Source organism: Actinomadura sp. DC4, from assembly GCF_030406325.1.
GTDB lineage: Bacteria > Actinomycetota > Actinomycetes > Streptosporangiales > Streptosporangiaceae > Actinoallomurus.
On sequence record NZ_JAUEQY010000001.1, the window covers coordinates 457,841 to 570,701 of the forward strand.

The window sequence follows — 112,861 nt, forward strand, 5'->3', positions numbered from 1 at the left end:
AGCACGTCGAGCGGCACGCCGTCGGAGCGGAACTTCGGAAGTACCGTGTTCTCATAATCCGCGGCGGTGTAGTCGTAATACTCCGAATACCACACGCCGTACGCCCAGCGGGGGAGCAGCCCGGACGGGCCGGTCAGGGTGGCCAGGTCGCGCAGGCCCTGCTTGTAGTCCTGGCCGTACCCGAACAGGTAGCCGTCCTGGTACGACCGGCCGCCCGGCCGCTGCTGCACCGTACGCGCGGCGGGGTCGTAGGTCGCCGACGTCGTGTCGTCCAGCAGGTACCAGCCGTCGCGGTAGAGCAGGCCCGGCGTCGTCGGGGCGGTTCCGCTCACGCCGTCCAGGCCGCGCCGGTACCCGCCCAGCGGGCTGTGCGGCAGGAGCACCGGTGACGTGGACGACGTGGCGGCGACCGTGTCGAGGTTGACGTGGCAACTGTCGGCGGCCGGGCAGCCGAGGGCGACCGAGTTCGAGCCCTTGACCAGGGTCACGGGCACGGTGACCGTCGACCAGGAGTCCCAGTCGGCCGTCGTCGGCAGGCTCACCGAGCCGCCGTTGACCGTCATCGTACGGACCGTGCCGCCGCCGTTGGAGTACCTCAGCTGCAGCGCGTACGAGCCGTCGGCGGGGACGTTCCGCAGGGCGACGGTGTCGGTCGCGCCGGCCTTCTCCAGGCCCGCGACGAAACCGCCGCCCGCGTAGCCGTTGTGGTCGGCGGCGACCGTGGCGCCGCCGGTGAGCGCCCCGTCCTCCGCCTCGCAGACCACCCCGTAGTCGCACGGAACGGCGACGGAGCCGGGCGCGGGGTAGGCCGCGCCGGGCGTGGTCACCGCGAGGCTGTCGACGTTGACGTTGCCCGAGTTGTTCGCGCCGCGGGAGACGACCAGGGTGTGGCGGCCGGCGGTCAGCGACAGGCTCAGCGCGGCGAAGTTCCAGGTGTTCCAGTCGGCCGTCGTCGGCATCGTCAGGGTCGACGCGGTGCCGCCGTCGACGGCGGCGCTCAGCGTACGGGTCGTGTTCTGCCCGTCGCCGCCCACGCTGTTGGCGTAGCGGAGCCGCAGATCGTAGGTTCCGGCGGCCGGCACGTCGAGCTGGTAGGTGAGCGAGGCGCCCACGCTCTGGAAACCGGCCGCGAAACCGGTCCCGGTGAAGCCGGTGTGGTCCGACGCGACGGTCACGCCGCCGGCGAGCGTGGTCTTCTCCGCCTCGCACAGCGCGCCGACGGCGCAGATCGCCGCGCCGGGGAAGGCGGGATGTGCCGTGACGCCTGCCTTGAGCGTCACTGAGACGTTCTGTGTGGTGAACGGGCCGGAGCCGACCTTGTAACGCAGCGTCAGCCGGTCGGTGGTGATCGTCAGCCACCCGTCCACGACCTGGGACGTGTAGGAGGGGGGCGTGAAGGTGTCGCGCCCGATGGCGTTGAACGTCGCCGCGTCGGTGAACTTGCCGTCGCCGGCGTACTCCATCCGGACCAGCGAGGGAGAGAGCACCTCGAAGCGGGCGTTGCCCGACACGACCGAGTGCCGGTGGACATCCGCCCTCGCCGGTGGTGAGACGACCGCGACCAGGCCGGCGATGACGGCCAGTACGGCCCCGATCGTTTTCGCTCGCACCAAAGCTGCCTTCACCGCACGCCTCCGGTGTTGCAAAATGTTGAATTAACTGCGCAGGCTGCACCAAAACGTTCGTTCAAGCGCAAAATGACACTTAGTCGGACGATGAGCAAGGGAACCGGCCATGCCATAACGGCCGAAGCCGGACAGGGCCGCGGGGGGTACGGCCGGAAACCCGGTTGTGCGCCGTCGGCCGTACCGGGGATCCTTCCAAGGTGCTCATCAGGGACGCCACCGTCGGCGACTGGGCCGCGATCAGGCCCTTCTTCCACGCGATCGTCGCCGCCGGCGAGACCTTCCCGTATCCGCTCGACCTGGACGACGATCAGGCCCGTGAGCTGTGGCTCGTGCCCGCGCCGGGCCGTACGACCGTCGCCGTGAACGAGTCGGGCGCCGTGCTCGGCTCGGCGAACATGTACGCGAACCGCCCCGGAAACGGCGCCCACGTCGCGAGCGCCAGCTACATGGTGGATCCGGCCCACGCCGGACGCGGCGTGGGCCGCGCTCTGTGCCAGGACTCACTCGCGTGGGCACGTACTGCGGGGTTTCGGGCCATGGTGTTCAACGCGGTCGTGGCGGCGAACGTACGCGCGGTGAGGCTGTACGAGTCGCTCGGCTTCAGCGTGCTGGGCACGGTCCCCGACGGTTTCCACCACCCCGCGGAGGGCTACGTCGGCCTGCACATGATGCACCGCGCCCTCTGACCCGTCACAGGCCGTGCTGGTCGAGGATCCGCATCAGGTTCCGTTTGCGGCGCTGGGCGGTGCGCAGTTCCGCGACGTAGGTCGTGCCCGCCGGTACACCTCCAGCGCGTGGCCGGGCGCTCCTCGCATGCGAGGTCGGCGAGGGCGAGCCACTGCCGGTCGGTGGCCCGCCCCCCGGCGGCCTGCCACGCGGCGTCGGCGTCCACGTCGCCCTCCAGACGGGCGATGTCCTCCCGGAGCAGCCTGGCGGTCCAGCCGCCGCGCCGAGACGCCCCGGCGACCAGTCCGGTGGACCTGGCACGTCCCTCGCCCCCGAGCAGGTCCCAGTAGTCCCCGAGATCGATCTCCGGCACGTACGACCAGTCGCCGAGCATGTGGGCGGCCAGCCACTCGGCGGTCTCCACCGGGTCGGCGGCGGCACACGCCTCGCGATGTGCCTCCTCGAGCTCCCCGGCGACCTCGCCGACGGCACCCGAGGAGTCGTCGATCTCCTCGTAGATCCGGCGGAGACGCTCGATCGCCTCCCGGGACATCGTCACCGTACCGGCCGCCTTCCCGGCGGCGGTCAGCGACCGCAGCGCGTCCACGGCCTCGCCGGCCTGCGCGGCGTACGCGGGCGCGTCGGCGTACTCGACCTGCCCGTACCGGCTGAACGGCGCCGGGTCGAGCAGTCGCATGATCTGCGGCCGGAGTGCGGCGATGTCCGCGCCGGCGTCCGTCACCCGTACCTCCAGCCGCAGGCGCAGGTCGTCGTCCTCATCGATGCGTTCCCGCAGGAGAGCGAGAGATCGTCACGCGGCAGGGTCTCCAGCCAGGCGTCCAGGCGCTGTCCGCGATCCTCGGCGGCGGCCCGCGCCTCCGGCAGGTCGATGCCACGGTTCAGCCCCACCGGGCCGACCGCGACGCAGTGCTTGCAGAAGTTACCGTCCAGGCCGAAGGGGCAGCCGCAGTGCCCGCCCACGCCCCCGTCCACGGTCAAGGTGACCTTGTAGACGTCGCCGCCCTGCACGAGGGCGGCGACGCCGTCGACGGTGACCTCCAGATCGGCGACTGCGCCGGGATACTCACCCGCTCGCGCGAACGAGCGCTCCCCGGCCCGAGCCTTCAGGTCGTCCGCGGTGAATGTCGAGACCACCGGACCATTCAATCGAAGACGCCCCGTTTCGGAGGCCGGAACAGGGAGGGATCAGCCGCAGCCCTCGAACTGGGGGACCGTCGTCGTCAGGTTCAGGTCCGTCGAGCCGAACCACTTCTTCAACAGCTTGCCCGCCGTCCCGTCCAGGTACATCTCCGTGATGGTCTTGTTGACGTCCTCGCATCCCGTCACGTCCGACTGGCCGATGCCCACGCCGTACCGCTCGTCGGAGATCGGGGCGTTCACGAACCGCACCGCCTTCCCCTTCTGCGCGGCGAAGCCCGCCAGGATCAGGTCGTCGGTCGAGATGGCGTCCAGGGAGTTGTCCGTCAGCTTGGCCAGGCAGTCGCCGTACGTCGGGACCTTCACCAGCTGCGCCGCGACGTTCCGCTCGACCGTCACGCGCTGCCAGGACACCGAGCCGTTGACCGCGCACAGCCGCCGGCCCGCCAGGTCGCGGACGTTGCGGATGCCCGTCTCGTTCGTGCGGACGAGCGTGTCCTGGTGGGCCACGTAGTACGGCCCGGCGAAGGCGACCTTCGTCTTGCGTTCCGGGGTGATCGAGTAGCTGGAGACGACCAGGTCGACCTTGCCCGTCTGGATGGCGCTCTCGCGGCCGGAGGGCGTGACGACCTTGAACTCGATCTTCTTCGGCTTGTTCTCCAGGTGCGCCGCGATGTAGCGCGCGACGTCGATGTCGAAGCCCGCGAACGTGCCGTCGGGCTTGCGCAGGCCCAGGCCCGGCTGGTCCTTCGCGACGCCGATCGTGAGGGTGTCCTTGCCGGTGATGGACGAGCCCGAACCTCCGGTGCCACACCCCGCAACGGCGACCGCCAGCGCAAGCGCGGCGCCGATTCGACCTACTCGCATGACTCGCTCCCTCACCGGAACTCCGACAGCCGCGGTCGTACGCCGACCAGGATCAGCAGCACGAGCACGACCGCCGCCACGGGCAGGCCCACGTTCCAGCCGCTCAGCCCGTCGTCGCCCTTGCCGATGGCGTCCGCGAAGGCCTTCTGGTGGATGGCCGTCAGCGACACGAGCGACTGGTCGTACGCGCTGAAGTCCTTCGACGCGGTGTCCATGCGCAACGCGATCGCGGCGTGGCGGCCGCCCGGGCTCGTCGCCAGCGAACGCATGCGGCTGTCGTCGTGCTGGACGCCCTCATAGCCCTGGAGCGTCTTGTCCAGCGCCGCGCCCTGCCCCGGCAGGGTGACGTGCTGCGCCTCGGCGCCGAGGAAGCCCATGAAGCCGGAGCGGGCGGCCACGCGCTGGTCGAGCTGCTTGTAGTACGTGCTGAGGTTCCCCGCCGGGACGTAGAGGATCTCCTGGGACTTGTCCAGGTAGACCTGCTCGTAGGTGTCGGCGAGGCCGGGGTCGAGCAGGTAGCGGGTCTCGTCGGCGTTGGCGTTGTTGCTGATCGCGCGGGCGCGCGACAGCGACAGCACCGAGTCGAACCCGTCCTCCTTGGCCTTCTTGAGCTGCGCGGCCTGGCTCGTCAGCACCCCGACGGTGACCGCGACGAGGACCAGCGTCGCCAGGGTCGCGAGGGCGAGCACCGGGTTGACCAGCCGCCGGAAGTGCACGGCGAGATAGCCCTGCAGCCCGATGAGCACGACGAGAAGAAGGGCGCCGGCGAGCAGCACCCACACGCGCCCGTTCAGGATCGCCGAGTGCTTGGACTCATACGTCCGCCGCACCGTCGTGCCGTTGTCGAGGGTCAGGTTGTACGCCTTGGGCAGCACGTCGAGCTTCATCAGGTCGGTGGCCTGGCGGTAGAGCGCGCCGACCTCCGCGCTGGGCGGCCCGGCCGCGTGGGGCTGGCGCTGGTCGAGCTGCAGCGCCTGGCCGGCGAGCTGCTCGTACCGGCCCAGCGCGTCGAGCACCGACCGCGCGGTCTGCTGCTCCGCCGGGTCGTCGCGTGCCAGGTTGGAGCCCTGGAGCAGCGCGCGGTGCGCCTCGGAGCGCCGCTGGTCGTACACCTGCAGGGCCTTCGCCCGGCCGGCGCCGAGGTTCTCGCGGCCCATGAGGATGACGGCGGCGAGCTGGGCGTCCATGTCGCTGAGCGCGAAGTACAGGTCGCCGGTGGCGACGACCTGCGGGCCGGCGTCGTGGCCGATGACCCGCAGCCCGTCGCGCGCGTCCCCGACGGCGAACCACGAGACGGTGAACATCGCCGCCACGGCCAGGACCGCCAGGAACGCGATCGCCCTGATCCGTCCCGGAAGCGACCGGATCCTGACGAGCCGCGTCACACCGCCCTGCCGGGCCGGCGGTCGTGACGGCGGAGCCGCTGTGATGGTCACGGCCTCAACCTCTCCGAAGGGTGATGGTGGTCCAGACGCCGATGTGGATGCGATCGCCGTCGCCGACCGGTACCTCCACGTTGACCGGGATCGGGTCCTCGGCGCCGTTGACCGTGGTGCCGTTGGTGGAGCCCGGGTCGACCAGTGTCCAGGTGCCGTCGGGCTTGGCGAGCAGCACCGCGTGGGTGTGCGAGGCGCCGGGGTCCTCGGGCGGCTCGCTCAGGTCGATCTCCGGCACGGTGCCCTGCGAGACGCTGCGCCGCCCGATGCGGACCTGCGGCCTGTCCAGCGCGATCTGACGCTCCGGGCAGTACGGCGGGAACGTGAAGGCGCCGTCCTCCCCGCTCTGCCGCAGCACGCTCTCGTAGTAGTCGCGGTCGGCGACGACGAGGGCCGTCCAGGAGGCGGGCGCGTCGGAGGCGGGCGCGGCCGGCGTACGGGACCGCCCGGCGCCCCACCGGCTGGTCACCGCGTCCTCTTCCTCGGCGGGCGGCTCGACCGGGGGAGGTGGCGGAGGTGGCGGCGCCGGCGCGCGCCCGGCCCCGACCGCGAAGTCATACCCGCAGCTCTCACAGAACCGGCCGGTACGCGGCGCCGAGCACTCCGGGCACGCACCACCCGCGGGCGCGCCGGCGCCGGGCGAGGGCACCGGCGGAGCACCGCCCGCGATGCGGGTCCCGCAGACGTCGCAGTAGTCGTCGGCGCCGGAGGAGTGCCCGGCCGGACAGGTCGGCATGCTCAGGCCCCGCCCTTACGGGTGCGTACGGTCTTGCTCGACTGGGTGTCCAGCGACATCTCGTCGACCTTCTCGACGTTTCTCTTCAGCCGTACGGTCCCGGTCGCGTGGTCCTCGATGTCGACGACCTTGTCCAGCAGGCCGGCGATCCGGTCGTTGCCCGACTCGTGGGCCAGCTTGACCGCGCGGCCGAGCCGGGCGGTCGCGGTGTCGAGGTCGCCGTCCTTGCGGGCCTGCAGCCCCTCCTGGATGGCGTCGGCGAGCTCGGCCTGCCCGGTGAAGTGCGCGACCTTGGGGTTGATGCGGGTCGACTGGACCTCGTCGTCGGTCCACTCGGCCAGGACGTTGCCCGTCGCCAGCACCTGCTCGGCCGACCCGCCCGAGCCCGGCAGCACCAGCTTGACCCAGGCCGCGCGCAGCTCCTGGCCGATCGTGCCCGGGGGCACCTCGACGCAGATGTGGTAGTCGCGGCTCTCCGCGCCCCACGCGCCGATCGGGTAGTCGCCGGCGCGCGGTCCGGCGTCGACGCGCTTGCCGGTCAGGTCCTCCACCGAGGGCGTGACCTGCTTGACGAAGCGCAGCCGGGCGTTCTGCGGCGTCCAGACGCGCAGCGCGACGTCGGCGACCGCCTTGCCCATCGCCGCCTCGGTCATCGCGCGGAAGTCGGCGACCAGGTCGCTGGGGTCGGCGACGAGGTCGACGCTGCCGAGCATCGTCGAGGCCACCTTGCGCAGCTCGGCGACCTCCCAGTCGGTGCCGACGCCGCGGCAGTCGCAGACGAAGTGGCCCGTGCAGGACCGCAGGTTGGCGTCGAGCTGCTCGGGGCTCTCGTGCTGGTTCTTGCCGTCGGTGAGGAGGATCGCGTGCCGGATGCCGCCCTGGTACGGGGCGAAGAGGCGGTCGGCCAGGTTGAGCCAGGCGCCGATCGCGGTGCCGCCGGCCGGGCGTACGGCGTCCAGCGCCGCCTTGGCCTGCTGCCGGGTGTGCACGTTCGCCGGGACGAGCTGCTCGTTCGGCGGGTACACCATGCGGGCCCGCGCGGAGCCGGAGACCACCGCGAAGTTCACGCCGTCGCGCAGGGCGTCGACCGCGGTCTGCGCGGCCCGGATCGCCGAGGACATCTTCGTCCGCGGGTAGTCCATGGACCCGGAGGTGTCGATGATGATGACCTCGGCCGCGGACGTGGTGTTCACCGGGCCCGCCGCCGGCGTTCCGCTCGCCTCGACTGTCATGATCGCGTGCACCTCCTGCCCGCCCTCGGGGAGGTACTTGTTCTGGTCGATCGTGAACGTGAAGTCGGGGGTGCCGCTCATGGGGCCTCCTTCGTCGGAGGAGTGACCAGAGCGCTCCGCTCTCTCATTCGGCCTGCTCCTGGTTCGGGTGTGCGGAAGGCGTGAAGGGGATGACGACGACGGTGATGTTGTCCCGCCCGCCGGCCTCGAGCGCGAGCTGGGTGAGCGCGCGGGCCGCCGCCAGCGGCGCCGACGCGGCGTCCGGGGCGGCCGCGGCCAGCTCGGCGGGCTCGGGCAGGTAGTTCCACAGGCCGTCGCTGCACACGAGGACCACGCCCGCCTCGTCCGGGGTGATCGTCCGTACGTGGGTGTCGAGCTCGCCCGCGTCCGCGCCGAGCCAGGCGGTGATGACGTGCGCGTTCGGGTGCCGCTCGGCCTCCTCCTCGGTCATCGCGCCGGAGGAGACCATCTCTCCGGCCCAGGAGTCGTCGTCGGTCAGCCGCTCTCCGCCTCCGCCCGCGGGCAGCCAGTACGCGCGGCTGTCGCCGATCCAGCCCACGGTCACCGATCCGCCGTGCGCCAGGGCCGAGACGTAGGTGCAGGACGGCGGCTCGCCGGCCGGCTGTGTGGTCTCACCGCTCGGCGGCGCGACCAGCCCGGCCACGGCCTCGGCGGCCCGCTCGGCGGCGGTACGGGTGGCGGTCTCGGCGTCGGTGCCGGAACCGTGCAGCTCCGCCAGGGCGGCGGCGCCCGTGTCGGCGGCGATCCGGGACGCCTCCTCGGGCCGCGAGGAGGACGAGACGCCGTCGCACACGACGGCGGCCACGCCGCCGGCGGTGCCGGTCAGCGCCATCGCGTCCTCGTTGCGGCTGTGCCGCAGCCCGCGGTCGCTGACCCCGGCAGAGCCCGCGGCCTCGGCCTCGACGTGGTCGGTGCCGTCGGGCTGCCGTAGCCCGCACTGGTCGCAGTAGCCGTCCCCGCTGATCGCGCTCGCTCCGCAGCCGGGGCAGCGGCGTACGGGGGCGTCGAGCCGATGGCCGCACGCCTCGCAGTAGTCCTCGCCCGGGTATACGGGCGTGTCACAGGCGGGGCAGGTCTGTTCCTCGGTCACGGCGGCCATCAGATCAGCGTCCTCGGCCGCGCGGCGTTGGCCCGTACGACCAGGGCGTGCCGCTCGGCGGGGGTGTCGGCGAGCCGGGCCAGCGCCCGGTAGGTCTCCTCCAGGCGGCCGCGCAGCGCGCGTTCGGTCAGCGGCGCGTCGAACAGCCTCCCGTGCATCCTCGGGCCGCCGGACGCGCGCGCCCAGGTGAGGGCGGTCTCCAGCACCTCGGCCACCAGCCGTCCGCGCCGTTCGCCGTCGAGCCGTAGCGTCGTGAGCCGGGTGCCGGCGTCGACCAGGTCCGGCTCGGTCAGCTCGGCCGGCGTACGGCTGCGGATCGCCGTCGCCACCGCCGCGACCTGCGCGGCGACGTGGTGACTGGAGACGCTCGGCACCGAGTCGAGCACCTGGACGGCGGCGGGCCGGTCGCCGGTCACCAGCCGCGCGCGGGCCAGCCCGAAGGCCGCGCTGATGTAGCCGTTGTCGGTCCGCCACACCCGTTCGTACAGGTCGGCGGCTCCCGCGTGGTCGCCGCGGTGGCCGCGGCAGTAGGCGAGGGCGAGCTTGGGCGGCGCCTCACCGGGCAGCAGGGAGTAGAGCTCGTCGAACAGGCCTTCCGCCTGCCCGACGTTCCCCGAGGCCAGGACGGCGACCGCGCGGTACCACAGGATCCGCCAGTCGCCCGGGCGCTCGGTCTCCAGCTCGTCGAGCAATCGGTGCGCCTCATCGGACTCGCCGAGCTCGATCCGGACGCGCGCCAGCGTCAGGCGGACCTCCGGGGAGCTGACCTGGGCGCTCTGCAGCGCGCCGACGAGCTGCTCCGGCTCGGCGGTGGTCAGCCCGGCGAGGAAGCCCGCGGCGGGGTCGGCGCCGTCCACGAGCGGCGTCGGCAGCGCGTTCGCGATCTCGTCGGGGTCCGGCAGGCCGAGCACCAGGCCCGTACCGTCGGCGATCTCGGTGCCGACCGCCCGCAGCTCCATGCCGAACAGCGACGACGGGCCGGGGCGCGGCCGGCCGTCCTCGGCCGACAGCACCTCGCGCAGCACGCCGGTGAGCTGGTCGGCCATGTCCGCGGCGTCGGCGAAGCGCGCCTCGGGGTCGAGGTGGGTGGCGCGCCGCAGCAGCCGGTCATAGGACTCGAACCGCTGCAGCAGCGGCACCTCGCCACGGTCCGGCAGGTGGTCGGCGTAGGTGGTGGTGAACCCCTTGAACGGGAAGCTCAGCACGGCGAGCGTGCGCCCCACGGTGTAGATGTCGGAGCTGATCGAGGGCCCCAGGTCCGCGATCTCGGGGGCCTGGTAGCCGACGGTCCCGTAGATGGCGCTGTCCATGTCCTCGATGCGGCGCACCCCGCCGAGGTCGACGAGCTTGAGCTGCTCGTCGGACTGGATGGCGTTGTCCGGCTTGAGGTCGCAGTAGAGCAGCCCGACCCCGTGGAGGTAGCCGAGCGCGCGCAGGAGCTCCAGCCCGTACGCGATGGCCTGGCCGATCGGCAGCGCGTCCTCGCCCGCCTGGCGGCGTTCGAGCAGCACGTCCTTGAGCGGCTTGCCGCCCACGTACTCCATGACGATGTAGCCGGAGCCGCCGTGCTGGACGAAGTTGTAGATCTTGACGACGTTGGGGTGCTCGACCTCGGCGAGGAACGAGCGCTCGGCCGCGGCCGCCGCCAGCGCGTCGGCGTCGCCGGTGTCGAGCAGGCCCTTGAGGACCACCCAGCGGTCGTTGACGTTGCGGTCGCGCGCGAGGTAGATCCAGCCGAGGCCGCCGTGGGCCAGGCAGCCGAGCACCTCGTACTGGCCGCCGACCAGGTCGCCCGCCCCGAGCTTGGGCGCGAAGGAGAACCCGGTGCCGCAGTTGGGGCAGAAGCCCTCGGTACGGCCCGGCCGCCCGCCGCGCGCCCGCCCGACCGGCTCACCGCACTTGCTGCAGAACCGGCGGTTCTCGGCGACCTCGGGGTTCTGCTTGACGGCCGTGGCCGGGTCGCGGACCGGGACGCGGGGCACCTCGACCAGGCCGACGCCGAGCATGCCGCGCCCGGACGTGCGCGAGCGCGTCGAGCCGGTGCGGATGCTCCGGCCGGACCTCGTGCTGCCGGTCGGCGTGCTGCCGGTCATCCGGCCGCTGGGCGCGGGCGCGCTGGGCACGCTCGGCTTCGCCGCGGGCGCCATCCCGCAGGTGGAGCAGTAGCCGTCCTCGATGATCCCGCCGCAGTCCGGCTGCGTGCAGCGCGCGTCCGAGGCCGGCGCGGAGACCGGCGCGGAGACCGGCGCGGGGGCGGCGGCCGGCGCGGCGGGGGAGGACGGGGCCATGCCGCATGTGTCGCAGTAGCCGTCCTCGATCGTCCCGCCGCAGCCCGGCTGGGCGCAGCGGCCCGCTGGGGCGCTCGCCGGCGAGGGTGCCGCGGATGCAGGTGCCATACCGCATTGGACGCAGTAGCCGTCCTCGATCGTTCCCGCGCATCCCGGCTGAGTGCACCGAATCATCAGCTCGTCCCCTCTTTCGGCTCTTTCGGCGATGCCGAGTGCGATGCGATCGCCCGCTGGTAGTCCGCCAGCGCCACCGTGGCCCGCCGCAGGTCGCACGGAGACGTCCAGAGCAGGTCGTGCGCCTGCTGGTGCAGGTCGGTCAGGGCGGTGTCCTCGGCCAGGCCGAGCCGTCCCGCCTTGGCCTTGTACGCGTCGAGCCGTCCCCGCAGCTCCTCACGCCGGTCCAGGAGCCCGGTGATCAGCCCGGTGGTCGCGCGCGCCTGGTCGAGCGCGGTGGCCGCGGCGCGGTCGAGCTCGCCGGCGCGGGTGGCCAGCTCGATCCAGCGGCCCTCGCCGCGCAGCCCGTCCAGTGCCGCGAGGCGGTCGCGCAGCGCGGCGGAGTAGGCGGGCAGCTCGGGCAGCGCCGGTGAGGCGATCTTGGCGAGCACACGGTCCTGGGCCTCCACGGCCTCGCGCTCGGCCGTCTCGACCAGTTCGATCGTCGCCGCGATGTCGCCGGCGCGCTGGTCGTGCTCGTCTCGTACCCGTACGGCGTCCTCGAGGCGGCCGCGCAGCGCCGCCAGCTCACGGCCGATCTCCTCGATCCGGCTCGTGTCGGCCCGCCCGCCGGACGCCAGCGACATCGGGTCCGAGCGCGCGGTCGCGCGTGCCTCGGCGAGCCGCTCGGAGATCCGGTCGAACTCCGGTTCGTGCAGGCCGAGTGAGGCGTGCAGCGCCTCCACGGCGCGCGCGGCCTCCTCCACCTCGCCCAGGGAGGTGAGCAGCGCCGACCAGACCTCGTTGACCGAGGCGACAAGGCCGGCGGTCCCCTCGTACAGCGGGTTCATGCGCTGGACGACCCCGTCGAGGGACAGCCACTCGCCGGTGGGGCCGAGCAGGGTCCGCTCCTCGAGGGGGATCTCGCCGCTCGACAGCTCGACGGAGGTGCCGGACAGCAGCCGCGTGAGCTCGGCGAGCTCGACCTGGCTGGGCTTGTTGTGCCGGGCCCGCAGCTCCTCGGCCTCGGCGAGGACCCTCCCGTACGCGTCGAAGAGCTTCCAGAGCGTGGCCATCCGCCCGCTGATGTCGGCCCAGGCGCGCTCGGTGGCGCCGGTCAGCGGGGTGCCCTTCAGCAGCTGGAAGCCCTGGTGCGCCTCCAGCTCGAGCAGGACACGGGTGATGCGTTCGCTTTCGCCCTTCAGCCGTTCGAGCCTACGGTCGATCTCGTCCCGGTTCATCGACCGGCCGACTCCTGCGTCCCCCAGCAAACTGGCCTCGTTCGTACTTGGTACCCCGTGCGCGCTCCGGCGAGATACGAGGGTTCAAGCCATTGGCCCGGTTCCCCCCGCTTGTAGGTGGATCAGTTTCCACCAAAACAGATGGTCATCACAAGCGATCGGGCAATACCGGGGCATGCCGTCGCGGGGAGCGTGAGGGCCTGGCGCGACCGGATGTCGCGCGATCCGGCGCCGAGCATGACGAGGTACCTCCCGCCGGCGACCCGCCACGCGTGCGCGGAGGTGTCCCAGGAGGCGAAGGACCGCGGCGTCAGGTGGAAGGTCACGTGCCGGGTGCGGCCCGGCGCCAGCCGGACCTTGGTGAACCCCTTGAGCTGGGCCGGCGGCTCGTCCGGCGCCCCGACGTAGAGCTGGGGGACCGCGGTGCCGGTGCGGCGGCCGGTGTTGGTGACGTCCGCGCCGACCGTGACGTCCCCGCCGTGGCGGCGCACGGTGAGATGCCGGTACGCGAACGTCGTGTAGGACAGGCCGTACCCGAACGGGTACAGCGGCTCGATGTTCTTCTCGTCGTAGTGCCGGTAGCCGACGCGGAGGCCCTCGGAGTAGGTCGCGACGCCGCCCACGCCCGGGTACTGCTCCGGTGTGCTCGCCGGAGTGTCGGCGAGGCTCCTGGGGAAGGTGATCGGCAGCCGCCCGGACGGGTCGGCGTCGCCGAGCAGCACGTCCGCCGCGGCGTTGCCGTCCTCCTCACCCGGATACCAGGCCTGCACCACACCGGCCACCTCGCCGGCCCACGGCATCAGCACCGGGCCACCGGTGTTCAGGACCACGACCGTACGCGGGTTGGCGGCGGCGACCGCCTCGACCAGCCGGTCCTGGTGGCCCGGCAGGGCCAGGCCGGTCCGGTCGATCGCCTCGGTGTCCTTGTTCGCCACGAACACCACGGCGGTGTCGGCCCTCTTCGCGGCGGCCACGGCCTCCTCGATCTGGACGTCCGGGGCGTTCGCGGGCGGCGCCCAGGACAGCTCGATCATGGCCTGGCCGGCCGGCTTGGCCCAGTCGACGCGGATCGGGTGCGGCTGCCCGGCGGTCAGGTGCACGGTGACGGACCTGGTGACGCCGGGGAAGCCGCCGCCGTTGTCGAGCACGCTCCTGCCGTCCAGGTAGAGCGTCGCGTGCGCGTGGTTGGTGAGGTTGAAGGTGTAGTCGCCGTCGACCGGCGCGGCGAACGTGCCGCTCCAGCGGACCGACCAGCCGTTCGGCGGCAGGCCCGGCGCGGGGATCCCGCCGGTCGGGTCGGTGTCGATCCACGGGTCGACGCGGGTCAGCGTCGGGTCGCCGCTCCAGGTGGTGTTGGCGTAGTAGCGGGCGGTCCAGCCGTGCGCGCCGTTCTCGGCGGTCACCGCGTACGAGGGCAGCGCGGGCTGCGGGCCGAGGTCGACCGGCGGCATGCCCTCGGCGTAGGTCACCTTGACGCCGCGCTTCCGGAACGCCCCCAGCGGGCTGACCTTGTACAGGGGCGCGACGCCGGAGCTGCCGCCGCCGGTGGCGACCGCGGTGCCCGCGCCGGGGCCGATCAGCGCCACCTCCCTGTCCTTGCGGAGCGGCAGCACCCCGCCGGCGTTCTTCAGCAGGACCGTCCCGGCCTCGGCCGCGGCGCGGGAGACGGCGCCGTCGCGCCGCGCGTCGATCGGCGTCGTCGTCTCCGTACGGTCGAAGAGCCCGAATCGGAACATCGTGGTGAGGATCCGGTGCACGTGCTCGTCGACGGTGGCGATCGGGACCTGCCCGGACCGCACGGCCGCGATGAGCGGGTCGCCGTAGTGCGCGCCGCTCGGAAGCTCGAGGTCCAGGCCGCCGGTGGCACAGCGGACCGTGTCGTGGCAGGAGCCGAAGTCGGAGACGACGAACCCCTGGTAGCCCCAGTCGTTCTTCAGCACGCCATTCAGCAGGTCCTGGTGCTCGCAGGCGTACGCGCCGTTGACCTTGTTCTTGGAGCACATGATCGAGCCGGAGCGCTTCGCGGACTCCTCGAAGGCCGGCAGGTAGATCTCGTGCAGCGTGCGCTCGTCGATGTGCTCGTCGACGGTGTCGCGGTTCACCTCCTGGTTGTTGGCCAGGTAGTGCTTGGCGTCGGCGATCACGCCCTGGGACTGGATGCCGTCGATGTTGCCCGCGGCGATCCGCCCGGCGAGATAGGGGTCCTCGCCGTACGCCTCGAACGTGCGCCCGTTGAGCGGCGTACGGGCGATGTTGATGTCCGGGCCCTCCATCAGGTTGCGCCCGGTGTCGCGGGTCTCGCGGCCCTCGACGACGCCGTACGCGCGTGCCATCGACGGGTCGAAGCTCGCCGCCAGGCCGAGCGGCGCGGGCATCGCCGTGGTCTGGGCCTGGACCGGGCCGCTGGAGCCGACGCCGGCCGGCCCGTTGTTGAGCAGCAGCGCGGGCACGCACAGGCGCGGGACCGGCGGGACCTCGCGGTCGTGGGTGCTGTCGGAGATGGCGTGCATCATGCCGGCCTTCTCCTCCAGGGTCAGCCGGGCGAGCACGAGGTCGGCGCGGTGGCCGGGCGACAGACGGGTGTCCATCCAGGCGGAGCAGCCGGTATCCGCGGCACGGGCGGGGCCGGCCGCGGTCAGGCCGGCGAGCGTCAGCACGAGCGCGGCGGCGGCGTGCGCGGTTGTCGGCAAGGGACGCCTCATACGGCGGCACCCCGCCCCGGCACGGTCCCGTGCGCGGTCGAAACGGTGTACATGATCCTCCTCGGAGATCGTGCCGGAAGCGGGGAACGGCAGATCAGCCGGTGTACTGGGCGAAGATCTTCGTGTAGGCGTAGGCCGACTGGGAGACGCCGCTGCACGAGTCGCTCGCGCCGCCCGAGGAGCACTGGCGGTCGCGGTTGACCGACCAGAAGGTGAGCCGGGCGATGTGGTGCGTCTTGGCGTAGGACAGGATCGTGTTGAAGTCGCCGGTGGTGACGGTCTCGTCCGACTCGTCGGTCTTGCCGTTCATCGACGAGATGCCGATGTGGGTGTAGGCGACCGCGTCGGTGTAGTGGTAGGCGTTCTTGACCGCGTTCTTCAGCCCGTCCGCGGCGGCGGTGCTGACGCTGCCCATCGATCCGCTGTGGCCGCCGAGGTCGAACGGCATGACCACCCAGCCGTCGTTGGCGAGCCCCGCGGCGGCGCCCTTGTTGATCAGGTCGGCGCCGTCCGAGTCCGGGCCGCTGGGCGTCGTGCCCATCGTGACGTAGGTCTTGATCCCGGAGTTGTTGGCCTTGACCGTCTTCAGGGCGTTGACGACGCGCTGCCGTACGGTGGCGTTGGACATCTCGGTGGCCTCGATGTCGATGTCGATGGCCTTGAGCTTGTAGGCGTCGATGACCTTCTGGTACGCCCCGGCCAGCGCGGACGCGCTGGAGCAGTGCTCGCCGAGCTTGTTGCCGCTCCACCCGCCGAAGGAGACGACGACGTCGCCGCCGGCCGAGCGGATGGAGTTGATGGCCGACTGGTCGGACCCGCCGGTCAGTGCCCGGCCGCCGTCCCACTTGGGGTTGCAGCCGCCGTCTGACAGCATGAACGCCAGTGTCAGCCATTTCACGCCGGTCGCCGACATCACCGTCGTCGGCGGCTGCGGGCTGCCCCAGCCGAGATACTCATACGGTGCCACGGCGACGCCGGGTGAGGCGGCGTGGCCCGGCGTCGCGACGGTCACCTGGGCGGCGAGCGCGAGCGTCGCCGCGGCGAACACGGTTCGTGCGCGTGCGTGCACGGAGTCCCCTTCCACCGGTACGGCGCGGCCCCCGACACGCGCTCGTCCGGCTGTCCGAGTGCGGTCCCCGGTTAGGAAACCTTCCTAACCATCGACAGACGGAACCACGGCTGTAAGCCGGAGTCAAGTGATGGTCAAGGCGTGGCCGGTGTGGGCCACCCGGCACTGCTGGAAGCGCGGAGCGGTCCAGGGGTGTTGACCTGAGGAGCCTTAGGGAGGGCCTGCATGCCGATCACGGACGAGGCGATCGAAAAGATCAAGGGGATGATCGTGTCCGGCGAGCTGCGGCCCGGCGACCGGCTCCCGAAGGAGGCCGACCTCGCCGCCCAGCTCGGGCTGTCCCGCAACTCCCTGCGCGAGGCCGTACGCGCGCTGTCGCTGGTCCGGATCCTCGACGTGCGCCAGGGCGACGGCACGTACGTCACGAGCCTGGAGCCCAAGGCCCTGCTCGACGGCCTCAGCTTCATCGTCGACCTGCACCACGACGCCACCGTGCTGGAGTTCTTCGAGGTCCGCCGGATCCTGGAGCCCGCGGCGACCGCGCTGGCGGCCCACCAGATCGAGCTGGAGGCCGTGGCGTCCCTGCGAGACCACCTCACCAAGGTCACCGACGAGTCGTCGGTGGAGGACCTGGTGGAGAACGACCTGGAGTTCCACCGCCGCATCGCCGAGGCGGCCGGCAACTCCGTGCTGTACTCCCTGGTCGACTCGCTGTGCGGCCCGACCATCCGGGCGCGGGTCTGGCGCGGCCTCACCCAGGAGGGCGCACTGAAGCGCACCCTCGACGAGCACCACGCGATCCTCGACGCGCTCGCGAGCCGCCAGGCCGACGTGGCCCGCGCCCTGGCCACGGTGCACATCGCGGGCGTGGAGCAGTGGCTGCGCAAGGTGCTGTGATCAGGGCCGGAAGAAATCTCCCGATCGGTTGAACCCTCTTCGCCGCTCCGTCCGTACACGTGGGTGACATCGACGACGGACGGAATGACCCATGGGCACGCCCGACCTCGCGTACGCGCCCGTTCACACGAACCGCGCGGACGTCTGGCGTACCGCCGCGCCCGGATCTAAGGTTGATCGTTCCCTCCCGACCGTCCGGAGCGTCATGGCCTTCCCCGGTTCCCGCGGCAAGACGAAGAGACGCGGCCTCGTGGGGCGGCTGCGCCCTGTCACTGACACAGTCACCGAGGCCGACGACGAACTCGCCATCGCCGAGCTGTACCGCGAGTACCACCGGCCGCTGCTGTCCATCGTCGTCCGGCAGACCGGGGGCGACCGGCAGTGGGCCGAGGACGTCGTCCAGGAGACGATGATCCGCGCGTGGCGGAGCATGGACCAGCTCGACCCCGACTCGGGCAGCCTGATGCCCTGGCTCGCCACCGTCGCGCGCCGCATCGTGATCGACGACCGGCGCCGCCGGGGCGCCCGCCCGCAGGAGGCCGGCGAGGCGGCTCTCGAGTCGGTGCCGAGCGCGGACGGTACCGAAGACGTCCTGCGCACCGTCGTGGTGACCGAGGCGCTGCGGGAGCTGAGCGCGGCGCACCGGGAGATCCTCAACGAGACGATCCTGCGCGACCGCACCGTGAACCAGGCCGCCGAGGCGCTGGGCATCCCCGTCGGCACCGTCAAGTCACGGGTGTACTACGCGGTCCGGGCGCTGCGCGTCGTACTGGAGGAGAAGGGGGTGACGGCGTGATCGACCGCATCGACGATGAGGTGACCGAGCACACGGACGTCGGGGCGTACGCCCTCGGCCTGCTCGAAGAGGAGGACCGGCTGGCCTTCGAGGCCCACCTGGCCGGCTGTGACCAGTGCACGCACGAGCTCGCCGGTTTCTCCGGCATGCGCGAGCTTCTCGTCGGGCTGGGCCCGGTCGAGAGCGACGCCGAGGACATGCCGCCTCCCCCCGCCGGCTCCGGCGACCTGGGCGACCTGCTCCGCCGCCGGAAGACCGCCGCGCGCCGGCAGCGCCGCGGCACCGCCTTCCTGGGGCTCGCGGCCGGCGTCGCGCTGCTCGCCGGCGGCGTCACCGTCGGCGCCACCGTGGCCGGCAACGGCGCGTACTCCGGCCACGACCACGGCAACGTCCCCGGCGACCTGCTCGCCTGGGGAGAGACCAAGCACGCCACGAACCCGGCGACGGGCGTCAAGGGCATCGTCGCGATGGAGAACAAGGGCTGGGGCACCCACATCGCCCTGGACCTCACCCACGTCAAGGGCCCGCTGACCTGCGAGATGATCGCCGTCTCCAAGAGCGGCGCGCCGCACGTCGTGACCGAGTGGGCCGTCCCGCCCCCGGGGTACGGCGAGCCCGGTGGCCCCGACCACCTCCAGGTGCACGGCGGCACGGCGCTGCGCCGGTCCGACCTGGCGCGCTTCGAGGTGCGCGACCAGAACGGAAGGACGCTTCTCACGATTCCGGTCTGATCCTTGTCTGGATCGCACGGCGCTGTGCCGACAGACTGTGTACGGACTATCTGCTCTGGCCGGGAGGTCTGTACCCATGTACGACTTTGACTTTCTTGTACTCGGCTCCGGTCCGGGAGGCCAGAAGGCGGCGATCGCCGCGGCGAAGCTGGGCAGGCGGGTCGCGATCGTGGAGAAGCGGCACATGGTGGGCGGTGTCTGCATCAACACCGGCACCATCCCGTCGAAGACGCTTCGCGAGGCGGTCCTCTACCTGACCGGGCTCAACCAGCGTGACCTGTACGGCGCGAGCTATCGCGTGAAGGACGAGATCACGGTCGCCGACCTCGGGATGCGCACGCAGCACGTGATCGGGCGCGAGGTCCAGGTGATCCGCAGCCAGCTCAGCCGCAACGACGTGACCATGCTGGAGGGCACCGGCCGGTTCCTGGACGAGCACACGATCGGCGTCGGCGAGGAGAAGAAGGTCACCGCCGAGAAGATCGTGATCGCGACGGGGACGTCGCCGGCCCGCCCGGCCAGCGTGGAGTTCGATGACCGTACGGTCATCGACTCCGACGCGATCCTGCACCTCGACCAGGTGCCCAAGACACTCGTCGTGGTCGGCGCGGGCGTCATCGGCATCGAGTACGCCTCGATGTTCGCCGCCCTCGGCACCAAGGTGACCGTGGTCGAGCGCCGCGAGCGGATGCTGGAGTTCTGCGACCTGGAGATCGTCGAGGCGCTGAAGTACCACCTGCGGGACCTGGCCGTGACGTTCCGCTTCGGCGAGACCGTAGCCGCGGTCGAACGGCGCCCGCACGGGGCGCTGACCGTACTCGAGAGCGGCAAGAAGATCCCGGCGAACTGCGTGATGTACTCGGCGGGGCGCCAGGGCAAGACCACCGAGCTGAACCTGGACGTGGCGGGCCTCACCGCGGACGACCGGGGCCGCATCTCGGTCGATGAGTACTACCGCACCGAGGTGCCGCACATCTACGCGGTCGGCGACGTGATCGGCTTCCCCGCGCTGGCCGCGACCTCGATGGAACAGGGCCGGCTGGCCGCCCAGCACGCGTTCGGCGAACCGGTCGCGGACATGCAGGAACTCCAGCCGATCGGCATCTACACGATCCCGGAGATCAGCTTCGTCGGAAAGTCGGAGGACGACCTGACGCGGGAGAAGATCCCGTTCGAGGTCGGCATCTCACGCTATCGGGAGCTGGCGCGGGGGCAGATCATCGGCGACTCGTACGGGATGCTGAAGCTGCTGGTCTCCCCGGAGGACCGGCGGCTGCTGGGCATCCACGTGTTCGGCACCGGCGCGACGGAACTCGTGCACATCGGCCAGACGGTGATGGGCTGCGGGGGAACGGTCGACTACCTGGTCAATGCGGTCTTCAACTACCCGACGCTGGCCGAGTCGTACAAGGTCGCCGCCCTCGACGCGATGAACAAGATCCGCGCGATCACCGAGCTCACCGCCGAGATGTGACCACGCCGTGCCGACCGCCGGGACTCGCTGCGGACCCGGCCGGCGAGGTCAGCCGGTGCTCTCGCGCGCCGTCCTGACGAACCAGGTGATCCAGGGCGACCGCGCGCCCGCCGGCCACAGGGCCAGAGTCCGGTACGGCGCCGCGTCGCGTACCGGGCGGTAGGTCACGTCGGGCCGGACGTTCCTCGCGGCCAGTGAGGCGGGCACCAGTGCGGCGGCCTGGCCCAGTGCGATCACCTCCAGCAGTTGGGCGATGTCTCGTACGAGCGGGCCGTCGGCCGGCCGATCCGGATTTCCCAGCCAGAAGTCGTGGTCGAGGACGGCCCGGCCGCTCCATCGGGGCGCCGGCTCGCCGGCCAGGTCGGCGGTGCCGAGGACGTCGCGTACGGCCAGCCCGTGTCCGGCGGCGAGCGCCGCGACGCGCGGTTCGGTCCACAGCAGCTCGGTGTCGAGGCCGTGGCCGTCGAAGCAGCCGGCGATCGCCACGTCCGCGCGCCCGTCGCGGACCATGTCGGCCTGTTCCCCGAATCCGCTCACCACGACCCGGAGCTCCGGCGCGTCCGGATCCGTACGGGACCGTTCGCGGACCCGCCGCAGCGACTCCGTGGCCACCCCCGGCTTGGCGGTGACCACGAGGCGCGCGCCGGGAAGGCCCGCACGCCGAGTCCGGCGTACCGCCGAGTCGAGGGCGCCGAGGACGACGGAGGCTTCCTCGACCAGGGTCTCGCCCGCCCGGGTCAGCGTCAGCCGGTGCACGGTGCGGTCGAACAGGGCGACACCGAGCCGGCGCTCCAGCTGACGTATGGCCCGGGACAGCGGCGGCTGAGCGATGCCGAGCCGTTCGGCCGCGCGGGTGATGTTCAGCTCCTCGGCGACGGCGCAGAAGTAGCGCAGCTCACGGATCTCCGGCTCCGGCATACCGCCAGGGTATGGGGCCCTACCCACTCGCTCTTTCCCTTCCGGAGGCCCGGGCTGCTGGAGTGGGGGGCATGAACGCGAATGACGTGGCACTGGTCACCGGCGCCAACAAGGGCATCGGCCGGCAGATCGTCCACCGCCTCGCCGAGCACGGCCTCACCGTGTACCTCGGCGCCCGTAGCCCGGAACGCGGCCGATGGGCCGTCGAGGAACTGAGGACGGAAACGGCCACGGTCCCCGGCGGGCCCGACATCCGGTTCGTGCCACTCGACGTGACCGACCGAGGATCGGCCGAGGCGGCCATCACCACCATCGAGGCCGAGGCGGGACGCCTGGACGTGCTCGTCAACAACGCCGGGATCATGACCGAGTGGGAGGTCCGGGCCGCCGACGTCACGGCCACGCGACTCCGCGAGACCTACGAGGTCAACGTCTTCGGCGTCGTCACGGTGACCTCGGCCTGCCTGCCGCTGCTCCGCCGCTCTCACAACCCGCGGATCGTCAACGTGTCGAGCGGGCTGGGCTCACTCACCCTTCTGAGCGACCCGGCGAGCCCCCTCTCCGCTCGCGCGTCCCTCGCCTACAGTTCGTCCAAGGCCGCGCTCAACGCCCTCACACTGATCTACGCCGACGCCCTGCGTGCCGACGGCATCAAGGTCAACGCCGCCGGCCCGGGCCTGGTGCCGACCGACCAGAACGCCGCCGCGCCCTTCCCTCGCGGCGACCGCACCACCGCCGATGGCGCCCTCGTCCCGGCCCTCCTCGCGACCATCCCCGCCGACGGCCCCACCGGCGTCTTCCGCGGACCGGACTCGCTGGACGACGTCATCCCGTGGTGAGCCCCTGGCACGAACTCCGCCACCGCCTGTTCCCCGCCGCGCGATCACCCGGCTCACGGCCGAGGCGCCGTGACGTGGAGGAACCGACGGAGGCGGAACGGGCGCTGTGGGAGGTCTTTCCCCGGGAGGAGACCGCCGACCTCGGCGGTGACGGAGAAGCGGCTCGCGGGGACGGGGGTACGGGCCGACGCCCTCGCCGTGGCGCGGACGCTCGACGCCACCGGGCTGGGCGTCGGCGGCGAGGTCAAGCTGCGCGGCGCCCGCGTCGCCGGCGCGCTCACCCTCGACCGACCGCGCCCGCCTGGCCGACCCCGGCGGCGTCGCGCTGAACGCCGACAGGATCGTCCTCGGCGACGGCCTGTTCTGCCACGACCTCGTCGCCGAGGGTGCCGCGACGCCGAGGCCCGTACGGCCCAGCTCGCGCGGCAGCGTACCCTGCCGCGTACCGCCCGGATCTGGGGGTTCGCGCAGGAGTGGACGGTGGGGTACGGCTATCGGCCGCTGCGGGCCGCGCTGTGGCTGGCCGCCCTGCTCATCGCGGCCGGCTGGGTACTGGCGACGACGATCGCCGCCGGCGTCACCCGGGTGCTCTCTCGCCAGTGACGCGTCCGGTCGCGCGCAGGGCCGGGACCGCGAGCAGCAGCGACGCCCCGGCCGCGCCGAACGCCCGGGCCGGGGCCGCGTGGTACAGGGGCAGCCAGGCGAGCGGGGCGACCGCCGCGCCCGCGAAGCGGAACGCCGACACGGCCGACAGCGCCCCGCCGCGGTTGGCGGGGATCGCGCGCATCGTCAGGTTCTGCAGGGCCACTGTCAGCAGGGACGCGCCCGCGCCGGCCGCCGTCCAGCACAGGACCAAGACGGCCACCGATCCCGTACGGCCGAGGGAGGCGACGAACGCCGCGGTGACCACGGCGGCGAGGATGCCGCACGCGCGCGGGCCGAAGCGGTCGGTCACGGCGCCCCAGACCGAGCCGAGCGTGAGGCCCGCCAGCCCGAAGCCGACCAGTACGAGCCCGGTCAGGTCCGGGCGCAGGCTCAGCGCGTCACCGGCGTACAGCGCGACCAGGAACGGCAGCGCCGACGCGCACAGATAGGACAGGAACGCCCCGGCCGACAGCAGCCCCATCCGCCCGCTGAACAGCGGCCGCCACGAGGGGGCCTCGGCGCCGGGGCGCGGGCGGCCCGGCGGCGGCGCGCACGCCAGCAGTACGGCGGCCCCCGCCACGACCACGAACGCCAGCCGCCACGACAGTGCCGCCGCGACGCCGCCGAGCAGCGGCGCGAACGACGACCCGGCGGCCTGGAAGCTGGAGAAGGTCCCGATGGCGCGGCTCAGCCGCTCCGGCGCGACCGCGCCGCCCAGCCCGGCCAGCAGGAGCGGCGAGGTGAAGGCGTTCGCGGCCCCCATCGCGGTCCGCCCGGCCAGGAACGTCAGGAGAGACGGGGACAGCGCGCACGCCAGGGACGCGACCGCGTACACGACATAGGCGACCCGCACCGTACGGCGCCGGCCCCAGCGCTCGCCGAGCGTGCCCGAGACGAGCTGGATCGCCGCGAACGGCACGAAGTACGCGGTCAGCGACGTGGCGACGGCACTGCTCGACGCGTGAACGGACCCGCCGATCTGCGGCAGCATCGGGGCCACCACACCGCCGCCCAGCGGGCCGAGCAGGCCGCCGGTGTACAGCGCGGCGATCTTGAACCGTTGCCACACGTTCGTCAGCCGGCCCGTTTCGCCGAGAACTCCAGGCGGACGTAGTCCACGACGGGCTCGGCCAGCCGCTCCGCCACCGCGGACACGAACGCGTCGTGCTCGGCGGGCGGAACGCGGTCCAGGTGCGCGCCGAGCACGACGGTCCGCAGATAGCTGTCGAACTGCTCGCCGGGCTCCAGCCGCGCGGGGTCGGGCACGAGCTCGGCGCGTACGTCCGTGAAACCGGCGCGTTCGAGCCGCTCGCGGGTCTCCTCGGCGCCGGCGAAGTGCCAGATGTCCGTCGGGGCGCCGAGCACGTCCTCGACGGCCGCGCGTACGTGAGCGATGTTGCCCTTTCCTCCGCAGTCGGCCGCGAAGGTGGCGCCGGGGCGCAGCGCCCGCGCGATGCCGGCGAACAGCGCGTCGTGGTCGTGGATCCAGTGGAACGTCGCGACGCTGAACGCCGCGTCGGCCGGAGCGCCGACCGGCAGCGGCTCGGTCAGGTCGGCCTGGATCGCCTCGACCCGGTCGAGCCGGCCGGCGAGCCGCTCGCGCAGCCGATCCAGCATGCGGGCCGAGCCGTCCACCGCGATGACGCGGCCTCGGGGGAGGGCGTCGAGCAGGGCCTCGGTGTCGCGGCCGGTGCCGCAGCCCGCCTCGAGGACCGTCTCGTCACCGGCGAACGAGAAGCGGCCGAGCGTCCGCCGGCCCCAGCGCAGGTGCGGCAGCGGAAGCGAGTCGTATGTGGTGGCGTCCCATTCTCGGAGCATCGTCCATCACCTTACCTTCGTGGTGATCCTAGACGGTATCCCACCTATCAAGAAAAATCGTCTTATTATTTGAGACTCAAGGCGTCGTGAAGGATGCGGAGGCCCGCTCCGATCCGTGCCGCCGGGATCGCGCCGTACCCGAGCGCCAGGCCCGGCCGCGTGTCCGGATCCCCGGACACCTCGGCGAGCGTGTGCACCTGCGCCCCGGCCGCCCGCGCACGCTCGGCCGCCCGGCCCGGGTCGGTCGCGGTGAACGCGCTCACGTGCAGGCCCGCGGCCGAGGGAACCGGTTCCAGGAGGCCGGCGAAGTCACGGCCGAGCGCGGCGAGCAGCAGCCCGTGGCGCTCTTCGTACTCCTGCCGCATCCGGCGTACGTGCCGGGCGAGATCGCCGTCGTCGATGAAGCGGGCCAGAGCCGCCTGCGCGGGCGCCGGGGAGTGCCAGTCGGTGACGAACCTGGCCGTGGTCAGCGCGGCGCGCAGCGACGCGGGCGCCACGAGATAGCCGATGCGCACGCGCGGCGCCAGGACCTTGGTGAACGACCCGGTGTAGAGCACCAGGCCGCTGTGGTCGAGGTTCTGCAGCGGCTCGACCGGCCGCCCGCCGTAGCGGAACTCGCTGTCGTAGTCGTCCTCGATCACCGCGGCGTTTCGCCGCCCGGCCCACTCGAGCAGTGCCGTACGGCGGGCCAGCGACATCGTCATGCCGAGCGGGAACTGGTGGGACGGCGTGACGTAGACCGCCCGTACGTCGGGCGGGAGGGCGTCCACTCGCAGGCCCTCGGCGTCCACCGGCACGCCTACGACGCGCAGGCCGAGCGACCGGAACAGCATCCGGGCCGGTGGATACCCGGGCCGTTCGACCGCGACGCGGTCGCCGGGTTCGAGCAGGGCGCGGCCGACCAGGTCGAGGGCCTGCTGGATGCCGTTCGTGACGATGACGTCGTCGGCTCCGGCCCGTACGCCGCGGGACACGCCGATGTGCCGGGCGATCGCCGCTCGCAGCCGTGCGTGCCCGGCCGGGTCCGCCGGACCCGGCTCGCGGTCCGTCAGCCGCCGCCAGGTCTCGTACGGGAACAGCCGCGGATCGGGCAGCCCGACCCGGAAGTCGTACGCGGGCCGTGCGTCCAGCCAGTCCGGCCAGGGTGCCAGGGAGTCCCAGACGGCGCGCGGCCGCAGTGGCGACGAGGCGGGCGCGCGCCGCGACGCGGGGCCCGTCGCGTGGACGAACGTGCCCGCGCCGACCCGGCTCGTCACGAAGCCCTCCGAGGCGAGCCGGTCGTAGGCGACCGCGACCGTGTTGCGCGCGACGCCGAGCCGCCGGGCCAGCTCGCGGGTGGGCGGGAGGGCGTCGCCGACGCGCAGCCGGCCGTCCAGGATGGCGGCCCGGAGCTGCCGGTAGATCTGCCCGGTCAGATCGCGCCGGTCGCCGAGGCTGACGTGAAAGTCCATGATTGGACCAATCATATCGCCCGGTTTTGGACCTGGTGCTGGGCCTTTCCTCTTTCCTAGGCTTCTGTCCATGGACATCCAAGAACTGCACCGGCGCGCCATCGAGCACGCGGTGGAGACCGTCGCGCGGGTGCCGGCGGACCGGCTGGCGGCGCCGACCCCCTGCCTGGACTGGACCGTGCGCGGGCTGCTGCGGCACATGATCAGTCTCAACGAGGGCTTCACCGCCGCCGCGTACGGCGGCGGCGCGGACCTGAACGTGTGGCGGAACGGGCGGATCGGCGCGGACCACCGCGCCTCCTTCGCCGAGTCCGCCAAGAAGGCCGCCGAGGCGTTCGGCGAGGACGGCGTGCTCGACCGCGCGTTCGATCTGCCCGAGGTACGACGAGGCGAGGCGTTCCCCGGGACCGTGGCGATCGGCTTCCACCTCGTGGACAACATCGTGCACTCCTGGGACATCGCCGCGGCGGTCGGCCTTCCCTGGGAGCCCGCCGACGACCTCGTCGCCGCCGCCCTCACCATCGCGCTACGGGTACCGGACCTGCCGGAGACGCGCGGTCCCGGGCTCGCGTTCGAGCCGGGCCTGGACGTGCCGGAGGAGACGCCGGACCGGGAGCGGCTGCTCGCGGTGCTCGGCCGCTCACCCGCCTGGACTCCGCCGGTACAGGCCTCGCGCAGGCATTGACGCGCGTACGACCAGATGGGCACCGTGGGGACGGTGTTGATCAGACGCGAGACGCCCGCGGACGCCGGCGCCGTCCATGCCGTGACCGCCGCGGCGTTCGCGCGGTCCGGGTCCCCGGACGTGCCGGAGACCCGCCTGCTCACCGAGCTGCGCGCCTCGGAGGACTGGATTCCGGCGCTCTCCTTCGTGGCGCTCGTCGAGAACGTCGTCGTCGGCCATGTGGTCTGCAGCCGAGGCCGCGTGGAGTCCGATCCGGTGCTCGCCCTCGGGCCGCTGAGCGTACGGCCCGGCCGGCAGCGGCGCGGGGTCGGGCTCGCCCTCGTGCACACCGTGCTGGGCGCGGCCGACGCGCTCGGCGAACCCCTGGTCGTCCTGCTCGGCGCGCCCGGCTACTACGCGCGGTTCGGGTTCCGGCCGGCCGAGGAGTTCGGGATCGTGCCGCGGACGGCGGAGTGGCGAGCGCACTTCCAGGTCCGCACGCTGTCGGCGTACGTCCCGGAGATCCGCGGCACGTTCGCCTACCCCGAGCCCTTCGACCGCGTCTGACCCCTCAACCCGGCGCCGCGACCGCGCGCAGCACGTCCAGCCGCCCGGCCCGGCGCGCCGGGCGCAGCGACGCGAGGATCCCGGCGAGCGCGCCGATGACGACGATCACGACGAGCTGGACCACCGGCACGGCGAACGCTCCGCCGGTCGCCGCGCGGGCCAGGGCCCAGCCCGGCAGCAGGCCGACGCCCAGGCCGCCCGCCGTCCCGAACAGCGCGACGATGAGCGACTCCTGCCGGATGACCGCGCGGAGCTGGCCGCGGGTCGCGCCGACCGCCCGCAGCAGCCCGAACTCGCGAGTCCGCTCGTGCACCGACAGCGACAGCGCGTTGGCGATGCCGAGCAGCGCGATGACGATGGCCAGCGCGAGCATGACGTACACCAGCGTCAGCAGCGAACTCACCCCCGACGCCTGCGAGTCGACGTACTCCTCGCGGCTCTGCACCGGCGGAGCGGCGTACGGCCGGGCCGCCGCGGTCACCGCGCGCTCGCCCTCGGCCGTGCTGACGCCGGGCCGGAGCTCGATCAGCAGGGTGGTGTCCTGCGGACGCGGGTCGTGCGCGGTCCACTCCGTACGCGGCAGCAGGTAGTCGCCGGCCGGCCCGCCGGAGGCGAAGACGCCGCCGACCGTGAGCGTACGGCGGGTGCCGTCGGCGAACACCACCGCCAGGCGGCTGCCGGGGCGCCAGCCGTGCGAGCGTGCCGCGTCCCGGCCGACCGCGAGCGTTCCGGGCCCGATGCGCGCGGCCGTGCCGAGGTCGAGCACCCGGCCGAGCGCCGCCGGGTCGGCGTAGCGGACGCGGACGGCCCGCCCGTCGATCCGCACGCCGCCCGCGCCCAGGCCCACCGCGGCGGCGACCTGCGGAAGGCGCGCCACGTCCCCGGCCAGCTCCGGACCGAACCCGCCGCCGAGGCGGGCGCCGGTGCTGATCGCCAGGTCGCCGCCGAAGGACCGGGAGACGTCGTCGCGGATCGAGGCGCGTGAGGAGGCGGCGAGCACGGTGAACAACGTGACCACGCCGATGCCGATCATGAGCGCGGTGGCCGCGCCCGCCACGCGCCGGGGCTCGCGGACCGTGTTCCGGCGGGCCAGCCGCCCGGTCACCCGGCGCAGCGGCGCGCCGAGCAGCGCTCCGGCGGGCCGGGCCGCGACCGGCCCGAGCACCACCACGCCGACGAGACAGCAGAGCGCGCCGGCGCCCGCCACCGCGATCGAACCGCCCGCGGCCACGAGCAGCACGACCCCGGCGGCCGTCAGCGCGCCGCCGGCCAGGCCGCGCGTACGGGACACGGCGGCGGGTTCGGCGGCGGTCGCGCGCAGCGCGGCGACCGGCGGCGTACGCGCGGCGCGTACCGCCGGGAGCAGGCAGGACAGCACCGTCACGAAGACGCCCACGGGGACGGAGACGGCCACGGTCGTCGCGGTGAGGACCGGCCCGCCCGTGGGCAGCGCGGCGCCCATCGCGGCGAACACGCCCTCCAGCAGGGCGGTGAAGCCCAGCCCGCCCGCCAACCCGGCCACCGACGCGACGAGGCCGATCCCGGCCGCCTCGGCGACCACCGAGCCGAGCACCTGCCGCCGCGAGGCGCCGATGGCGCGCAGGAGGGCGGACTCGCGGCTTCGCTGCGCCACGGTGATGGTGAAGGTGTTGTGGATGCCGAACGTGGCGACGAGCAGCGCGATCCCGGCGAACACCAGCAGGAACGTGCGGAACATCGTCAGGAACCCGTTGCTGACGGCGTCCATGCCCTCCTCGCTGAGCGACGCGCCGGTGACCGCCTCGGTGCCGGGCGGGAGCACGGGCCGCAGCCGCGCGACCAGAGCGGCCTGGGAGACGCCGCTCGCGGCGCGTACCGACACGCCGGCGATCCGGTCCGGCGACCCGGCGACGTAGCGGCGTGCGCCCTCCAGCGTGAACCCGGTGAACGAGCCGCCGCCGAAGCCGTCCTGGTCGCCGAACTTGGCGATCCCGACGATCCGTACGGGGATCCGCCGCGGCGTGAGCACGGCGGTCGTGTCGCCGACGTTCAGCCGTCCCTGCCGGGCCACGGCGCGGTTCACGACGACCTCGTCATCGGCGCGGGGCGCCCGGCCCTCGACCACGTGGTACGGGTTGAGCCGCGCGTCCGTGAGCCAGTTGCCGGCCGTCCTGGGCCCGAGCACGGGGACCGGCGTGCCGTCCCGGCCGAGGAGCTGCCCGCTTCCGGAGACGACCGGCTCGGCCACGGCCACGCCGGGCACGCGGCGCACCCGGACGGCGACCTCGGCCGCGATCGTCCCGCGCTCGCCCGTCGGCGCGTCGCTGACGTTGGTCGACCCGCGGACCGACGCGTCGGTGCCCGCGTACGCCTGGCCGAAGAACCGCCCGATGCTCCGGTCGAGCGTGTCGCCGAGCACGAGTGCCCCGGCGAGGAAGGAGACGCCGAGGAAGACCGCGACGAGCGATCCCGCGAGGCGGCGCCTGCGCGCCCACAGCCCCTTGAGCGCGATCCGCGTCATCGCGTGCTCCCCGGGGTCTCGAAGGCGCTCATGCGGTCCAGTACGGCGCGCGCGGTCGGGTCCTCGATCCGGTCGCGGACCCGGCCGTCGGCGAGGAAGACCGCCATGTCCGCGTACGCCGCCGCGACCGGGTCGTGGGTGACCATGACGACCGTCTGGTCCAGCTCGTCGACGGCCGTACGGAGGAAGCCGAGGATCTCCGCGCCGGTACGGGAGTCCAGGTTGCCGGTCGGCTCGTCGGCGAAGACGATCGCCGGGCGGGAGGCCAGCGCCCGCGCCACCGCGACCCGCTGCTGCTGCCCGCCGGACAGCTCGGCCGGCCGGTGCCGGAGCCGGTCGCCGAGCCCGACCGCCGCGACGACGCCGTCGACCCAGCCGGCGTCGGGCCGCGTGCCCGCGAGGGTCATCGGCAGGGCGATGTTCTCCGCGGCGTTCAGCGTGGGGACGAGGTTGAAGGACTGGAAGACGAACCCGACCCGTTCGCGGCGGAGCACGGTCAGCTGCCGGTCCGACAGGGTGCCCAGGTCGACGTCGCCGATCAGGACCTGCCCGGAGGTGACCGTGTCCAGCCCGGCGACACAGTGCATGAGCGTCGACTTGCCCGCGCCGGACGGCCCCATGATCGCGGTGAACCGGCCCGCCGGGAACGCGACGCTCACGTCGTCGAGCGCCCGCACTTCGGCGGCGCCCGTCCCGTACACCTTGGTGGCACCCACCGCACGCGCCGCGGCGCGTCGCTCGCCCGTCATCGATCTCTCTTTCCTCGGAGGGGATGTGGTCCGAGGATCGCGGCGAGGTACGGGCGCCGTCGTCGGGCTGGGAGCGGCATCGAGGCTGCGTCGCGCAGGGTAGACGCGGGGGCTCACGCCTACCCCCGCGGGCGTACGAAGGCGGAACGCCCCGGCGCCGGGGCGTTCCGCCGTGCTACTTGGCCGCCGGGCAGGGCGGGAACAGGCCCCGGGTGCCGGTCGGATACGCCGACGGGTCGCTGAAGCGGCAGCCGAAGTCCGGCTCGGCGACCAGCGACGGGTTCGTCACCGCGTCTCCGGCCGGCCGCCTGCCGCCCCGTACCCAGCCGGCCAGGTCGTCCCACGCCCGCCCCGCCTCGGCGGGGGAGAACTCACAGTGGGACGCGCTCCGGATGGCCCGCTGCACGACCAGCCCGGACAGGTGGTGGCCGGCGACCTCGGACCCGTACGCCTGCTCCATCGAGAACGGGACGAACATGTCGCCCAGCCCGTGCAACGTCAGCGTCTTGGCGGTCGGGAAGCCGAAGATCCGCGGGATCTGCGACAGCCGGGGCGAGTACCGGTCCGCCGGGTCGGCGACCGGGATCCGGCGCACCGTGCGGTTCACCGCGACGGGAGTGTCCGGCCGGTAGACGGTGTGGACGTTCGTCGCGAGCTGCCCGGGGTCCTCGGACAGGCTGGTGCCGGTCGGCGGGGCGCCCAGGCCGAACAGGAAGTCCTTCCACACCGAGAACGCCGCCTCCGCGCCCGGCCGCGCCCCCCCGGACCGGTTCACCGTGATCGCGCGCAGCTGCTTGCCCAGGGCGTTCGTCGTGTCCGGGCCGCCCGGCCGCAGGCCGTCCAGGCCGAGCGCCGTCTCGATGCGCGGCACCGCGTTCGTCAGGTAGTCGGCCGGCGGGGGATAGGCGTCGACGCCGGCCAGGTCCTGAGCGACCGTGTTGTAGTCGAGGAAGAAGTCGAACAACCGGTCGTCGCCGAGCACCCCGCACATCGGCAGCGCGCCGGCGTACTGGAAGGGGTACTGCTCCAGCGACCGGCCGATGACGTGCCCGCCCATCGAGACGCCCGCGATGTAGGTGCGCCGTGGCCGCTGCCGCAGTCGCGCGAACAGGCCGGCCAGGTCGTGGGTGCCGACGACGCCCGCGCGCACGTCGTACCCGTTGTCGGCGTAGGAGGAGGCGGCCCACGCGTAGCCCTCGCCGACGAGCTTCTGCCGCAGGCCGAAGTCGGGCGTGTCGACGGTCAGCACCGTGTCCTGGCCGCGGTAGCCGTGCGCCCACATCACGAGCTCGCCGTTCCAGTGCGGCGGGATCTCGATGTCGTACGCGGCGTGGTGGTACACCCCCTGGCGTACGGTCGTCGGCCCGCCCGCGGTCGTCAGCGGGGGCAGCGGCGGATTGCTGATCGTGTACGGCGGCAGCGGCCGGTCATCGGGTACGGAGGCGGCGGCCGAGGGGGCGGCGCCGAGCGACAGGACCATGGCGGCGGACGCCGCCACGGACAGGAAACGGCGAAGGCGCATCGGAAGGACTCCTCGCGAACGACCGCCGGAGGCACGGCGGGGGGCTGGCCGCACCCTAGAGCCGCGCGGGCGGCCCGGCAAGATCTTCCCGGACACACGTCCGGGAACGGCCAGGCCCGTACGCCGGAGGCCACCGGTTCCCGCGTCCTCGCAGCGTGAAACGCTCGTCGTGGACGTAAGGCGACACCCTGAGGAGAAGCGATGTCAGATCGGCTGGATGGTACGGCGGCACTCGTGACCGGCGCGTCGAGCGGCATCGGCGCGGCGACGGCGGTGGAGCTCGCGGAGAAGGGCGCGGCCGTCGCGCTCGTCGCGCGGCGGGCCGAGCGGCTGGAGGAGCTCGCGGACAGGATCCGGGACGGTGGGGGCACGGCTCTCGTCCTCGTGGCCGACGTCACCGCCGAGAAGCAGGCGCGCGCGGTGGTCGAGCGGGCGGTCACCGAGCTGGGCCGCCTCGACACGTTGATCAACAACGCCGGGGTGATGCTGCTCGGCCCGGCGGTGGACGCGCCGATGGAGGAGTGGCAGCGGATGGTCGAGGTCAACCTGCTCGGCCTGCTGTACACCGCGCACGCCGCGCTGCCGCACCTGCTGAGCGCGGCCGGGGACGGCCCGCGCCGCGTCGCGGACCTGGTGAACATCAGCTCGGTCGCCGGCCGGGTGGCCCGGTCGGGCAGCGCCGTCTACAACGCCACCAAGCACGGCGTGGGGGCGTTCAGCGAGGGGCTGCGCCAGGAGGTCACCGGACGGCACGTACGCGTGTCGCTGGTCGAGCCCGGCGCCGTCGCCACCGAGCTGTCGGGGCACAACCGGCCGGAGGTGCTGGACGGGATCAAGAAGCGGTTCGCGGACGTCGAGCGACTGCAGGCCGAGGACATCGCGGACGCGATCGGCTACATCGTCACCCGGCCCCGCCACGTCGCCGTCAACGAGGTGCTCATCCGCCCCACCGAGCAGGAGGGCTGACCTGCCGGGGACGCGCTCGCCCCGCGACACACGAAAAGTTGCCGGTATCGGGCGGTCCGGTTCGGAGATCTTCGGCTAGACCCCTGGTGACCGTGGTGTGTGTACTGGCGGTGACCGAGGATGAGGAGGACGCGGTGCGGTTCGACGCGCTGTCGCGCGCTGAGGCCGAGGCGGAGCTGCGCACGTGCTGTGCGTCGCGGCGCTGGGCGGCCACCGTCGCGGCCGGCCGGCCCTACGGCTCCGCGGAGGCGCTGTTCGCCGCGGCCGGCAAGGCCGTGCGCGACCTGGACTGGCCGGACGTGGAGGAGGCCCTGGCCGCGCACCCGCGCATCGGCGACCGCCCGCGCGGCGCCGGCCGCGAGTCGGCGTGGTCGCGCGGGGAGCAGTCCGGCGTCGGCGACGCGGACCGGGCGGCCTTCGCCGAGGGCAACGTGGCCTACGAGAACAGGTTCGGGCACGTGTTCCTGATCTGCGCGAGCGGGCGCGGCGCGGCTGAGATGCTGGCCGAGCTGCGCGAACGCCTGGGCAACGACCCCGCGGCCGAACGCCACGTCGTCCACGGCGAGCTGGTCAAGATCACCGAGTTGAGACTGAGGAAGCTCTTCGCATGAGTCTGTCGACACACGTGCTGGACGCGGCGCGGGGGCGGCCCGCACGCGGGGTGCCCGTACGGCTGGAGCGCCGCGAGGGCGACGGCTGGACACGCGTCGCCGAGGGCCGGACCGACGACGACGGCCGGATCGGCGACCTGCCGCCGCCGGAGAAGGGCACCTACCGGCTGGTCTTCGACACCGCCGGCCACTCCGACTTCTACCCCGAGGTGACGGTGGCCTTCAACGTCACCGATCCCGGCGAGCACTACCACGTGCCGCTGCTGCTCAGTCCGTACGCCTATTCCACCTACCGGGGGAGCTGACATGTCACGGAGCCGGCTCGGCCCCAACCGCTACGGCAAGGCCGAGACCCACGTCGTACGGGTCACCAGGGACGGGGACACCCACCACATCCGCGATCTCACCGTCAGCGTCGCGCTGTCGGGGGACATGGAGGCGGTGCACCTGACCGGGGACAACTCCAACGTGCTCACGACGGACGCACAGAAGAACACCGTCTTCGCGTTCGCCCGCAAGCACGGCATCGAATCGCCCGAGGCGTTCGCGCTGCTGCTGGCCCGGCACTTCGTCGGCTCGCAGGCCGCAGTCCACCACGCGCGGGTCCGGGTCGAGGAGGACGCCTGGGAGCGCGTCGGCGACGGCGGCCACTCGTTCGCCCGGCGCGGCGGTGAGACCCGTACGGCCCTGGTCCACCACGGCGACGACGGCACGCACGTCGTCTCCGGGCTGAAGGACCTGGTCGTGCTCAACTCCGGTGACTCGGAGTTCTGGGGGTACGTCAAGGATGAGTACACGACGCTCCCGGAGACCCACGACCGGATCCTCGCCACCGAGGTCGCGGCCCAGTGGCGGCACGCGGACGTCGACGCCGACTGGGAGGAGTCCTATCCACAGGCGCGGCGGCACCTGCTGGAGGCGTTCGCCGGCACCTACAGCCTGTCGCTGCAGCAGACCCTGTACGCCATGGGCGACCGGGTCCTGGACGGGCTGCCCGGCGTCTGCGAGGTCCGCCTGTCCCTGCCGAACAAGCACCACTTCGTCGTCGACCTCGAACCCTTCGGCCTGGACAACGACAACGAGGTGTTCTTCGCCGCCGACCGGCCGTACGGGCTGATCGAGGGCGCCGTCGTACGCGACGGCGCGCCCGACCCGGGCCCGGCCTGGAGCTGACATGGAATTCCTGCAACCCGCCACCTGGGAAGACGCGCTCGCCGCGAAGGCCGAGCGGCCCGAGGCCGTGCCCATCCAGGGCGGCACGGACATCATGGTCGAGCTCAACTTCGACACGCGCCGTCCGGAGGTCCTCCTCGACCTCGGCCGGATCGGTGAGCTGACCGGCTGGGACACCGCCGAAGAGCGGCTGCGGGTCGGCTCGGGCGTGACGTACGCCCGGCTCATCGAGGGCCTCGCCGGCCGGCTGCCCGGACTCGCCCAGGCCGCGCGTACGGTCGGCTCGCCGCAGATCCGCAACCGGGGCACGGTCGGGGGGAACCTCGGCGCCGCCTCGCCCGCCGGCGACAGCCACCCGCCGCTGCTCGCCGGGGACGCGGTGATCGAGGTGGAGTCGCTGCGCGGCATCCGCATGATCCCGGCGGCCGACTACTACACCGGGGTCAAGCGCAGCGCGCTGGAGCCGGACGAGCTGATCCGCGCGTTCTGGATGGCGCCGGCCACCGGCGCGCAGCACTTCTCCAAGATCGGCACGCGCAACGCGATGGTGATCGCGGTCTGCTCGTTCGCCGTCGCGCTGCACCCGGAGGAGCGCAGGGTCGGCACGGGCATCGGCTCGGCCGCGCCCACACCGCTGCGCGCGGCCGCCGCCGAGGAGTTCCTGGCCCGCGAGCTGGACTGGGACGGCCCGCTGGACGAGGCGGTGGCGCGGGAGTTCGGCACTCTCGTCGCGTCGGCGGCGGCGCCCATCGACGACGTCCGGGGCACCGCCGGCTACCGCCGCCACGCCCTGTCGGTGATGGCGCGCCGGACGCTGACGTGGGCGTGGCACGACCACCGCGCCGGAGACTCGGGAAAGGGGGCGGCCTGATGCGGGTGAGCTTCACGGTGAACGGATCGCGCGAGACCGCGGACGACGTCTGGGAGGGCGAGAGCCTGCTGTACGTCCTGCGCGAGCGGATGGGCCTGCCCGGCTCGAAGAACGCCTGTGAGCAGGGCGAATGCGGCTCGTGCACGGTCTACCTCGACGGCACGCCGGTCTGCGCGTGCCTCGTGGCGGCCGGCCAGGCCGAGGGCCGCACGGTCCGTACGGTCGAGGGCCTGGCCGACGGCGACCGCCTGGCCCCGATCCAGGAGGCGTTCGTCGAGGCGGGCGCGGTGCAGTGCGGGTTCTGCACGCCGGGCCTGCTGGTCCAGGCGCACGACCTGATCGAGCGCGAGCCGAACCCCTCGGACGGGGAGATCCGCGAGGCCCTCGCGGGCAACCTGTGCCGCTGCACGGGATACGAGAAGATCCTGGACGCCGTACGCCTCGCGGCGGCGCGGAAGGCGGCGGGATGACGATCGTCATCGAGCACGCCCACATCGCCCCGGTGGGCGCCCCGGAGATCGAGGACGGGCATGTCGTCGTCGAGGGCGACCGGATCGCCGCGGTCGGCGCCGGGCCCGCCCCGGCGATCGACGGGGCGCGGCGGATCGACGCCACCGGGCGCCTCGTGACGCCCGGCCTGGTCAACACCCACCACCACCTCTACCAGTGGGCGACGCAGGGTCTCCACCAGGACGCGACGCTGTTCGAGTGGCTCACCGGCCTGTACGACACGTGGGCCGGGATCGACGCGGAGGTCGTCCACGACGCGGCCCTCGCGGGGCTCGGCTGGCTGGCGCTCAGCGGGTGCACGACCAGCACCGACCACCACTACGTCTTCCCGAAGGGCCGCGGCGACCTGTTCGAGGCCGAGGTACGCGCGGCGCGCGAGGTGCACGTGCGGTTCCACCCGTGCCGGGGGTCGATGGACCGGGGCCGCTCCGACGGCGGGCTGCCACCCGACGAGGTCGTCGAGGACCGCGAGGAGATCCTGGCCGCCACCGAGGAGACCATCGACGCCTACCACGACGCGTCCTTCTCCTCGATGCTGCGCGTGGCCGTCGCGCCGTGCTCGCCGTTCTCGGTGAGCGAGGAGCTGATGACCGGCGCGGCCGCGCTCGCCCGCCGCAAGAGCGTGCGCCTGCACACCCACCTCGCCGAGACCATCGACGAGGAGGAGCACTGCCGTGAGCAGTTCGGCTGCACGCCCGGCGAGTACATGGACAAGCTCGGCTGGCTCGGCTCCGACGTGTGGTTCGCGCACTGCGTCCACCTGCACGACGCCGACGTCCGGCGGTTCGCCGCCACCGGCACGGGCACCGCGCACTGCCCGAGCTCGAACGGGCGGCTCGGCGCCGGCATCGCCCGGGTGAGCGACCTGCTCGCGGCGGGCGCGCCCGTCGGCCTCGGCGTCGACGGCGCCGCCTCCAGCGAGCTGACCTCCCTGGCCGGGGAGATGCACCAGGCCCTGCTCTTCCAGCGCGCGGTGCGCGGGCCCGCCGCCCTGAACGCCCGGCAGGCCCTGGAGCTGGGCACCATCGGCGGCGCGACCTGCCTCGGCCGCCAGGACGAGATCGGCACGCTCGAACCCGGCAAGCTCGCCGACCTCGCGATATGGCGCGTCGACGGCTACCGCGCGGCCGTCGAGGACCCGGTCTGCGCGCTCGTGTTCGGGCCGGTCCCGCCGCTGGACCTGTTGCTCGTCGGCGGCCGTACGGTGGTCGAGGGCGGCGAGCTGCGCACGACATCGGAGGACCCGGCGCGGGCAGGGGAGCGGGCCCGGCGCCGGCTGCTCGGCGGCCGGTCGTGACCTCCGGGCACGTGATCATCGCCCCGGACAAGTTCAAGGGCTCGCTCGGCGCGCCGTCGGTGGCGCGGCACATCGCGGCGGGCCTGCGGAGGGCGCGGCCGGAGGTCCCGCTGGTCGAGCTCCCCGTCGCCGACGGCGGCGACGGCACCGTGGACGCCGCGGTGGCCGCCGGGTTCTCGCGGGTAGGCGCGCGGGTCACCGGGCCGACCGGCGAGCCCGTCGACGCCTCCTACGCCGTGCGCGACGACGTCGCCGTGGTGGAGCTGGCCTCGGCGTCCGGCCTGCGGGTGCTGCCCGGCGGAAGGCTCGCGCCGCTGACCGCCACCAGCCGGGGCACCGGAGAGCTCATCGGCGACGCGGTACGCCGGGGCGCCCGGCGGATCGTCCTCGGCCTCGGCGGCAGCGCCTGTACGGACGGCGGCACGGGCATGGCGGCGGCGCTGGGCGCGCGCCTGCTCGACGCCGACGGCCGGGAGCTCCCGCCCGGCGGCGCGGCGTTGCGCGACCTGTCCCGGATCGAGGTCGCGGGCGGCTGGCCGCCCGAGGTCACGGTCGTCGTGGCGAGCGACGTGGACAGCCCGCTGCTCGGACCCCACGGCGCGGCGTACGGCTACGGCCCGCAGAAGGGCGCCGGGGAGGCCGACGTCCGCACGCTGGAGGCGGGCGTGGCCCGTCTGGAGGCGGTCGTCCGCCGCGACCTCGGGATCGAGGCGGCCGAGCGGCCGGGCGCGGGGGCGGCGGGCGGCGCGGGCTTCGCCGCGATGGTCTTCCTGTCCGCCACGGTCGAGCCGGGCATCACCTATCTCCTGGACCTGCTCGGCTTCACCGGCCACCTCGCGGGCGCGCGCCTGGTCGTCACCGGGGAGGGCGCGCTGGACTGGCAGACGCTGCGGGGCAAGGCCCCGGCGGGGGTGGCACGGGCGGCGGCCGCGGTGGGGGTACCCGTGGTCGCGGTGGCCGGGCGCAACTCCCTGTCGCCTGAGGAACTGCGGGAGGCCGGCATCCGCGGCGCGTACGCGCTGACCGACATCGAGCCGGACCCGGCGCGCTGCATGGAGGAGGCGGGCACGCTCCTGGAACGCCTGGCCGAACGGACGAGCGCGGAGTGGCTCGACGAGGCGGTCCGGTGACCGGTTCGCACGACCTGGTCTCGCGGGCCCGGCCCGGCGCGACGCAGGGGCACGTCCGCACGGCGGGGTGGTCCGGTGACCGGTTCGTACGGGTTGAGCGTCCGGTCGCGGCACGTGGTGCCGCGAGGCGCCAAGCCGGCGTGGTGTGTGGAGGAGGCGGGCCTGCCGGTCAAGCCCTTGGTGGGATGGGATGGGGTGGGGTGGGGGTCGGTGACCGGCCGAGGGACGTGGTGCCACGGCGCGCCGGGCCTTGCGGCGTCTGCACGCCGGGCCACGCCGGGCCGGCGCGGTATGGAGCGGGTTCTGCTGGTCGAGCGCTTGGTGGGGTGGTTCGGTGACTGACTCGTATGACCTGGTCGTCCGGTCGCGGCGGGCGGTGCTGCCGGACGGTGAGCGCCCGGCGGCGGTGGCGGTGCGTGCCGGCCGGATCGCGGCGGTGGCCGCGTACGACGCGCCGCTCGCCGCCGCCGAGACCACCGACCTGGGCGACGTCGCCCTGCTGCCCGGCCTGGTCGACAGCCACGTGCACGTCAACGAGCCGGGCCGTACGGAGTGGGAGGGGTTCGCCACCGCGACCCGCGCCGCGGCGGCCGGGGGAGTCACCGCGATCGTCGACATGCCGCTCAACTCCCTCCCCCCGACCATCAGCGCCGGCGCCCTCGCGGTGAAGCGGGCCGCGGCCGAGGGCGCGTGCGCCGTCGACGTCGGGTTCTGGGGCGGGGCGATCCCCGGCAACGCCGCCGAGCTGCGCGGGCTGCACGAGGCGGGCGTGTACGGCTTCAAGTGCTTCGTCTCGCCCTCGGGTGTCGAGGAGTTCCCCGAGCTGGACGAGGCGGGGATACGGGACGCGATGACGGCGATCGCGGCGTTCGGCGGGCTGCTGATCGTGCACGCCGAGGACCCGGCGGGGCTGCTGGAGCCGGCCGGGCCCGGGTACGCGGAGTTCCTGGCGTCCCGCCCGCCCGCCTCCGAGAGCGTGGCGATCGCCCGCGTGGCCCGGCTCGCCGCGGAGACCGGCTGCCGTACGCACATCGTGCACCTGTCCGACGCCGGCTCCCTCCCGGTACTCGCGGAGTGGCGCGCCCGCGGCGCCCGGATCAGCGCGGAGACCTGCCCGCACTACCTGACCTTGGCGGCGGAGGAGGTCCCGGAGGGCGGTACGGAGTTCAAGTGCTGCCCGCCGATCCGGGGCGGCGACAACCAGGAGGGCCTCTGGCGAGGGCTCGCCGCCGGAGAGATCGCCTGCGTCGTCTCCGACCACTCGCCGTGCGTGCCGGAGCTCAAGAAGGGCGGCTTCGACACGGCCTGGGGTGGTATCTCCTCGCTGCAGCTGGGCCTGCCGGTGGTCTGGAGCGCGGCGCGCGCCCGGGGGTACGGCCTGGCCGACGTCGCGGCCTGGATGGCCGCGGGCCCGGCGGAGCTGACCGGGCTGACCGCCAAGGGACGCATCGCGGTGGGCGGCGACGCCGACCTGGTCGCCTTCGCCGCCGACCGCGGGTTCGTGGTCGACCCCGGCGCGCTGCGCCAGCGGCATCCCGTCACGCCGTACGCCGGGCGGGAGCTGACCGGAGTGGTGGAGGACGTCTGGCTGCGCGGCGAACCGGCCGGCCACGGCCGGCTCCTGAGGAGGGACCCATGAACGAGCGAACCGACGACCCGGCCTCTCCGGCGCCCATGAGCTTCACGGCACTGCCCGACCTGGCACTGCGCACCCTGGGCAGCACCGTGATGGCGGCGAGCGACGAGTCGTTCGCCGCCAAGGAGAACCTCCTCAACCCCGGCCCGGCCGGCTTCCGCGCGCACATCTTCGGGGCCAAGGGCCAGGAGTACGACGGCTGGGAGACCCGGCGCCGCCGTACGCCGGGCCACGACTGGGCGATCGTCCGCCTCGGCCTGCCGGGCGTGATCCGCGGCGTGGTCGTCGACACCGCCTGGTTCAAGGGAAACTTCCCGCCGCAGGTCACGGTGGAGGCGTGCGCCGCCGAGGGGCATCCGGCGGCCGGGGAGCTGACCGGCTGGACGGAGATCGTGCCGGGGAGCCCGCTCACCGGCGACGCGGTCCACGAGTTCGCCGTCACGGCGGACCGGCGCTTCACGCACGTACGGCTCGCCATCCACCCGGACGGCGGGGTCGCGCGGCTGCGGGTGCACGGCGAGGTGGTCCCCGACCCCCGGCTGCTGACGGGCCTGACCGTCGACCTGGCCGCGCTCGCCAACGGCGCCGAGGTGACCGGCTGCTCGGACATGTTCTACTCCTCGCCGACCAACGCGATCATGCCCGGCCTGGCCCGGCACCAGGCCGAGGGCTGGGAGACCGCTCGCCGGCGCGACGAGGGCAACGACTGGATCACCCTGCGGCTCGCCGCGCCGGGCGTCGTGCGGCTGGCCGAGCTGGACACCTCGAACCTGAGGTTCAACGCGCCGGGCGAGGCGCGCATCCGCGGCGCCGACGCGCGTACGGGCCCGCTGGAGGACGAGGAGGCCTGGTTCGACCTGCTGCCGCGGACCCGGCTGCAGCCCGACACGAACCACCGCTTCCGCCTGGACCCGGCCCGCCCGGCGACGCACGCCCGCGTGGACATCTATCCGGACGGCGGCCTGGCCCGCGTACGCCTGCACGGCTCCCTGACCCCCGACGGCGAACGCGACCTGTTCACCCGCTGGGAGGCGTGCTCCTAGGCCTCGACGAGGCGGCCGGTCGCGGCGGCGAAGGCCAGGTGGTCGGCGTAGTCGCGGGACTCGACGATCAGGCCGTCGCGGACGCGCAGGACGAAGACGTTGCGTACGGTGAACGACCGGCCGGTCCCGGCGGCCCGCCCCTCGTAGGCGAACTCGCCGATGACCATCTCCGGGTCGGCGGTCTCGTGGACGACGACGTCACGCGCGGTCATCGCGAGGTCCATGCCGGAGGCGGCCTCGAAGTGGCTCCGGAGCGCCTCGCGGCCGATCAGCGGCCCGGCGGATGCGGCCATCGGGTGGTTCACCACGGCGTCCTCGGCGTACAGGCCGGGAAGTTCGTCCCACCGCCCGTGGGTCACGCCGTCGACGAGGCGCTCGAACACCGCCCGCGGGGTCACGCGCGGTCCCCGGACACGGCCGCCATCAGGGCCGGGACGCCGCCGGTGGCGCGGGCGATCGCGAGGTGGTCGTGGTAGTCGCGGCTGGCCGTGATGAGGCCGTCGCGGACCCGGAGCACCTGGATGTTGGCGGCCGTGACGGATCCGCCCCGGCCGGTGACGTCGTAGGCGAACTCGGCGACGATCACCTCGGGGTCGGCGGTCTCGTGCACGACCACGTCGCGGGCGACCATGCTCAACCCCATCCCGGCGGCGCCGGCGAAGTGCGCGCGGATCGTCTCGCGGCCTTCGATGCGGCCGGGCGCGGTGGAGACGAAGGGCTGGTCGACCACGGCGTCCTCGGCGTACAGGTCGGCGAGGTCGTGCCAGCGGCCTTCGGAGATGCCCCGGCTGAGGCGCTCGAACACCGCGCGGGGACTGGCCGGTACGGACATGGGAAACTCCTCGGACGGCAGGAATTAGAATCCGGAGTGCTCGCTCCGGTTTCACAACGATATGGAGTGGTGACTCCGTTTGTCAACGACGACGCCGCCCGGCGGCCGGCCGCCGCGCGCCGACGCGCTGCGCAACCGGGCCCGGGTCCTGGAGGCGGCCGAGACGGTCTTCGACGCCCACGGCACCACCGCCTCGACCGAGGAGGTCGCGCGGGCCGCCGGGGTGGGCATCGGCACGGTCTTCCGGCACTTCCCGACCAAGGAGGCGCTGCTGGAGGCGGTGTACGTCACCCGGCTGGGCAAGCTCGCCGCCGAGGCCGACGCGCTGGCCTCGGCGGAGACGCCCGGCGAGGCGTTCTTCGCGTTCTTCGCCCGGGTCGTCGGCCACGCCGCGACCAAGAACGCCTTCTCCGCCGCGCTCATGGAGGCCGGCGTGGACGTACGCGAGACGACGGCCGAGACCGGCAGGGAGCTGCGGCGTGCCCTCGCCGCGCTGCTGGACCGGGCGCAGGAGGCCGGGGCGGTACGGCGGGACGTCGGCCTGGCCGAGATCATGACGCTGCTGGTCGGCGCCTCCCAGGCGGCCGAGCGGGTGGGCGGCGACCCCGGCGTACGCGACCGGGCTCTGTCCGTCGTCTTCGACGGTCTGCGCGTGACCCGCTGAGGCGGCGGCTCAGACCCGCTGGGGCACGGTCGTACGGTAGCGGGCGCGGTAGGTGCTCGGGGCGATGCCGAGGGCGCGCTTGAACGCCCGGCGCATCGTCTCCTCCGAGCCGAAGCCCGAGCGGCGTGCCACCACGTCGAGCGTGTCCGTGCCGGACTCCAGCAGGCCCGTCGCGGCCTCCACTCGCGTCCGCTCCACGAAACCGGCGGCGGTCGTGCCGAGCTCGGTGCGGAACAGCCGGGTCAGGTGCCGGACGCTGACCCCGGCCCGCGCCGCCAGCGCGTCCCGGCTGTGCACGCCGCCCGGGTCGGCGGTCACCGCGTCCAGCACCGCCCGTACGACGGGGCTGCGGGGCGCCCCCGAGCTCAGCCGGACGCTGAACTGCGACTGGCCTCCGGCCCGCGCCATGAAGACCACCAGGTGCCGCGCGACGGACCGCGCCACCTCCACGCCGTAGTCTTCCTCCACCAGCGACAGGGCCAGGTCGATGCCGGCGGTGACGCCCGCGGACGTGACGACGGCGCCGTCCCGTACGAAGATCGAGTCGAAGTCCACCTCGACCCGGGGGAATGCCTGTGCGAGCTCGGCCGCCAGCCGCCAGTGGGTCGCGGCGCGGCGGCCGTCGAGCAGGCCCGCGGCGGCGAGGGTGAAGGCGCCGGAACAGACCGAGGCGATCCGGTGGGACGCCGTGGACAGCCGGGCGACCTCCGAGACGAAACAGGAGTCGCGGACCACCGAACGCCAGTCGCTCCGGCCCGGCACGATCAGCGTGTCGATCGGCCCGGTCACCTCCTCCAGCACGAGATCGGCGGCGAACCGTACGCCCGCCGTGGTGCGCACGGGCCGCCCGCCCGGCGAGGCCGTCCGGAGGAGGTAGCGCGCGCCGTAGTCGTCGGCGGCGGCGAAGACGTCCAACGGCCCGGTGACATCGAGGCCCTGGATCCCGTCGATGACCACCATCACCACCAGATGATCGTCCTGACCTGCGGTTTTTCCCATACGAGCAGACTGCGACAACCTCGCGCGTACGGCAAGTGCGCGGCTCAGACGGTCCAGCGGGAGGCCAGGATCGTCTCGACGAAGTCGGCCCGCTCGAACCCGGGCAGGCAGTGGCTGAGGACGTCGGCGTTCACCGTGCCGAACGTCGTGTGCGCGCGGCGCGCCATGCCGTCGGTGAAGGCCCGGAGGATCTCCCGCTTGAAGTCCGGCCGGGGATGCGCCGCGGTGACCTCGGCGCGTTCGCCGTCGGAGATCTCGTCGTAGCCGAAGCCGAGCACGTCCAGCTCGACACCGGCGGTGACCAGGGCGATCTCGGGCGCCATGCGCCACGGGATCTCCGGGGTGGTGTGCAGGGCGATGGCCTCCCACACCAGGTGGGCGCGCTCGGAGGGCACGCCGTGTTCGAGCAGGACCCGGCGGGCCTCGTCGGCGCCGTCGATCTCGAACCGCTGGCCGGAGCCGCTGAACCGGTCGGTCCGCCCGAGGTCGTGGAAGAGCGCCCCGGCGTACAGCAGCTCGGGGTCGTAGTCCAGGCCCCGTTTGCGCCCGCGGAGCGCGCCCCAGAAGAAGACCCGGCGCGAATGGTGGTAGAGCAGCGGCGTGGCCGATTCGCGGACCAGTTCGGTCACGTCGCGCATCAGGGACGAGGCGGGCACCTCGATCCCGGCGATGACAGTGGCTGACACGGTCGTTTCCCCCCAGCGGAAGCGGCCGTGCCCCCGCCGGGCGCCGGTGTCATCCGCACTCACCGAGGGACAACGGCCCGTGTCCGTCCGGTGATCGCCGGTGATGGGGACGCGAGGACCACCGATCGGGCCACGCGGCGCGGTCAGGACCGCCCGGTCAGCGCCATCGTGGACAGGTGGCGGTTGATGCCGTTGACGTCGGTGTTCTGCACGTTGCTGAGCACGACGACGGCGATGTCGTCGTCGGGCAGGTACGCGTTGCTCGCGTGGTATCCCTGCAGCAGGCCGGGGTGGTAGAGGTAACGGTGTCCGCGCAGCTTGTCGACGAGCCAGCCGTAGGCGTAGCCGGTCGAGGGCGAGTCGAGGCAGCCGCCGGACGGGCAGTGCGCCAGGGGCGTGAACGCCTCCTTGACCGTGGCGGCCGGCGCGACCTTGTCCGCCCCGAACGAGCGGTCCCAGCGGCCGAGGTCGTCGACGGTGGAGTAGACGCCGCCGGCGGCGTTGGCCTGCGACCCGTTGATCGGCGCGGCCGGTGTGCCGAGCTTGAGATAGCCCTTGGCGAAGCCGGTCGGCGGGTAGCCGGAGCTGAAACCGGTGTGCGCGAGGCCGAGCGGGCCGGTGATGTCGTCGTGCAGGACGGTGCCGTACGGCTTTTTCGCGACCTTCTCGACGATCGCGCCGGCCAGGATGTAGCCGGAGTTGCTGTACTTCCAGTTGGTGCCGGGCCGGAAGTCCAGCGGCTTGTTCGCGAACCGGCTGATGATCTCCTGTGTCGTGGTCGGCTTCGGGAGTTTCGGGAAGAAGTCCGGCATCTCTGAGATGTCGGGGATGCCGGAGGTGTGGGAGAGAATCTGGCGGATCGTGATCGACCGCCACGCCTTCGGGCAGGCCTTGACGTACTTCGGCACGAGGTACGGGCAGATCCGGTCGCCGATCTTCAGCCGGCCGCGGTCGCGCTGCTTGAGCACGAGCATCGCGGTGAACTGCTTGCTGACCGAGGCGAGCCGGAAGATCGTGTCCGGGCGTACGGCGATGTGCTTGGCCTCGTCGGCCTGGCCCGCGGCGAACCTCGCCAGCACCTCGCCGTGCTTGAGCACGAGCGCGGCACCGGTGAAGCGCTTCTTGGCCGCCAGGCCCTTGAGGTAGGTCTGCATCGCCGCGGCGGTCCGGTCGCCCTGCGGCGCCGGCGAGGTGGCCAGCGGGTCGCCGGCGGGGGCGCGGGTCGAGGACCGGGCCGCCGGCGGGTCGGCCGTACCGCCACCGCTGGATGAGTCACTGCACGCGGCGGTCGCGGCCAGCACCACGAACACCACGACGGCGGATCTCACAGCCTGCACACCCCTCATCGTTCCCCCGACACCTGCTCCCCGTACCGTCCGGACACGCCAAGAATCTCCACCGCTACGCGAGAGTACTAGGGCTCTTGACGCCGGACGGCCATGGTCGGTCAAGCCGGAGCCCCTCGGAAGTGGGATCATGGCCGCGTCTCGGGAGGATGAGCCACGACGGCGGAGGGTATGGACCGTCAGCGTTGATGTTTCGGGGGGACTCATGCGTGCTGTCACGGTGACCGGCTTCGGAGCCGTGCCCGAGGTGACCGATCGGCCGGTGCCCGAGCCCGGTCCGGGCGAGGTGCTCGTACGGCTGACCGCCGCCGGGCTGAACCCGTTCGACTGGAAGGTCATCGACGGTGCCATCGAAGACGTCGGGTTCCCGCTGATCATCGGCACCGACGGCGCCGGCACCGTCGAGCGGGTCGGGGCGGACGTCACCGGGTTCCAGTCCGGCGACCCGGTCTTCGGCCAGTTCAGCAAGGCGCGGCTGGGCCGGGGGTCCTACGCCGAGCTGGCCGTCGCCTCGCACGGCGCGATCGCCGCCGCCCCGCGTACGGTCGCGCTCAGCGAGGCCGCCGCCGTCCCCACCGCGGGCATGACCGCGCTCAACCTCGTCGACCACGTCGGCGACGCCGGCCGGCTGCTGATCGTCGGCGCGACCGGGGGAGTGGGCACCTTCGTCACCCAGATCGCCTCGGCGCGCGGGATCACCGTGGTCGCCACCGCCTCGGAGGAGAAGGCCGACCTGATGCGGGCGCTCGGCGCCACCGAGGTGGTCGACCACACCGTCGCGCCGATCGCCGACCAGGTGGACCCGCAGGTGGACGCCGTCATCGACCTGGTCAGCGGCACCGAGCGGCTGCGGAGCCTGCTGCCGGTGATCCGTCCGGGCGGCATCGTCCTCAGCCCGGTGTTCGCGGTGCCGGAGGAGGGCCTGCCGGGCGTCGAGGCGGCCAACTTCAGCAACGTGGCAAGTGCCGACCTGCTCGAACGCCTCGCCGGCCAGATCGACGCCGGGCACGTCCGCGTGGTCATCGGCGACACCGTGACGCTGTCCCAGGCCCCCGAGGCATTGGCCCGCAGCCGCGCCGGGAAAGCGCGCGGGAAGACCGTCATCGTGATCTGATTTCAGCGATGATTCCGGCATGGACGACGTCACGGAAGTACGCCCCGGGGTCCACCTTGTCCACGGGAGCGACACCAACTGGGTGATCCTCACCGAGGGCGACGCGGTCACGCTCGTCGACACCGGCTACCCGGGAGATCGTGAGCAGGTGATCGCCTCGCTGGAGGCGGTCGGGCGGCGGCCCGAGGACCTGACCGCGATCCTCATCACCCACGCCCACGCGGACCATCTGGGTTCGGCGGAGTACCTCGGCCGGACCTACGGGGTGCCCGTGCTGATGCGCCCGGAGGAGGTGCCCCACGCGCGGCGGGAGTTCCTCCACCAGGTCACGCCGGGTCAGATCCTGCGCAACGCCTGGCGGCCGGGCGTCCTGCCGTGGGCGGTGCGCGTGCTGCGCTCGGGCGGCACGGCGGACGTGAAGGTCCCGCAGGCGGAGGCGTTCCCCTCACCGCTGGACGTGCCCGGACGCCCGGTGCCGGTGCACACCCCGGGCCACACGCGCGGTCACTGCGCCTACCACCTGCCCGAGTCGGGCGTGCTCATCACCGGCGACGCCCTCATCACGGGCCATCCGACGTCTCGCGTCCAGGGCCCGCAGATGCTGGCCCGGATGTTCCACCACGACTGGGACGGAGCCCTCAACGCCCTGGACGTCCTGGCCGACCGAGACGCGGAGATCCTGCTCCCGGGCCACGGCCCGGCCCACGAGGGCTCCCCGGCGGCCGCGGCGGACCAGGCGCGACGCGTATCGGCTTAGGCGTGGCGAAGGGCCCTGCGTGGCCGACGCGGCGAGCGGAGGCCCGCTAACGCCGGAAGAGCTCGCGCAGGTTGACCACCAGCAGTACTCCGGCGACCAGGACCATCGGGCCGAGCAGCACGTACCGGCCGCCGTACATCACCGCGAGGGTCAGCCCGACCATGACCACCCCCGCGCCGGCGAGCATCAGCAGGCCGGACGCCAGCGCCAGCAGGCGGCGCCGCGCCCAGGCCTCCATCAGGGCGAACAGGAAGACGACCGCCGCGAGCAGGATCGCGACCGGTTCGTGTGGCACGACGAAGACGCCGACGAGCGCGAGGATGAACAGCGGCGTGCTCAGCGCCGCCCACGCGTGCAGGAACCTCGTACGGGAGCCGCGGGTCGGCGTGTACGGCAGGTGCGGCTCGCGCAGGTGCTCCTGGGGCCGCTCGGCGTCGGGCGGCCGGGCGAGCGTCGCCTCGTGCGCGGCCCGCTCCTCGGCCAGGTCGGTACGCGCGCGGATCAGTGCGGCGAGGTCGCGCTCGGCCCTGGTCACCTCGGCCGAGCGCCGCCGGGCCAGGCTGCGGGCGTTCTCATGGTGGCCGAGGGAGACGGCCGTCGCGCGCAGCCGTCGCAGCTGTTCACGGTCGCGTTCGATCGTCGTGTCGTTCTCCTCCAGCTCCTTGTCCAGGAGCGTTATCCGGGCGCGCAGCTCGCGCCGGTCGTCCTCGGCGTCGGGGAGGATCTTCTGCAGGCCGGCCCAGCCGAGCGGGTCGGCCCAGAGGGTGCGCACGCGCCCGTCGCGGTCATAGCGCGGGCCCGCCGGGGCCCGCTCGCCGCCGACCCAGTCGCGGGTGTCGCGGCCCCACAGCCCGTGGAAGCCGCTCACCCACGACGTCGCGTCGGAGATCATGACCGGGTGCCACACGCGCGTACGCGCCGGGCCGACCTCCTCGCCGTTGCCCATCGCGTAGTCGATGAACGGGATGCCGACGCCGCCGTGGCTCCGCCCCTCGCGCAGCCACGGGAAGGCGAACGCCTTGGCGCGCCGGGTGCCGCGCAGCACGGGCCGCAGGCGCGCCGGGTTGACGGTGACGAGGTACTGGCCCTTCAGGAACGCCCCGGAGTGCGATCCGGCGCCCACGAAGATCACCGGGTGGTCGCCGTCGACTCGCAGGTCGGGGTCGTCCCAGCGGCGGCGCAGGTCGTCACCCGCACCGTCGTGCGCGGACACCGCGACCCACGCCGGCCGCAGCCCCTCGGCGGTCTCGGCCAGATAGACCATGACCGCCTCCCAGTCGGCCTCATGATCGTTGACGCCGCTGAAGGTCGTACGCCAGTCGTTCATGGCGTAGAGGAAGAAGTACTGCAGAATGACGTAGCCGCCCTCACGAACGACACGTCCGTAATAGGGGCAACGGTCAGGGTCCATCCGGCTCTCGTACAGGCTCGCCGCCGCCGCGGCCACACCGCCGGGAACCGAGCCGCGGAGAAACAGCGAGGCGCGGAGCAGCACGTCGAAGACCCGGCCGAACAGGCCGACCGCGGCCAGCCGGCCCGACTTGGCGATGGGCGGCCTCGCGTGGCCGTACCTCAGGGCCTCCCGGCGGTTGAACGGCTCGTGGACCAGCAGGAGCGACAGCCGCGACTCCGGGTACAGCTCGGCGATCGTGACCAGGCTGTCGATGGTCAGCTCCCCGGCGGGGACGAGCTGTTCCTCTCCGCGCCACAGGCCGCAGCAGCGTACGTAGGCCTCGACGTCGACCGGGAAGAACCGCTCGCCGGCGGTGTAGGCGAGGACGGGCTCGTACTGCCGCAGCAGGGCCGTGTCAGGGTCGGGCGGAAGGGTTTCGCCAGGCTCAGTCACCGAATCCCCCAGTAACGGTCATTCGGCTGTTATACCGGACGGCCATCACGGGTTAAGCGCCCGCCATAGCGGTGCATGAACGGTTTCTCCTGGGGTACCCCGTATGCGCCTCACCCCGTCCAGGGAGTTGATTGATCAGATGACGACGACACTACGAGTTCCGCGCAGCCGCGGCGCCCTCAGTGGGCTGCTGTTGGTACTGCTCGGCCTCTGGGGTGCACTCATGCCCCTCATAGGCCCTTATTTCCACTTTGGTTTCACCCCCGACAAGGCGTGGCACCTCACGTCCGGCCGGACCTGGTTGCAGATCGTCCCCGGTTGCGGCGTCTTCATCGGCGGCCTGATCGCGCTCGGCAGCGCCAACCGCGCCTTCGCGGCGTTCGGCGCCTGGCTGGCCGCGGTCGGCGGCGCCTGGTTCGCCGTCGGCGTGCCGGTCAGCGGCCTGTGGGCCGACCAGGGCCGTACGCAGCTCGGCCAGGCCCTCGGCGGCACGACGCGTCAGGTGTCCGAACAGCTCACCCTGCTGTACGGGCTCGGCGTGGTCTCGGTGTTCCTCGCCGCCGTCGCGCTCGGCCGCCTCGCCGTCGTGGGGGTCAAGGACGCGCGGCTCGCCGAGCGCGCCTCGGAGGAGGACGTCCCCAGAGACGCTCCCCGGGACGCTCCTGACGACATCGCGAACGCCGACACGGAGGAGAACCCGCGGCTCGAGCCGTCCCGCGGGCCGCGTCCGCCGCTCGTACGGCGCAAGGGGCGCCGGAACGACACGGAGGAGAACGCGGTCCCGGCCCGGCGCGGACCGTGGCCCGAGAAGGTCCCGGCGACGCCTACGGAGCCGATGACCACGAGCCCCTCCGACGTGAAGGTCGCCGGCCAGACCGGTGCCGAGAAGACCCGCGAGACCGATCGCCCGTAGATCGGTGTGGCGTCATCACGGCCCCGGCGTGCTGCCGGGGCCGTGCTCGGTTCAGGCGTCGTAGAGCCGCAGCACCTCGCGTGCGGAGGCGGTGATGCACTCCCGCAGCTCGGGAGGCGCCAGCACCTCGACGTCGGCCCCGAACCTCATGAGGTCGACGTGCGCGTGGCGTACGGACTCGATCGGGATGACCGTACGGACCCAGCCCCGTTCGTCGGGCTCCCCGGCGTTCTCCTCGGCGGCCTGGATCACCGCGGGCGTGACGAGGTGCGCGAGGCGGCGCATCCCGTCGGGCGAGAAGCGGACGACGGCCTCGCCGGAGAACATCTCGCGCTGGAACCGGTCGAGGTAGGCCCGCCAGAACGCGGCCAGCTCGAAGTCCGCGGGCCGTTCGAAGACCTCCTCCAGCGTCTCCAGCTCCAGGAGGCGGTCGACGCGGTACGTGCGGTCGCCCTCCTCGGACCGGGCGATGAGGTACCAGTTGCCGGCCTTGAGCACGAGACCGAGCGGCTCGATCGTACGGGCGACGGGGGTCGGCCGCTTCCAGCGGCGGTAACTGACGCGGACCCGGCGCTGGTGCCAGACGGCGTCGGCGACGGCGGCCAGGAAGGGCGTCGGCTCCCCGCCGTGGAACCAGCCGGGCACGTCGAGGTGGAACCGCTCACGCGCCCGCGCGGCACGCTCGGCCTGGCCCTTGGGCAGCGCGGCCATGAGCTTGATCTCGGCCGCGGCGAGGACCGCGCCGAGCCCCAGCTCGGCGGCGGGGCCGGGCATGCCGGTGAGGAAGAGCGACTCGGCCTCGGCGGCGGTCAGCCCGGTGAGGCGGGTGCGGTAGCCGTCGAGGAGCTGGTAGCCGCCGGCCGACCCGCGGTCGGCGTAGACCGGCACGCCCGCCGAGGAGAGCGACTCGACGTCCCGGTAGATCGTCCGAAGCGACACCTCGAGCTCGTCCGCGAGTTCCTGCGCGGTCATCCGCCCCCGCGCCTGCAGAAGCAGGAGAAGAGAGACCAGCCGGCTCGCACGCATGCGCCCAGTCTGCCCTGCCCCACCGAACCGGACGCCCCGGCCACCACGCCACACCACACTGGCGAGCCGTTGCGGTTCAGACCCTGGCCCGGCTCTCCGGACGTCTCACGGCCGCCGCACCCAGTCCCCATCCCACCCGAGGCGCAGTGACCGCGTGTGTGGCCCGGGGTGTGCACTGGGACCGGGCGTCCGGGCACGTCCAGCGGCGAGGCGGCCTGCGTCCGGATCCGTGGCGGAAAGGCGGCCGGAGCCTAGAGGAGTTCGTCGAGCTGGGCGGTCAGCGGGCGGGCGGTGATGCGGTTGTCCAGCTCGATGTGGGGCACCGGCGGCGGCTCTCCGGCGCGTACGGCGTCGGCGAACTCCTCGAAGTTCTCCAGCTTGCGCGCGTCGCGTTCGAGGCCGCGGTTCTTCAGGCGCTCGCGCAGTGTCACGCGGTCCGTGCGTACCCATACCAGGTGGACCGGTGAGCCGCCGAGCTCCTCGATCCAGGCGCGCCAGCGGCCCGGCTCGTGGATCTGCCCGGTGAACGGGCCGCTCAGCATCACCGGGCAGCCGTGCGACCGGATCTCACGCGCGGCGGCCGTCATCCCGGCGTATTCGTGCCGCTTGACGTTCTCGTCGTACCAGGGCCCCTCGCGTTCGCCCTCCGGCCGCCCGTTCGCCCGCAGCGTCGCGGAGACGAACGGGCCGTAGAGCGTGTCCTTGTCGAGCAGCGCGGGAACGGGCCGCAGCCGGGCCAGGAGCAGCTCGGCCACCGTGGACTTGCCGCCGCCCGGCGGTCCGGCGACGATCCAGGCCGCACTCGAAAGGGGTTCCATGCGTCGCATCATCCCCCGTGCCCCCCAGCTCGGGTGCCCGACGCACCGAAAACGTCACCTTGCGCCCGAGCATTATGCGGAAGGATAGGCGTTCTGCGACGCTTTGCCGATAGCCCCGGCGGAGTACCAGCGCCGAGGGCACGTGACTGTCACGGTTGGAGCGCGGTGTCGCACGCGAGACGGTAGCCGCGCTTGATGATCGTCTGGACGAGCCCCTGCCTCCCCAGCCCGCGCCGCAGCCGTGCCACCGCCATCTCCACCGCGTGCTCGTCGGGCTGCGCCCGCGCCGGCCCCAGCCCGCTCGGCAGTACGCCGCACAGCTCGGCGCGCGACAGCACGTGGCCGGGGCGGGCCGCTAGCGCGCGCAGGATCGCCATCGGCGCCGGCGCGATCGGCCGCAGCCGCCCGTCGAGGACGACGGCGTGCCCGCGCAGCTCCAGCTCACAGCCGTGTACGACGAGACGACCCGTGCGCCGTACCGGCAGGTCCGCGACGAGCGTGCGGACGAGCGCGCCGAGCCGGGCGCGGTCCGGGCGTACCGTCGGCACGGACCGCCTCTCCAGCGGCGCGGCGGTGACCGGCCCGACGCAGGCGGCCATCACCCGCGTCCGCAGCGCGTGCAGCAGCGCCTCCTCGGCGTGGTACTCGGCGGCGAGCGACAGCGTCGCGCCGACCGCCGGCGCGCTGGTGAAGGTGATCGCGTCCACCGTGCCGGCCACCGCCTGCCCGACCAGGCGCCGCAGCGGCTCGGGGTCCTCCGCCAGCGCCCACTGGTACACCGGGATCTCCACCACGTCCGCGCCCGCCCGCCGCAGGCCGTCGGTCAGCTCCGGGCACGGCTCGCCGTAGAGCTGCACCGCGATCCGCCGGCCGGCGAGGTCCTCCCGCAGGAGGTACCTCAGCACCTCCTCGCAGCTCTCCGACTCCGGCGACCACGCCTCGGCCAGGCCGGCCGCGCGTACGGCCCCGCGCGCCTTCGGCCCGCGGGCGAGGATCCGCACGCCGCCCAGCAGCCGCATCAGGTCATCGCGCAGGCCCCAGCCGTCGGCCGTCTCCAGCCACGCGCGGAGCCCGATGCCGGTCGTGACGACGAGGTCGTCGACCGGCCGCGCGAGCATCTCCCGCGTGGCGGCCAGGAGCACCGCGTCGTCGGCGAGCGGCACCAGCCGGATCGCCGGCGCGTGGACCACACGCGCCCCGCGGCGTTCGAGCAGGGCCGCGAGCTCCTCGTGCCGCCGGGCCGCGGTCACGCCGACCGTGAACCCGGCCAGTGGCTGCTCGTTCACGCCCGTGCCACCTCCACTCCGCCGCCGGCCACCCGCACGGCGTACGTCGCCACGGCGACCTCCGGGTCGTCCAGGCAGCGGCCCGTGGTCAGGTCGAAGACCTGTTTGTACATGGGCGAGGCCACCGTCGGCACCCCGCGGCGCGAGCCGACGATCCCGCGCGCGAGGACGTACGCCCCGCTGAACGGGTCGCGATTGGCGAGCGCGTACAGCGCTCCGTCGTGGGTGCGGAAGAGCGCGACCTGGTCCTCGCCGACGAGCGCGCACACGCCGCGTTCGGGCGGCAGGTCGTCGTAGGCGCAGACCGCGGACCAACGCGCGAGGGCCGTCACGGCGTCACCACCTCCAGGAGAACGGGTTTGATCTGGTCGCGTTCGGGCTCGAAGGCGATGCTCGGGTCGGGGGTGCCGGGCGCGTTGACGAACGACACGAAACGGCGGAGCCGCGCGGGGTCCTCCAGCGTCGCCCGCCACTCGTCGGTGTAGTCCTCCACGTGCCGGGCCATGGCGGCGTCCAGCTCGGCGCAGATGCCGAGCCGGTCCGCGACGATGACGTCCCGCAGGTAGTCCATGCCGCCGTCGAGGTTCTCCAGCCAGGTGGCGGTGCGCTGCAGCCGGTCGGCGGTACGGATGTAGAACATGAGGAACCGGTCGACGCAGCGGATCAGCGACTCCTCGTCCAGGCCGGTGGCGAACAGGTCCGCGTGCCGTGGCCGCATCCCGCCGTTGCCGCCGAGGTAGAGGTTCCAGCCCTGTTCGGTGGCGATGACGCCGAAGTCCTTGCTCTGCGCCTCCGCGCACTCGCGCGCGCACCCGGACACCGCGGACTTGATCTTGTGCGGGGCGCGCAGGCCCCGGTAGCGGAGTTCGAGCCGGATCGCCATGGCGACCGAGTCCTGCACGCCGTAGCGGCACCAGGTGGAGCCGACGCACGACTTCACGGTGCGCAGCGCCTTGCCGTACGCGTGCCCGGACTCGAACCCGGCCTCGCTCAGCCGCCGCCAGATCCGGGGGAGCTGCTCGACCCGGGCGCCGAACATGTCGATCCGCTGCGCGCCCGTGATCTTGGTGTACAGGCCGAACTCGCGGGCGACCTCGCCGATGACGATGAGCTTCTCCGGGCTGATCTCACCGCCGGGGACGCGCGGCACCACCGAGTAGGTGCCGTTCTTCTGCAGGTTGGCGAGGAAGTGGTCGTTGGTGTCCTGCAGGGCGGCCTGCTCGCCGTCGAGGATGTGGCCGTTGCCCAGGCTCGCCAGGATCGACGCGACGACCGGCTTGCAGATGTCGCAGCCCCGGCCGCGGCCGTGCTCGGCGATCAGGCGGCCGAACGTCGCGATGCCCCGTACGCGGACGATGTCGAACAGCTCGGCGCGCGTGTGGTCGAAGTGCTCACAGAGCGCCCGGCTGACCGTGACCCCGGCGGCGGTGAGCTCCTCGTCGAGGATCCGCTTGACCAGCGGGACGCAGCTCCCGCAGCCGGTGCCCGCGCGGGTGCACGCCTTCACCGCGGGCACGTCGGTGAGGCCCTCGTCGCCGATCGCGGAGCGGATGGCGCCGGCGCTGACGTCGTTGCAGCTGCAGACCATCGTCGCGCCGGGCAGCGCGCCGCCCACGGCCTCGGTGCCGCCGAACAGCAGCTGCTCGGGCGGCGCGGGCAGGCTCGCGCCGACGTGGGCGCGCAGGGTCGCGTACGCGGAGGCGTCGCCGACGAGCACGCCGCCCAGGAGGGTCTGCGCGTCGTCGCTGACGACGATCCGCTTGTACGTCCCGGCGACCGGGTCGGTGTAGCTGACGTTCAGCGCGTCCGCGTCCGGCGTACCGAAGCTCGCCACGTCGACGCCCATGAGCTTGAGCCGGGTGGAGGTGTCCGCGCCGGTGAAGCGCGCCGTGCCGCCGAGCAGCCGGTCCGCGACGACTTCGGCCATCGAGAAGCACGGGCCGACGAGGCCGTACACCTGGCCGTCGACCAGCGCGCACTCGCCGATCGCGAAGACGTGCGGGTCCGAGGTACGGCAGGTGCCGTCGACGGCGACGCCGCCGCGCGGTCCCACGGCCAGCCCCGCCTCCCGCGCGAGCTCGTCGCGCGGGCGGATCCCGGCGGAGAACACGACGACGTCGGCGGGCAGGACCACGCCCCCGGCGAGGTGGATCGCGCCGGGCTCGACGCGTTCGAGCGCGGTCCCCGTGTGCACGCCCAGGCCGAGGGCCTCGATGTGCCGGCGCAGCATCGACCCGCCGCCCTCGTCGAGCTGCCGCGCCATCAGCCAGGGCGCGATCTCGACGACGTGCGTGGTGAGGCCCAGCCCCTGCAGGGCGCGTGCCGCCTCCAGGCCCAGGAGCCCGCCGCCGACGACCACCCCGGCGGCACGTCCGCGGGCCGCCGCGCGTACGGCGTCCAGGTCCGCGATCGTCCGGTAGACCAGGGCGGTCTCCGCGCCCGGGACCGGCGGCACGAACGGCACCGACCCGGTGGCGAGGACCAGCGCGTCATAGCCCAGCACCCGCCCGTCCGAGGTCGTGACCGTACGCGCGGCGCGGTCGACCGAGGCGACCCGCTCTCCCGTACGGACCCGCACCCGTTCGCCGTGGGCGGGGTAGGCGAGGTCCGCGCCCTCGGTGAGGTAGGACGTGAGCGCGACCCGGTCATAGGCGGGACGCGGCTCCTCTCCCACCACGGTGATCTGCCAGCGGCCGTCCGTGTCCCGCTCGCGGACCGCCTCGACCAGGCGATACGCGGCCGGGCCGTGACCGGCGACGACAAGATGCTGGGCCATCGATCGTGACCTCCTCGGTGCGGGTTCGTCCGAGCTTGACGAGGGGGCGTTTCGCAACGGGGTCCGGCCTGTTGCCGCTCTGCTACAACGGGTTCACCGTCGCCGGCGCCGCCGGTGAGGCCCCGGCGTCCTGAGAGCGGAGCCACTCCAGGATGCCCGTCACGGTGTCGCGGCAGCCGCCGCAGCCGGTGGTGGCCCGGGTCCCGGCGGCGACGTCCCGCACGTCCCGCGACCCGGCCTCCCAGCTCGCGCGGATGCCTCCCTTGGTCACGTTGTTGCAGTGGCACACGACCGCGGCGTCCGGGATCCGTACCGGCGTGTCCGCCGGCGGGCCCGTGCCCATCCCGTGGAACAGCAGGTGCAGCCGGTCCGGCGGCAGCGGGGCCGCGCGGGTGTACAGCTGGCTCAGCAGTCCCGCCGTACCGGTCTCGCCGAGCAGGATCGCGCCGACCAGCCGGTCGTCCTTGATCACGACCTTCTTGTACGTGCCGCGGACCGGATCGGCGAAGCGGACGACCTCGGCCTCGTCGTCGCCCAGGCCGGTCTCGCCCATCGCGGCCAGGTCGATCCCGGCCGCCTTCAGGCGCGTCACCGGCCGTGACCCCGCGTAGCGCGCGTCCCGGCCGGTCAGCACGTCCGCGACGACGCCGGCCTGCTCCCAGGCCGGCGCCACGAGCCCGTACATGGTGTCCTGGTGCTGGGCGCACTCGCCGATCGCGTGGACGCGGGGATCGCCGACGGACCGCAGCCGGTCGTCGACCAGGACGCCGCGGCCGACGGGCAGGCCCGCCGCCGAGGCCAGGCCGGTCTCCGGTCGCACCCCGCAGGCCAGCACGACCAGGTCGGCCTCCAGGAGGGTGCCATCGTCCAGCTCCACGCCGGTCACGCGCCCGCCGGCCGTACGCGCGGCGGCGACCCGCGCGCCCAGGAACGTCGCGACGCCCAGGTCCGCGAGCACGCGGCGCAGGACGCCGCCGGCCTCGGGGTCGAGCTGGCGGTCCATCAGGTGGCCGGGCCGGTGCACGACGGTCACCGGCATGCCCCGTCCGGCCAGGCCGCGGGCGGCCTCCAGCCCGAGCAGCCCGCCGCCGACCACGACCGCGGACCGCGCGGCCGCGGCGTGCCGCAGGATCGCCCGGCAGTCCTCGATCGTGCGGAACGCGACGACGCCCGCGGCGTCCATGCCGCGCAGCGGCGGCACGACCGGCGCGCTGCCGGTGGCCAGGACCAGCGCGTCGTACGGCGTCACGCGGCCGTCGGCCGACGTCACCGTGCGCGCGGCCCGGTCGACGCCGGTGACCGGGACGCCGAGCCGGGCGTCGACGTCGTTGCCGGCGTACCACCCCGGGGCGGTGAGGCCGATGTCGCCGGGCCCGGACCGGCCGGCCAGGACGTCGGACAGCAGGACCCGGTTGTAGGGCGGGGACTCCTCGGCGCCGAAGACGGTGACCGGCAGCCGCCGGTCGCGGCGGCGCAGCTCACCGACCAGCCGCGCGCCCGCCATGCCGTTGCCCACGACCACGACGCTCACGCGGCCCGCTCCACCCGTACGGCGCAGACCTTGAACTCCGGCATCCGCGAGGCCGGATCGAGCACCGGGTTGGTGAGCAGATTGGCCCGTGCGGCGGCCGCCCAGTGGAAGGGCAGGAAGACGGTGTCGCGCCGGATCGCCCCGGTGACCGTGACCTTGGCGGTCGCGCTGCCGCGCCGGCTGGTGAGGCGGACGGTGGAGCCGTCGGTGACGCCGAGCCGCCCGGCCAGGTCGGGATGGAGCTCGACGTACGCCTCGGGGACGGCGTCCGTCAGCGCGCGTACGCGCCGGGTCTGCGCCCCGCTCTGGTAGTGCGCGAGGACACGGCCGGTCGTGAGGTAGAGCGGGTAGTCGCCGCACGGCACCTCCGCCGGGCCGCGGTGCTCGACGGGCAGGGCACGGGCGCGGCCGTCGGGCGTGGGGAAGCGGTCGAGGAAGACGCGGGGCGTGCCCGGATGGCCTTCGCCGGGACACGGCCAGAAGACGCCGGTCTCGGCGACGATCCGTTCGTAGGTGATGCCGGAGTAGTCGGCGACGCCGCCGGCGCTGGCGGCGCGGAGCTCGTCGAAGACCTCGGCGGGTTCGGCGCTGAAGCGGCCGGGGGCGTCGAGCCGTCCGGCGAGCCCCGCGATGATCTCCAGGTCGCTGCGGGCGTCCGGCGGTCCGGGCATCGCGGCGCGGCGGAGGAGGACGCGGCCCTCCAGATTGGTCATGGTCCCGGTCTCCTCGGCCCACTGGGTGGTGGGCAGGACGACGTCGGCGCGCAGCGCGGTCTCCGACGGCATGAAGTCGGCCACGACGAGGAGGTCGAGCGCGTCGAGCCGCTCCTCGATCCGCGTGGAGTCGGGGGCGGACACGACCGGGTTGGAGCCGAAGACCAGCAGGGCGCGCGGCCCGCCGGGCGTGCCGAGCGCGGCGAGCAGCTCGGTGGCGGACAGGCCGGGGCCGGGCAGGTCGGCGGGGTCGACTCCCCAGACGCGGGCGACGTGCTCGCGTGCCGCCGGGTCGTCGATCCGGCGGTAGCCGGGGAGCTGGTCGGCCTTCTGCCCGTGCTCGCGGCCGCCCTGCCCGTTGCCCTGCCCGGTCAGGCAGCCGAACCCCGAGCCGGCCCTCCCCGGCAGGCCGAGGCCCAGGGCCAGGTTGATGAAGGCGGTGACCGTGTCGGTGCCGGTGGCGTGCTGTTCCGCGCCGCGCGCGGTGAGGATGAGCGCCTTCGCGGCGCCGCCCAGCAGACGGACGGCCTCCCGCATCGAGGGCACCGGCACGCCGGTGATCTGCTCGACCCGCTCCGGCCAGTACGCGTTGACGGAGGCGCGGACCGCCGCGAAGCCCGAGGTGCGCCGCGCGACGTACGCCTCGTCGATCAGCCCCTCGGTCATCGCCAGGTGCAGCAGCCCGTTGGCCAGGGCCAGGTCGGTCCCGGGCGTGACCTGCAGGTGCAGGTCGGCGCGCCGGGCCGTCGCCGTCTCCCGCGGGTCGATGACGATCAGCCGCCCGCCCCGGTCCTGCTGCGCGGCCAGATGCCGGACGAACGGGGGCATCGTCTCGGCCACGTTGCCGCCGGCGAGCAGGATCACGTCGGCCTCCGCGAGGTCGGTGACCGGCACCGGCAGGCCCCGGTCCAGGCCGAACGCGCGGTTCTGCGCCGTCGCGGCCGATGACATGCAGAAACGCCCGTTGTAGTCGATGTTGGCGGTGCGCAGCGCGACCCGGGCGAACTTCCCGAGCTGGTAGGCCTTCTCGTTCGTCAGCCCGCCCCCGCCGAAGACCGCCACGGCGTCCGGGCCGGCCGCCCGCTGGATCCGGCGCACCTCGGTGGCGATCCGGTCGAGGGCGGCCGCCCAGGAGACCGGCCGCAACGGGGCGTCCCGGCGTTGCCGCATCAGCGGGGCCCTCACCCGGTCCGGAGCGTTCAGCAGGTCACCCGCGGTCCAGCCCTTCTGGCACAGCGCGCCGCCGGCGTTGGCCGGCACGTCCTCGCGCGGCGTGACCGTACCGGCGTCGACGAACATCCCGCACTGCAGCGCGCAGTACGGGCAGTGCGTGGGTGTCGGCGGCATGAGCCGATCGTGCGGGTACGGCGTTTCGTCCCCGAGTCCCGTGTATTACCTCGCCGCTACATGCGGTTCACGCACGGATCGCCCTGCTGTGCGGGCGCGGCGGGCTCACAACCGGCGTCCGCCCGCGTGCGGGGAACGTTGCACCGCCGAATCGCGGACCACACGAGCGGGAAACGCCGGGTTCCTACCGTCCTCGCTGACGCGACCCCCAGGAGGACCCCATGACCGCAGTCCAGCAGCGTCCGCCCGGCGCGATCACCCGACGGATCAGCGACTGGCGCCCCGACGACCGGGAGTTCTGGGAGGAGACCGGAGCCGGAGTCGCCCGGCGCAACCTCGTCTTCTCCATCTTTTCCGAGCACGTCGGCTTCTCCGTCTGGAGCCTGTGGTCGGTGCTGGTGCTGTTCCTCGGCCCCGAGTACCACGTCGACCCGGCCGGCAAGTTCGTGCTCACGACCGTTCCCACGGCGCTCGGCGCCGTGCTGCGGCTGCCGTACACCTTCGCGGTGGCGCGGTTCGGCGGGCGGAACTGGACCGTGATCAGCGCCGCCCTGCTGCTGGTCCCCGCCGTGCTCGCGGCCGTCGTGATCAGGCCCGGAGTCTCGTACGGCACGCTGCTGGCGGTCGCGGCCGTCGCGGGCGTCGGCGGCGGCAACTTCGCCTCCTCGATGGCGAACATCAACGCCTTCTACCCCGAGCGGCTCAAGGGCCGGGCGCTGGGCGTCAACGCGGGCGGCGGGAACCTCGGCGTGGCCGTGGTGCAGCTCGTCGGGCTGGCGGTCCTGGCCACGGCGGGCGGCGGCCATCCGCGCCTGGTGGCGGGCGTCTACATCCCCCTCATCGTCGCGGCCGCCGCAGGCGCCGCGCTCCGGATGGACAACCTGGCCGGCCTCGGCAACGACCGGCACGCCATGCGCGACGTGGCCCGCGACGCGCACACCTGGATCGTCTCGCTGCTCTACGTCGGCACGTTCGGCACGTTCATCGGCTTCGGTTTCGCCTTCGGGCAGGTGCTCCAGGTGCAGTTCGCCGCCGACTTCGCCACCCCGATCCGCGCCGCGTACCTGACCTTCCTCGGGCCGCTCCTGGGCTCGTTCGCACGGCCGCTGGGCGGCTGGGCCGCCGACCGGCTCGGCGGTGCCCGGGTCACGTTCTGGAACTTCGCGGCCATGGCGCTCGGCGCCGCCCTCGTCCTGGCCGCCTCGGCGCAGCGGTCGCTGCCGCTGTTCGTCACGGGGTTCGTGCTGCTCTTCGTCCTCAGCGGCGTCGGCAACGGCTCGACGTACAAGATGATCCCGGCGATCTTCCGTGCGAAGACCCCGGTGGAGGCGGAGGCGCGCCGGCTGTCCGGCGCGCTCATCGGCCTGGCCGGGGCGATCGGCGCGTTCGGCGGCGTCCTGGTCAACCTGGCCTTCCGGCAGTCGTTCCTCGCGTACGGGTCGGGCACCGGCGCCTACGCCGCCTTCATCGCGTTCTACGTGCTCTGCGCCGCCGTCACCTGGGCCGTCTACCTGCGGTCCCGTACCGGAGTCTGACAGCCGTTACTCGTCTTTGTCGATCCGTACGGCGCCGACCGTGACCTCGGGCACGCGCGGCGCCGGATCGTCGGGCAGGGCGGCGCCGGCCCAGCGGTAGGGCATGAAGACCATGTCGCGCCGGATCGTCTCGGTGAGCCGTACCCGGGCGACCGCGCCGCCCGCCCGGCCGGTGACGCGGACGGTGGACCCCTCGGCCACGTCGAGCCGCCCGGCCAGGTCCGGATGGAGCTCGACGTACGCCTCCGTCGCGTGGCGCGCGAGGGCACGGCCGGTGGTCAGGTGAAGCGGGTAGTCGCCGCACGTCTCCTCCTCCGGGCCGCGGTGCTCGACGGGTACGGCGCGGGCGCGGCCGTCGGCGGTGGGGAAGCGGTTGAGGAAGACGCGCGGCGTGCCGGGATGGTCCTCGCCCGGGCAGGGCCAGAAGACGCCGGTCTCGGCGGCGATGCGCTCGTAGGTGATGCCGGAGTAGTCGGCGACGCCGCCCGCGCTGGCGGCCCGGAGCTCGTCGAAGACCTCGGCCGGCTCGGCGCTGAACCGGCCGGGGGCATCGAGCCGCCCGGCCAGCGCGGCGATGATCTCCAGGTCGCCGCGTGCCGTGGGCGGTTTGGGCAGGGCCGCACGGCGCAGGAGCACGCGGCCCTCCAGATTGGTGACGGTGCCGGTCTCCTCGGCCCACTGAGTGGTGGGCAGGACGACGTCCGCGCGGAGCGCGGTCTCCGACGGCACGAAGTCGGCCACCGCGAGGAAGTCCAGGGCCTCCAGGCGTTCCTCGATCCGCGCCGAGTCCGGCGCGGAGACCACGGGGTCGGCGCCGAACAGCAGCAGGGCCCGCGGCCCGCCGGGCGTGCCGAGCGCGCGGAGCAGCTCGGTGGCGGGCAGCCCGGCGCCGGGCAGGTCGGCGGGGTCGACTCCCCAGACGCGGGCGACGTGCTCGCGCGCCGCAGGGTCATCGATCCTCCGGTAGCCGGGCAGGCGGTCGGCCTTCTGCCCGTACTCACGTCCGCCCCGCCCGGTCAGGCAGCCGAACCCCGAGCCGGCCCTCCCCGGCAGGCCGAGGCCCAGGGCCAGGTTGATGAAGGCGGTGACCGTGTCGGTCTCGGCGGCGTGCCGCTCCTCACCGCGCGCGGTGAGGACGAGCGCGCGGGGCGCGAGGCTCAGCAGGCGTACGGCCTCGCGCAGCCGGTCCGCCGGCACGCGGGTGATCCGCTCGACCCGCTCCGGCCCGTACGTGCCGGCGGACCGGCGGACCGCGGCGAACCCCGAGGTGCGCCGCCGGACGTACGCCTCGTCGGTCAGCCCCTCGGTCATCGCCAGGTGCAGCAGCCCGTTCGCGAGGGCCAGGTCGGTGCCGGGGGTGAGCTGCAGGTGCAGGTCGGCCTGCCGGGCCGTGGCCGTCTCGCGCGAGTCGACGACGATGAGCGTCCCGCCACGCTCGCGCTGTGCGGCGAGCTGCCGGGCGAACGCGGGCATCGTCTCGGCGACGTCGCCGCCCACGAGGAGGATCGTGTCGGCCTCCGCGACGTCGGTGACCGGCACCGGCAGGCCCCGGTCCAGGCCGAACGCGCGGTTCTGCGCCACGGCGGCGGAGGAGGCGCGGGACCGGCCGTTGTAGTCGACGTTGGCCGTCCGCAGCGCGACCCGGGCGAACTTCCCGAGCTGGTAGGCCTTCTCATTGGTGAGCCCGCCCCCGCCGAGCACCGCGACGGCGTCGGGGCCGCTCGCCCGCTGGATCCGGCGTATCTCGCCGGCGATCCGGTCGAGCGCGGCCTCCCAGGAGACCGCCTGCAGCGGCGCGTTGCGGTGCAGCCGCATCAGCGGAACGGTCAGCCGGTCCGAGGCGCACAGCAGCTCGCCGGCGGTCCAGGCGGGCCCGTACGCCGCCCCGGCGTCGCCCGGGGCGTCCTCGCGCGGCGTGGCCGTACCGGCGTCGACGAGCGTGCCGCACTGCAGGGCGCAGTACGGGCAGTGCGTGGGTGTCGGCCGCATGATCCGATGGTGCGGCCGGAGCGTTTCAGCCCGGAGTCCCGTGTATTACCTCGCCGCTACAAGCCCTTCACTACGCGGGTATGCGCAGCGTCTGGCGGGCCAGGCGGGTCACGCGGCCGGCGTCGATCTCGTGGCCCAGGCCCGGCTGGGTGAGGGGCACCGCGACCACGCCGCCGCTCACGCTCACCGGCGGGGACACGACCGCCGTGGAGGACGGCGTCTCGGTCAGGTCGCTCGGCAGGTCGCAGCCCGGCAGGCTGGCCAGCGCGACCGCCGCCGCCTGCCCGATGCCGAACCCGTCCGCGCCGCCGCACCAGGCCTCCCAGCCCGCCGCGAGGGCGCGGTCGTGCGCGCCGCGTGCGGCGGTCAGGCCGCCGAGCCGGCTGATGCGCAGGCCCAGCATCCGGCCGGCGTCCATCGCGATCGCGCTGTCGACCGTCTCGACGTCGGCCGGGTCCAGGCACACCGCGGTGCCGACCTGGCACTGCAGCCGCGCGTGCGCGGCCAGGTCGTCGCCCGGGAACGGCCGCTCGATCGCGACCAGACCGTACGCGTCCATGGCGGCCAGCGCGCGAAGGTGCTCGGGCGCCTCGGTGTAGGCCTCGCCGGCGTCGGCCTGGAGCGCGAGCGCGGGGAACGCCCGGCGTACGGCGCGGACCGGCTCGACGTCGCAGCCGGGGTGCACCGCGAGGGTCACCCGCGTGTAGCCGGCCCCGATGAGGCGGCTGACGCGGGTCAGGAGCACGTCGAGCGCCGGTTCGGCGCTCAGCCGGGCGCCCGCCATGACCGAGGTGCGGGTGCCGCCGAGCGAGTGGGACAGCGGGCTGCCCTTACGGCGGCACCACAGGTCCCAGCACGCGATGTCGGCGGCCGAGGCCGCCGCGCCGCCGCCCAGCCCGCCGACGCCGGCGACCTCTTCGGGAAGCTCCCAGTCCAGGCCGAGCAGGGCCGGGCCGACGCGCTCCTCGATGTCGGCCCAGCAGAGGTCGGAGCCGGCCACCTCGCCCCAGCCGGCGACGCCGTCCTCACCGACGACCCGGACGAGAATGCTCTCCGGGCGCCGGCCGCGCGGCATCGCCATGCGGTAGGCCTCGAACCCCTGGATGCGGGGCATGTCACCGTCCTCGACTCGACGTCCCTTCCTATGATCCACCCGTCACGGCGATGCTCGGGCACTGACGGTCACCAGCTCACGTGCAGCGGCTCGCCCTCCGCGTAGCCCGAGGAGCTCTGCACGCCGATGAGAGCACGCTCGTGGAGCTCCTCCAGCGTCCGCGCGCCCGCGTACGTGCAGGCGCTGCGCAGCCCGGCGATGATGGTGTCCAGCAGGTCCTCCACGCCGGGGGACTGCGGGTCGACGTACATCCGCGAGGTGGAGATCCCCTCCTCGAACAACGCCTTGCGCGCCCGGTCGAACGGGGAGTCGTCGGCGGTGCGCAGGCGCACGGCGCGGGCGGAGGCCATGCCGAAGCTCTCCTTGTAGAGCCGTCCGTCGGAGGCGCGCTGCAGGTCGCCCGGCGACTCCAGCGTCCCGGCGAACCACGAGCCGATCATGACGTTGGCCGCGCCGGCGGCGAGTGCCAGGGCCACGTCGCGCGGGTGCCGTACGCCGCCGTCGGCCCACACGTGGCGCCCGAGCCGCCGCGCCTCGGCCGAGCACTCCAGCACGGCGGAGAACTGCGGGCGGCCCACGCCGGTCATCATCCGGGTCGTGCACATCGCCCCGGGCCCGACGCCGACCTTGACCACGTCCGCACCGGCCTCGACCAGGTCGCGTACGCCCTCGGCGGTCACGACGTTGCCGGCCACGACGGGCACCCGAGGCCCGAGCGCCCGTACGCGCCGCAGCGCGCCGATCATCTTCTCCTGATGACCGTGCGCGGTGTCGATGACCAGCACGTCCGCGCCGGCCGCGAGCAGCGCCTCGGCCTTCTCCTCGACGTCACCGTTCACGCCGATCGCCGTCGCGACGCGCAGCCGCCCGGTGTCGTCCACGGCGGGCTGGTAGAGCGTGGCGCGCAGCGCGCCGGTCCTGGTCAGCACGCCGGTCAGCCGCCCGTCCGCGTCCACGACGGGGGCGAGCCGGTGGCCGCGCGCGTGCAGGGTGCCGAACGCCTTCTGCGGGTCGACGCTGTCCGGCAGCGTGACCAGGTCGCGCGACATGACCTCGCGGAGCTGGGTGAACCGGTCGACGCTCAGGCAGTCGGCCTCGGTCACGACGCCCACCGGGCGGCCGTCCTCGACGACGATGACCGCGCCGTGCGCGCGCTTGGACAGCAGCCCGAGCGCCTCACCGACCGTGCCGCCGGGGCCCAGGCGGATCGCCGTGTCCACGATGAGGTGGCGGGACTTGACCCAGTCGATCACGTTGGCGACGACGTCCACCGGGATGTCCTGGGGGATCACGGTCAGCCCGCCGCGCCGGGCGATCGTCTCGGCCATGCGGCGGCCCGAGACCGCGGTCATGTTGGCGACCACGATGGGGATCGTCGCCCCGCTGCCGTCGGAGGTCGACAGGTCGACCTCGAGGCGGGAGCCGACGTCCGAGCGCCGGGGCAGCATGAAGACGTCGTTGTAGGTCAGGTCGTGAACCGGTTGATCACCGTTCAGCAGGCGCACGTTCGTCAACACCGTCCGTCATCTGGGCGAATGACCTGAAAAGCGGCCATCATCCATTCTGATGGATACCCGCGAGTGCGCGGTTCAACGAGCGGCGAGCAGCTCGGAGACCTTGACGAGCCGCAGGCCCCGTGATCGCAGGCCGGTGATGATGCCCGGCAGGGCGGCGTGCGTCTCCGGCGCCGTGGGCGCTCCGTTCAGGTGCATGACGACGATCGAGCCGCCCCTGGCCTCCCTGAGGACCGTACGGGTGATCGCGTGCGGGTCGTGGCCGAACGCGTCGCCGCTGATGACGTCCCACTGCACGGGCGTCACTCCCGCCGCGAGGACCGCACGCACCGCGGAGGCGTCGTGGCACCCGCCGGGGAAGCGGAAGTAGGGCGTGTGGCCGGGCACGTGCCCGTCGAGGACCGCGGCGGCGCGCCGTACGTCCGCGGTCCGCTTCCCCCGGGGCAGCACGGGCAGGCCGTAACACGGCGCGGCGAAGGCGCTGTGCTCGTAGGAGTGGTCGCCGAACTCCAGCAGCGGGTCGGCGGCCAGCGTCCTGGTCACGCCCGGGTACCGCTTGATCCACAGCCCGGTGGCGAAGATCGTCGCGGGCGTGCGCGTGGCGTCGAGGACCTTGACGATCCGGCGGTCGTAGGAGGACTTGATGCGCCCGGCGTCGAGCGAGCGCCACATGCCGTGCGTCATGTCGGCGTCGAAGGTCAGCGCCACCAGGCCCGTGCCGCGCGCCCCGTGGAACACCAGGCGGTGCGGGTGCGGCGCCACGGCCGGGCGGCGCCGCGCCACCGGGACGGGCCGGGCGCGGACCGGCGGTCGCGCCTCCGCGTGGGTGCGGATCTCCGCCCGGTCCGCGGAGCCGGCGACCGCCACGAGAAGCAGCGCGCCGGCGAGATGTCGCCATCGCATCCGCACAGTGTGACGGGCGAGCGAGCCGCCGCCGGAAGGGGGGCGGATGCGGCGAATGACAACCTTTCCTGTCTTCACCGTTGACCATGAGTGATTTCTTCATGCGACACTTGTTTCTGAGCTGAGCTAAGGATCTTGCCGGCGCCCTCGCACGGCGCTGCCTCCGGTGCCGTGCGGGCAGGTCGGGAACCCCTCGCTGAGAGGCATGCATGCAGGTCAGGCTCTTGGGTCCGGTGGAGCTGTGGGACGGCGCCGCCTCCGTCCCGATCGGCCCACGCGCCCGGGCCGTGCTGGCCGCGCTCTCGCTCGACCCCGGCCGCGTCCGCAGCGTGGACCGGTTGATCGAGGCCGTGTGGGGCGAGCGCGCGCCCACGACCGCGACGGCGCAGATCCAGGCGTGCGTCTCGTCGCTGCGCCGCGCCTGGCGCGTGGCCGACCCCGGCGGCGAGCCCGTGCGCGACGTGATCGTGACCGTCCCACCGGGCTACGTCCTGCGCACCGACCGGGTCGACCTCCTGGAGTTCGAGCGCCGGCTGGAGGCCGCACGCGGTCTCGACCCGGCCCGTGCCTCGGAGGAGCTGCGCGCCGCGCTCGGCCTGTGGCGCGGGCCCGCGCTCGGCGGGCTGCCCGGCCTGGCCGCGGAGGCGGCGCGCCTCGAGGAACGGCGGCTGACCGCGATCGAGGAGCGCATCGACGCCGACCTGTCCCTCGGCCGCGCCGGCGACCTCATCCCCGAGGTGGTCTCCCTGGTGGCCGCACACCCGCTCCGCGAGCGCTTCCGCGGTCAGCTGATGCGCGCCCTGCACCGCGCCGGCCGCCGCTCCGAGGCGCTCGACGCCTACCAGGACGCGCGCGACACCATGGTCGGCGAACTGGGCCTCGAACCCGGCCCCGACCTGCGGCGCATTCAGCAGTCCATCCTCGCCGACGACACGGCCGCGACCGCCTCCGGCGAGCCGGTGCCCCTCGCCGGGCCCTCGCCGCTGCCGCCCGACATCGCCGACTTCACCGGCCGCGCCAAGCAGGTCGCCGAGATCGCCGGCACGCTGACCTGGCGCCCGGAGCCGTACGGCGCGGTGCCGATCATCGCGATCAGCGGACGCGGCGGTGTCGGCAAGACCACACTCGCCGTGCACGTCGCGCACCGGCTGCGCCGGGAGTTCCCCGACGGCCGCCTGTACGTCGGGCTGCGCGGCTCCGAGGCCAGCCCCGCCGACCCGGCCGACATCCTCGGCCGGCTGCTGCGCAGGCTCGGCGTCGACGGCGCGGCCATCCCCGGCGACCCCGACGAGCGCGCCGACCTCTTCCGCGCCCGCCTCGACGGGCGGCGGGCCCTCATCGTGCTCGACAACGCCGCGGACGAGCGCCAGGTGCGCCCCCTGCTGCCGGGCAGCCCGCTGTGCGCGGTCATCGTCACCTCCCGGCGCCGCCTGACCGGCCTGGCCGGCGCCACGCGCATCGAGCTGGACGCCTTCGAACCGGCCCAGGCGGCCGAGCTCCTCACCCGGGTCGCCGGCGCCGAACGCGTCGCCGCCGAGCCGGAGGCGGCCGATCGCGTCGCCGCGCTGTGCGACCGGCTGCCGCTGGCCCTGCGCATCGCCGCCGCGCGCCTGGCCGCCCGCCCGCACTGGACCCTCGACCGTCTCGCCCGCCGCCTCGCCGACGAGCACCGCCGCCTCGACGAGCTGGTCCATGCCGACCTGGAGATCCGCGGCAGCCTCGCGCTCGGCCACCGCGGCCTGTCGGCCGGCGCCCAGCGGGCGTTCCGGCTGCTCGGCATGCTGGAGGTGGCCGACTTCGCCGCGTGGACCGCGGCGGCGCTGGTCGACGTGCCCATGCCGGAGGGCGAGGACCTCGTCGAGGAGCTCGTCGACGCCCGGCTGCTGGAGGTGGCCGGACGCGACGCGACCGACCAGCCGCGCTTCCGCTTCCACGACCTGCTGCGCGTGTACGCGCACGAGCGCGCCCTGGCCGAGGAGCCGCCCGCCGAGCGCCGGGCCGCGCTGGGCCGGGCGCTGTCGGCCTGGCTGGCACTTGCCGACGAGGCCGAGCGGCGGCTGCCCAACTGCTACTACGCGCCGCTGTCCGGCGACGCCCCCCGCACACCGCTCGACCCGGAGATCACCGAGGCCCTGCTGCGCGACCCGCTCGCCTGGTTCGAGGCCGAGCGCTCCGCGATCACCGTCATGGTCGGCCAGGCGCGTACGGCGGGCCTGCCCGGGTTCTGCTGGGAGCTCGCCAGCGCCAGCCTGCCGTTCTTCGAGTTCTGCGGCGACGTGGTCGAGTGGCGCCGCTGCTGCGACGACGCGCTGGCGGCGGCCCGCGAGTCCGGCGACCTGCGGGGGGAGGCGGCGTCGGAGATCAACCTCGGCGCGATGCTGTACGTCCAGAGCGAGTTCGGGGAGTCCCGCGGGCACTTCGAGCGCGCGGGCGCGCTGTGCGAGCGCATCGGCGACGGCTACGGCCGGGCCGGCGCGCTCTGCGGGGTGGCCGCCACGGTCCGCATCAACGGCGACCCGGAGGCGTCCCGGCCTCTGTGGGCGGGCGCCCTGCGCCTGTTCGGCGAGCTCGGCGACCGGCGCGCCGAGGCGTACGCCGTGGAGGGCCTGGGGATGTGCGACCTCGACCAGGGCCGCGCCGAGCCGGCGCGGGCGCGTTTCGAGGAGATGCTGCGGCTCTACCAGAGCGCGGGCAACGCCATGGGCGAGGCGCACGCGCTGCGCCGCATCGCGACGGTCGAGCTGGAGCTGGGCCGCCACTCCGAGGCGCTGCGGCTGCTCGAGAAGGCGCTGCCGACGTTCCGCGCCATCGGCGACCGGCTGAGCGAGGCCGTGGTCCAGATGAGGATGGGTGAGTGCCTGGTCCGGCAGAAGCGCCACGACGAAGCGAGGCCGCTGCTCGATCTCGTGATGACGACTTTTCGCGATGTCGGCTGGCGCACGTGTGAAGGGCATGTGCTGCGGCTGGCCGGCGAGATGCTTCTGGCCGACGGTGACGCCGACTCGGCGGCCGTCCAGCTGGACGAGTCACTGCGGATCTTCCGCGATCTCCAGGAGTCTCTGGACGTCGCCGAGACCCTTCGCTGTCTTGCCGACACACATGCGGCGAAAGGGGACGAAGAGGCGGCTTTGGCTGCCCGAGACGAGGCCCGGGAAATCCTTGCTGAATTGGGACGCGAGTTCTAACCCCATGATCCCGGACGTTGCCATGCCGATGGCCGAGGAACCGCACGGCTTTCGGCACCGACGCCGCGCCACACCGACAGATCCGTGGTCCTTGCGCGGACGTACACGAACAACGCTCCGTTTTCGCGACGAAGACGTCAGTAATGAAATGATCATGCAAGCGAATGCAGGAACATACAGGCCCTGAGGAGGACCCCCGTGCTGGATGCGGTCGACGCTGTGCTCGTACGCGAGCTACAGCGGGATGGGAGGGCGACCTTCCAGGCGCTCGCCGACCGTGTGGGGCTGTCGCGCACGGCAGTGCGCACGCGCGTACAGCATCTTCTGGATTCGGGGATCGTGCGCGTGGTCGGAATCGTGCACGCGTCCGTGATCGGCACCGGCGCCATCGGCCATCTTTTCGTCGATGTCGACGGTCCGGCCCGGCACGTCGTGGACGCCGTCGCGAGAAAGTCGGCGGCCTGGTTCGCGGCCCTGTCCACCGGGGCGCACGCGGTCGTCGCGGAGGTACGCGTCCGCGACGACGCGACGCTCGCCCAGGAGGTCGATGGCGTCCGGTCACTACCGGGAGTGCGAGGCGTGGAGGTATTCCGCGTCATCTCCGTGGTGAAGGACGCGCACTCGGTCGTCACCGAACTGCCCGACGTATCCCTCGATGAAATTGATTGGCGGCTGTTGCGCGAACTCACGCGCGACGGCCGGACCCCCTACACGCGTTTGGCCGAGGTCGTCGGCCTGTCCCAGGCGGCGACCCGCGCACGTGCCGTACGGCTGATGCGCACCGGAGTGATCCACGTGAGCGGCATCGTCGACTCGCGCGCGCTCGGCTCCGGCGAACTCGCCGGGGTGGGCGTACGCGTCTCGTCGGACGTGGACACGGCCGCCGGCAGAATCGCGAGACTCTCCGGCATCAACTACGTGGTCACCGGCTTCGGCCGTTACGACCTCGTGTGCGGAATCGACGCCACGTCCCGTGACCTGCTGCTGAGCACCCTCGAAGCGGTCCGCGCGGTGCCCGGTGTCTGGGTCGGCGAGTCCTGGCACCACCTGGATGTGGTGAAGCAGACCTACGGCGCCGACCTGGACTGACCCCCACCTTCGCCTGCGACGGCACGCCTGGCGCGCCGCGTCGGCCAGGGCCTGTCTCGAAGTCCCGCTGTCCTGCTGCGCGGCGCTCGCGACGGACGGGGACCTCGAGACAGGTCCCAGGCGAATGTCCGTGCCGATTCCGGCTATGTCCAGGACTGGGCACGGCGCATTGCCATACCGTCGAGCCATGAATTTGCGGCAGCTGCGCTATGTCGTGGCGACCGCCGACCACGGCACCATGACCGCGGCGGCGCAGGCCCTGTTCGTCGCTCAGCCGGCACTCTCGCGGGCGATCCGCGAACTCGAGCGTGAGCTGGGCGTCGAGCTCTTCGCCCGTGCGGGCCGGGGCGTCGCGCTCACCGAGGCCGGCGAGCACATCGTGCGGTACGCACGCGACGCCCTGGAGGCCGTCGACGCGATCGAGGCGTTCTCGGCCGCGCCCGCCGGCGGCCGGCCGGGGGAGCTGCGGGTCGCCTCGACCTCGACCCTCGAGCCGGAGCTGACCGCGCGGCTGCTGCCGGAGTTCGCCCGCGAACAGCCGGCGACGAGGATCCGCGTGATCCGCTGCGACGGCCGGGAGTCGGTCGGCGCGGCGGTACGCGACGGCCGGGCCGACCTGGCGCTGACGGACCTTCCGGTGCCGGGCGATCTGGCCGCACACCCGCTGGAGCAGCGCGAGATCGTCCTGGTCTCGCCGCCGAGCCTGAGCCTGCGCGAGCCGGTCCCGCTGTCGGCCCTGGAGGGCCTGCGGCTGGTCATGCCGGCCCGGGGCAGCGCCCGCCGGAGCGAGCTGGACGGGGTCCTGTCGCGCATCGGCGTCCGCCCGGTCCCGGCGGTGGAGTCCAACGAGCGGGGCTCGTGGCTGGCCTGGGTACGCGCGGGGGTCGGGTCGCTGATGTGGTACCGCAACCAGATGGAGGCCGTGGACGGCCTGGCGGTCCGCTCGTTCATGCCCCCGATCACGACGACGATCGGCTTAGTCCACGTAAGACGCCCGCTACCCCCGATCGCCCGCGAGTTCCTGGCCTTCGCCAAGAGCCGCGGCTGACCCCGCATCCCCCCTACGGACCTCCCGCGCGCCGCGTACCGGGATGGCCATGTGCGTTCGCACTGCTCGCGAGCTGCTCGCCGGGCTCCCCGGACCGCTCGCCGCGACCTTTCTTCCGGCCGTGCACCTCCGCTTCCCGGCGTTCGCCGAGAGCCGCGGCCGTCCCCGCATTCAGTACCCCGCGAACCTCCGGCCCGCGAACGCGCCGGCGGTCAGGCTCCGAGGGCTGGCTGGCGGGCGGTGCCGGGCTCCAGGGGCGGTGCGCCGACCGGGCAGTTGAAGTCGCACTCCGGGGAGGCCGTGGCCTGGCCCGGGCGCAGGACGTCGTCGTGGACGATGAGGAAGGTCAGGACCGCGCTCACCAGCAGGAGTGTTGCCGCGATGAGCATCGCGCGGTGGAAGCCGTCGTTGAAGACGCCGGGGTCGTTGTAGGCGGTGCCGGTCAGGCCGACGGCGGGCGGGATGCCCGCCACGGCGAGGAGTCCGGCCGCGCGGGCGACCGCGTTGTTCACCCCGCTCGCCACCCCCGCGTGCTGGATGTCGGCGGTGGCCAGCACCGTCGCGGTGAGCGGGGCGACGATCATGGACAGTCCCAGGCCGAACACCACGGCCGCCGGTAGGACGTCCGCGACGTAGGAGGCGTGCGGGCCGATGCGGAACGTCAGTGCCATCCCGGCGGCGGCCAGGACCAGCCCGGCCGACATCGGATAGCGCGGGCCGACCCGCTGGGCCAGCGCACCCATACGGGAGGACAGCAACAGCATCAGGATCGTCACCGGCAACAGCCCGGTGCCCGCGACGATGGGGGAGTAGCCCGCCACGACCTGCAGATCCACCACGAGCAGGAAGAACTGCACGCTCATGCCGCCGTACACGACGAACGTCACGATGTTGACCGCGGTGAACTGCCGGGACCGGAAGATGCCCAGCGGGAGCATCGGACTCGCGCCCCGCCCGCCGGAGCGGCGGCGTTCGACCAGGACGAACGCGACGCCCGCCGCCACGCCGATCACGGCCGCGAGCACGACGGGCACCTTGGAGCCGCTCTTGGCGGGCGCCTCGGTGAGGGCGTAGGTCAGCCCGGCGAGCGTGAGGGCGGCGAGCACCGCCCCGAGGACGTCGAAGCCGTGGTGCTCGGACTCGTCGCGGCTCTCCGGGACGTGCCGGGCCGCCACGATCACGACGAGGACCGCGAGCGGGAGGTTGAGCAGGAAGGCCCAGCGCCAGCCCGCCGCGGCGATCAGCCAGCCGCCCAGGAACGGCCCGATCGCGCCCGCGACGCCGCCGAGGCCGGACCAGGCGCCGATCGCCCGTGGCCGGTCCGCGGGCGTGAAGGACGCCTGGATGATCGCGAGTGAGCCCGGGGTCAGCAGCGCGCCGCCGATGCCCTGCAGGGCGCGGGAGGCGATCAGCACGCCGATGTTCGGCGCGAGCCCGCAGAGCGCGGAGGCGACCGCGAACCAGATCACGCCGATCATGAAGACCCGGCGGCGGCCGAAGCGGTCGCCGAGCGAGCCGCCGAGAAGGATCAGGCCCGCGAGCGTGAGCGTGTAGGCGTTGACCGTCCACTGCAGGCCCGCGAGAGAGGCACCGAACTGCCGGCCGATGCGCGGGAGCGCCACGTTGACGATCGTGGCGTCCAGCATCGCCAGACTGGAGCCGAGCACCGTTGCCGCCAGGACCCACCGGCCGCTGGCCTCGGAGAGACGCAGCGGCGACGAGGGCGGACTCTGAGGAGACGACACCCCGTCATGGTCGCATGCCGCTACCAGTGGTCGAAACTGAGCGGTTCGTCTTCGGGCCGGTCAGAACGCGACAGCAGGGCGAGGTCGGATTCGACCATCATGGTGACGAGTTCCTCGAAGGAGACGTCCGGCTCCCAGCCGAGTTGGTCCCGCGCCTTCTTCGGGTCGCCGCACAGCAGGTCGACCTCTGCCGGCCGGGTGAGGGAGGTGTCGGTGACGACGTGGTCCCGCCAGTCGAGCCCGGCCGTCGCGAAGGCCAGCTCGACCAGTTCGCGTACGGACTGTGTCCGGCCCGTGCCGATCACGTAGTCCTCCGGCGTCTCGGCGGTGACCATGAGCCGCATCGCCTGCACGTAGTCGCCGGCGTACCCCCAGTCGCGCCGCGCCTCCATGTTGCCGAGCGTGAGCTTGCCGGCCAGCCCGAGCTTGATCCGGGCCACGCCCAGGGAGATCTTCCGGGTCACGAACTCCGAGCCGCGCCGCGGCGACTCGTGGTTGAACAGGATCCCGCTGACCGCGAACATGCCGTACGACTCGCGGTAGTTCTGCGTGATGAAGTGCCCGTACGTCTTCGCGACGCCGTACGGGCTGCGCGGGTGGAAGGGCGTGCGCTCGTTCTGCGGCGTCTCGCGCACCTGCCCGAACATCTCCGACGAGGACGCCTGGTAGAAGCGGATCTGGCCGCCGCTGGGGCTGCGTGAGCCGCCGATGCCGCTCACGACCCGTATGGCCTCCAGCATGCGCAGGACGCCCATGCCGGTGACCTCGGCGGTGATCTCGGCCTGCTGCCACGACATCGGCACGAACGAGATCGCGCCGAGGTTGTAGACCTCGTCGGGCCGCACGCTCTCCACGGCGGAGATGAGGCTGCCCTGGTCGAGCAGGTCGCCATGGACCAGCCGCACGTCGCCGATGTGCTTGCGCAGCCGGGACACGTGCGGGTTGGACTGCCCTCGTACCAGGCCCCAGACCTCGTACCCCTGCTCGAGCAGATGCTCGGCGAGGTAGGAGCCGTCCTGCCCGGTGATTCCGGTGATGAGCGCTCGCGTGGCCAGCGGAACCTCCATGCTCACGGGGCTATGTCCCGTTACGTGTCACAGAGGTTAGCCGTCCGGCCGGGCGCGCGGCGACAGCGGCCGGGCCTCGATACCGAATCGCATTCGAGATTTGGCCCACGCGACGGGCCACCGCGCTGGAACGCGCCACCGAAGTAGGAGAAGATCACAGCATCATGCTGCGCCTTGGACGGCGCCGCCGGGAGGGCGCGGGCCTGGTCCGCGTCTGCGCGGAGGGCGAGATCGCGGACGGGGAGATCCGCGCGATCGAGGGCCTGCCCGCCGTCCTCTGCCGTACGGGCGATGACCTGTACGCGCTCGGCCTGCGCTGCCCGCACTCGGGCGCCCTCCTCAGCAAGGGGAAGATCGTCGGAGACTGCCTGGAGTGCCCGCTCCACGGAGGCAGGTTCGCGCTCGGCGGTGGCGCGGTGCGCAGCGGACCGCCCCGCCGCGGCGTCCCCGCGTACGATGTCGTGGTGCGCGACGGAATGATCTACATCTCGCGGCGCCCGCGCCGGCGCAACCGCCCCGCGCAGCGCCGCCGATGACCCCGCCTCTGCGGCTGGGCGGCCGGTCCCTGGACGGCTTCGCCGTCATGGCGGTGATCAATCGCACCCCCGACTCCTTCTTCGACCGCGGCGCCACGTACGGCTTCGACGCGGCCCTCGCCGCGGTCGGAACGGCGGTCGCCGAGGGCGCGGACATCGTCGACATCGGCGGCGTCAAGGCCGGCCCCGGCGAGGAGGTCGGCGTACGCGAGGAGCTGCGGCGCGTCGTCGACGTCGTCGCGGCCGTGCGCAAACGCCACCCCGACGTCGTGATCAGCGTCGACACCTGGCGCGCCGAGGTGGGCGAGGCGGTCGCGGAGGCCGGCGCCGACCTGCTCAACGACACCTGGGGCGGCGTGGACCCGCGGCTGGCCGAGGTCGCAGCGGCGTACGGCATCGGGCTCGTGTGCGCGCACGCGGGCGGCCTGGACCCGCGCACCCGCCCGCACCGGATCGCCTACGACGACGTGGTGGCCGACGTCGTCCGCCACGTCACCGCCGAGGCCGAGCGCGCCGTCTCCCTGGGCGTACGCCGGGACGCGATCCTCATCGACCCGGCCCACGACTTCGGCAAGAACACCTGGCACTCACTGGAGGCGACGCGCCGGCTCGGCGAGCTGACCGCCACCGGCTGGCCGGTGCTCGTCGCGGTCTCCAACAAGGACTTCATCGGCGAGACGCTCGGCGAGCCGGTCGACAAGCGCGGCGTCGGCACGATGGCCGTGCTGGGGGTGTCGGCGTGGCTGGGCGCGCGGGTGTTCCGTGTGCACGACGTCGCCGCCGCCCGGCGGGCCCTGGACGCGCTGGCGGCTCAGCCCGGCGCGGACTCCCGCTGCCGCGCGCGGTAGGCGGCCACGTGCATGCGGTTGCCGCACGTACGGCTGTCGCAGTAGCGGCGGCAGCGGTTGCGGGACAGGTCGATGAGGACCCGCTCGCAGTCCGGGGCCTCGCAGACGCTCAGCCGGTGGAGCTCGCCGGCGGCGACGACGTAGGCGAGCGCGATGCCGCACTCGGCGGCGAGGTGCTCGGCCAGCCGTGAGCCGGGGGCGAAGAAGTGGACGTGCCAGTCCCACTCCTCGTGGTCGGTCAGGTGCGGCGTCGTCCGTGCCTCGGCGATGATCGCGTTGATCCGGCGGACCGTGAGCTCGGTGTCCGACGGCGCCTGGAAGACGCCGTGGAGCCGCTCGCGGAGGCGGAGCGTGGCATCGAGATCGCGGGCGTCGAGGTCGCAGACGTCGCTCACGCGGTTGCGCTCGACGAAGGCCTGCAGCGCCACGAGGTCGGGCAGGTGCTCCTCGTCGGCCGCCGCCGGTCCGGTGTTGACCAGGTCGACCACCATGTGGAGCGCGTGCTCGGTGTCATGGCTGAAAAGCACTGGGACTCCCGTCCGAGGCGAACCCTGCCGATGTCATCACCGTACCGCTACGGCGATCCTTACCGGACTCCGGTCAGCGGACGTAGTGGGGGTCCGCCAGAACAGGGTAGAGCGCGTCGGCGTCCCGGTGCCGCACGGTCATCACGATCGTCGTGCCCTCCAGGCGATATTCCGCCGGGATCGAGCGGTAGAGCGAGTCGCAGCCCCACGGCGCGTAGAACCGGCCGACGGTGGCCCCGTACCGGTCGTGCACCACGTCGTACCCGCCGGACGGCGTGACGTCCAGCGACAGGCCATCGCCGAGCCGCAGCGGGAAGCGGAACTCCTCAGGAGCGTCCGGGCCGTTCAGCACGGTGACGAAACGGACCCCCGCGGCCGTCGTCTGCGCCATCACGTCCGTGTCCGTGTCGATGTTCACGAAGACGCGCAGGCTGGGCCGGAGCACCGCCGGCGCGCGATCCTCGGCCGCCCCCGCGACGCCGATGTGGATCCGCTGCCCGTCACGTGTCGGCGCCCATACGCCCTCACTCGCCACGTCACCCCAGATGACGTCCGGATTCTCTAGTTCAGGCGGTTCCGAACGCCCGCCGATCGAAAGGACGCGTGTCGCGGCCTCGATCGTGGCGGACACCTCGTCGCGCGCATGCCTCATGGCGGATCCCCTTCGCCCCGTGTATCCCTCTGTCTGATCACGTCGCGCTGACGCATCAGATGGACGCACTCTGCAACGGAATCCGGGTGGATTCTGGTTGTTTCGCCGAAGTGCAGGTTGCAAATCCATTACATGGTCTGGCTCGCTACCTGAACCGCCGTCATTTCGGACGGCGGGACGACGATCGAGTGGTCTCGGTGAGCCGCGTGAACGGACACCGAGCCGAAATAGTGTACATACCGGTCGATAACGGGCCTGCGCCGCGTGCGCCATGATGGAGGGATGAACACGCGGCGGACCGTGCTGACGGTGACCTCTCTCGCGGTGGCGGGCCTGGGCGTGGCCTTCTTCCTGCTCCGCAGGGATGAGGCGAACCAGGCGGCCACGCTGGTGTCGGCGCTCATGGCGGTGGCGGCGCTCGGTGTCGCCGTATGGGCCGGTCTGCCCGTGACCCGTCCACGCGGGCTGCGGGTGACGGGCACCGGCGAGGCACGGGCCGGAGCCGGAGGCACCGCCGTCTCCGGCTACGCGGGTCCGGCCGCCGGCGGTACGGGACAGGACGCGGGGACGGTCGAGGTGGAGAACACCGGCCCGGCCGACGCCACCGGTGGCGGGGATGCCACCAGCGGCGTTCGCCTGACCTGAGTGGGCCCAGGCGCGTGCGTCCGGCAAGTGAGTCTCGGTGTCATGTCGCCGGTCCCGCGCCGGGAGGGGGACGTACGCACGTGAGACGAACGGAGCCCGGGTGAAGGCGTTCGGGTGGTGGCAGCGGTCGACGGCCGTCGCCGGCAGTGGGGCGGCGCGCGCTACGACGGGTGGGGTCGCGGTCAGCGGCGTGGTGCACGGTGACGTGGCCGTGCAGGCGCCGTCCGCCGCCCGCAGCGGGTACCGGCAGCAGGTTCTGCGTATCGCGCCCTCCGAGCTGAGAGGCCGGCGGGCGGAGCTGGCCGAGCTGGCCGCGTTCTGCACCGCGCCGGACCAGGGCCCTTATGCGTGGTGGCGGGCGCCGGCGTGGTCGGGGAAGACCGCGTTGATGTCCTGGTTCGCGCTGCACCCTCCGAAGTCGGTGGAGGTCGTGCCGTTCTTCGTCACCGCCCGCTTCGCGGGGCAGAGCGACCGGACGGCGTTCACGGAGGTCGTCGGCGAACAGCTCGCCGCACTGCTGGGGCAGCCGATGCCCGCCTACCTCACCGAGGCCACCCGCGAAGGCCACCTGCTCGCCGTGCTGGAGGAGGCGGCCGACCGGTGCTCGCAGCGCGGTGAGCGTCTGGTGTTGCTGGTCGACGGTCTGGATGAGGACCGCGGGGTGACCACCGGGCCGGATGCGTACAGCATCGCCGCGCTCCTGCCCGCCCGGCCGCACACCGGGCTGCGGGTGATCGTGGCCGGCAGATCCGACCCACCGGTGCCGGGCGACGTACCGGAAGGCCACCCCCTGCACGATCCGGGCATCGTCCGGCCCCTGGAAGGGTCTCCGTTCGCGGCGGCGGTCCGGGCCGACTGTGAGCGGGAGCTGGCGCGGCTGCTGCGTGGCACGCCGGAGGAACGGGACCTGTTGGGCCTGGTGGCCGCCGCCGGGGGCGGCCTGAGCAGAGACGATCTGACCGAACTGACCGGTTGCGGCGTGTGGGAGGTGGCCCAGCACCTTCGGGCGGTCACCGGCCGGACGTTCACCGCCCGTGCGGTCGGCGGCCGGTCGGCGGCCGCGCATGGGATCGATGCCTCCGAGGTGTACGTCCTCGGCCACGAGGAACTCCAGACGACGGCGCTCACCATGCTCGGCCGCGACAGGCTGAGCGGTTATCGCGGACGGCTGCACGCGTGGGCCGCGACGTACTGCGACCGGGGCTGGCCGCCTGCCACCCCGGAGTACCTGCTGCGCGGTTACGCCCGGCTGCTGCGCGTCACCGAGGACCTGCCCCGTGCCCTCGCCTGCGCCACCGACTCGGTCCGCCACGACCGGATACGTGAGCTGACCGGCGGGGACGCCGCCGCGCTCGCCGAGATCGACGCAGCGGGAACGATGGCCCTGGCCTGCGATGACCCTGATCTGGTGGGGGTGGCACTGCTGGCCGCCCACCGGCGCCGGCTCGTGGACCGCAACACCTATCCGGTGCGCCTGCCCGCCGTGTGGGCGGCGGTCGGGCAGCCGGACCGCGCCGAGGCACTGGCCCGCGGAATGGACGACCCGGACATGGTGGGCGCGGCGCTGGCGGAGGTCGCCGTGGTGGTGGGCTCTGGAGGCGACCAGGTGTGGGCGGCCGAGCTGGCCGACGCCATCGAAGGCCTCGGCGGCGGCAGCGGCATGGCGTGCTGGCGGGCGCGCCGGATGGCGGCCGTGGCGGAGGCGGCGGGCGCCGCCGGCGATCGTGACCGCGCCGCCGCCCTGGACCGCGCCATGGATGCCGTCCTGGCGGACGCCGCCGATGACCATGAGAGAACGCTGGTCCTGGGCGCGAGGGCACGGGCCGCGGCCGCGAGCGGGGATCGCGGACGGGCCGGTCAACTGGCCGACGCGATCGAGGACCTCGCCCGTGGCGGCATCGAGTCGTGGTGGGAGTGGGACGTGGGGTGGGCGGCCGGCTCGCAGGATCCGGAGCGTGTGGCCGTCGCGCTGGGGCACCTGGGGGTGCTGGCCCGTACGGTGCGCTCTGCTCGGCGGCGGGCCGAGATGGAGGCGAAGCTGGCCGCCGTGGCCACCGACGGCACGGGCCGACACGGCGCATCACTTCTGGAGGCCGCCGCGGAGCTGAGCCGGTGGGCGCGACCGCCCATGTGGGCTCTGAAGGTCATCGAACCGCTCACCGAGGCGGTGGCCGCCGCAGGCGACGCGCCGCGCGCGGCGCGGCTGGCGGACCTCATCGCGGAGGCGGCCGCCGTCCCTGATCACCCGTGCTGGGAGGACTCGGTATCGCAGAGATCCATGGCGCGGGCGGCGGTGGAGGCGTTGACCGTGTGCGGTGACCGGGAACGCGCGGCCGCGCTGTCCCAGGCGCTGGAAGCCGTGGCCGGCACGTCGGTGGTGCCCCGCGACATCGGATCCGAGAAGACGTCCGGCAGCGGAGCCGGAGAAGCGGACCATACCGAGGACGACTCCGTGATTCTCGTGGCCGCGGCGGGAGCGGCGGCACTGGCGGGCGACGACACGCGCGCCGAGGCACTGGCTCGCGCGGTCACGGATCCGTACGAACGTCCGGAGGCGCTCGTCCTGATGGCGAGGGTGTCACTCGGCCGCAGCGATCACGATCGGGCGGCGGAGCTCGCGGCGGCGGCCGAACGTCTCTGCCGCGACAGCGCGCGGCCGACTCCCCGGGCGAAGGCGCTGGCGGCGCTGGCAAGAGTGACCGCCGCCGGAGGCGACGGGGCCGGCGCGGCGCGCCTGACCGGCGCCGTGGGCGTGATGGCCGGTGCCGTGACCTCGCCTTACTGGCGGGCGGAGGTGCAGGTGGAGTGGGTGGAGGCGCTGGCGGCGACGGGACAGACGGACCAGGCCGAGGCTCTCACGCGGACGATCGCCGCGCCGTGGCTGCGGGGGTGGGCCGGCAAGGAGCTGGTGCGGACACGGTCCGAGCGAGGGGAGTTCGATCGGGCCGAAGCGTTCGTCCTCGCTATCGACGACCGGAAGGAACGCGGCGAGGCGGGCATGACCATGGCGCACGCCGCGATCGGCCGCGGCGCTTTCGACCGCGCCTGGCGGCTCTTCGAGGTCTTCGAGGCTCCACCGGAGGACCGGGCCCGGCTGCTGACCTCGCTCGCCCAGCGGGCGGCCGTCGGCGGCGCCCGGCACCGCGCCGCCGTACTCGCGGCTTCTGTGCGCGACCTCGGCCACACCCGCTCGGACGGCCGGTCCCGAGACGAGATGGCGCGCTTCACGGCGGAGGCACTGGCCTGGAGCCGCCGATTCGACGCGGCCGAGATCTTGGCGCGCGGCATCACCAGTCCATACTCGCGGGCGGAAGCACTGGCCGCTCTGGTGAGGGCGGCGGCGAGATCAGGCGAGTCAGGCCTGGCGGCGGTGTGCGCCCACCGGGCCGGAGAGTCGTTTCGCTCGCTGGCCGACCCGTACGAGCGGTCTTTTGCGCTGAAGCGTCTGGTGGAGGCGGTGACCGCGATGAGCGACGTCGACTTCGCGCTGGACCTGGCCGAGCGCATTCCCCGTTCGGATTGGCGCGCCGACGCGATGGCGAAGCTGACGCGGTTCCTCGATCCCGCCCAGGCCCGGCGGCTCATGGCGCACGCGCTGGCCGTGGGCGACTTGAGCGGCCTGCTCGACGACCTGGTCCGGCTCGCGCCTGAGGCTCTCCCGGCTCTAACCGACACCCTTCTCGGCTGGGAGGCGACGGACACCGGCCCGGCGGGCGGGTCAGGGCTGTGACACCCCGGGGAGCGGGCCGTATCGCCGCGCGAGGAGCAGGCCACGGCGGCGCGGCGGAAAGGCCGGAGGACGTCCTCGGGACCGGAGCGGTGGCCAAAAGCGCCGCGTGCGTCCGGGACAGTTCGGCTCGTTACTGAGATCCTGGGCTCGTGCCCGGTGATCAGGGCACCAACGCCCATGCGCAGCGCGAGTCGAAGGAGTCCCGTCCATGGCCGACCAGACGGCCGATCAGCCGCAGGCCCGGCAGTCCGACATTCCCTCCGGCACGGTCCGTATCGTCGACCTGCCGGAGTCCGACCGAGAGTTCGTGCGCTCCGCGCTCCGGCGCGACACGCCGCTGCACGACCTGCTCGGCCTGGAGATCGTCGAGATCGGCGAGGACCACGCCGTCCTGTCCATGCCCGTACGCCCGGAGGCCTTCAACAGCACCGGCAACCTGCACGGAGGGGCGATCGCCACGCTCATCGACGTGGCGGCCGGCACGGCGGCGGCGCGGGGGAGTGGTTTCGAGCCGGGCCGGCAGAGCCTGGTCACCGCCGACCTGCACGTGCGCTACCTCGGGCGGCCGCACAGCGACGCCGTCTACGCCCGCGCCGACCTTCTCAAGGCGGGACGCCAGCTCATCGTGGTGGAGTGCCGGGTGACCGACGGCGAGGATCGTCTGATCGCCTCGGCGGACTTCAGCATGATGATCGTGCCGCTGCGCAAACCGTTGCGTCCCGTGGCGAGCGCCAAGGACACCGACCCCGACCTGTGAGGACGGGGACCGGTGCGTGGCCGTACGGAGACGGCCGCGCACCGGGAGCTGACACCGGCGATCACGCCGGGGAGTTCAGCAGGATGTTGAAGAGGTTCGCAGCGTTCGGGGTGCCCAGTCCGGTCGACAGGTCATAACCGGCGGTCGCCGGGTAGTACAGGTTGTTACCGGTGACCACGTCGTAGTACGGGGTGTTGGCGCCGCCCTGTCCGAAGACGTGGTAGAACGTGTCCGGACCGTACCAGAAGACGCGTGCGCGAGTCAGCAGGCCCTGGTTGATCAGCGACATTCCGGCCGCCCAGATCGGGGTAGCCGCGCTCGTGCCGCCGAAGCCGTGCCACTGGCCCCGGTAGAAGACCGGAAGTTCGATCGCCGCCGCCGACACGTCGGGCACCTGCCGGTATCCCGTCGTGTACTGGTTCGCGACGCCGGTTCCCGCCTGGTACAACGGCTTGGGGAAGACCTTGCTGACGCCGCCGCCGCTGCCCCACTGGTTCTCACATTTGGACAGGCTCGAACGGTCCGACCAGACCTGCTCCTGCGCGCGCGTGCCGGCCGCGCCGAACTGCATCCGCGTGCCGCCGACCGCGACCGCCCACTGCGAGGTCGAGGGGAACGACACGTCCAGCGGCCCGTACACGCGGTCCCCGTACGCGCCGCAGTCGCCGGTGGCCACGAAGACCGTCATCCGCTCGGCCTGCGTCAGGATGCGCAGGTTCTGGTCGACCGCCTGCATCGTGGCCTGCGACATGTAGCCCTCGGAGCCGCCGAGGCTGATGCTGACCGCGCTGCCCGGCCGCGGGGCGTTGACGTTGTCGTCGATGACGCGCTGCAGCGCGTTGTTGAACGCCGTCCACGAGTCCGACCCGGAGCCGGTGCTCAGCAGCGCCGGGTCCTCCTGGTAGTCGACGACGCGGACGCCCGGTGCGAGACCGGCCAGCATCTCGATGTCGAGCGTCGCCTCGCCGCCCGGCGGGGGAGCGGTGGCGCCGAGGTTCACGTTGCTCAGCGCGATGTGGGACCCGGTGCAGGCGTTGTACGCCGCGATGTCGCGGGGGTCGTACCCGTCCATCTCGACGAGGTTGACCGTCATGTTCTCGCCGTGCCAGCCCTGCTGCCAGAGCTTGTCGTAGCCGTACGACTGGGCGATCTTCTGGTTCGTCGCCACGTGCGGCGCGAACTGCGGGCAGGCGCCGGCGCGCATGGCCGCGGTGGAGGCGAGCGGCGTCATGGGCGCGTGGTGGGAGGTCGGCGCCTGGCTGTAGCTGTCCAGGCCCGTGACGGACAGGATGTAGCCCGAGACCTGGGCCGGGACCACCGGCATGTGGGCCGGGTCGGGCGTGAAGTAGGACCGCCCCCTGAGCGTGTGCGTCACGAACGAGGTCTTCAGGAGCTGCCCGGCCACGCCCGCCTTGACGTCGAAGGTCAGGCTCGTACGGGTCTTGCTGGGCTTGGCCTGGATGTGCGCGGTGGCGAAGTACTCATTGAGCTTCTTCAGCTCCTCGTCGCTGACGCCGAGCTTCTGCGCCAGGCCCTGTGCGCCCTGGCTCGGGCTCTTGCCGTGCCCGAGCTGCTTCCACGTGTCGTCGCTGATCTTGAGCGTCACCCCGACGTGCAGCGTCCGGTCCGCCGGGACCTTGCCGGTGATCGGCGCGCTCAGCGCCTCCTTGGGCAGCCCGAGGTTCAGCGGTGCGAACTTCAGCGACGACGCGCCGGACGGTGATGATGACGGTTTGCTCGAATGTCCCGAACCCCCGCAGCCGCTCAGCACCGTGAGTGCGAGCAGGACGCGGAGAAAAGCGGTCCGGCGATTACGCACGGATCTCCCCTGTTCCCTGTCTGTGGTTCCGTCGCGCACGCCCGGCCGTCTGCTCGGGCGGGCACTCCCCGACGGTGCGCGTCGCCTGGAGAGCGGCCCTGCACCCCGCTACACCTGGTACGTACGCCCCGATACCTTGACAGAACGCCAAACGTGCAAGCAACACTTCGAAGAACGTAGAAACGGACTAAAGCTGTCATGCACAGCTATGTCGTGAGACGCACGCCGAGGCGGTTCGGTGCCCGCTGTCTTGTGCGTGTTTTCGGGCCGCATGTACCGTAATTTCGGTTCTGACTTATATAGGTTTTGGGGGTGCCGTGAGCTCCGCGTTCGTCAACGGCGAGGTGTCCTTCTGGTACCGCCAGTCCGGTCTGCCGGCCGTACGCGACCCCCTCCCGGGCGCGCGGGAGTACGACGTGTGCGTGGTCGGCGGCGGGTTCACCGGGCTGTGGACCGCCTACTACCTCAAGCGGGCCCGGCCGGAGCTGCGCGTCGCGGTGCTGGAGAAGGAGTTCGCCGGGTTCGGCGCGTCCGGGCGCAACGGCGGCTGGCTGACCGGGGAGCTGGCCGGCTCGGCGGCGCGATACGCCCGCGCCCACGGCCGGGAGGCGGTCGTGGCACAGCAGCACGCGATGTTCGCCGCCGTCGACGAGGTCGTCCGGGTCGCCGCGGACGAGGGGATCGAGGCCGACATCGTCAAGTCCGGCGTCCTCAACGTCGCGACCAGCGTGGCCCAGAGGAGCCGCCTGCACGAGGAGCTGGCCGAGGCCCGCGAGTGGGGGTTCGCCGAGGCCGACCTGCGCCTGCTCGACCCCGGGGAGCGGGAGGAGCGGCTGCGGGTCACCGGCGCGATCGAGGCCACGTACAGCCCGCACTGCGCCCGTGTGCAGCCCGCGCGCCTCGTCCAGGGCCTGGCCGGTGCCGTCGCGGCGCTCGGCGTCGACGTCTTCGAGGCGACGACGGTCACCGCGATCCGCCCGCGGGCCGGCGGCCGGCCGGCCGAGGCGGTGACCGCGCGCGGGAACGTACGGGCGGAGTACGTCATCCGGGCGACCGAGGGCTTCACCGCGGGCCTGGCGGGTCAGCGGCGCCAGTGGCTGCCGATGAACAGCTCCATGATCGTCACCGAGCCGCTCGGCGAGGAGGTCTGGGAGAGCGTCGGGTGGGCGGGCCGGGAGCTGCTCGGCGACCACGCCCATACCTACATCTACGCCCAGCGCACCGCCGACGACCGGATCGCGATCGGCGGGCGCGGCGTGCCGTACCGGTTCGGCTCGGGCTGGGACCGGCGCGGCGCCACGCAGCCCAAGACCGTCGCCGCGCTCCACCGGATGCTCGGCACGCTGTTCCCGGCCACCGCCGGGGCCTCGGTCGACCACGCGTGGTGCGGGGTGCTCGGCGTGCCGCGCGACTGGTGCTCGACCGCCCACGTCGACCACGAGACCGGCCTCGGCTGGGCCGGCGGCTACGTGGGCACGGGCGTCGCGACGACCAACCTGGCCGGCCGCACCCTCCGCGACCTGGTCCTCCGCGAGGACACCGAGCTGACCCGCCTGCCGTGGGTCGGGCGGCAGGTGCGCCCGTGGGAGCCCGAGCCGCTGCGGTGGATCGGCGTCCAGCTCATCTACGCGCTGTACCGTACGGCCGACCGGCGCGAGAGCTCCGGCCGGATCCGCACCTCCGGCTACGCCCGGCTCGCAGGCCTCATCTCGGGTCGCTGAACGCGGGACGCCGCGTGGCGTACCCCGTGGCCTGCTCGAACGCGTACCCCGCCTGGAGCACGGCCAGGTCGGCGCGGTGCGGCCCGATGACGTGCAGCCCGACGGGCAGGCCGCCCCCGCTGAAACCGCCCGGCACCGACAGCGCCGGGCAGCCGGTCGCCGAGATGAGGTACGCCGAGCGCATCCAGTCGACGTAGGAGGTCATCGGCTCGCCGGCCACCTCGGCGGGGTACTCCAGGTCCGCGTCGAACGGCAGGACCTGGCAGACCGGCGCGAGGAGCAGGTCATAGCGCCCGAAGAACTCCCGTACGCGGTGGTAGAGGCGGGTGTGCAGCATCTCGGCCCGCCCCACGTCGGCGCCGGAGAGACGGCGGCCGTCCTCGACGTTGGCGACGACGGTGGCCTTGACCTTGTCGCGGTGGCGGTCCACGACGGCGCCGAGCCCGGTCTCGAACTGCCAGGCCCGCAGGACGCGGAAGACCTCGTCGGCGCCGGACAGGTCCGGGCAGGCCTCCTCGACCACGCAGCCGAGGTCGGCGAAGACCTTGACCGCGGGCTCGAGCGCGGCGACCACCTCCGGCTCGAACGGCACCGAGCCGTCCAGGCGTGGCGCCCACGCGACGCGCAGGCCGGCCAGGTCGCGCTCCAGCGGGACCGCGAACGCCGACCCGGGCGTCTCCAGCGCGATCGGCGAGCGCGGGTCGGGCCCGGCGAGCACCGACAGGAGCAGGGCCACGTCGGAGACCTCCCGCGCCATCGGCCCCTGGACGCCCATCGTGCCCCAGGCCGTCTCCTCCGGCCAGCTCGGCACCCGGCCCGGCGAGGGCCGCATGCCCACGACGTTGCAGAACGAGGCGGGGTTGCGCAGGGAGCCGCCCATGTCGCTGCCGTCGGCGATCGGCTGCAGGCCGGCGGCGAGGGCGGCCGCCGCCCCGCCGCTGCTGCCGCCCGCCGACCGCGAGAGGTCGTACGGGTTGCGGGTGGTCCCGAAGATCGGGTTGAAGGTGTGCGAGCCGGCGGCGAACTCGGGCACGTTGGTCTTTCCGAGCATCACCGTGCCGGCGGCGCGCATCCGCTCGATGATCAGCTCGTCCCGTACGGGCACGTGGTCGGCCAGCAGGGGGGAACCGGAGGTCGTACGGACGCCGGCGGTCTCGTGCGTGTCCTTGTGCGCGACCGGCAGGCCGAGCAGCGGCGGCGGCTCGGCCCCGGAGGCCAGCAGCGCGTCCGCGGCGCCGGCCTCCTCAAGCGCGCGCTCGACGGTGTGCGTGACGATCGCGTTGATCTTCGGGTTGACCGCCTCGATCCGCGCCAGATGCGCCTCCGCGACCTCGCGCGCCGACACCTCCCGCTCGCGGATCCGGCGGGCCAGCTCACGTGCGCTCAGGTAGCAGATCTCATCCGCCAACGGGTGTCCTCCGAGGTCGCGTCTTCGCTGTCACCCCCATCTTTGGTACGAACCGGGCGCCTTGTCCAGATGGCGTCCGGGTCGGTCCGGGGGGATCGCGGGGCGTGGCGTCCGGGTCGGTCTCGGCGGCGTAGTGGCCGGTGGGGACGGTTCGGTGGTCGCCGCGGGGGCGGAGCGCGTCGTCCCCTATGCGAGGGCGATGATCCCGCCGCCGGCGCCGTGAGGGCGACGGTGAGCCGGACGCCGGCCGGTACCGCCGCCACCCGGCCCGCCGGGCCGGCGACGTCCTCCTGCTCGTGGTGGATCTGCAGGGCGAGTACTGCGCTGTTGCCTGCGGCGATCACCGCCCCGACGACCTCGGTCCCGGAGCGGGCCGCCACGTACGGGGCGACTCTGATGCCCTGGCCCTCGCGCGAGCATGATCCCTCCGCGACGTCGTCAGGTGCACCGTCCGCATGATCACCGCGAGATGCCGAGGGGCGTAAGCGCGTCCCGGGAATCCGTGCCGTCAGGCGTCACCGGTCAGGACAGGGAAGAACTCGGCCTTCGCGCCAGGGCGTCCCGGAGCCGGGCACAGATCACCCTGCTCACCTGCGCGCGCCCGCCGGGCCGTGAGCGGACGGTCGGGCTTAGTGGTCGACCAGCCTCACGTGTTCGTGGGTGACGGCCTCGATGTCGACGGCGGCCGTGTCGAGCAGGCGGTGGGCCAGGTCGGACAGGGCCCGGGCGGTCGCGAGTTCCGCGCCGATCTCCGGGACGTCCCAGTCGGTCGGGTTGCAACGGGCCTGGCCGCGGCCGTGCAGGACCTCGGAATCGCGGGTGGTCAAACGGGCCTCGGCGTGTGTCTCGCCCTCGTGTTCGCTGAGATAGACGTCGACCGACCAGCGGTCGGTGGTGTTCATGGATTCCTCCGCGTTTACGGTGCCTTCTACCATCGAGGCTCGCCGTACATCGGCGCGCGGGGCAGGGCCGAAAGTCCCCTCATCACTCCCGCGGCGAGCCGAGGGCGGGCCGGGAGCCCGCCACGTTGCCCGAGCCGAGGTCGGCGAAGCGGCCCGCGTCGCGGCCCGCCGTGAAGCCGTCATGCCGCAGGCGCTGCTCGCGGGCGCGGCCCAGCACCGGGAAGCGCGCCTCGAACTCCGTCCGCACGCGTTCGTCGTCGCGGGCGAGAACCAGCGCGGTCGACTCGGCGGCCTCGTCGCCGCGCATCCGGCCCCGCGCCGCCTCGATACGCTCGGCGACCCGGTCTCCATAGCCCACCAGGAACGCCTTGAGGTAGCCGTTGCGCCACCGGGTGCGGTCGGCCTTGCGGCGGAACAACTCCTCAGGGAAGTCCTGCATGTGCGTGTCGGCGGCGCGGGAGCCGGCACCGTCCATCTGCAGCGTCAGCGACGGCAGCAGCAGCGTCAGCGCGTCGCGCGCCGACTCGGTCGCGACCACCAGCAGCGCGATGTCCTGCCGGTAGGTGCCGTTGCCGCGCAGCGCGCACGCGCCGCCGTACGCCCGTACGACCGCGGTCAGGCCTGAGGAGCGCGCGCGGGCGTGGCCGTCGCCGCCCGCGACGGCGTGCTCCCAGTAGACGACCGGCTCCGGGCCTTCGCCGCGGCGGGCGCGCAGGGCGGCCTCGTCGATGGCGTGGCGCATCATCAGCTCCGCGGCCTTGGCCGCGCATGCCTGCGCCTCGGCCTCCGGCGTCTCCGGGTGCTCGGCACGGGAAAGCAGCGCGCGGACCCTGCCCTCGTGGTCGATCGTCATGACGACGGAGCGTAATCGCAGGCACCGACAAATGAAGGCAAGCGCAATAGCCGTACAAAACCGCCGGACACCCATTCATCATGGCGTATCCCGGAATACAGAGAGAAGTACTCCGATCTTCGCGTACCGTTGGCCCGGTCCTCGCGCCGCCGACCATCCGGGGAGCCCTTCGGCCCATGGAAGCACCGCACCGGTTCGAGATCCCGCGGCTGACCCACCTGGCGCTGCACGCGCTGCCCCGGGTCTTCGAAGGAATGATCGCGCCAGTGGTCGTCTTCTACGCCGGGCTCGTCCTCCTCGGCCTGAACGGCGCGCTCGTCACCGCGGTCGCCTGGGTCTACGGCGGCATCCTCATCCGCGTCGTGCGCCGCCGCCCGGTGCCCGGCACCCTCCTGCTCGCGGCGCTCGGCGTGACCGCGCGGGCCGCGATGGCCGCCGTGACCGGCAGCGCCGTCGTGTACTTCCTCCAGCCCACGCTCGGCACCCTCATGGTCGCCATGGCCTTCCTGGCCTCGGTCCCGCTGCGCCGCCCGCTCGCCGCCAAGGTCGCCACCGACCTGGTGCCGCTGCCCGCCGGGTTCCTCGCCAACGAGCGCGTCCACCGGTTCTTCCTGCGCATGTCGCTGCTCTGGTCGCTGGTCTTCACGCTCAACACCGCGCTCAGCGTCTGGCTGCTCTTCCGTCACTCGATCGCCGCCTATCTGTGGATTCGCACGCCCGCCGTGGCGCTCCTCGGAGCGACCGCCGTCGTCATCTCGGTCTGGGGCTTCAAACGCTGCGTACGAGGCGTCACGGTCGCGAGTACCTGAGCCAAGAGCGGGCAAAGAGCGAACAAAGATGGGTCGGAATGCGTCTAGCTCTATGAGGGTGTTACACCCCAAGGCCGTGCAAGCTAGGGCCCACTGGAGGGCCTGCGGGATATGAGGATTTCTGTGCTGATCAGGGGAGCGATCGCTGCGGCGGTGCTCATGACCGCGGGCTGCGGCGTGGTCGGCGGCGGTTCGTCGCACCCCGCCAAGGTCTCGATCACTCCCGCCAACGGCGCCGCGGAGAGCCGCCCGGAGCTCCCGATCGTCGTCAAGGCCGACACCGGCAAGCTCGGCGCGGTCACCGTCCAGGGCGGCGGGGCCACGGTCGCCGGCGCCTTCGACCAGGCGCACCGCCAGTGGAAGTCGAACCGTACGCTCCGGCCCGCCACGAAGTACACCGTCACCGCGACGGCCAGCCTCGGCGGCAGGACGTCGACGACGACCAGCGCGTTCCAGACGCTCACGCCCAAGCGGACGTTCGAGATCGCCGACATCACCCCGATGCCCGGCGAGACGATCGGCGTCGGCATGCCGCTCATCGTCAAGTTCAGCAAGCCGGTCTACAACCAGGCCGACGTCGAGCGCGCGATGCGCGTCACCTCCGAGAAGCCCGTCGAGGGCGCGTGGCACTGGTTCGGGCGGCAGCAGGCGATCTACCGCACCAAGACCTACTGGCAGCCCCACCAGGCCGTTCACCTGACCGCCGACCTCGCCGGCGTACGCGGCGCCCAGGACACCTACGCCACCAAGGACTACAGCCGCTCCTTCACGGTCGGCGACTCCCACATCAGCGACGTCGACGTCAAGGCTCACCGCATGACCGTGCAGGTCGACGGCAAGACGGTGAAGACGACGCCGATCAGCGCGGGCAAGGGCGGCCAGCGCAAATACACCACCACGAACGGCGTCCACGCGGTCATGGGCAAACAGAGCCCGGTCACGATGACCTCCGGCTGGGAGGGCGTGACGAGCAAGAGCGACCCGAACTACTACAGCCTGACCGTCTACCAGGCCGTGCAGATCTCCTCCAGCGGGGAGTACGTCCACTCCGCTCCCTGGTCCGTCGGCTCCCAGGGCCGCGCGAACGTCAGCCACGGCTGCGTGAACGCGCCGCCCTCCTTCGCCAAGTGGTTCTACGCCCTGTCGCGCCGCGGAGACATCGTCAAGGTCAGCGGCACCGACCGCGAGCTGGAGCCGGACAACGGCTTCGGCTATTGGCAGCTCTCCTGGACCGACTGGCTGAAGGGCAGCGCCCTGCACTGACAACGCTGGACGCGCCGCCCCGCCGCGGTGCCCGAGATGAGACCGCTGGCAGGATGGATCATGTGCTTGACGTCGTTGGATGGGTGCACGAGTCGGACGGACGGCTCCTGGCCGTGCGCGCTCGCGCCCGCGACCGGCTCTACCTGCCGGGAGGAAAGCGCGAGCCGGGCGAGGACGACTGGACCGCACTCTCCCGCGAGGTGTTCGAGGAGCTCGGCGTACGGCTCGACCGGCCGAGCTTCCGCGGCATCGGCGTGGTCGAGGCGCCGGCACACGATCAGCCGCCGGGGACACGCGTACGTATGGCCTGCTACACCGCCGACTATCACGGCGACCTGACCGCGACTGGGGAGATCGACGAGTGGATGTTCGTAGGACCGGCCGAGCGCCATCGGCTCGCGCCGGCCGTACAGGCCGCGCTGGAGCTGACAAGGTGAAGGTCAGTGTCATCGTGCCCGTGTACAACACGGGCGAGGACCTGACGCAGTGTGTCGAATCGGTGCTCGCGCAGACGATGGACGAGTTCGAGGTGATCTTCGCCGACGACGGGTCGAGCGACGGCACCGAGAAGCGCCTGGACGAGCTCGAGACCGAGCACGACCGCGTCCGCGTGCTGCACCTGCCGCCGAGCGGGGGCCCGGGCGGCCCGCGCAACGCCGGCATCGAGGCCGCGCGCGGCGAGTTCGTCTACTTCCTGGACGACGACGACTGGCTGGGCACCGAGGCGCTGGAGCGCATGCACGCCATGGCGCTGCGCAACGACTCCGACATCGTCATCGGCAAGATGGTCGGGCACGGCCGCCGGGTGCCGCGGCTGATGTTCCGCGAGTCGCGCGACCGCGCCGACGTCCTGGACGACGCGCTGTGCGGCATCCTCACGCCCCACAAGATGTTCCGGCGTTCGTTCCTGAACGAGCACGAGATCCGCTTCCCCGAGGGACCGGTACGGCTGGAGGACCACCGCTTCGTCCTCCGGGCCTACTTCCGCGCCCGTACGATCTCGGTGGTCGGCGACTACGCGTGCTGCCACTGGATGAAGCGGCCCGGCAGCTACTCCCGCAACCTCCCCGACCCGGTGCACTACCACGACATGCTCCGCGAGGTGCTGGACATCGTCGACGAGCACGTCGAGCCGGGCCCCGTACGTGACCGCTACTACGCGCACTGGTACCGCGGGAAGATCCTCAAGCGGCTCGGCGAGGGCGGTCTCGTGGACGCCCCGCCCGACTACCGCGACTCCAACTACGCCGAGGCGCTGCGGCTCACGAACGAGCGCATCGGCCCGGGCGTCGACGAGTGGCTGCCGGTACGCCTGCGGGTGCGCTCGGCGCTGCTGCGCGCCGACGCGCGCGAGGACCTGTTCCGCCTGCTGACGGCCGAGCGCGGCACCGCGGTCGACGCCGTGCTGGACGAGGCGCGGTGGCGCGGCGACCGGCTGGCCGTACGGTTCACGGCGCGCTTCACCTACGACGACGACACGCCGGTGACGTTCGTCGAGGACCGCTGGAAGCCGCCGGTGCCGGTCGACGTGCCGGCCGACCTGCTGGCCGTCGACGACCGCCCGTGGCGGCTGGACCTCTACATCCGCCGGCGCTCGGACAACGCCGACTTCCCGCTGGCGATCACCGCCGAGCACTGGGAGAGCGGCACGATGACCGGCGAGGCCGTGCTCGACGTGGACGAGGTGCCCGGCCTGACCGAGGGCACCTGGGACCTCATCGGCCGCATCGATGGGGGCGGCTGGACGTACGAGCGGCGGCTCCGTGGATACGACCACGACCTGCCCGCCCGCGGACGAGTGGAGCCGTACCGGACGATCAACGACAACCTGAGCATCCGCATCCGCGGCGCCGCGGCATCGCCCCGGAAGAACACGCTACGGCGCACGGTCCGCTGGCTGCGCCGACGGTAGTTGATCTACAACGTAAAGGCGGCGGCTCAGGGGTGGGGAGGCTGCTCGCGGTCCTTCCCGTGATCTCCCGTGGGAGCGCCCCGCTCTCCGCCGGGTGGAACCTGCTGCTCCGGGGGCGCGCTCTTCGCCGGCTCCTGCTGTGTCTGCCGTACGGGCGATGCCGGCGGCCGATGAGGGTCGGCAGCGGGCTGGCCCGATCGCAGGAAGAACACGACGATCGCTATGACGGCGGTCACGACCAACGTGATCGGGACCAGGGCCAGCGGCGGGATCGCCGACCGATGCCGGGCACGGTAGCGCCGGCTCGATTCGGTGAGCCGATCGATCCAGCGGGACCCGCGCGGAGCCGAGACGGACCCGAAGGACCGGGGCGGGGACAGGGAGCGGCCGGTCGGGCCGTTCTCGACGTCGGTGGACCGCAGCAATGCCTGTATCTGCTTGCGCCGGTCGCGGGAGAGCCCGGATGACGTCGCCATCGCCTTGGCGATCGCCGGTACGACCCGATCTCCGGCACCGTGACCGTACTGGAGTACCGCCGCCGCGAACAGCGGCTGGCAGGAGAGCACCGCCGGATGGCCGATGACCTCTTCGAACTGGTCGTCTGAGCGCACGGACCGGTACGCGGCGGTCAGGAGGCCGTGGAAGCAGTCGAGCTGACGGTCGCCCTGCTCGGTGAGCAGGCAGACGGCGCGTGCCAGATAGTCGTGTTCCTCCAGTGCGCGGGCGATCATGGGGGCCTCGGCTTCGTCGTCGGCGCTCCGTCTGCCGATCTCGCGGCAGGCGATCCGTACGACCCGTTCGTCGTACGGCTCTCGGGCGGCGTTCGCGATCAGGCCTTCGCTCGGCACCTTCTCCAGGATCTTGTAGGAGTGTTCCTGGGCGTACGACGCCATGATCATGTTGGTGAGCACGCAGTCCGGCGGAATGAGTCTCATCGCGTTGAACAACTGCGGCGTCATGCCGCCCGCGTCGCGCAGGATCTCGTCGATGACCTCGGGTGTCAGTAAGGGTCCGTAACCCGTTCGCAGCACGGCGTCCTGGAGCTGCGAACGGAGCTGTGGGTCGAGTTCGGGCCGCTCACGGTACAGGTTGCGCTTCCTGATGACCCCCAGGCTTCGCGCGCGCTCCTCCGGCTCGAGCCGTTCGGCGATCTCCCCGAGCTCGTGTACGAACTCGGGGAGATCGGAGGCCGGCCGCGGCCGGTCGAGACGGTCGGCGATGGCACTGAGGAGCTCCTCGGGGGTGGGGAGCTCCGTCGGTCGGGGAGGCTCCAGGGCAGGGGGTCGGCGAGTGCCTCGTGCGCCGCACAGGTTGTCGAGAAGATCCAACGCGTGCAGACAGTCCCTCATCTCCTTGAACGAGAGGGGCTCGGTGTCTCTCGCCAGCCCGGCTATGAGCTCTGCCTTGTCCGGATGGCCGTCCAGGAGAGAGTAGTAACGCGCGGCGATGCCGTCCCAGGGAGCCGACGAAGGCTCCGTCCACGAGACGACGCCGGCGTCGTCTCGCGCGTGCCGGGAGAAAGAGAGCCGGATGCGATGGGCCGTCGCACTGCTGGTCCAGGTCGAGGCACTGAACTTGGCGCGCAAGCCGTACGGCAGCAGTGCCGCCACCGTGTCGAGGAATCGCAGGCGTTCCGGCAGGCTCAGGCTCTCTCCCTGCACGACGCACACGTTCTTGCCGGTCAGTAGCAGCGCAGCGGCGCGCATGGCCCGGCCGTCGACCCTCCCCGCGAGGTCGGGGGCGTTCAGCGGAGGCACGGAGAGGGACAGGATCCCGTCCGACGGGAGCCGCCGAGGGTGGAACGCGTCGTACAGCGCCCCGTACGTGACCGCGCTTTCGCACAACTGACGGTAGGGAACGCAGAAATAGCGCGTCTCGGCGATCTGCCGTCGCCAGCGGTCGACCTGCCCGGACAGGTCCTGTATCGCGAGGCCGAGGTGGGCGTGGTGACCTTCGCGGACCCAGCTGATCGTCACCTGAGGGAACGTCTCCGGCGATCCGGAGCCGAAGTGAGAGATGATCTCGGCGAAGAGGTCGCGGTCGAACATCCCCGTGCTGTTGTCGAGGACTGCGTAGTCCTCCAGCCCTCCGGGCGGCTTGGCCCACAGAGCCCACTCCGCCGTGATCCGCGTCGTACCGTCTTTCATCGTTTGCCCCCGTGGCCGACAGGCATCCGCGCGGCCAGGCATTCGGCCAGCCACGTCATCGGCTCCATGACATTGATCGGATGGACCTGACCACGGATACGAAAGGGCTCTGGCTGGCCTTTCGCCACCGTGGCCGACGAGTCGGGGATCAGGTTCTGCGGGTCGTCCGGGTCGAAGACGCTGGTCCGCTTGTCCACGTGGAAGCCGATGGAGGAGGTGACGAAGTACCTCGTGCGCTCCGGATGAAAGTCGCGGTCGAGTGCCTGCATCACCATCTCGGCGTTTCCCGTCGGAGAGATGTCGCATAGCTCCCGGAAGAGTTCCATCGCGTCGCCGTCGTCCACCCGGGGGAACTCGTACCGGTCGTGCGGGTCGGACGTGACCAGACCGAGCTTCTCCGCCGTGTGCAGGACCCGCATCTCGTCGAACTTGGTGACGCAGACGGCCAAGTGGTGCGGCAGCTTGCCGCCTTGGAGCCCGCCGCTGGCGCGCATGCGCTGGCGCAGCCGGGCGAGGGTTCCGTGCAGTGAGCTGAAGGCGTCGCCGCTCTCGAACTCTCGTATCGGGTCGAAGAGGAACACGATGCCCTGGCTGTTCGTCAGGTTGTCGAGCAGTTCCTCCTGCAGTCCGGCGTACGCTCCGTTCAATGCGAAGGCGCCACCCGGCGGGTCGAGCAGTTCGAGGCCGATCTGGAGCGTGTCCTTGGACGGCCCGCGCCACCGCCTGCGACGGTCGGCGCCACCCTGCCGGATCAGGAACCAGTGGTAGCGGTCGATCGTCTGGGTTGCCGGGAAGAACTTACGTTCCTGCGACAGCGAGTCGGTCGCCCGAACGAGGAAGTCGGTCGAAGCGTCGTCGGCTCCGACGATGCTCCACTCGCTGTCGCGACGGGTGAGAGCGATGTCCAGAGCGGTGATGAAGGTCGTCTTCCCACTGGCCGGCGCGCCCCACATGGCGATGTTGTGCTTCGGCGGCGGTTGCTGGTCGGGACTCATGGTCTCTTTTCTGGGGGAGCGCGGCGTTCATCGCTGCGCTACGGACAAGGGGAAGGGGGCCCGGCCGCTCGGTGGCATGGTCAGGCCGAGATCGGCGGTGAGCCGACGGACGTCGACGGCGTCGAGGTCGGCGGGCGCGCCGTCGCCGAGATGGTGCCAGGACCGGTGCGCGGGCCGGCCGCAGACGGCGCCGAGCCGCACCCCGCGCGCCCTCAGGCGGCGCAGGCTCGACTCCCAGTCGTGCCGGTGGGGACAGGGGAGGATCTCGGACGGATGCGCACGGGGCGGATGCGCCGGCCGGTCGCCGAGGACGAGGAGGGCGGTGTCGCCGGTGCCCCGCGCCCGGTCGAGCCGCTGAACCACCTCGGCGAGCATGTCCTCCAGCTGGGCGGCGTGGCGGTACCCCTCGTCGGTGACGGGCCGCCCTTCGAGCCTGGTCAGCGACTTGAGGGCCGACGCCGGGGAGTCTGCCCAGCAGACCACCTGGACCGGCTCGTCGGGAACGGACCAGTCATAGGAGTGAGCTCCGTAGGCGAGGAGGGACACCTGAAGGTGCTCGGGCGACTCGGCGGACACTGCGTCGATTACTTGCCGGATCCGGCCGAGTCGTTCCCCGACGACCGTTTCAGTCCCGTTGGTCTCGGCCGCGCAGATCAGATGTGCCGGTCCGGCAGGAGGAGAGAGCTCGGGCGGCACGAGCGCCGCGATGTCGGCCCAGTCGCGTGTGTCCCGGGCAAGGCCCGGAAGACCGGTCAACCGCACTCGTCCCGGCCGTTCCAACTCCGCCGTGATCTCATAGCCGCCGGGCACCAGCTTGGCGACGTCGATCGAGAGCGGTCGTGGTCCACGGCCGCCCCAGGTCACCACCGCGAACGCCGTGCCCCGGTCGTCGCTGGGCGCGCATCGCACGGTCAGGACGGCCGTCTCGCCACGGCGCGCGCCGATGGAGAAGAGTGGCTCGCAGCCGAGTTCGAGCCGCCCGGTCCCGGTGTTCTGCTTAAGGACGACCAGGTCGTACGCCTGGTGGAGAGGCTCCTGTTCGACGATCTCGCGCAATAAGACGTCGACCTCCAGATCCGTGCAGGTGAAGGCCTGTGCCGCAGGGTGGGCGGTCCGTAGCCACTCCATGGCCCGCTCGGTGTGGGACGCCGAATGAGAGCAGACGAGGGCCACGGTGGAGTCGGGCGCGCCGCGCGCCGCACGTTGGACCGAGTCGGCGGACAGCGCTTCGTCGGTCGCCCACCGCAGCGCCCGGCGCCCCCGGCCGCGCGTCGTTCCGAGCTCGTCCCGGTGGAGCTCGAACACCGTGATTCCGTCCACGCCCACGTCCGCGACGGACAATCGCCTGGCACCGGCCAGGTCGGTGACCGACTCGGTGAGAGCCTTGCGCAGGAATTCCTCGCCAGGATCGCTCATATAGGCCCCCGTAATGCGTGCATGGTCGACGTTCAGGTGCGCACTTCTTGACGTGAGTCCGGCCACCCCGCGAAGGCCGTACGGAGAAGTACTGGCACAAGTGTTCTGCGGAATCCTGCATAAATTGAACGGGTATGACCGCATGTGGCCAAAAGGGGACTTAGTGTATTGAGGTCGGTTGCCAGCCTTTAACGGGAACTGGTGTTATTTACATGATCGGGGGATATTTTTAGAGGGGATAATATAGTGAGAAAGCTGCTGACCGCTTTGTCCGGGGCACGGCCCGAGGTGCTCGATCGGTGCCCGAGCGAGCAGGGGAAGTTCGAGGGTATCGGGGGTGCGGTACTCACGACCTGCGTGCTGGCCGTCGTGTCGATGACCTTCGCGCTGCACAGCGCGCTCGGCGTGTCTCTGCTGTTCGCCATCCCGGCGAGCCTCGTCTGGGGGCTGGCCATAATGAGCTTGGACCGATGGCTGGTCGGAAGTATCCAGGCCGACGACGCGCGCCGTTGGAAAATGGCGATCCCGCGCATCCTCATGGCGGTTCTTATCGGCTTTGTCATCTCGACTCCACTCGTCTTGCGGATCTTCAAGTCCGAGATTGATGTCCAGATTGCCCAAATTAAACAGACTCGTTCCGATACATTCGCAAATGAGCAGAAAAGGGGGGCGGTGGGGCAGGAGGTCACCCGACTCGGTGAGTCGGTGGCCGGCTTGGAGAAGGTGATCGCCTCTGGCGGTGACGTCCCGCTCGACCCGGCCAAGGACCCTAAGATCCAGGCATTGACGGCCGAGCGAGACGCGCAGCAGCTTCAAGCGGCGAAGCTCTACAAGGATTGGCAATGCCAGCTGTACGGCGGCACGAAGTGCCGGAAGGGCGACGGGGTTCTCGCCAGGGCCAGCAAGTCCGCCTACGATAAGGCGAACGGCCAGGTCAACGGGCTTAACCGTCAGATCGGGGAGCGCCGCCGCCAGCTGACCGCCACTGACGATAAGGCGAAGCAGGCACGGCTGGCCAGTGCGAGGGACGATCTCCCCGGCGTCAAGGTGCAGCTCAAGGAGGCGACCGACCGGCAGAGCGCTCTGCGCAAGTCGTTCGACGCGGAGAACGACACCACCGACGGGCTGCTGATCCGGCTGCAGGCGCTCAACGAGGTCTCCGGTAAGGACTTCACGCTCCGGCTGGCGCACATCCTGCTGTTCCTGCTGTTCCTGCTGATCGAATGCCTGCCCGTCACGGTCAAGCTGCTCCAGAAACCGGGCAACTACGAGAAGATCTACAAGCTCACGGTGAGGGAGGAGTACCGCGCCGCCCGCGACCGGCTCGGTCCTCAGGGGTCGGCGCAGCCCGGGGCTGGATCGCTGTACGACATCTGGGCGGGATCGGTGCCGGACGCGGATCCGGCGTCCGGCCATACCGCGCCCCTGCCGCCCGACGACGAGGTGGCCCCGGCCAGGAGCGATGAGGACTGGCCTGCCGGCCACCCCTCGTTCGAACACGAGGCGCTGCGGGACATGCCCGACACCCGGATCATCGCTCGTGAGCCCGGGACGCACGCGAAGGCCGGTGAGCGGCCGGAGGAGTTCGAGCTGTTTCCCGGCGACGACTGAACCACGGCATGCGCGGAGAGACGGGCCGTCTGATCCACGGTCGCTACCGGATCTCGTCCCGGCTCGGCCGGGGAGGGATGGGCAATGTCTGGCTGGCCCAGGACGAGCGCATCGGGCGGCCGGTCGCTCTCAAGGAGATCCTGCTGACGCCGGATGGCGAGGACCTGTCCGTACAGCTGGAGCGGGCGAAACGGGAGGCGCACGCGGCTGCGACCATCGACCATCCCGGCATCGTCGAGATCCATGACTTCTTCCTGGAGGAGGAAGAGCAGCAGCCGTGGATCGTGATGGAGTACATCAAGGGCCGTACGCTCGCCGACCTGATCGCGGAACGGGCCCTCACGGAGCGCGCGCTCGCCCGGATCGGCGTGCACATCCTGGACGCCTTGGTCGCCGTGCACGACCGGAACGTCGTACACCGCGACGTCAAGCCCACGAACATCGTGATCAACGAGGCGGGTGAGGTGTTCCTGGTCGACTTCGGCATCGCCCACCTCGGCGGACGGACCCGCCTCACCGGGGCACTCGTCGGCACGGCCGACTTCCTTTCACCCGAGCGTGTCAGGAACGGGACGCCGGGGCCACCGGCCGACCTGTGGTCCCTGGGGATCACCTTCTTCACCGCACTGGAGAGACGCTCGCCGTTCCACCGCGCGAACATCCCGGCGACCCTGTACGCGATCCTCAACGAGGACCCGCCTCCGGCCGGCCGGCCGGGGCCTTTCGCCGATGCCGTCGCTCTCCTGCTGCACAAGGATCCCGAGCGAAGGATGGTCGCCGCCGAGCTCGCGCCGGTCCTCGGCTCGATCGTGACCGGCCGGACCTCGCCGACCACCTCGAAGGACGTGCCGGCCGCCCCTCATCCGGCCGTTCCACGCCCGGCCTCGCCGAGACCGGCCAGGCGGGGGCGACCAGAGGCCACAACGCCGCGGACAGACGAGACGGTGCGTCAGGCCGCGGGCGCGACGGTGGCCGACGACGCGTGGCAGCTTGCGGGTGTCTCCCCGCAGTCGGCACGCGACGCGCTGGCCCGCATGAGGCCGAAGCCGGCGGCGCGAATGCTGCTGGCGCTGCCGGAGGATCGAGCCGCCGCCGTCCTGGCGGTCACGCCGTCCCGCGCGGCCGGCTCTCTGCTGGACGAGCTCGCAGCCGTACCGGTCCGGGCCGCCTCGATCCTGGCCATGCTGTCGGCCACTCTGGCCGGACGAGCCTTGAATTACGCCCGGCGGCCGGCGCCCGCCACGCTGATCGCCGCCATGCCTCCGGCGGAGGGCGCGCGGATCATGGCTCGCACCGACATCCACACCGCGGCGGGCGTCATCACCGATCTGAACGATCCTTCGGCGGCCTGCCGCCTCGTGGACGTGCTCCCCGTGGCCCAGGCAGGGAACATTCTTGGATACGTGGAGCCGGCCGCGATCGCCGCGCTGCTTCGGGAGGGCACCGCCACCCGTGCCGAACACCTGCTCCGCGCCCTTCCCCACTCGGCGCGAGCGCAGGTTCGCCGGCGGCTGTCGGAGGACGCTCCCGCCGGCGACGAAGATCCCTCCCGCCGGTCATAGCGCGCGCAGCGCACGCGAGGCGTCCGGGAACGGCTCCCACGTCTGCGCGAGGGGCGTGGACCTCCCGGCGCCCGGCCGGGCCGAGACGGTCGCCTGCAGCCGCCAGGGCTTCGCGCTGTTCTCGCAGGTCGTCGGCTGTGGCGCACGTCACGAGGTCCGCGTAAACGGGTGCCGTCGGCGTCGCCTGCCCAGCACGGGGAGCGGCGCCGCGTCGGTTTCGCCGGGGCGGCGGCGCGCGGCCGCCAGATAGCGGCGCAGCGGTTCGGCCGCAGCCCCGGCGTCGGCATCGCGATGTGCGCATCATGGGCGGGATCCCCTCGGCGCGCAGTCCGCCGACCGCAGGGAGCCGGCCGTACGCCCGTGGCGCCGGGCGAGTCCGAGCGTGCACAGCGACAGCAGGTCGTCGGCGGCGGCGCCGGTCCGCCGGAACTCGGCGGTCAGCATGCCGGTGTCGAACATCGCATTGTGCGGGACGATCACGGCGCCGTCGATCGCGCGGGTGATCTCCCCGAAAAGGGGCAGTCCGCACAGGTGAGGCGTGGAAGCACGTCGGGCCGGAGCCCTGGTCGCTCTGCAGGAACGTGTGGAAAACGCCCCGGGGCCGTGCCGTCCGGGTCGAGGCGGACGACGACGATCTCGATGACGCGGTCGCGGAACAGGGTCGAGCCCGGTGGTCTCGGTGTCGATCACGGCGTACGGGAGTCCGTCGATGCGGTACCGCCGGCGACCCGCGGTACCCGGGTGGGCGTCCGCCTCCGGGCCGCGGCGACGAGGCCGGGCAGGGCCTCCCAGGCGGCCGGGACGTCGATCCTGCGCGCGGCGTACGCGGTGGTGAGGAGGTCCTCGCCGAGGTACTCGTCGTACTTGTCGAGTTCCTTGTCCAGTACGGGCGCGGCCAGCTTCCGGGGGTCGGGCGGCGGGGCCGCGGCGAGCTCGTCCAGCAGCTCCACGGCACGCTCCGGGCTCGTCTGAGGCAGCCGCAGCGCGAGACTCTCCTTCTCATAGCGGACGCCGCGCAGTGCGAGGGCCAGGCCGAGCGCGGCCATCACGGCGTCGCCGCGGAACGGGAAGACGTAGGTGTCATCGCCCCAGCCGACGACCGGACCCGCGTCCAGGCCGAGCCGCCGAAAGTTGTCCCGCGCCTCGGCGAGCAGCCGGCGGGCGCCGGTGTCGAGGTAGGCCGGGACGTCGGTCCGCTCGTAAAGAAGGCGCATGCGGGCCCGGATCCGGTCGTGCACGTCGGCGGCCCCGCCGCCGAAGGCCGGGGGAGCGCCGCCGCTGGACGGCGTGAGGTCGATGACCTTCGCCGCGCCGTCGACCCGCTGGATCCTCCACCGCCGGCCCGCGAAGATCAGCAGCCCGCCGGGCAGCACGGGAGCGGCCGGGGCGAGGCTCCCGAGCGTGCGGCCCTCCGCGACGAGCCGGTACTCCTCCGGCGAGGCGAACGCGGCGAAGAAGCCGTAGTGGTTGACGATCCGCTCGCCCGTCTCGTCGTGCAGGAGCAGGCCGTCGGGCTCCTGGCGGAGGAGCCCGGCCGACCCGAGAGCGCGGAGCAGGGCGCCGAACGTGCCCTGGCCGACGTGGTGGAACGGGCCGTCGCCGCAGAGCGTGCGGTACGCCTCCGCCGGCGTCACGCCGCCGTGCTGGGCGATCAGCGACAGGATCTGCTGGGTCAGCGTGGACAGGTGCAGGCCGCCCGCGCTCGGCGGCTCGTACCAGCGCTCCAGCAGCAGGTCGACCACCGCGATCGTCTGGACGAGCTCGGCGCGCACCTGGTCCTGCGGCGCGGTCGACGCGGTGACCTCCTCCTCGCGGACGTAGATCCGCAGCACCGCCGGGTCGCCCCGGCGGCCGGACCGCCCGAGGCGCTGGCGCAGCGCGGCGACCGAGGACGGCGCGCCGATCTGGGCGACGGAGGTCACCGATCCGATGTCGATACCCATCTCGAGCGTGGAGGTGCAGATGGCCGTGACGGGCAGTGACCGGTCCCTGAGCCTGGCCTCGACGTGCTCGCGGAGGTCCTTGGACAGGTTGCCGTGGTGGGGGACGAACTCGTTGGGCACCCGCGTACGCTCCGCGCGGCGCGTGAGCCGGTCGGTGAACTGCTCGACCCTGCTCCGTGAGTTCGCGAAGACGAGGTTGTCGGTGCCGCGCAGGTGCGCGAACAGATGCGCCGTGATCTCGGCGTCGGCGTCGCTCCGCGCACTGTGGACGTGGCCTCGCAACTGGAGTCTCAGCTCCTGGGCGTCGCCCGGCGGGGCGATCAGCCTTACGCGCGCGCCTCCCCCCGGCCGGAGGAACTCGGCGGCGTCCGCGAGGTCGCCCAGGGTCGCGCTCAGGCCGATGCGCGGCACGCGGCGGCGTACGGCCAGCTCCAGGCGGTGCAGGAGCGACTGGAGCTGGGCGCCGCGCTCGGTGCCGATGAAGGAGTGCAGCTCGTCGACCACGACGTGGCGCAGCGCCCCGAACAGGCCGAAGATCTTCGTGGCGCGTACGACGAAGAGCGCCTCCAGCGACTCCGGTGTGATGAGCAGGATGCCGCCCGGCCGCTTCAGCACCCGCTGCTTGGCGGCGGCTGCGACGTCGCCGTGCCAGGGATGGACGGGGATGCCCAGGAGCTCGCACAGGGAGTCGAGCCGGCCCTGCTGGTCGTTGATGAGCGCCTTCAGCGGGCCGATGTAGACCGCCTGGATCCCCGGTCCGTCCGCCGGGGTCGCGGCCAGGCCGGAGCAGATCGGCAGGAACGCTGCCTCGGTCTTGCCCGACGCCGTGGCGGCGCTGATGAGGACGTCCTCGCCTGCCAGGACGGGTTCGACGGCGGCCTCCTGCGCCGGGTGCAGCTCACGCCAGCCGCGCTGCCAGATCCAGCGTCGAACGTCCGGGTGGAGCCGGCCGAAGGCCGCGGACGCCGGTTCAGAGCCGGAAACTTGCGAGGTCGTCATCGTGGGCCGGCCGCGGGGAGTCGTCGTCCAGGGGAGCGAGGTCGGGGTTGGTCTCGGGGGCGAGGTCGACGCCGCCCAGGAGCTCGCGCCAGTCGGCGCCGGGGTTCTGCTCCAGTACGGCGAGCAGGTCGCAGAAGGCCTTGATCGTCGTACGGGGCGTGCGGAAGTAGGCCTCGCCCACCCGCTCCGCGCAGTGCTGCATGAAGGCCAGGAGCGCCTCGTCGGGCACCAGGTGCGCCGAGGCGTCACCGGCGGCGTACACGTGCCGCAGCTTGGTCAGCAGGACGTACAGGTCCTCCTGGGTGAGCGGGGTCAGCCGGATGACCGGGCCGGACAGGTCGACGAGGCCGCCCCCGGCGAAGGAGTTCTCGGCGAGTCGGGACTGCAGGGCCGGGTAGCTGAACAGGCCGCGGCGGGTGTCGGTCAGCGACTCCGGGGTCCCGCCGAAGACGAAACCGAGGTGTTCGGCGTTGCCCTGCAGCACGTCGTTGAGAATCCGCAGGATCTGCTCGTAGTTGGACCTCCTGGCCTGCGTCGAGGACAGCTTGAAGAGGTTCACGAGCTCGTCGACGCAGATCAGCAGCCCGCCGAAGCCGGCCAGCGCGCAGAATCTCCCCATCAGCTTGAGGTGGTCGTACACGCTGCCGTCGTCGACGATCGTCCGTACGCCCAGCGCCGCCCTGGCGTCGATCCGGGCGGTGAACTCCCCGCGCAGCCAGCGCACCGCGGAGGTCTTGAGTTGCTCGTCGCCGATGTCGTGCCCACGCCAGTACGCCCCGACCACCTGGGCGAAGTCGTAGCCGCCGGTGAGCTCGGACAGGTCGGCGAGGCGGGCGCCGATGATCTGGGCCGGGTCGGTGCCGCTCTGCTGCGCCTCGGTCAGCGCCGTGGAGATGAACCGTTCGACCACGCTCGGCATCGCGCCGTCCGGCTTGGCGCGGGTCGCCAGGTTGCGCATGAGCTCGGCGTACAGGCCGCGGGCCTGGCCGCCGGTCGCGTGCAGCCGGCGGTCCGGGTTAAGGTCCGCGTGGGCGGTGACGAGCCGTTTCTCCATCGCGACCGAGCGGACGAGGTGCAGGAAGAAGGTCTTGCCCGCGCCGTAGTCGCCGATCACCATCCGGACGGCAGAGCCGCCGTCGGCGATGCGCTCGACGTCGGACAGCAGCGCGCGGACCTCGGCGGCCCGGCCGACCTGGACGTGCTGCTGGCCGGCCCGCGGGACGACCCCGGCCCGCAGCGACTGGATCAGCGCGTCGCGCTCGCGCGGCCTGATGCGTCCATTCGCGTTCACAGCAGTTCTCCCATCGCGTAGCGATTGACCTCGATCGGGTCGTCACCCTCGGCCACCGGCTCACCGGCGATCTCGTAGGCGGACTCGTTGATGCGGTCGAGCGCCCCATCCGGCATCAGGCGTACGCCGCCGGCCAGCCGTTCCCACTCGCCGCGCGAGATGGTGTCGCGGCCGGCCAGCGCCCGCAGCAGCGCGGAGTGGGCGGCGTCCAGGCCCGCCACGGGCGTGACGACCTCCGGGGGCGAGGGCGCCGGCGGCTCGTCCTCGGCGAACACCGAGTCGAGCAGCGCCGCGACCTCGGCCGCCTCGGCCATCTTCGCGGCGAGCGCGGACTCGTCCAGCCGTACGCTCACGGGTGCCGGGATGGCGTGCCCCTGAGAGGGGTCCGCAGGCCGTACGGTGACCGGCTCGTCCGGTACGGCACCGGGGTCCAGGCCGAGCAGCGTGCGGATGCGCCGCAGCACCCTGACCTCGTCAGGGTCGACGACGCCGTCGGCCTCCGCGACCGTGGTGAGGAACGCCGCGATGTCCTCCCGCCGCGATCGCTCCAGGCCGGCGACGCGGTGCGTCAGCCTGGTGAGCTCCGGCTCACGGGCCAGCAGCCACCTCAGGTGCGCCTCCAGCCGGTTCCGCTCGGCGGGGGACAGGTCGAGGGCGCGCTCCAGGTGCCGGGTCAGGGCCGCCTTCTCCGGCGCGGACACGCTGCCGTCGGCGGCGCCGACCGCGACGCCGAGGTGCAGCAGCAGGGCCGCGGTCCGGTAGGCGGCCGTCGGCGCCGCGCAGGGCTCGGCCTCGGCGAACAGCACCACCGGCCCGTCGGCCGCGGCCGGGCCGCCGAGGCGCGGGTCCGGCTCGATGCCGATCCCGGCGGCGGCCAGCACCTGCGCGACGGCGACGACGCCCTTCTTCCCGGCGGGCCGGGCGGACGGGGCGGCGTCGAAGAGATCTCCGGCCGGCACGGTCACCGCGGAGGCGCCGCCGAGCCGCTCGCGGGCCAGGCGCGTCAGCGCCCCGGCCTCGCCCGGCCCGGCGGCGAGCAGCTCGGCCGGCAGCAGGCCTGCGGCGGCGATGCTGCCACGGCCGCCGGGCTCACGGCCCAAGAAGCGGCTGTAGGCGTCCAGCGCCTGCGCGCACTCCACGCCCAGGCCGATCAGCTCGCGCTCGGCCGGGGCCAGGCCGAACACCTCGGGCCTACCGTGGACGACCAGATCGTCCCAGCCGCGGAAGCCGGCGCTCGCCGGGCGGTAGCCCAGACCGATGTCCGGGCCCTCCGGCCCGATGACCAGCCCCGGGCCGTACCGGGCCGCGTACCGCGCGTGGAACAGCCGGCCGAACTCCTGCGCGCACCGGCCGGTCGCCGTACGCGGCGGGAAGCCCGCGCACGACATCAGCCACGAGTAGGCCCAGTCCGCGGGTAACGGCCGCCGCGAGGCGGCGAACCCGCTCAGGCCGAGCCGGAGCCGGGCGGGCGGTGTGCGGCGGTCCGCCGGGGGAGGGGTCGCGGCGCAGACGTCGCTCTCCAGCAGGCCGATGAGGTCGAGCGCGTCGCGGAACCTGCGCGCGTAGCCGCCGAACGACCCGGTGTCGCCATGGATCCTCAGGAGCTCGTCGACCTCGGCGCGGATCGCCGGCAGCTCGATCCGCTGGGCCGCCGGATGGTGCGGGAGCTCGAGCAGGACCCGGCGCTCCAGCCCGTAGAAGAAGAGGAAGACATAGCCGATGTGGACGTCGGGGTGCCGCCGCCCGGTGGAGAGCCAGTACAGGTACGCCGCGCGGCCGGCGGGGCTCATCGTGGCGTACGACGGCCAGTAGCCCGTCGCCTCGCCGTGCCAGTCCGGGGCGCGCCAGTCGACGGGCAGCCATGGGTCGATCAGCGCCGGCTCCGGCGTCGTGCCGGACGCCGCCGCGAGCCCGCGGCCGACGTACAGCATGTCGCCGGGGAACCTCAGCCCCGCGACGGTGACCGGATGCCGCGCCAGAGTCCAGCCGGGGCCGCCCATCGACGGCGTCGGCCCCGCCTGCGGTCGTGCGTCCGTGCCCCCGATGGCTGCCCTCCGTACGTCGCTGTCCCCCGGGCGTGCCTATACGGGACGTCCGGAGGCCGGTACGGGTTGTCACCGGAGGGGCGCGTCAACGCAAATGAGACGAGAGAGAAGTCAGACGGTCTCGCGGTGGAGGGTCAGGCCGAGGGAGGCGAACTGCTCGGCCGGGCGGTGGTAGCCGCGCTCGATGTGGTGCACGCCGCGCAGCGTCGACGGGCCGTCGGCGGCCGAGGCGGCCAGGACGGCGGAGAAGCCCGCGCGGACGTCCGGCATCGTCACGTCGGCGCCCGTCAGCTTGGACACGCCGCGGACGACGGCCGAGTGGACCGAGTTGCTGTCGTGGAACCGGCAGGCCGGGCCGCCGAGGCAGGCGTTGAAGACCTCGATCTCACAGCCCATCTTCTTCAGCGCCGGGACGTACACCAGGCGGTTCTCGAAGACCGTCTCGTGCAGCACGGACATGCCCTCCGCCTGGGTGAACAGCACCATCAGCGGCTGCTGCCAGTCGGTCATGTACCCGGGGTGGGTGTCGGTGTGCACCGCCGCCGGGCGCAGGCCGTCGGGGGCCGACGCGGTGATCCACTCGTCCGTGATCTCGAAGCGGGCGCCCATGCGGGCGAGTGTCGTGATCGCGGTGACGAGGCGGTCCTGCGCGCAGCCGTGCACGCGGACCTCGCCGCCGGTGATCAGTCCGGCCACGAGGTAGGAGAAGGCCTCCAGGCGGTCTCCGGCGAGCCGGGTGGAGGCGCCCTTGAGCTTCTTCACGCCCTCGATGACGATGCGCCGGTCGGGGCTCAGCTCGATCTGCGCGCCCATGCGCTGCAGGAACAGGGCCAGTTCGACGACCTCGGGCTCCATCGCCGCGCCGCGCAGCACCGTCTTGCCCTCGGCCAGCACCGCCGACATCAGCACGGTCTCGGTGGCGCCGACGCTGGGGTAGGGCAGGTCGATACGGGCGCCGTGCAGGCGGGTGGCCCGCGCGCTGATGCCGGTGTCGCCGACCTCGACCTCGGCGCCCATCGCGCGCAGCGCCTCCACGTGGAAGTCGACCGGGCGGCGGCCGATGGGGTCACCGCCCACGAGCGGCACGAACGCCTCGCCGGTGAGGTGCAGCAGCGGGCCCACCATCAGGATGGGGATGCGGTTGAGGCCGGTGAAGGCCTCCGGCACCCGCGGCTCGGCCACCGGGCCGGGCGCGACCCTGATGTGCGATCCGTCGCGGGTGACGGCGTGCCCGAGTGCCTGGAGCATCGCCCCGGTGATCTCGACGTCGCCCACTTCGGGCGCGTTGCGGATCGTGCTCTCGCCTTCGCCGAGCATCGCCGCGACCATGTGCTTGGTCACGGCGTTCTTGGAGCCGCGCACGTGGATGTCGCCACGCAGCGGACCGGACGGTTCTACCTTCCACACCTCTTCAGCCACGCGCTCAACTCTATGCGCGTCCGACCCTGGGGTTTCCCCCGGCACCCCGGGAGATCGCCGCGGGGAATACCGGCACAGGCATCGTACATGCGGACACACCACCCGGCGGGTTCTGCTTCGATGGGACGCATGGACATCAGCGCCGTCGTCGGAATGTGGCTCGACCGCCCGCCGGAGGAGGCACTGCACACCGCGGTGCTCGCCGACCGGCTCGACTTCGGCGAGCTGTGGATCGGGGAGGCGGGCATCTGGGACGCCTTCGCCCTGGCCACCGCCGTCGGCCTGGCCACGGATAAGATCGCGATGACGGTCGGCCCGCTGCCGGTGGCCGTGCGCGACCCGGCCACGATCGCGCGGGGAGCGGCCTCGGTGAGCGCGCTCACCCGCCGCCGCATCGGCGTCGCGCTGGGCACGTCCAACCCCACGGCGGTCGGGGACTGGCACGGCCGGTCGCGCGGCGACGCCTCTCTGGAGGACAGCGCACGGTCGGTCGCCACGCTGCTGGGCGGCGGCCGTACGGGCCGCGGCGAGGGCTACCGCCTGCGCCTGGGCCCGCCGGAGGGCCCGCTCACCGTGGCCGCGCTCGGCGACTCCGCCATCGCGACGGCCGCCGCGCACGCCGACCGCATGGTGATCAACCTGGTCACGCCGCAGCGGGCCGCCGAGCTGAGGGAGCGCCTCGACGCCGCCGCCAAGCGCGCCGGCCGCCGCGCGCCGAAGCTCGCCGCCTGGATGCCGGCCGCCGTCGACCCGGTGCCGGAGTCCTACGCCCAGCTGATCTGGGGCGTCGTCCCCTACCTCACCGCCCCGGGCTACTCGGACAACCTCGCCGCCGCGGGCTTCTCCGACGCGGTCGAGCTGGCCCGCAAGGGCACCGCGCCGCGCGAGCTGCTCACCGCGCTGCCGCTGGAGCTGGCCGGCACGATCGGGCTGGCCGGAGACACGAGGGCCATCCGCTCACGCCTGGCGGCCTACGCCGACGCGGGCGTGGACGAGGTCGCGGTGGTCCCGGTCACCGGCGGCGACCCCGGCGGCGAACGCACCCTGACCGCGCTCAGCCGCCTCACCGCGTAGGAGGGCGCATCCGGCCGTTCCCCATTTCGGTCGGATGATTTCGCGGAAAAGACGTTGCCCGTCGTCGTACGGGTGATTCATGCTGTTCACCGGAATCGCACTGCGGAAAGGAGGGCACAGTGTCACGCGACATCGACTCCGTACGGGAGACCCCGGCCGACATGCCGGCGCCGCCGAAGTGGCGTGCACGGCTGCTCACCTCGATGCCGAGCCGCGATGAAGAGGTCGACGGCGGTCCGAAGCGACTGACACGGCACGAGCGAGTTCCGGAGGAAGACGAACGACGGGGGCGTTAGCCCGTGCCCGTCGCCGCGCCGTCTCCGGAATCTGGAGACGGTGTTTTTGGTTTCCGCGGTGAAATGGGGAGCCCGGTGAACGTACTGGTCCTGAACGCCTCGTACGAGCCGCTGCACAAGGTCGACGTGCGGCACGCCGTACGCATGCTGGTGCGCGGTGTCGCCGTCGTAGAGGAGGCGGTCGAGGGCCGCAGCATCGGCCACTTCCCGATGCCGCGCGTGCTGCGGCTGGTCCGCTACGTCACCATGCGCTGGAGGTACGGCCGCCGGCCGTCCTGGAGCAAGCCCGCGCTCCGCCACCGCGACGGCGGGCGCTGCGGCTACTGCGGCCGGGCGCGCGCCGACACCGTCGACCACATAGTCCCGCGCTCGCGCGGCGGCGCCACCGACTGGGAGAACACCGTCCTGGCGTGCGGCCCGTGCAACACGCGCAAGCGGGACCGTACGCCGGCGGAGGCCGGGATGCGGCTGCTGCTCGTGCCGCGAGTCCCGCGCTGGAACGAGCTCGTCGCCTGAACGCGACGCCGCGCCGGATGAGCGGACTCATCCGGCGCGGTGCGGTACGGCGGCGCGGCGATGCCCCGGCGGATCACCCCGTCGCCGCGACGGCGTTCGTCAGGTGATCCGTACGGAGGCGCGGCCGATCGTGGTGCTGACCATGCTGATCATGGGACCCTTCGGCATTCGGTGTGGCATGACCCGAACACTAGGCCGGTACGCTTACCGATCGCTGACCGTCGTGATCAGGTCACCGTCGCCGGAGGTCAGGGCCTCACTCGAACAGGTCGGGCTGCTCGCGCACGATCTGGTCGTGCAGCGGCTGGTAGTTGATCCAGGCGACGAGGTCGTTGCCGATCTGGTCGTGGGTGATCTTGGCGTTCTCCGGGGTGATGTGCACGACCCGGCCGGCGGCCTTGGCGAGGAGCTGCACCTGGCACGAGCGCTCCATCGTGATGAACCACCAGGCGGCGGCGTCGACGGTGTCGCCGACCGTGAGCAGGCCGTGGTTGCGCAGGATCACCGCCTTGCCCGTGCCGAGCGTGGTCGCGATGCGCTTGCCCTCTTCGAGGTCGGTGACGACGCCGGTGTAGTCGTCGAACAGCGAGTGGTCCTCATAGAACGCGCAGACGTCCTGGGTGATCGGCTCCAGCGTCTCGCCGAGCGCGGAGATCGCCCGGCCGTGCACGGAGTGGCTGTGCGCGGCGGCGACGACGTCCGGTCGTGCCTGGTGGACCTGGGAGTGGATCGCGAACGCGGCCTCGTTCACCGGGTAGCGGCCCTCGACGACCTTGCCCTCGTGGTTGACCAGGATCAGGTCGCTGACCCGGATGTGCTTGAACGACATCCCGAAGGGGTTGACCCAGAAGTGGTCGGTCAGCTCCGGGTCGCGCGCGGTGATGTGGCCCGCGACGCCCTCCTCGAAGCCGAGCTTGCCGAAGATGCGCAGGGCGGCGGCGAGCCGCTCCTTGCGGTGCCGCCGTTCCTGCTCCACGTCGTCGAACGTGGGCGGCAGCTTGAAGATCAGGTCCTGCGGAGGCAGTTTTTCCAGGAACTCCTCATCGGACATCGGACGTCTCCTTCGGGTATTGCCGCTTGCCACCAAGCCCGGCACGGGGCTGATGCCTCCGCGCCCAGTATGACCCCGTATGGGCGTTGACAGTCCAGACCGAGGCCGTGTTTTGAATGACATTCTGTCCAGTAGGAGGGTACGGCTCCGGCGCCCAGGCGGCCGGGTAGCGTACGGACATGCGTGTCGGCGTGATCCTGTGGCCCATCGACCCCTGGCAGAACGCGCGGGAGCAGTGGCTCGCCGCGGAGGACCTCGGCTTCGACGCCGCCTGGGTCTACGACCACGTCGCCTGGCGCGGCATCACCCCGTGGCACGACGCCTACACGACGCTCGCCGCGGCCGCGGTGGAGACGTCGCGGATCCGGATCGGGACGCTCGTCACCTCGCCCAACTTCCGCCACCCGCTGCCGACCGCGCACGCGGTGCGCGCAATCGACGACCTCAGCGGCGGGCGGCTGGACCTCGGCATCGGCGCGGGCGGCACGCGCCGCGCCTCGGACGCGGGCGTCCTGGACGACGCCGAGTGGCCCCCGCCGGAGCGCGCCGACCGCCTCGCCGAGTGGGTCGAGCTGATGGACCTGCTGCTGCGCGGCCCTCGGACGACCTTCGAGGGGCGGTTCTGGTCGGCCTACGACGCGGTGACCGAGCCGGGCTGCGTGCAGCGCCCGCGCGTGCCGTTCGCCATCGCGGGGGGCGGGCCGCGGGGGATCCGGCTGGCCGCGACGTACGCCGACACGTGGGTGACGCTCGGCTCCGCCCGGCCCGGAGTCTCCCGCTTCGACACCGTACGCGCCCAGCTCTCACGACTCTCCGAGGCATGCGCGGCCGAGGGCCGTTCGGTCCGCGCGCTGCTGTGCGTCGGGGACGACCTGGGTGAGCCGTGGATGGACTCGATCGAGGCCTACCGCGACCTGGCCGGCCGGTACGCCGAACTCGGCGTCACCGACCTCGCCCTGCACTGGCCGCACGAGAAGAGCCCGTTCAAGAGCGACCTGAAGGTCCTGGAACAGATCGCCGCCGACCTTTAGCCGCTGCCGCTAGTGTCCTGAGTCTTAATTTCTGTTTATATGTGTAGGCTCGGTGGGTGGCGCGTACAGGGCGGCCGAAGGCCGAGTTGTTATTGACCGATGAGGAGCGGGCTGCGCTTGAGGGGTGGGTGCGGCG

Annotated in this window: 97 protein-coding genes (1 of these 97 only partly in view); 44 read left to right on the forward strand and 53 right to left on the reverse strand. The window is 72.8% G+C overall.

All coding sequences use genetic code 11. The features are described from left to right. On the reverse strand, positions 1–1,610 hold the 5' portion of the coding sequence (locus QWU11_RS02015) for a TIM-barrel domain-containing protein (RefSeq protein ID WP_290103220.1). The gene continues 1,504 nt to the left of window position 1, outside the view; 1,610 of the gene's 3,114 nt are visible here — the first part of the coding sequence; it begins with the start codon at positions 1,608–1,610; its stop codon lies beyond the left edge, outside the window. 215 nt (positions 1,611–1,825) lie between these two features. Between QWU11_RS02015 and QWU11_RS02020 the strand changes: the two genes are divergently transcribed. Beyond that, positions 1,826–2,314: a GNAT family N-acetyltransferase gene (locus tag QWU11_RS02020; protein WP_290103221.1), complete on the forward strand. Its 489-nt coding sequence runs from the start codon at positions 1,826–1,828 to the stop codon at positions 2,312–2,314. Here the strand turns inward: QWU11_RS02020 and QWU11_RS02025 are convergent. The 8 genes from QWU11_RS02025 to QWU11_RS02060 are packed head-to-tail and all read right to left on the reverse strand — an operon-like array spanning position 2,278 to position 10,990. Then, positions 2,278–3,036, reverse strand: coding sequence for a hypothetical protein (locus QWU11_RS02025; RefSeq protein ID WP_290103222.1), 759 nt, complete (start codon positions 3,034–3,036; stop codon positions 2,278–2,280). The two genes, QWU11_RS02020 and QWU11_RS02025, sit on opposite strands and share 37 nt — an antisense overlap. Beyond that, the gene (locus QWU11_RS02030) at positions 3,033–3,449 is read right to left on the reverse strand and encodes a hypothetical protein (protein WP_290103223.1); all 417 of its coding nucleotides are present in this window, start codon (positions 3,447–3,449) and stop codon (positions 3,033–3,035) included. Before QWU11_RS02030 ends, QWU11_RS02025 begins: the two co-directional genes overlap by 4 nt. A 51-nt stretch (positions 3,450–3,500) precedes the next feature. Beyond that, positions 3,501–4,319 carry a glutamate ABC transporter substrate-binding protein gene (locus QWU11_RS02035; protein ID WP_290103224.1) on the reverse strand — a complete coding sequence of 273 codons (819 nt, stop codon included), beginning with the start codon at positions 4,317–4,319 and terminating at the stop codon, positions 3,501–3,503. Positions 4,320–4,330: 11 nt separating this feature from the next. Next, positions 4,331–5,755 (reverse strand): hypothetical protein, encoded by a 1,425-nt coding sequence (locus QWU11_RS02040; RefSeq protein ID WP_290103225.1) that lies wholly within the window; start codon positions 5,753–5,755, stop codon positions 4,331–4,333. Positions 5,756–5,759: 4 nt separating this feature from the next. Further along, positions 5,760–6,491, reverse strand: a complete 732-nt coding sequence (locus QWU11_RS02045; RefSeq protein WP_290103226.1) for an FHA domain-containing protein — start codon at positions 6,489–6,491, stop codon at positions 5,760–5,762. A gap of 2 nt (positions 6,492–6,493) precedes the next feature. Continuing rightward, positions 6,494–7,804, reverse strand: coding sequence for a VWA domain-containing protein (locus QWU11_RS02050; RefSeq protein ID WP_290103227.1), 1,311 nt, complete (start codon positions 7,802–7,804; stop codon positions 6,494–6,496). Positions 7,805–7,847: 43 nt separating this feature from the next. Next, complete coding sequence (locus tag QWU11_RS02055) at positions 7,848–8,843, reverse strand: protein phosphatase 2C domain-containing protein (protein ID WP_290103228.1); 996 nt, start codon at positions 8,841–8,843, stop codon at positions 7,848–7,850. After that, a complete protein-coding gene (locus tag QWU11_RS02060) occupies positions 8,843–10,990 on the reverse strand; it encodes a serine/threonine-protein kinase (protein WP_290103333.1) in 2,148 nt (715 codons plus the stop codon). Before QWU11_RS02060 ends, QWU11_RS02055 begins: the two co-directional genes overlap by 1 nt. 28 nt (positions 10,991–11,018) lie before the next feature. Here QWU11_RS02060 and QWU11_RS02065 point away from each other — a divergent pair, with 28 nt between their 5' ends. Further along, positions 11,019–11,150 (forward strand): hypothetical protein, encoded by a 132-nt coding sequence (locus QWU11_RS02065; RefSeq protein ID WP_290103338.1) that lies wholly within the window; start codon positions 11,019–11,021, stop codon positions 11,148–11,150. A 154-nt stretch (positions 11,151–11,304) separates the two neighbouring features. Here QWU11_RS02065 and QWU11_RS02070 read toward each other — a convergent pair whose 3' ends face one another. The 3 genes from QWU11_RS02070 to QWU11_RS02080 form a co-directional block, all read right to left on the reverse strand. Further along, the gene (locus QWU11_RS02070; protein WP_290103229.1) at positions 11,305–12,525 is read right to left on the reverse strand and encodes a hypothetical protein; all 1,221 of its coding nucleotides are present in this window, start codon (positions 12,523–12,525) and stop codon (positions 11,305–11,307) included. A 122-nt stretch (positions 12,526–12,647) separates the two neighbouring features. Beyond that, the gene (locus QWU11_RS02075; RefSeq protein WP_290103230.1) at positions 12,648–15,215 is read right to left on the reverse strand and encodes a glycoside hydrolase family 3 C-terminal domain-containing protein; all 2,568 of its coding nucleotides are present in this window, start codon (positions 15,213–15,215) and stop codon (positions 12,648–12,650) included. Positions 15,216–15,321: 106 nt separating this feature from the next. Beyond that, positions 15,322–16,296 (reverse strand): chitinase, encoded by a 975-nt coding sequence (locus QWU11_RS02080; RefSeq protein WP_290103231.1) that lies wholly within the window; start codon positions 16,294–16,296, stop codon positions 15,322–15,324. Between the two features lie 225 nt (positions 16,297–16,521). Between QWU11_RS02080 and QWU11_RS02085 the strand changes: the two genes are divergently transcribed. From QWU11_RS02085 to sthA, 4 genes are all read left to right on the forward strand, one after another. Then, entirely contained in the window at positions 16,522–17,193 is a 672-nt protein-coding gene (locus QWU11_RS02085) for a FadR/GntR family transcriptional regulator (protein ID WP_290103232.1), read from the forward strand. A 307-nt stretch (positions 17,194–17,500) separates the two neighbouring features. Beyond that, positions 17,501–17,989: a sigma-70 family RNA polymerase sigma factor gene (locus QWU11_RS02090; RefSeq protein ID WP_290103334.1), complete on the forward strand. Its 489-nt coding sequence runs from the start codon at positions 17,501–17,503 to the stop codon at positions 17,987–17,989. Then, positions 17,986–18,720: a zf-HC2 domain-containing protein gene (locus tag QWU11_RS02095; protein ID WP_290103233.1), complete on the forward strand. Its 735-nt coding sequence runs from the start codon at positions 17,986–17,988 to the stop codon at positions 18,718–18,720. The genes QWU11_RS02090 and QWU11_RS02095 overlap by 4 nt, the downstream gene beginning before the upstream one ends. 76 nt (positions 18,721–18,796) lie before the next feature. Further along, entirely contained in the window at positions 18,797–20,194 is a 1,398-nt protein-coding gene (gene sthA, locus QWU11_RS02100; protein ID WP_290103234.1) for a Si-specific NAD(P)(+) transhydrogenase, read from the forward strand. A 48-nt stretch (positions 20,195–20,242) separates the two neighbouring features. On the opposite strand, the gene QWU11_RS02105 is transcribed toward sthA, so the two are convergent. After that, a complete protein-coding gene (locus tag QWU11_RS02105; protein WP_290103235.1) occupies positions 20,243–21,112 on the reverse strand; it encodes a LysR family transcriptional regulator in 870 nt (289 codons plus the stop codon). A gap of 71 nt (positions 21,113–21,183) precedes the next feature. Between QWU11_RS02105 and QWU11_RS02110 the strand changes: the two genes are divergently transcribed. Further along, positions 21,184–21,951: an SDR family NAD(P)-dependent oxidoreductase gene (locus QWU11_RS02110; RefSeq protein ID WP_290103236.1), complete on the forward strand. Its 768-nt coding sequence runs from the start codon at positions 21,184–21,186 to the stop codon at positions 21,949–21,951. A gap of 147 nt (positions 21,952–22,098) precedes the next feature. Next, positions 22,099–22,554 carry a hypothetical protein gene (locus QWU11_RS02115; RefSeq protein WP_290103237.1) on the forward strand — a complete coding sequence of 152 codons (456 nt, stop codon included), beginning with the start codon at positions 22,099–22,101 and terminating at the stop codon, positions 22,552–22,554. On the opposite strand, the gene QWU11_RS02120 is transcribed toward QWU11_RS02115, so the two are convergent. The 3 genes from QWU11_RS02120 to QWU11_RS02130 form a co-directional block, all read right to left on the reverse strand. Then, complete coding sequence (locus QWU11_RS02120; RefSeq protein WP_290103238.1) at positions 22,529–23,665, reverse strand: MFS transporter; 1,137 nt, start codon at positions 23,663–23,665, stop codon at positions 22,529–22,531. The two genes, QWU11_RS02115 and QWU11_RS02120, sit on opposite strands and share 26 nt — an antisense overlap. A gap of 5 nt (positions 23,666–23,670) precedes the next feature. Then, positions 23,671–24,414: a class I SAM-dependent methyltransferase gene (locus QWU11_RS02125; protein WP_290103239.1), complete on the reverse strand. Its 744-nt coding sequence runs from the start codon at positions 24,412–24,414 to the stop codon at positions 23,671–23,673. A gap of 65 nt (positions 24,415–24,479) precedes the next feature. After that, entirely contained in the window at positions 24,480–25,865 is a 1,386-nt protein-coding gene (locus QWU11_RS02130; protein ID WP_290103240.1) for a PLP-dependent aminotransferase family protein, read from the reverse strand. 70 nt (positions 25,866–25,935) lie between these two features. Between QWU11_RS02130 and QWU11_RS02135 the strand changes: the two genes are divergently transcribed. After that, complete coding sequence (locus QWU11_RS02135; protein WP_290103241.1) at positions 25,936–26,550, forward strand: TIGR03086 family metal-binding protein; 615 nt, start codon at positions 25,936–25,938, stop codon at positions 26,548–26,550. Between the two features lie 33 nt (positions 26,551–26,583). Next, complete coding sequence (locus QWU11_RS02140) at positions 26,584–27,096, forward strand: N-acetyltransferase (protein ID WP_290103242.1); 513 nt, start codon at positions 26,584–26,586, stop codon at positions 27,094–27,096. A gap of 4 nt (positions 27,097–27,100) precedes the next feature. Here QWU11_RS02140 and QWU11_RS02145 read toward each other — a convergent pair whose 3' ends face one another. From QWU11_RS02145 to QWU11_RS02155, 3 genes are all read right to left on the reverse strand, one after another. Next, complete coding sequence (locus QWU11_RS02145) at positions 27,101–29,596, reverse strand: FtsX family ABC transporter permease (RefSeq protein WP_290103243.1); 2,496 nt, start codon at positions 29,594–29,596, stop codon at positions 27,101–27,103. Further along, entirely contained in the window at positions 29,593–30,345 is a 753-nt protein-coding gene (locus tag QWU11_RS02150; RefSeq protein WP_290103244.1) for an ABC transporter ATP-binding protein, read from the reverse strand. The genes QWU11_RS02145 and QWU11_RS02150 overlap by 4 nt, the downstream gene beginning before the upstream one ends. A 175-nt stretch (positions 30,346–30,520) precedes the next feature. Next, positions 30,521–31,867: a hypothetical protein gene (locus tag QWU11_RS02155; RefSeq protein WP_290103245.1), complete on the reverse strand. Its 1,347-nt coding sequence runs from the start codon at positions 31,865–31,867 to the stop codon at positions 30,521–30,523. Positions 31,868–32,068: 201 nt separating this feature from the next. On the opposite strand from QWU11_RS02155, the gene QWU11_RS02160 reads away from it, so the two are divergent. The 10 genes from QWU11_RS02160 to alc all read left to right on the forward strand — a co-directional run bounded on the left by QWU11_RS02160 (position 32,069) and on the right by alc (position 41,104). Then, positions 32,069–32,833, forward strand: a complete 765-nt coding sequence (locus QWU11_RS02160) for an SDR family NAD(P)-dependent oxidoreductase (protein ID WP_290103246.1) — start codon at positions 32,069–32,071, stop codon at positions 32,831–32,833. Between the two features lie 110 nt (positions 32,834–32,943). Next, complete coding sequence (gene uraD / locus QWU11_RS02165; RefSeq protein WP_290103247.1) at positions 32,944–33,444, forward strand: 2-oxo-4-hydroxy-4-carboxy-5-ureidoimidazoline decarboxylase; 501 nt, start codon at positions 32,944–32,946, stop codon at positions 33,442–33,444. Next, entirely contained in the window at positions 33,441–33,749 is a 309-nt protein-coding gene (uraH, locus tag QWU11_RS02170) for a hydroxyisourate hydrolase (RefSeq protein WP_290103248.1), read from the forward strand. Before uraD ends, uraH begins: the two co-directional genes overlap by 4 nt. Position 33,750: 1 nt before the next feature. Continuing rightward, a complete protein-coding gene (pucL, locus tag QWU11_RS02175) occupies positions 33,751–34,617 on the forward strand; it encodes a factor-independent urate hydroxylase (protein ID WP_290103249.1) in 867 nt (288 codons plus the stop codon). A gap of 1 nt (position 34,618) precedes the next feature. Further along, positions 34,619–35,488, forward strand: coding sequence for an FAD binding domain-containing protein (locus tag QWU11_RS02180; protein ID WP_290103250.1), 870 nt, complete (start codon positions 34,619–34,621; stop codon positions 35,486–35,488). Next, positions 35,488–35,958, forward strand: a complete 471-nt coding sequence (locus QWU11_RS02185) for a (2Fe-2S)-binding protein (RefSeq protein ID WP_290103251.1) — start codon at positions 35,488–35,490, stop codon at positions 35,956–35,958. The genes QWU11_RS02180 and QWU11_RS02185 overlap by 1 nt, the downstream gene beginning before the upstream one ends. Continuing rightward, positions 35,955–37,295, forward strand: a complete 1,341-nt coding sequence (locus tag QWU11_RS02190; protein ID WP_290103252.1) for an 8-oxoguanine deaminase — start codon at positions 35,955–35,957, stop codon at positions 37,293–37,295. Before QWU11_RS02185 ends, QWU11_RS02190 begins: the two co-directional genes overlap by 4 nt. Then, on the forward strand, positions 37,292–38,425 hold the full coding sequence (locus QWU11_RS02195; protein WP_290103253.1) for a glycerate kinase: 1,134 nt from the start codon (positions 37,292–37,294) through the stop codon (positions 38,423–38,425). Before QWU11_RS02190 ends, QWU11_RS02195 begins: the two co-directional genes overlap by 4 nt. Positions 38,426–38,759: 334 nt before the next feature. After that, positions 38,760–40,064, forward strand: coding sequence for an allantoinase AllB (gene allB, locus QWU11_RS02200; RefSeq protein ID WP_290103254.1), 1,305 nt, complete (start codon positions 38,760–38,762; stop codon positions 40,062–40,064). Then, on the forward strand, positions 40,061–41,104 hold the full coding sequence (gene alc, locus QWU11_RS02205) for an allantoicase (protein WP_290103255.1): 1,044 nt from the start codon (positions 40,061–40,063) through the stop codon (positions 41,102–41,104). Before allB ends, alc begins: the two co-directional genes overlap by 4 nt. Here alc and QWU11_RS02210 read toward each other — a convergent pair. After that, the gene (locus QWU11_RS02210) at positions 41,101–41,502 is read right to left on the reverse strand and encodes a nuclear transport factor 2 family protein (protein WP_290103256.1); all 402 of its coding nucleotides are present in this window, start codon (positions 41,500–41,502) and stop codon (positions 41,101–41,103) included. The two genes, alc and QWU11_RS02210, sit on opposite strands and share 4 nt — an antisense overlap. Next, entirely contained in the window at positions 41,499–41,936 is a 438-nt protein-coding gene (locus QWU11_RS02215) for a nuclear transport factor 2 family protein (RefSeq protein ID WP_290103257.1), read from the reverse strand. Before QWU11_RS02215 ends, QWU11_RS02210 begins: the two co-directional genes overlap by 4 nt. 79 nt (positions 41,937–42,015) lie before the next feature. Here QWU11_RS02215 and QWU11_RS02220 point away from each other — a divergent pair, with 79 nt between their 5' ends. Beyond that, positions 42,016–42,600: a TetR/AcrR family transcriptional regulator gene (locus QWU11_RS02220; RefSeq protein WP_290103258.1), complete on the forward strand. Its 585-nt coding sequence runs from the start codon at positions 42,016–42,018 to the stop codon at positions 42,598–42,600. Between the two features lie 9 nt (positions 42,601–42,609). Here QWU11_RS02220 and QWU11_RS02225 read toward each other — a convergent pair whose 3' ends face one another. The 3 genes from QWU11_RS02225 to QWU11_RS02235 form a co-directional block, all read right to left on the reverse strand. Beyond that, positions 42,610–43,599 carry a DJ-1/PfpI family protein gene (locus tag QWU11_RS02225; RefSeq protein WP_290103259.1) on the reverse strand — a complete coding sequence of 330 codons (990 nt, stop codon included), beginning with the start codon at positions 43,597–43,599 and terminating at the stop codon, positions 42,610–42,612. Between the two features lie 44 nt (positions 43,600–43,643). Continuing rightward, the gene (locus QWU11_RS02230; protein WP_290103260.1) at positions 43,644–44,285 is read right to left on the reverse strand and encodes an HD domain-containing protein; all 642 of its coding nucleotides are present in this window, start codon (positions 44,283–44,285) and stop codon (positions 43,644–43,646) included. A gap of 143 nt (positions 44,286–44,428) precedes the next feature. Beyond that, positions 44,429–45,622 (reverse strand): serine hydrolase domain-containing protein, encoded by a 1,194-nt coding sequence (locus tag QWU11_RS02235; protein WP_290103261.1) that lies wholly within the window; start codon positions 45,620–45,622, stop codon positions 44,429–44,431. 214 nt (positions 45,623–45,836) lie between these two features. On the opposite strand from QWU11_RS02235, the gene QWU11_RS02240 reads away from it, so the two are divergent. Together QWU11_RS02240 and QWU11_RS02245 are read left to right on the forward strand one after the other, a co-directional pair. Further along, positions 45,837–46,745: an NADP-dependent oxidoreductase gene (locus QWU11_RS02240; RefSeq protein WP_290103262.1), complete on the forward strand. Its 909-nt coding sequence runs from the start codon at positions 45,837–45,839 to the stop codon at positions 46,743–46,745. A 19-nt stretch (positions 46,746–46,764) separates the two neighbouring features. Continuing rightward, positions 46,765–47,502 (forward strand): MBL fold metallo-hydrolase, encoded by a 738-nt coding sequence (locus QWU11_RS02245; protein WP_290103263.1) that lies wholly within the window; start codon positions 46,765–46,767, stop codon positions 47,500–47,502. A gap of 46 nt (positions 47,503–47,548) precedes the next feature. Here the strand turns inward: QWU11_RS02245 and QWU11_RS02250 are convergent, their stop codons facing one another. Continuing rightward, positions 47,549–49,348 carry a hypothetical protein gene (locus QWU11_RS02250; protein WP_290103264.1) on the reverse strand — a complete coding sequence of 600 codons (1,800 nt, stop codon included), beginning with the start codon at positions 49,346–49,348 and terminating at the stop codon, positions 47,549–47,551. A gap of 223 nt (positions 49,349–49,571) precedes the next feature. Here QWU11_RS02250 and QWU11_RS02255 point away from each other — a divergent pair, with 223 nt between their 5' ends. Continuing rightward, positions 49,572–50,261: a hypothetical protein gene (locus tag QWU11_RS02255; RefSeq protein WP_290103265.1), complete on the forward strand. Its 690-nt coding sequence runs from the start codon at positions 49,572–49,574 to the stop codon at positions 50,259–50,261. Positions 50,262–50,312: 51 nt separating this feature from the next. Here the strand turns inward: QWU11_RS02255 and QWU11_RS02260 are convergent, their stop codons facing one another. From QWU11_RS02260 to QWU11_RS02290, 7 genes are all read right to left on the reverse strand, one after another. Next, a complete protein-coding gene (locus QWU11_RS02260) occupies positions 50,313–51,287 on the reverse strand; it encodes a YafY family protein (protein WP_290103266.1) in 975 nt (324 codons plus the stop codon). A 251-nt stretch (positions 51,288–51,538) separates the two neighbouring features. After that, the gene (locus QWU11_RS02265) at positions 51,539–52,105 is read right to left on the reverse strand and encodes an AAA family ATPase (RefSeq protein ID WP_290103267.1); all 567 of its coding nucleotides are present in this window, start codon (positions 52,103–52,105) and stop codon (positions 51,539–51,541) included. Between the two features lie 149 nt (positions 52,106–52,254). After that, on the reverse strand, positions 52,255–53,391 hold the full coding sequence (locus QWU11_RS02270) for a uroporphyrinogen-III synthase (protein WP_290103268.1): 1,137 nt from the start codon (positions 53,389–53,391) through the stop codon (positions 52,255–52,257). Beyond that, positions 53,388–53,723: a nitrite reductase small subunit NirD gene (nirD, locus tag QWU11_RS02275; protein ID WP_290103269.1), complete on the reverse strand. Its 336-nt coding sequence runs from the start codon at positions 53,721–53,723 to the stop codon at positions 53,388–53,390. The genes QWU11_RS02270 and nirD overlap by 4 nt, the downstream gene beginning before the upstream one ends. Beyond that, a complete protein-coding gene (gene nirB / locus QWU11_RS02280) occupies positions 53,720–56,167 on the reverse strand; it encodes a nitrite reductase large subunit NirB (RefSeq protein WP_290103270.1) in 2,448 nt (815 codons plus the stop codon). Before nirB ends, nirD begins: the two co-directional genes overlap by 4 nt. 82 nt (positions 56,168–56,249) lie before the next feature. Beyond that, positions 56,250–57,698: an FAD-dependent oxidoreductase gene (locus QWU11_RS02285; protein ID WP_290103271.1), complete on the reverse strand. Its 1,449-nt coding sequence runs from the start codon at positions 57,696–57,698 to the stop codon at positions 56,250–56,252. Beyond that, positions 57,695–59,758, reverse strand: coding sequence for a molybdopterin oxidoreductase family protein (locus QWU11_RS02290; protein WP_290103272.1), 2,064 nt, complete (start codon positions 59,756–59,758; stop codon positions 57,695–57,697). The genes QWU11_RS02285 and QWU11_RS02290 overlap by 4 nt, the downstream gene beginning before the upstream one ends. Before the next feature lie 221 nt (positions 59,759–59,979). Here QWU11_RS02290 and QWU11_RS02295 point away from each other — a divergent pair, with 221 nt between their 5' ends. Next, positions 59,980–61,293, forward strand: a complete 1,314-nt coding sequence (locus tag QWU11_RS02295; protein ID WP_290103273.1) for a nitrate/nitrite transporter — start codon at positions 59,980–59,982, stop codon at positions 61,291–61,293. A gap of 6 nt (positions 61,294–61,299) precedes the next feature. On the opposite strand, the gene QWU11_RS02300 is transcribed toward QWU11_RS02295, so the two are convergent. From QWU11_RS02300 to QWU11_RS02315, 4 genes are all read right to left on the reverse strand, one after another. After that, positions 61,300–63,282, reverse strand: a complete 1,983-nt coding sequence (locus QWU11_RS02300; RefSeq protein WP_290103274.1) for a molybdopterin-dependent oxidoreductase — start codon at positions 63,280–63,282, stop codon at positions 61,300–61,302. Positions 63,283–63,352: 70 nt separating this feature from the next. Continuing rightward, a complete protein-coding gene (locus QWU11_RS02305; RefSeq protein WP_290103275.1) occupies positions 63,353–64,396 on the reverse strand; it encodes an enolase C-terminal domain-like protein in 1,044 nt (347 codons plus the stop codon). A 68-nt stretch (positions 64,397–64,464) separates the two neighbouring features. Next, the gene (locus QWU11_RS02310; protein ID WP_290103335.1) at positions 64,465–65,901 is read right to left on the reverse strand and encodes a GuaB1 family IMP dehydrogenase-related protein; all 1,437 of its coding nucleotides are present in this window, start codon (positions 65,899–65,901) and stop codon (positions 64,465–64,467) included. 84 nt (positions 65,902–65,985) lie between these two features. Beyond that, positions 65,986–66,813, reverse strand: a complete 828-nt coding sequence (locus tag QWU11_RS02315; protein WP_290103276.1) for a polysaccharide deacetylase family protein — start codon at positions 66,811–66,813, stop codon at positions 65,986–65,988. A 209-nt stretch (positions 66,814–67,022) separates the two neighbouring features. Here QWU11_RS02315 and QWU11_RS02320 point away from each other — a divergent pair, with 209 nt between their 5' ends. From QWU11_RS02320 to QWU11_RS02330, 3 genes are all read left to right on the forward strand, one after another. Continuing rightward, positions 67,023–69,998: a BTAD domain-containing putative transcriptional regulator gene (locus QWU11_RS02320; protein WP_290103277.1), complete on the forward strand. Its 2,976-nt coding sequence runs from the start codon at positions 67,023–67,025 to the stop codon at positions 69,996–69,998. Between the two features lie 198 nt (positions 69,999–70,196). Continuing rightward, positions 70,197–71,087 (forward strand): Lrp/AsnC family transcriptional regulator, encoded by an 891-nt coding sequence (locus QWU11_RS02325; protein WP_290103278.1) that lies wholly within the window; start codon positions 70,197–70,199, stop codon positions 71,085–71,087. 187 nt (positions 71,088–71,274) lie between these two features. Beyond that, positions 71,275–72,135 carry a LysR family transcriptional regulator gene (locus tag QWU11_RS02330; protein ID WP_290103279.1) on the forward strand — a complete coding sequence of 287 codons (861 nt, stop codon included), beginning with the start codon at positions 71,275–71,277 and terminating at the stop codon, positions 72,133–72,135. A 212-nt stretch (positions 72,136–72,347) separates the two neighbouring features. On the opposite strand, the gene QWU11_RS02335 is transcribed toward QWU11_RS02330, so the two are convergent. Together QWU11_RS02335 and QWU11_RS02340 are read right to left on the reverse strand one after the other, a co-directional pair. After that, positions 72,348–73,880 carry an MFS transporter gene (locus tag QWU11_RS02335; RefSeq protein WP_290103280.1) on the reverse strand — a complete coding sequence of 511 codons (1,533 nt, stop codon included), beginning with the start codon at positions 73,878–73,880 and terminating at the stop codon, positions 72,348–72,350. Positions 73,881–73,900: 20 nt separating this feature from the next. Further along, on the reverse strand, positions 73,901–74,935 hold the full coding sequence (locus tag QWU11_RS02340; protein ID WP_290103336.1) for a GDP-mannose 4,6-dehydratase: 1,035 nt from the start codon (positions 74,933–74,935) through the stop codon (positions 73,901–73,903). A gap of 176 nt (positions 74,936–75,111) precedes the next feature. On the opposite strand from QWU11_RS02340, the gene QWU11_RS02345 reads away from it, so the two are divergent. Beyond that, complete coding sequence (locus tag QWU11_RS02345; protein ID WP_290103281.1) at positions 75,112–75,483, forward strand: Rieske 2Fe-2S domain-containing protein; 372 nt, start codon at positions 75,112–75,114, stop codon at positions 75,481–75,483. Further along, on the forward strand, positions 75,480–76,331 hold the full coding sequence (folP, locus tag QWU11_RS02350; protein WP_290103282.1) for a dihydropteroate synthase: 852 nt from the start codon (positions 75,480–75,482) through the stop codon (positions 76,329–76,331). The genes QWU11_RS02345 and folP overlap by 4 nt, the downstream gene beginning before the upstream one ends. Here the strand turns inward: folP and QWU11_RS02355 are convergent. Both QWU11_RS02355 and QWU11_RS02360 read right to left on the reverse strand, forming a co-directional pair. Further along, positions 76,295–76,858 carry a CGNR zinc finger domain-containing protein gene (locus QWU11_RS02355; RefSeq protein ID WP_290103283.1) on the reverse strand — a complete coding sequence of 188 codons (564 nt, stop codon included), beginning with the start codon at positions 76,856–76,858 and terminating at the stop codon, positions 76,295–76,297. The genes folP and QWU11_RS02355 overlap by 37 nt on opposite strands. A 73-nt stretch (positions 76,859–76,931) precedes the next feature. Further along, a complete protein-coding gene (locus QWU11_RS02360; protein WP_290103284.1) occupies positions 76,932–77,510 on the reverse strand; it encodes a hypothetical protein in 579 nt (192 codons plus the stop codon). Positions 77,511–77,792: 282 nt separating this feature from the next. Here QWU11_RS02360 and QWU11_RS02365 point away from each other — a divergent pair, with 282 nt between their 5' ends. From QWU11_RS02365 to QWU11_RS02375, 3 genes are all read left to right on the forward strand, one after another. After that, entirely contained in the window at positions 77,793–78,155 is a 363-nt protein-coding gene (locus QWU11_RS02365) for a hypothetical protein (RefSeq protein WP_290103285.1), read from the forward strand. A 100-nt stretch (positions 78,156–78,255) separates the two neighbouring features. Beyond that, positions 78,256–81,885 (forward strand): hypothetical protein, encoded by a 3,630-nt coding sequence (locus QWU11_RS02370; protein ID WP_290103286.1) that lies wholly within the window; start codon positions 78,256–78,258, stop codon positions 81,883–81,885. A 208-nt stretch (positions 81,886–82,093) separates the two neighbouring features. Continuing rightward, complete coding sequence (locus QWU11_RS02375; protein ID WP_290103287.1) at positions 82,094–82,642, forward strand: PaaI family thioesterase; 549 nt, start codon at positions 82,094–82,096, stop codon at positions 82,640–82,642. Positions 82,643–82,703: 61 nt separating this feature from the next. Here the strand turns inward: QWU11_RS02375 and QWU11_RS02380 are convergent, their stop codons facing one another. After that, entirely contained in the window at positions 82,704–84,461 is a 1,758-nt protein-coding gene (locus QWU11_RS02380; protein WP_290103288.1) for a S53 family peptidase, read from the reverse strand. A gap of 317 nt (positions 84,462–84,778) precedes the next feature. Between QWU11_RS02380 and QWU11_RS02385 the strand changes: the two genes are divergently transcribed. Further along, positions 84,779–86,182, forward strand: coding sequence for an FAD-binding oxidoreductase (locus QWU11_RS02385; protein WP_290103289.1), 1,404 nt, complete (start codon positions 84,779–84,781; stop codon positions 86,180–86,182). Here the strand turns inward: QWU11_RS02385 and QWU11_RS02390 are convergent. The 3 genes from QWU11_RS02390 to QWU11_RS02400 form a co-directional block, all read right to left on the reverse strand. Further along, complete coding sequence (locus QWU11_RS02390) at positions 86,166–87,590, reverse strand: amidase (protein WP_290103290.1); 1,425 nt, start codon at positions 87,588–87,590, stop codon at positions 86,166–86,168. The genes QWU11_RS02385 and QWU11_RS02390 overlap by 17 nt on opposite strands. Before the next feature lie 629 nt (positions 87,591–88,219). Beyond that, positions 88,220–88,492 carry a DUF1876 domain-containing protein gene (locus QWU11_RS02395; RefSeq protein WP_290103291.1) on the reverse strand — a complete coding sequence of 91 codons (273 nt, stop codon included), beginning with the start codon at positions 88,490–88,492 and terminating at the stop codon, positions 88,220–88,222. An 82-nt stretch (positions 88,493–88,574) separates the two neighbouring features. Next, positions 88,575–89,345, reverse strand: a complete 771-nt coding sequence (locus QWU11_RS02400) for a DUF2786 domain-containing protein (RefSeq protein WP_290103292.1) — start codon at positions 89,343–89,345, stop codon at positions 88,575–88,577. A 176-nt stretch (positions 89,346–89,521) separates the two neighbouring features. Here QWU11_RS02400 and QWU11_RS02405 point away from each other — a divergent pair, with 176 nt between their 5' ends. The 4 genes from QWU11_RS02405 (at position 89,522) to QWU11_RS02420 (ending at position 93,329) form a co-directional block, all read left to right on the forward strand. Next, positions 89,522–90,154: a VC0807 family protein gene (locus QWU11_RS02405; RefSeq protein ID WP_290103293.1), complete on the forward strand. Its 633-nt coding sequence runs from the start codon at positions 89,522–89,524 to the stop codon at positions 90,152–90,154. Between the two features lie 123 nt (positions 90,155–90,277). Next, positions 90,278–91,417 carry an Ig-like domain-containing protein gene (locus tag QWU11_RS02410; RefSeq protein ID WP_290103294.1) on the forward strand — a complete coding sequence of 380 codons (1,140 nt, stop codon included), beginning with the start codon at positions 90,278–90,280 and terminating at the stop codon, positions 91,415–91,417. 53 nt (positions 91,418–91,470) lie between these two features. Beyond that, on the forward strand, positions 91,471–91,854 hold the full coding sequence (locus QWU11_RS02415) for an NUDIX domain-containing protein (RefSeq protein ID WP_290103295.1): 384 nt from the start codon (positions 91,471–91,473) through the stop codon (positions 91,852–91,854). Further along, complete coding sequence (locus QWU11_RS02420; RefSeq protein ID WP_290103296.1) at positions 91,851–93,329, forward strand: glycosyltransferase family 2 protein; 1,479 nt, start codon at positions 91,851–91,853, stop codon at positions 93,327–93,329. The genes QWU11_RS02415 and QWU11_RS02420 overlap by 4 nt, the downstream gene beginning before the upstream one ends. Before the next feature lie 26 nt (positions 93,330–93,355). On the opposite strand, the gene QWU11_RS02425 is transcribed toward QWU11_RS02420, so the two are convergent. Genes QWU11_RS02425 through QWU11_RS02435 form a run of 3 tightly spaced genes read right to left on the reverse strand, consistent with a single transcriptional unit; the run spans position 93,356 to position 97,887 of the window. Further along, complete coding sequence (locus tag QWU11_RS02425) at positions 93,356–95,476, reverse strand: hypothetical protein (RefSeq protein WP_290103297.1); 2,121 nt, start codon at positions 95,474–95,476, stop codon at positions 93,356–93,358. After that, positions 95,473–96,471, reverse strand: coding sequence for a hypothetical protein (locus QWU11_RS02430; protein WP_290103298.1), 999 nt, complete (start codon positions 96,469–96,471; stop codon positions 95,473–95,475). Before QWU11_RS02430 ends, QWU11_RS02425 begins: the two co-directional genes overlap by 4 nt. Positions 96,472–96,498: 27 nt before the next feature. Further along, positions 96,499–97,887 (reverse strand): hypothetical protein, encoded by a 1,389-nt coding sequence (locus tag QWU11_RS02435; protein WP_290103299.1) that lies wholly within the window; start codon positions 97,885–97,887, stop codon positions 96,499–96,501. A 246-nt stretch (positions 97,888–98,133) separates the two neighbouring features. Here QWU11_RS02435 and QWU11_RS02440 point away from each other — a divergent pair, with 246 nt between their 5' ends. Beyond that, positions 98,134–99,498, forward strand: a complete 1,365-nt coding sequence (locus QWU11_RS02440) for a DUF4407 domain-containing protein (protein WP_290103300.1) — start codon at positions 98,134–98,136, stop codon at positions 99,496–99,498. Between the two features lie 8 nt (positions 99,499–99,506). Further along, positions 99,507–101,060, forward strand: a complete 1,554-nt coding sequence (locus tag QWU11_RS02445; RefSeq protein ID WP_290103301.1) for a serine/threonine-protein kinase — start codon at positions 99,507–99,509, stop codon at positions 101,058–101,060. 300 nt (positions 101,061–101,360) lie between these two features. On the opposite strand, the gene QWU11_RS02450 is transcribed toward QWU11_RS02445, so the two are convergent. The 5 genes from QWU11_RS02450 to murA all read right to left on the reverse strand — a co-directional run bounded on the left by QWU11_RS02450 (position 101,361) and on the right by murA (position 108,757). Then, complete coding sequence (locus tag QWU11_RS02450; protein ID WP_290103302.1) at positions 101,361–101,540, reverse strand: hypothetical protein; 180 nt, start codon at positions 101,538–101,540, stop codon at positions 101,361–101,363. A 206-nt stretch (positions 101,541–101,746) separates the two neighbouring features. After that, the gene (locus QWU11_RS02455) at positions 101,747–104,002 is read right to left on the reverse strand and encodes a DEAD/DEAH box helicase (RefSeq protein ID WP_290103303.1); all 2,256 of its coding nucleotides are present in this window, start codon (positions 104,000–104,002) and stop codon (positions 101,747–101,749) included. Further along, complete coding sequence (locus QWU11_RS02460; RefSeq protein WP_290103304.1) at positions 103,974–105,293, reverse strand: ATP-binding protein; 1,320 nt, start codon at positions 105,291–105,293, stop codon at positions 103,974–103,976. Before QWU11_RS02460 ends, QWU11_RS02455 begins: the two co-directional genes overlap by 29 nt. Beyond that, complete coding sequence (locus QWU11_RS02465) at positions 105,290–107,293, reverse strand: TerB N-terminal domain-containing protein (RefSeq protein WP_290103305.1); 2,004 nt, start codon at positions 107,291–107,293, stop codon at positions 105,290–105,292. The genes QWU11_RS02460 and QWU11_RS02465 overlap by 4 nt, the downstream gene beginning before the upstream one ends. A 156-nt stretch (positions 107,294–107,449) precedes the next feature. Further along, positions 107,450–108,757, reverse strand: coding sequence for a UDP-N-acetylglucosamine 1-carboxyvinyltransferase (gene murA / locus QWU11_RS02470; RefSeq protein WP_290103306.1), 1,308 nt, complete (start codon positions 108,755–108,757; stop codon positions 107,450–107,452). A 129-nt stretch (positions 108,758–108,886) separates the two neighbouring features. On the opposite strand from murA, the gene QWU11_RS02475 reads away from it, so the two are divergent. From QWU11_RS02475 to QWU11_RS02485, 3 genes are all read left to right on the forward strand, one after another. Continuing rightward, positions 108,887–109,831, forward strand: coding sequence for an LLM class F420-dependent oxidoreductase (locus tag QWU11_RS02475; RefSeq protein WP_290103307.1), 945 nt, complete (start codon positions 108,887–108,889; stop codon positions 109,829–109,831). Positions 109,832–109,950: 119 nt separating this feature from the next. Continuing rightward, a complete protein-coding gene (locus QWU11_RS02480) occupies positions 109,951–110,127 on the forward strand; it encodes a hypothetical protein (protein ID WP_290103308.1) in 177 nt (58 codons plus the stop codon). Between the two features lie 75 nt (positions 110,128–110,202). Further along, positions 110,203–110,643 carry an HNH endonuclease gene (locus QWU11_RS02485; RefSeq protein ID WP_290103309.1) on the forward strand — a complete coding sequence of 147 codons (441 nt, stop codon included), beginning with the start codon at positions 110,203–110,205 and terminating at the stop codon, positions 110,641–110,643. Positions 110,644–110,899: 256 nt separating this feature from the next. Here the strand turns inward: QWU11_RS02485 and QWU11_RS02490 are convergent, their stop codons facing one another. Beyond that, complete coding sequence (locus QWU11_RS02490; RefSeq protein WP_290103310.1) at positions 110,900–111,694, reverse strand: class II aldolase/adducin family protein; 795 nt, start codon at positions 111,692–111,694, stop codon at positions 110,900–110,902. Positions 111,695–111,873: 179 nt separating this feature from the next. Between QWU11_RS02490 and QWU11_RS02495 the strand changes: the two genes are divergently transcribed. Further along, positions 111,874–112,725, forward strand: a complete 852-nt coding sequence (locus QWU11_RS02495; RefSeq protein WP_290103311.1) for an LLM class flavin-dependent oxidoreductase — start codon at positions 111,874–111,876, stop codon at positions 112,723–112,725. The last annotated feature ends 136 nt before the right edge of the window (positions 112,726–112,861 follow it).

Coding starts and splice junctions, on each gene's coding strand:
- QWU11_RS02035 (WP_290103224.1), bottom strand. CDS start 4,319: ATGCGAGTAGGTCGAATCGGCGCCGCGCTTGCGCTGGCGGTCGCCGTT.
- QWU11_RS02045 (WP_290103226.1), bottom strand. CDS start 6,491: ATGCCGACCTGTCCGGCCGGGCACTCCTCCGGCGCCGACGACTACTGC.
- QWU11_RS02050 (WP_290103227.1), bottom strand. CDS start 7,804: ATGAGCGGCACCCCCGACTTCACGTTCACGATCGACCAGAACAAGTAC.
- QWU11_RS02055 (WP_290103228.1), bottom strand. CDS start 8,843: ATGGCCGCCGTGACCGAGGAACAGACCTGCCCCGCCTGTGACACGCCC.
- QWU11_RS02060 (WP_290103333.1), bottom strand. CDS start 10,990: ATGGCGCCCGCGGCGAAGCCGAGCGTGCCCAGCGCGCCCGCGCCCAGC.
- QWU11_RS02065 (WP_290103338.1), top strand. CDS start 11,019: ATGATCCCGCCGCAGTCCGGCTGCGTGCAGCGCGCGTCCGAGGCCGGC.
- QWU11_RS02070 (WP_290103229.1), bottom strand. CDS start 12,525: ATGAACCGGGACGAGATCGACCGTAGGCTCGAACGGCTGAAGGGCGAA.
- QWU11_RS02085 (WP_290103232.1), top strand. CDS start 16,522: ATGCCGATCACGGACGAGGCGATCGAAAAGATCAAGGGGATGATCGTG.
- sthA (WP_290103234.1), top strand. CDS start 18,797: ATGTACGACTTTGACTTTCTTGTACTCGGCTCCGGTCCGGGAGGCCAG.
- QWU11_RS02105 (WP_290103235.1), bottom strand. CDS start 21,112: ATGCCGGAGCCGGAGATCCGTGAGCTGCGCTACTTCTGCGCCGTCGCC.
- QWU11_RS02110 (WP_290103236.1), top strand. CDS start 21,184: ATGAACGCGAATGACGTGGCACTGGTCACCGGCGCCAACAAGGGCATC.
- QWU11_RS02125 (WP_290103239.1), bottom strand. CDS start 24,414: ATGCTCCGAGAATGGGACGCCACCACATACGACTCGCTTCCGCTGCCG.
- QWU11_RS02130 (WP_290103240.1), bottom strand. CDS start 25,865: ATGGACTTTCACGTCAGCCTCGGCGACCGGCGCGATCTGACCGGGCAG.
- QWU11_RS02135 (WP_290103241.1), top strand. CDS start 25,936: ATGGACATCCAAGAACTGCACCGGCGCGCCATCGAGCACGCGGTGGAG.
- QWU11_RS02145 (WP_290103243.1), bottom strand. CDS start 29,596: ATGACGCGGATCGCGCTCAAGGGGCTGTGGGCGCGCAGGCGCCGCCTC.
- QWU11_RS02150 (WP_290103244.1), bottom strand. CDS start 30,345: ATGACGGGCGAGCGACGCGCCGCGGCGCGTGCGGTGGGTGCCACCAAG.
- QWU11_RS02155 (WP_290103245.1), bottom strand. CDS start 31,867: ATGCGCCTTCGCCGTTTCCTGTCCGTGGCGGCGTCCGCCGCCATGGTC.
- QWU11_RS02160 (WP_290103246.1), top strand. CDS start 32,069: ATGTCAGATCGGCTGGATGGTACGGCGGCACTCGTGACCGGCGCGTCG.
- uraH (WP_290103248.1), top strand. CDS start 33,441: ATGAGTCTGTCGACACACGTGCTGGACGCGGCGCGGGGGCGGCCCGCA.
- pucL (WP_290103249.1), top strand. CDS start 33,751: ATGTCACGGAGCCGGCTCGGCCCCAACCGCTACGGCAAGGCCGAGACC.
- QWU11_RS02180 (WP_290103250.1), top strand. CDS start 34,619: ATGGAATTCCTGCAACCCGCCACCTGGGAAGACGCGCTCGCCGCGAAG.
- QWU11_RS02185 (WP_290103251.1), top strand. CDS start 35,488: ATGCGGGTGAGCTTCACGGTGAACGGATCGCGCGAGACCGCGGACGAC.
- QWU11_RS02190 (WP_290103252.1), top strand. CDS start 35,955: ATGACGATCGTCATCGAGCACGCCCACATCGCCCCGGTGGGCGCCCCG.
- alc (WP_290103255.1), top strand. CDS start 40,061: ATGAACGAGCGAACCGACGACCCGGCCTCTCCGGCGCCCATGAGCTTC.
- QWU11_RS02215 (WP_290103257.1), bottom strand. CDS start 41,936: ATGTCCGTACCGGCCAGTCCCCGCGCGGTGTTCGAGCGCCTCAGCCGG.
- QWU11_RS02225 (WP_290103259.1), bottom strand. CDS start 43,599: ATGGGAAAAACCGCAGGTCAGGACGATCATCTGGTGGTGATGGTGGTC.
- QWU11_RS02240 (WP_290103262.1), top strand. CDS start 45,837: ATGCGTGCTGTCACGGTGACCGGCTTCGGAGCCGTGCCCGAGGTGACC.
- QWU11_RS02245 (WP_290103263.1), top strand. CDS start 46,765: ATGGACGACGTCACGGAAGTACGCCCCGGGGTCCACCTTGTCCACGGG.
- QWU11_RS02255 (WP_290103265.1), top strand. CDS start 49,572: ATGCCCCTCATAGGCCCTTATTTCCACTTTGGTTTCACCCCCGACAAG.
- QWU11_RS02260 (WP_290103266.1), bottom strand. CDS start 51,287: ATGCGTGCGAGCCGGCTGGTCTCTCTTCTCCTGCTTCTGCAGGCGCGG.
- QWU11_RS02265 (WP_290103267.1), bottom strand. CDS start 52,105: ATGGAACCCCTTTCGAGTGCGGCCTGGATCGTCGCCGGACCGCCGGGC.
- nirB (WP_290103270.1), bottom strand. CDS start 56,167: ATGGCCCAGCATCTTGTCGTCGCCGGTCACGGCCCGGCCGCGTATCGC.
- QWU11_RS02290 (WP_290103272.1), bottom strand. CDS start 59,758: ATGCCGCCGACACCCACGCACTGCCCGTACTGCGCGCTGCAGTGCGGG.
- QWU11_RS02295 (WP_290103273.1), top strand. CDS start 59,980: ATGACCGCAGTCCAGCAGCGTCCGCCCGGCGCGATCACCCGACGGATC.
- QWU11_RS02300 (WP_290103274.1), bottom strand. CDS start 63,282: ATGCGGCCGACACCCACGCACTGCCCGTACTGCGCCCTGCAGTGCGGC.
- QWU11_RS02305 (WP_290103275.1), bottom strand. CDS start 64,396: ATGCCCCGCATCCAGGGGTTCGAGGCCTACCGCATGGCGATGCCGCGC.
- QWU11_RS02315 (WP_290103276.1), bottom strand. CDS start 66,813: ATGCGATGGCGACATCTCGCCGGCGCGCTGCTTCTCGTGGCGGTCGCC.
- QWU11_RS02320 (WP_290103277.1), top strand. CDS start 67,023: ATGCAGGTCAGGCTCTTGGGTCCGGTGGAGCTGTGGGACGGCGCCGCC.
- QWU11_RS02330 (WP_290103279.1), top strand. CDS start 71,275: ATGAATTTGCGGCAGCTGCGCTATGTCGTGGCGACCGCCGACCACGGC.
- QWU11_RS02345 (WP_290103281.1), top strand. CDS start 75,112: ATGCTGCGCCTTGGACGGCGCCGCCGGGAGGGCGCGGGCCTGGTCCGC.
- folP (WP_290103282.1), top strand. CDS start 75,480: ATGACCCCGCCTCTGCGGCTGGGCGGCCGGTCCCTGGACGGCTTCGCC.
- QWU11_RS02360 (WP_290103284.1), bottom strand. CDS start 77,510: ATGAGGCATGCGCGCGACGAGGTGTCCGCCACGATCGAGGCCGCGACA.
- QWU11_RS02365 (WP_290103285.1), top strand. CDS start 77,793: ATGAACACGCGGCGGACCGTGCTGACGGTGACCTCTCTCGCGGTGGCG.
- QWU11_RS02375 (WP_290103287.1), top strand. CDS start 82,094: ATGGCCGACCAGACGGCCGATCAGCCGCAGGCCCGGCAGTCCGACATT.
- QWU11_RS02395 (WP_290103291.1), bottom strand. CDS start 88,492: ATGAACACCACCGACCGCTGGTCGGTCGACGTCTATCTCAGCGAACAC.
- QWU11_RS02400 (WP_290103292.1), bottom strand. CDS start 89,345: ATGACGATCGACCACGAGGGCAGGGTCCGCGCGCTGCTTTCCCGTGCC.
- QWU11_RS02405 (WP_290103293.1), top strand. CDS start 89,522: ATGGAAGCACCGCACCGGTTCGAGATCCCGCGGCTGACCCACCTGGCG.
- QWU11_RS02415 (WP_290103295.1), top strand. CDS start 91,471: ATGGATCATGTGCTTGACGTCGTTGGATGGGTGCACGAGTCGGACGGA.
- QWU11_RS02425 (WP_290103297.1), bottom strand. CDS start 95,476: ATGAAAGACGGTACGACGCGGATCACGGCGGAGTGGGCTCTGTGGGCC.
- QWU11_RS02430 (WP_290103298.1), bottom strand. CDS start 96,471: ATGAGTCCCGACCAGCAACCGCCGCCGAAGCACAACATCGCCATGTGG.
- QWU11_RS02435 (WP_290103299.1), bottom strand. CDS start 97,887: ATGAGCGATCCTGGCGAGGAATTCCTGCGCAAGGCTCTCACCGAGTCG.
- QWU11_RS02445 (WP_290103301.1), top strand. CDS start 99,507: ATGCGCGGAGAGACGGGCCGTCTGATCCACGGTCGCTACCGGATCTCG.
- QWU11_RS02455 (WP_290103303.1), bottom strand. CDS start 104,002: ATGACGACCTCGCAAGTTTCCGGCTCTGAACCGGCGTCCGCGGCCTTC.
- QWU11_RS02465 (WP_290103305.1), bottom strand. CDS start 107,293: ATGGGCGGCCCCGGCTGGACTCTGGCGCGGCATCCGGTCACCGTCGCG.
- QWU11_RS02475 (WP_290103307.1), top strand. CDS start 108,887: ATGGACATCAGCGCCGTCGTCGGAATGTGGCTCGACCGCCCGCCGGAG.
- QWU11_RS02490 (WP_290103310.1), bottom strand. CDS start 111,694: ATGTCCGATGAGGAGTTCCTGGAAAAACTGCCTCCGCAGGACCTGATC.
- QWU11_RS02495 (WP_290103311.1), top strand. CDS start 111,874: ATGCGTGTCGGCGTGATCCTGTGGCCCATCGACCCCTGGCAGAACGCG.